Here is a 100,488-nt window from a genome sequence, read left to right as displayed (position 1 = left end):
CACCGGCGTGAACAACGCAGGTTCGCAGGCAGGCCTGCAATTCATCATCGATTTGGTGAAGAACAAGCACATCAACGCCGATACCGACTACTCCATCGCCGAAGCCGCTTTCAACAAAGGCCAGACCGCAATGACCATCGACGGCCCGTGGGCGTGGTCAAACCTCGACAAGAGCAAAATCAACTACGGCGTGACGCTGCTGCCGACCTTCCATGGCAAACCGTCTAAACCATTCGTCGGCGTGCTGACTGCCGGGATTAACGCCGCCAGCCCGAACAAAGAACTGGCGAAAGAGTTCCTCGAAAACTACCTGATCACCAACGACGGTCTGGCGGTGGTGAATAAAGACAAACCACTGGGTGCAGTGGCGCTGAAGTCCTACCAGGAGCAACTGGAAAAAGACCCACGCATCGCCGCCACCATGGCGAACTCCAAGAACGGCGAAATCATGCCTAACATCCCGCAGATGAGTGCCTTCTGGTACGCCGAACGTAGCGCAATCATCAACGCAGTGAATGGCCGTCAGACCGTTCCGCAAGCGCTGAAAGATGTAGAAACACGCATTACCAAGTAATGATTGTGATGTCGTTAATGAAGTTAAGGTAATGAAATAAACGGTGCGGCCTGATGAAGTCCGCACCGTTACTAAAAGGATTTCCCTATGCCAGTAGCCAAAAAACGACCGCTCGGCAACGCGTTAAAATGGCTGGCCATCGGCCTGCTCGCCTGCTTATCCGGTTACCTGATCGTGCTGATGTATGCGCAGGGTGAATACCTCTTTGCCGTTCTGGCGCTGATCCTCTCCAGCCTCGGCCTCTTTATTTATGGCAACCGCCGTGCCTACTCCTGGCGCTACGTCTATCCCGGCCTGGCGGGCATGTCTTTATTTGTGCTGTTCCCGCTGGTGTGTACCATCGCGATTGCCTTTACTAACTACAGCAGCACCAACCAGCTGACTTTCGAACGTGCGCAGTCGGTATTGATGGGCCGCGAATTTCAGGGCGGAAAAGCACTGAATTTTGCACTCTTCCCTGTGGGTGAAAAATGGCAGCTGGCACTGACGTCCGCAGACAGCAGCGAAACGTTGGTATCTCCGCCGTTTGCCTTCGACGCCTCCGCGCCACAAACGCTGGAAATGACGCCGCAGCCCGTTCCCGCCGGGGATAAAGCCGGGCTGCGCGTGGTGACGCAAAACCGTCTGGCGCTCGGCCAGCTCGCCGCCAAACTGCCCGACGGCGAAACCCTGCGCATGAGTTCCCTGCGTCAGTTCTCCGGCACCCAGCCGCTGTATAAACGGGCTGACGATGGTAAACAGCTGACCAACGTACAAACCGGCACGCTTTATCGTCCGAACATGGATACCGGCTTCTATCAGGCGGTGAACACACAAGGTGAATGGCAGGCTGAAAAACTCAGCCCCGGATTTACCGTTGGCATCGGCTGGCAAAATTTCCTGCGCGTCTTCCATGATGAAGGTATTCAGAAACCCTTCCTGTCGATCTTTGTCTGGACGATTGTTTTCGCCCTGCTGACCGTGGTGCTGACCGTTGCCGTCGGCATGGTGCTGGCGTGCGTAGTGCAGTGGGAGGAGCTGAAAGGCAAAGCGGCATACCGCATTCTGCTGATCCTGCCCTATGCGGTACCGGCCTTTATTTCGATTCTGATTTTCAAGGGCCTGTTCAACCAGAGCTTCGGTGAAATCAACCTGATGCTCAGCGCGCTGTTTGGCATCAAACCCGCATGGTTCAGCGATCCGTGGACCGCCAAAAGTATGATCATCATCGTCAACACCTGGCTGGGTTATCCGTACATGATGATCCTGTGCATGGGGCTGCTGAAGGCCATTCCGGACGATCTGTACGAAGCCTCAGCAATGGACGGCGCGACGCCGATGCAGAACTTCTTCCGCATCACGCTGCCTTTGCTCATCAAACCGCTGACGCCGCTGATGATCGCCAGCTTCGCCTTCAACTTTAATAACTTCGTGCTCATCCAGCTGCTGACCAACGGCGGCCCGGACATGCTCGGCACCACCACACCGGCCGGACATACCGATTTGCTGGTCAGTTACACCTATCGCATCGCCTTTGAAGGCGGCGGCGGGCAGGACTTCGGGCTGGCGGCAGCGATTGCCACGCTCATCTTCCTGTTAGTTGGCGCGCTGGCTATCGTGAATCTGAAAGCTTCACGTATGAAATTCGACTGAGGAGCAACACACAATGCCAATGGTTAAACCTAAGTCGCAAAAAGTCAGATTGCTGGTGACGCACCTGTTACTGCTGTGCTTTCTGGCGCTGATCCTGTTCCCGCTGCTGATGGTGTTTGCCATCTCACTGCGCCCCGGTAACTTCGCCACCGGCAGCCTGATCCCGGATCAAGTGTCGTGGGATCACTGGAAACTGGCGCTGGGGATCGCCGTCACCAACAGCGACGGCAGCATCACGCCGCCGCCATTCCCGGTGATGCTGTGGTTGTGGAACTCGATCAAAATCGCCGCGATCACCGCCGTCGGGATCGTCGCCCTTTCCACCACCTGCGCCTACGCCTTTGCCCGCATGAAGTTCCGTGGCAAAAGCTCACTGCTTAAGGGGATGCTGATCTTCCAGATGTTCCCGGCGGTGCTGTCGCTGGTGGCGTTATACGCCCTCTTCGACCGCCTTGGCGTGTACGTGCCGTTCCTCGGGCTGAACACCCACGGCGGTGTGATTTTCGCCTATATGGGCGGCATCGCGCTGCATGTGTGGACGATCAAAGGCTACTTCGAAACCATCGACAGTTCGCTGGAAGAAGCCGCTGCGCTGGACGGCGCCAGCCCGTGGCAGGCTTTCCGGCTGGTGCTCCTGCCGCTGTCGGTGCCGATTCTGGCGGTCGTCTTCATTCTGTCGTTTATCGCTGCAATAACGGAAGTCCCGGTCGCCTCACTGCTGCTGCGTGATGTGAACAGCTACACCCTGGCGGTCGGCATGCAGCAATACCTCAACCCGCAGAACTACCTGTGGGGCGATTTCGCGGCGGCAGCGATTCTGTCCGCCATACCGATTACGGCGGTCTTCCTGATTGCTCAACGCTGGCTGGTCGGCGGCCTGACGGCGGGGGGAGTGAAAGGGTAACTGATGTAAAAGCTAATGCGCTTAATCCCAGCAATGGGTGTTCTACTTGTTTGATTCCCTGTGTCTTGGGCGGCTTAATAAGCCGCCTTTTTTTTATCCGGTGAGCCATGCATTCTGAAATTTTCAGTGAGGGAGGCGTTGGCAACTGCCATCACGGAGCACTGGAGTCATTCAACAGCACGGCGTACACCGGGTGGGGTATCCCTTTATCCATAAACCTTACGGCATCCTTTATGCTTCCTCTACAAAGCAACATATCCCAACCTTTCGCGCATAAAAAAGGGGCTCTGTCTTCTGACAGAGCCCCTTCTCTCACTGACTTTATCAACCTCAGCTCACTGACACTTTCCTGCGGCGTTTATCGAGGTCTTTAATCAGCTTATTCACCTGCTCGTCGGCGAACATTTCTTCCAGCGTGTGAGAAAGCTTACGTCGCCAGTTTGGGAATTCGTCACTGGTGCCGGGAACGTTGACCGGCGCGTCCATGTCGAGCCAGTCTTCCGGTTGCAGGCCGAGCAACGCACAGGCGCTGTCGGCGACGTAACGTTGCAGGCCACGGTTGAGCACCGGCGTCATTTCCATCAGCGCCGCCTTGCGTCCGGTTTTCTTCGGAATGCAGTCGTAGTGATGCAAACCGTCGAGCAGACCTTGTCGCGCCCGCGCACGGTCGGCGTACAGCTCCTGTAAAACCTCTTCGTCACGGTACAGGCCAAGGGTTTTGCCGAGCGCCAGATCGTCGCTTTGCCAGTAGCCGCGCAACGTGGGGAGATCGTGTGTGGTGATGGTCGCCATCGCCTGAACCGGATACGACTGCGGCGCGCGGAAGTTATTTTCCTCATCGCGCTCGAAATACAGCACTTTGTAAGAATAGACGCCGCCCTCGCGCAGCTTGCTGACGATTTCCACTGGCACGGTACCCAGATCTTCGCCGATCACCATGCAGCGATGACGCTGACTTTCCAGCGCCAGGATCGCCAGCAGGTCGTCCACCGGATATTGCACGTAAGCGCCTTTATCCGCCGTTTCTCCCGCAGGGATCCACCACAGACGCAACAGCGCCATCACGTGATCGATACGCAGCGCGCCGCAGCTGGTCATGTTGGAACGCAGAAGATCGATAAACGGCTGATAACCGCGTCTGATCATCACATGAGGATCCATCGGGCGCAGATCCCAGTTCTGACCAAGCGGACCGAGGATATCCGGCGGCGCACCGACCGAGGCTTTCAGGCAATACAGCTCGCCGTCACCCCAGGTTTCAGAACCGCCCCCGACCACGCCGACCGCCAGATCGCGGTACAGCCCCATCGGCATGTCCTGCTGCTGGCTGGTGTGATAGCAACGCGAAAACTGCGTTTCTGCCAGCCATTGCAGCCACAGATAAAATTCGACGTCTTGCGCATGTTGCTCGCAGAATGCCCGAACCGCCGGGCCTCGCGCATCGTGATATTTTTCCGGCCAGCGGTTCCAGCCGAGCGCCACATCGGTTTCTTTCGCCAGATGTTCATACAGTGCATCGAACGCCGCCTGTAAATACAGGCTTTCGCCGCCCTGCTTCACAAAATTCGCCAGGGATTTGACCTGCGCATCCTGCGGCTTACGGCCCAGGAAATGGGCGTAGGCGAGGCGTAAACCTTCCAGTTTGAGCGGCATCACTTCGGCGTAATCCACCCAGTCACTGGCGCGTGCCGCCTGCAAACGCTGCTGCGTCACCGGCCGGTGCCACCAAATCTGTGCTTCTTCACTTCGCTTAAAATCATCCACCGCAGCAACGTCGATATAAATGACGTTTAGCCAGCGGCGTGAAGACGGGCTGTAAGGACTGGCTGCCACCGGATTGGCCGGATAGAGCGCGTGGATAGGATTGAGGCCGACAAACGCCCCGCCGCGTTCGGCGACATTTTTCAGTAAAACGTTGAGATCGCTGAAATCGCCGATGCCCCAGTTATTCTCCGAGCGCAGCGTATAGAGCTGCACGCAGGCGCCCCAGAGTTTTTTACCGGCCAGCAGCGCGTCCGGCTCGTAGCAGCGTTTCGGCGCGACAATTACCCGGCAATCCCACTGCTGCGCGTCCTGCGTCAGCGTCAGCTGGTGATAACCGGTGGGAATTTTCCCCGGCAGCGCTAGCGTCATTTTACCGCTGACGCGCCCCTGTGTGGTTCCGCCATTTTCCAGCCGCAGCGTCCAGCCATATTCGCCGTCACCGCCGACCGGCAGTGCCAGACGGCTGCCGGTAACGAACACTTTAACAGCCGGTACCGGCGTGTTGACCGGGCGCGATTGCGCCACCCAGCCCATCGCCGATAACAGCTCACGTTTAGTTTCCGCCGCGATGGCCTGCTGTTTGCCGTGCGCATTAATAAAACCAGAGGAAATCCCCGCCTCCCTGGCGGCCTGCTCCAGTGCTTTATTTTCCATGGGGGCTCCTTAACGTTTCGCCTGCCAGATCCGCTGCTGATAATCACGGATCGAACGGTCGGAACTGAACATCCCGACGCGGGCAGTGTTGAGAATGGTTTTACGCGTCCACTCCTGCTGATCGCGATACAGGGCATCGATTTTCTGCTGTGCGGCGCAGTAATCCGCGAAGTCCGCCAGCACCAGATAAGGATCGCCGCCATCCAGCAAACTGTCCAACATCAGGCTGAATGCCTGCTTGTCGCCATGACTGAAGAAGCCGCTTTCCAGCTCTTTGAGGATCTTATCCAGATGCTTGTCTTTCTTACGCAGTTTGAGCGGATCGTAGCCTTTAGCCAGCAACGCTTTGACCTGATCGACGGTATTGCCAAAGATAAAGATATTGTCCTCGCCGACCTGTTCGGCGATCTCGACGTTCGCGCCGTCGAGCGTGCCGACGGTCAGCGCGCCGTTAAGCGCCAGCTTCATGTTGCCGGTGCCGGACGCCTCTTTACCGGCGGTGGAAATTTGCTCGGAAACATCCGCTGCCGGGATCATCAGTTCAGCCACTGACACGCGGTAATCCGGAATAAACACCACTTTCAGGCGATCGCGCACCAGCGGATCGTTATTTACTTTTTCAGCGACCTGATTGATGGCATAGATAATATTTTTCGCCAGATAATAGCCGGGTGCCGCTTTCGCGCCGAACAGGAACACACGCGGCACCATGTCCATTTCCGGGTTATCGCGCAACTGACTGTAAAGCGACAGAATATGCAGCAGATTCAGATGCTGACGTTTGTATTCGTGCAGGCGTTTGATCTGCACATCGAAAATCGCATCCGGATTCAGCGTCAGGCCCATTGTGTGCTGAACATAGTCCGCCAGTTTGATTTTGTTCTCGCGCTTAATCGCCTGATAACGCTGACAGAATTTCTTATCGTCGGCGTAGCTTTCCAGCCCTTTCAGCGCATCAAGATCGTTCACCCATTCAGTTTTCAGCGTCTCGTCGATAAGCGATGACAACGCCGGATTGCACTGTTTCAGCCAGCGGCGCGGCGTGATGCCGTTGGTGACGTTATGGAATTTGTTTGGCCACAGCAGGTGATATTCCGGGAACAGATCTTTGACCACCAGCTCGGAGTGCAGCGCCGCGACGCCGTTCACCGCAAAGCCGCTGACCACGCACAGGTTCGCCATACGCACCTGTTTGTTCTGATGGACGGAAAGTTTTTCCCACACCGCTTTGTCGCCCGGCCACTGTTTTTCGACCACTTTTTTGAAGCGGGCGTTGATCGCTTTGATCAGTGAGAAGTGGCGCGGCAACAGGCTGCGAACCAGCTTTTCATCCCAGCACTCCAGCGCTTCCGGCATCAGCGTGTGGTTGGTGTAAGCGAAAGTCTGGCTGGTGATCGCCCACGCGGCGTCCCAGTCGAGCTGATGCTCGTCGATCAGAATGCGCAGCAGCTCCGGGATGGCGATGGTCGGATGGGTATCGTTGAGCTGGATCACTTCGAACTTCGGCAGATCCTGAATTTTGCGGCCAAGGAAATGGTGGCGGCGCAGAATATCCGCGACCGAACAGGCGCACTGGAAATACTGCTGCATCAGGCGCAGGCGTTTTCCGGCCTCATGATTGTCGTTCGGATAGAGCACTTTCGTGAGCTTCGCGGCATCAATGCCTTTCTGCTCGGCCTTGAGGAATTCACCGTCGTTAAATAACGTCAGATCAAACGGATGCACGTCGGTCGCCTGCCATAAACGCAGCGGCTGAGTGACGCCATTTTTATAACCGACCACCGGCAGATCCCAGGCTTCGCCACGCAGGGTGAACGCTGGCTGCCAGTGTTCCGCGCCCGCATCGTTCTTCGTCAGCTTGCCGCCAAACGCCACGTCGACCGACAGCGAGCTGTTGTGGCTGAACCACGGATAGCTTTCGCGATGCCAGTTGTCCGGCGCTTCCTGCTGCTTGCCTTCGCTGAACGACTGACGGAACAGGCCGTACTGATAATTCAGACCATAACCGGTCGCCGGTTGTCCGACGGTCGCCATCGAATCAAGGAAACAGGCTGCCAGGCGCCCAAGACCGCCGTTGCCCAGTGCCGGGTCGGTTTCCTGCTCCAGCACATCCGCCAGCGCTACGCCCTGCTCTTTAAGCGCCTGCTGCACGGTGTCATACCAGCCGAGATTGATCAGGTTATTGGCGGTCAGCCGGCCAATCAGAAACTCCATCGAAATATAGTTAACGTGGCGCTGTGGCGCTTTCTCCGCCACCGGCGCAGGCTGCGCGCTCAGCTGTTCTGAGAGTGCGGCACTGGTCGCCTGCCACCACTGATGTGGCGTCATGTCCTGTGCCTGCTGCAAACCAAATCCCTGCCACTGGCGTTTTAGTGCGGCCAAAAATTGTGTCTTATTCAAAGTCACCTGCATCACATGCCTCTTTATATTCGGGAATTTGTAGGGAAGTACAATATTGATAATCACTATGCTGACGCTTGTGTCTGTGAGCAGCATCATCCCGCCAAAGATTAGACAGGGAGGAGAAACGGGGCGTAGCCGGAGGAGACGGGCTCTCAGGGTAGACGTACGAAAACTCTGATTGAAATTTGTGATACAGAGCAACTTAACGGCATGTAAAAACGTAACATTCTTGCAATCAATGTTTCAAAGGAGGACTTTAGAAAAAGTGATTAATTACGCGCTGTGAAATAATTAAACCGCCCTCTGCTTACCGTCAAAAGAATCGAATAAAATGCTGATCCCGTCAAAACTCAGCCGCCCGGTGCGGCAGCAAAACACAGTAGTTCGCGATCGTTTGCTGACGAAGCTCGCGACTGCGCCTAATTACCGTCTTACGCTGGTCGCCAGTCCGGCGGGCTACGGCAAGACGACGCTGGTGGCGCACTGGGCGGCGGGGAAAAGCGATCTGGGCTGGTATTCTCTTGATGAAAGCGACAACCAGCCGGAGCGTTTTGCCAGCTATCTGATTGCTGCCGTACAGCAGGCCTGCGGCGGCCACTGCGTAAAAAGTGAGGGGCTGAGCCAGAAGCATCAGTACGCCAGTTTGTCCGCGCTGTTCGGGCAACTGTTTGTTGAGCTTTCCGACTGGCACCGCCCGCTGTTGCTGGTGATTGACGACTACCATCTGATTTCTAACGATGCCATCCATGAAGGCATGCGTTTTTTCCTGCGTCATCAGCCGGAAAATATTTCGCTGGTGGTGCTCTCACGCACCCTGCCGCCGCTGGGCATCGCCAATCTCCGCGTGCGCGATCAGTTGCTCGAGCTCAATGCCTCGCACCTGGCCTTTACCCACCCAGAAACGCAGCAGTTTTTCGACAACCGTCTGAAAGACCCGATCGATCATGCCGACAGCAGCCGTTTGTGTGACGACGTCGCCGGATGGGCCACCGCACTGCAGCTGATCGCGCTCTCAGCGCGCCAGTCCGCCACCTCGACACAGCAATCTACTCAGCAATCGGCGCGTAAACTCGCCGGGCTCAATGCCAGCCATCTGTCGGAATATCTGGTGGATGAAGTACTGGATCGCGTGGATGCCCCGACCCGTGATTTTCTGCTGCGCTGTTCATTACTGCGTTCGATGAATGATGCGCTGATCGTGCGCCTGACTGGCGGCGAAAACGGTCAGCAACGTCTTGAAGAATTAGAGCGTCAGGGATTGTTCATCCACAGAATGGATGACACCGGCGAGTGGTTTAACTTCCACCCGTTATTCGCGACTTTCCTGCGCCAGCGTTGCCAGTGGGAACTGGCAGCACAACTGCCGGAAATTCACCGCGCCGCCGCTGAAGGCTGGCTGGCACTGGGCTTCCCGGCGGAGGCGATTCATCACGCACTGGGCGCAGAAGATATTGATTTATTGCGCGATATTCTGTTGCAGCACGCCTGGGCGCTGTTTAATCAAAGCGAGCTGGCGTTGCTGGAAGAGTGTCTGAACGCGCTGCCGTACGAACGCCTGATACAGAATCCTAAACTGGTACTGTTGCAGGCATGGCTGGCACAGAGTCAGCATCGCTATGCCGAAGTCGAAGCCCTGCTGGTGCGCGCTGAAAGCGAGATGCAGCAGCGCAATATCGTGATGGAACAGGATATGACCGCCGAATTTGATGCCCTGCGTGCGCAGGTAGCGATCAATGATGGTCGTCAGGATGAAGCGGAAAAACTGGCCGCTGACGCCCTGCGTTTCCTGCCGTATGAAAGCTATTACAGCCGCATCGTCGCCACCTCGGTGACCGGCGAAATTCAGCACTGCAAAGGCGATTTAACCCGTGCGCTGCCGCTGATGCAGCAAACGGAACAGATCGCACGGCGCTACGAAGCCTATCACTATGCCTTATGGGCGTTGCTGCAACAGAGCGAAATCCTGATTGCACAAGGTTTTTTGCAGGCCGCCTACGAGATGCAGGATCGCGCGTTCGAACTGGTGCGCGAGCAGCATCTTGAACAGTTACCGATGCATGAATTCCTGCTGCGTCTGCGCTCACAGCTGCTGTGGTCGTGGTCACGCCTTGACGATGCCGAAGACGCCGCGCGGAAAGGCCTCGACGTGCTGACCAATTTCCAGCCGCAGCAGCAATTGCAGTGCCTGGCGATGCTGGCGAAATGCTCGCTGGCGCGCGGTCAGCTCGATAATGCCCATCACCATTTACAGCGCTGTGAAACCCTGCTGAAAACTGGCCAGTATCATATCGACTGGCTGACTAATACCGACAAACCTCGCGTGATTTACTGGCAGATGATTGGTGATAAAGCCGCCGCCCGCCAGTGGCTGCAACAGGCGCGAAAACCGGACATGGCGGACAACCATTTCCAGCAAGGACAGTGGCGCAATATTGCCCGCATGCAGATTCTGCTGGAGAAATTTGACGAAGCCGAAGTGGTGCTCGACGAGCTCAATCAGAACGCACGCCAGCTGCGCCTGACCAGCGATCTGAACCGCAATCTGCTGCTGAGCAATCTGCTTTACTGGCACACAGGCCGTAAGAACGATGCGCAACGCGTGCTGATTGAAGCACTGGGGCTGGCGAACCGCACCGGCTTTGTCAGCCATTTCGTCATCGAGGGTGAAATGATGGCGCAACAGCTGCGTCAGCTGATTCAGCTCAATCTGTTGCCAGAATTGGAACAGCGTCGCGCGCAGCAGATTTTGCGCGAAATTAACCAGCATCACCGCCACAAGTTTGCGCATTTCGACGAAGGTTTTGTGAATAAACTGCTGACGCATCCGCAGGTGCCGGAACTTATCCGCACCAGCCCGCTGACCCAGCGCGAGTGGCAGGTGCTCGGCCTGATTTATTCCGGCTATAGCAACGATCAGATAGCCGGTGAGCTGGACGTCGCCTCAACCACCATCAAAACGCATATCCGTAATTTGTATCAAAAACTTGGCGTTGCGCACCGGCAGGAAGCGGTCCAGCAGGCCCAGCATCTGTTGCAGGTCATGGGCTACGGCGCGTAATCCTTTCGTAAATGCAGTTTTTTGATAACGCATGGCCATGAATTGGCGGTGCGTTATACATAAAACGTATTAGCGAACAATTTCTGCTCATTCCCTCTGCTCATAAATAAAATCCGATGATATAATGTGACCCAAGTCACACTATTCAACTTAATTAATACCTCAATAAGCCCATTGCCCTCCTGTTTTTGCAGCCGTTACGGCTGATGTTGGCGTCGCGCAACCGGCTGTAGTGAGTAAGGATTTTATCTATGGGTACATTAACCGCTGGCATCGTCATGATGCGCTGGGAATTACTGAGCGCTTTTCTGATGTTCTGCACCAGCCAGCTCAATATCGTTTGCCGCCAGTCGAGCCGCAATACGATGGCTTTCGTTTGTAGTGGTCTCGGCCTGACCGTGACCTGTTTCTTTGTCATGAGCCTGATGGGCATGACCTACAACGCCGCCGCCATCGCGCAATTCTGGTCAATGACCAAAGATGTGTTCTTCGACGTGATGAGCAAAACACCGACGGATATGCCTTTCTACTATTAATCCCATTTTCGATTAATCCCGTTTTTACCCGCTTTCTTGCCGGGCAGAACATCGCTTTCTGCCCGGTTTATCCTGCAAAAAATATTCCTCACACGCTATTTAGTTGCTCAATCTGATGACAATCCGTCACCTAATCCTAATTGTTTCAAATTGCGCGGTATATCGAACCTCTTTTTGTAGCCATCTGCCCGATTACCTGTAAATTGCGATCTGTCTCCACGGGTTAAAGATAATGTGCAGACTGATAAAACTATTCATTGCTAATAGTTGAACGGTCGTATTAGATTCTCACACTATACTTTTCTTAGAATGATCATTGATTTGTTTGCTTCAGGCTGCTGAATTTTCAATGTTTTGGCATCCCTGTTTATGGCTGAAGGAATTCCGATGAATACGCATCACATGCTTGGCGCGTTTGTGTTACTGGTAAGCTCTGCTTCTACACTGGCGGTTGAAACGGCGGGTATCCCCCAAAATCAGGTCAAAGAACGCAATGCGTTCATTGCCGATCTGATGAAAAAAATGACCCTCGATGAAAAAATTGGGCAGTTGAATCTGGTGACCGTCGGAACGGATTATCCGAAAGAAGCCATCATGGCAGATATCCGCGCGGGCAAAGTCGGTGGCGTGTTTAACACCGTCACCAAACCCGATATCCGTCGACTTCAGGATGAAGTGAAAAACAGCCGCCTGAAGATCCCCCCTTTTTATGCCTATGATGTCGTTCACGGCCAGCGCACGATTTTTCCGATTAGCCTCGGCCTTGCCGCCAGCTGGGATATGAGCGCCGTCGCCACCAGCGCCCGAATTTCTGCCAAAGAGACCGCCGCCGATGGTCTGAATATGACCTTCTCGCCGATGGTGGATGTCACCCGTGACCCGCGCTGGGGTCGTGTTTCCGAAGGCTTCGGTGAAGACACCTATCTGACGTCGCGCCTGGCACATGAGATGGTCACCGGCTATCAGGGTACAGACCCGTCAGGGCCAGACGCCGTGATGGCCAACGTCAAACACTACGCGCTGTATGGCGCTGTCGAAGGCGGCCGCGAATACAACACCGTGGACATGAGCCTGACCCGCATGTTCAACGACTATATGCCACCGTACAAAGCCGCAGTGGATGCGGGCGCGGGCGGCGTGATGATTGCGCTTAACAGCGTCAACGGCGTGCCGGCAACTTCCAATACCTGGCTGCTCAAAGACATTCTGCGCGACGACTGGCAATTCAAAGGGCTGACCGTCAGCGATCACGGCGCGATTGGCGGCCTGGTCAAACACGGCGTGGCAGAAGACGATCGTCAGGCAGCAGCGATGGCGCTGAAAGCCGGTGTCGATATGGATATGGCCGACAATATGTACGGTAAGTATCTGAAAGGATTACTCGCCGACGGGCTGGTCAGCCAGAATGACATCGACCGTGCCGTGCGTGACGTGCTCGCTGCCAAATGGGACATGGGCCTGTTTGTCGATGAGTACCGTCATTTAGGCCCGGCCTCCAGCGATCCGGCGGATACCAATGCCGAAAGCCGTCTGCATCGCACAGAAGCACGTGAAGTGGCACGGACCTCGCTGGTACTGCTGAAAAACAGCAATCAGACCCTGCCGTTGCAGAAATCAGGCACCATCGCGGTGATCGGCCCGCTGGCTGACAGCAAACGTGATGTAATGGGTAGCTGGTCGGCGGCGGGTAAAGCCGCGCAGGCCGTGACCGTCCTGCAAGGCATGAAAGATGTGCTCGGTGACAAAGGCAACGTGCTGTATGCACGCGGCGCGAACGTCACTGACGATCAGGCGATGGTAGATTTCCTCAACTCTTACGACAAACAGGTCATCAACGACACGCGTAAACCGCAGGATATGATTGACGAAGCGGTGAAAACGGCCGAGAAATCAGACGTTGTCGTCGCCGTCGTTGGTGAAGCGCAAGGCATGGCGCACGAAGCGTCCAGCCGTTCTGAACTGAACATTCCGCAAAGTCAGCGTGACCTGCTGAAAGCGCTGAAAGCGACCGGCAAACCGCTGGTAATCGTTCTGATGAATGGCCGTCCGCTGACCCTGACGTGGGAAAACGAAATTTCTGACGCGATGCTGGAAACCTGGTTCAGCGGTACAGAAGGCGGCCATGCGATTGCCGACGTATTGTTTGGCGATTACAACCCGTCAGGCAAACTGCCCATGACCTTCCCGCGCGAAGTCGGCCAGATCCCGCTGTACTACAGCTTCCTTAATACCGGCCGTCCGTTTAATCCACAGCATCCGGATAAATACACTACCCGTTATTTCGATATCACCAATGGTCCGCTGTTCCCGTTTGGTTATGGCCTGAGTTACACCGACTTCAGCGTCTCTGACGTAAGTCTGTCGGCCACCACCATGGATGCCAAACATCCGCTGACCGCCAGCGTGACGGTGAAAAACACCGGTAAACGCAGCGGAGCGACCATCGTGCAGCTGTATTTGCAGGATGTCACCGCGTCCATCAGCCGTCCGGTGAAACAGCTGAAGAACTTTGAAAAGGTTGAACTGCAACCGGGTGAGGAAAAAGTCGTGACGTTTACTGTCAATGAACCGGATTTGCGTTACTACAACGAGCAGCTGAAATGGGCGTCTGATCCTGGCAAATTCAACGTGTTCATCGGTCTGGATTCGCAGAACGTTAAGCAAACCAGTTTCCTGCTGAAGTAATTTTTCGAAAGTGATTTCCGGGTCAGAACACAGGCCCGGAAATCGGTCAAAAGCCCGTTGAGCACTGACGATGCAAGGCAACCCGCGCCCCGGTGCTCAACGGCAATTTCTGTCCGCAGACTGGATATATAACGGACAGTTGCTAACCTTAATTTCAATGTGTTATGCCCTTTTGCCTTTATCCGCCGGATGCGGAGCGTTGCGAGTGGGCCGAACAGAGTAAGCTCCGTCTGTGCTGACTGTCGCCAGGTTCGCACAAAGCCGGCGTTTTGCGTTCTTTGCGGAGAAACATTCATGGTCGACTCACAAGATGCCTCCATCCTGTACCTGCATTTCGGTACGCCCCGCCCATACTGGCGACTGGGTTCAGACAGCAATGCACTGGAGTTATCTGCTGAGAAAGGCATCGTCAACGTCGCCATCTCCCTGACACAATGGCAGGCAGGAAAGATCCGACAACTGACCGGGATCACCTCAAGTTTCACGCTGGACATTACTCTGTTCGGATCCTCCGTTCGCCTGTATCTGGTGGGCCGCAAAATTGACAGTCAGGTCTGGGCGGGCACCGCATCGGCGTATCAGGACACTGAATCCGTCGCACATGATTTAGAAGTCGGGCTGACATTTGCCGAACAGGTGGTTTCTGAGGCAAATTCGGTGATTGTGATTATCGATCAGGAAGGCAAAATCCACCGTTTCAACCGGCTGAGCGAAGAGTATACCGGCCTGCGCGAAGTCGATGTAATTGGACGCAGCGCCTACGATTTATTCATGTCGATGGAAGAAGGCCTGGCCTCACGCCAGAACATCACCAGCTTCTTTCAGCATCAGCAATCTTATGAGGTCGAACGCTGGATCAACACCGTTAAAGGCCAGCGTCTGTTCCTGTTCCGTAATAAATTCGTCCACAGCGGCAGCGGAAAACAGCAAAAATATCTGATCTGCTCGGGGTCTGATATCACCGACGAACGCAAAGCGCAGGAACGGTTACGCGTTCTCGCCAACACCGATCTGGTTACCGGCTTTGCCAACCGTAATGCGTTGCAGGAATCCCTGGCCACCGCGCTAAAAGACCGGGGTGAGAATAAAGTCGGGCTGATTTATCTTGATCTCGATAATTTCAAAAAAGTGAACGATGCTTACGGGCACATGTTTGGTGACCACCTGCTGCGCGCGGTATCCGATGCCATTCAGGATTGCCTGTCAACCAACGATAAGCTTGCCCGACTCGGCGGCGATGAATTTATTATTCTCAGCACCCAGGCTGAAATCAAAACGCTGGAAGCACTGAGCCAGCGGGTTTTACAACGTCTGAGCATGCCGTTTCGTATCGGACTTATCGAAGTGTATACCGGCTGTTCCGGTGGGATTGCTATCTGCCCGGAACACGGCATCGACGGTGATACTCTGCTGCAAAACGCCGATACCGCAATGTACGTGGCCAAGGAAAAAGGCAAAAACTCATACTGCGTTTTCTCGCCGGAAATGAATCAGAAAGCCGCCGAATATATGTGGCTGGACACACATTTGCGAAAGGCGCTGGCCGAGAAAGATCAGCTGGTGCTGTATTACCAGCCGAAAGTCTCGCTTTACGGGGCGGTCAACAGCGTTGAAGCTCTGCTGCGCTGGCAGTCGCCGGAACGCGGACTGATTCAGCCGCAAAGCTTTATCCCTTACGCCGAAGAATCCGGGCTGATTACGCCGCTGGGCAAATGGGTGATCGAAACCGCGACACGTCAGGCAACGGAATGGCAGAAAAAAGGCCTCAATCTGCGGGTGGCGGTGAATCTTTCCGGCCGTCAGCTTAATAACGGCTCCTTTATCACCACGCTCGCCGAAGCGATGAAGACCTCCGGCATGAAGGGCTGCCTGCTGGATTTTGAGTTGACCGAAAGCTGTCTGGTGGAAGATGAAAGTGCCGCCGTGGCGATGATCAATCAGCTTCATAAACTGGGCGCGCAGGTGCATCTGGATGATTTCGGCACTGGGTATTCTTCGCTGTCACAGCTGGCGCGTATACCGCTGGACTGCATCAAGCTTGATCAGAGTTTTGTTCGTGGGATCAATAACGATCCGGTTTCGCAGGCGCTGGTCCGGGCGATTGTGGCGGTGGCTAAAACGTTGCAACTGACGGTCGTGGCGGAAGGCGTGGAAACGGTGGAAGAAGAGAAGCTTATCGATGAAATCGGCGTGGACAGTAAACAGGGCTTTCTTTACGCCAAGCCAATGCCCGCGATTGAGCTGGAGCACTGGCTTGATGATAAAAACGTTGCTTCACCCAATGTGTTTAAACATAAAGCAAAACAGAAATAGCGCCAGTGACGGGCTTTTTCTGTCTGCTGCTAGCCGGTTTTACGCAAGGACGCCGTATGCCGGTTTTGCAGCATGACCAGCCGCTCCATATAACTCAGATCCTTCTCCTCCAGAGTAAAAGCGGCATCCACCCAGTCTTCAGTGATATCCATCAGCTCCGAACGCGACAGCTGCAATACGCGCTGACGTGCCCGGATCATCGCCCGGATCCCGTTGAGCTTTGGCCGCAGCGTATCCATAAAGGTACGCGTGGCATTGAATGCCTCACCAGGCTGGAACAGAACATCCACTAACCCGCGGCTTTCAAACCATTCCGCCGTATGCGATTCACCGGTGGTAATCAGCTCCTCCGCCAGCCGCATACCGGCTTTTCGTGAGACCAGTGAATAACCGCCCATGCCAGGGAACAGGTTAAACGCGATTTCAGGAAATCCCATACGGGCCGTGTTTTGCGCCAGCACGTAATGGTGCGCCAGTGCCGCTTCAAACCCGCCGCCCAGCGCGGTTCCTTCGATCATCGACAAACTGATGGCACCGACATCAAATCCCCGCGCGGCGGCGTGTACGCAGTCCACACAGGCTCTGGCGTAGGCACGCAACGCTTCGCGCTTGTTATTAACGATAGAATCCACAAAGAAACTGAGATCACCTCCCACGTTGTACATATTGGGCACCAGCGAACCGGTCACCCAAAAATCGAAACGCAGCCCGGACGCTTTCGCAGCGTAGGTCAGCGTCATGATGTCTTCGATAAGCTCCTGATTAAAACAAGGACGTGGATAAGACCTGAGCATCATCCACATGACATTACGGCCTTCTTCATAATAGGCAGCAATTTGCGACAAGTGCCCGGCTTCGGTAAACGGACGGCAGGCTGTATGGTCAATAAGATTCATAGTATATATCCAGGTTAGAATTGAATTTTAGGGTGAAGCAGCTCCAGCCTAGTCCAGCTCTAACCCGAACTGAATCGATTCCAGGTGTTTTTATAAGAATATTCTTAATCCGCATGACTTAGGAAAAAAATGTTAAAAATAAACAACCTGCATCTCATCAATCTTGTGTAAAAACAGTGAAAGAATGAATTTGTCTGCTAATTCGCAATCATTCGCCTCCTCACTAATTAATATTTTAATTAAATAAGCCTGATTAATAATATTTTGAAGCGTTAATAATTTTCCCCGTTTTAGCCAAAGTGATACAGCTCACAATCATTGCGTGCCCGCTTTCCAATTCTTCCGCCACCCGCTAAATTGAATTCATCTCCTCCGACCACTTAAGAGAATTCCATGACTGAACGCGATTCGCCGTTTTATCCGCACCTGCTGGCGCCGCTGGATTTAGGTTTTACGCAGCTGAAAAACCGCGTGCTGATGGGATCCATGCACACCGGACTTGAAGAGCTGGAGGACGGGCCGGAGCGGCTGGCAGCGTTTTATGCCGAGCGCGCGGCGGCGGGCGTCGGGCTAATCGTCACCGGCGGCATTTCACCCAATGCGCAGGGCGTTGTGTATCAGGGCGGTTCGATTCTGGCAGAACAGGAACACATCACACATCACCGCGTGGTGACCCGTGCCGTACATGCCGCCGGAGGCAAAATCGCACTGCAAATTCTGCATGCCGGTCGCTACAGCTACCAGCCTCATCCGGTCGCGCCCTCTGCCCTTCAGGCACCGATTAACCGCTTCACGCCTCATGCGCTGAGCGAAGAACAGATCGAAACAACGCTGGAAGATTTCGCCCGCTGTGCTCTGCTTGCCAAAGAGTCTGGCTACGACGGCGTGGAAATCATGGGTTCGGAAGGCTATCTGATTAATCAGTTTCTGGCCGCCAGAACCAACCAGCGCACCGACCGCTGGGGCGGCAGCGTGGAAAATCGCATGCGCTTCGCGACCGAAGCGGTGCGCCGCGTGCGCGAAACGTGCGGACTGGAATTTATCATCATTTACCGCCTGTCGATGCTGGATCTGGTGGAGGAAGGGTCGGACTGGCAGGAGGTCGAAATACTGGCGCAACGCATCGAGCAGGCAGGGGCGAGCATTATTAATACCGGTATCGGCTGGCACGAAGCGCGTATTCCCACCATCGCTACTAGGGTGCCCCGCGCGGCATTCAGCTGGGTAACCCAAAGGCTGATGGGCAAAGTCGGCATTCCACTCATCACCACCAACCGCATCAACGATCCGGACGTCGCGGAGAAAATTCTCGCCGAAGGCTGTGCCGATATGGTTTCGATGGCGCGCCCGTTCCTCGCCGATCCGGCGTTTGTCGAGAAAGCGGCGCAGGGCCGGGCGGATGAAATTAATACCTGCATCGGCTGCAATCAGGCGTGTCTGGATCAGATTTTCGTCGGCGAAGTGACGTCCTGTCTGGTAAACCCACGCGCCTGCCATGAAACGCAGATGCCAGTGACCCCCGCGCCAGCGCCTAAACGCCTCGCCGTGGTCGGCTCCGGCCCTGCGGGTCTGGCTTTCGCAACGACGGCCGCCAGCCGCGGACATCAGGTCACGCTGTTTGAGGCCCACCATGAAATTGGTGGGCAGTTTAATATTGCTAAACAAATTCCTGGCAAAGAGGAGTTTTATCAGACCCTGCGCTACTACTCGCGCCAGCTGGCGTTACTCGGTGTGACGGTGCGCCTTGGCGAAACAGTTAGCGCCAGCCAGTTGACCGGCTATGACGAGGTGATCCTCGCCTGCGGCATCTCGCCGCGTTTGCCGGACATTCCGGGTATCAGTCACCCGAGCGTGCTGACCTATCTCGACGTGCTGCGCGATAAAAAACCGGTCGGCAACCGCGTGGCGATTATCGGTGCAGGCGGAATTGGGTTTGATACCGCCGAATACCTGATCCACAACGGCACATCGTCGAGCCTTAGCAGCCGCGCGTTCAGTCATGAATGGGGGATCGATCAGACGCTCACCCAGCGCGGCGGCCTTGCGCCACAAGGCCCGCAGCCGGAACCGGCAGCGCGGGATATCGTTTTGCTGCAACGCAAAACCACTAAAGTCGGCGCAGGACTCGGTAAAACTACCGGTTGGATCCACCGCGCCAGTCTGTTGCAGCGCGGCGTGAAAATGCAAAATGGCGTCAGCTACGAACGCATCGACGACGCAGGATTGCATCTGATTATGAACGGTGAACCGGTATGTCTGGTGGTGGATAACATCATTATCTGCGCCGGACAGGAACCACAGCGCGCCTTGTATCAGCCTCTGCAGGAAGCCGGAAAAACCGTGCACCTGATTGGCGGCGCGGACGTTGCGCTCGAACTCGATGCCCGCCGCGCCATAGAACAAGGCACCCGGCTGGCGCTGGCAATCTGAGAAAGTACAGATGAAAAAAAAGCCGCGTGAGCGGCTTTTTTGCTGAAGACATCATTCAAATCAATGCTGTGACGCCGTCTTCACCGCGCGCAAAATCACGAACTTCTGATTGGTGGCGATAGTGGTGCAGTTACCGAACAAACGGCGCAGTTTCTGGTAGTAATCCAGATGGCGGTTACCGACGATACGCAGTTCGCCGCCGGTTTGCAGGCAACGTTTGGCATCACAGAACATACGCCATGCAGTGTCATCACTGACCACGGTGCCCTGATGGAACGGCGGGTTACACAGCACCGCGTCCAGCGTTTCGCGCTCGACACCGGCCAGCATATTGTTCACTTCGAAATGACAGCGGCTGACATCCTGCGGCAAATTGTTTTCAACGTTGATGCGGCTCGATTCCACTGCCATGTAGGATTCATCCACAAACAGCATTTCGGCGTCCGGGTTCAGTGCCAGCGCGGTCATGCCGATCACACCGTTACCGCAGCCTAAATCCACCATGCGCCCTTCGATGCCTTCCGGCAGATGTTGCATGAAGAAACGCGCGCCGATATCCAGACCGCCGCGTGAGAACACGTTCGCGTGATTGGAAATGCGGAACTCACTGTCATCCAGCGCCCATTCGGCGATCACCGGCTCGGCGGCCTGTGCAGGTAACGTGGCTTCACAATGGATTAGACGCGCTTTTTTCCATGCCAGACTGGTTTTGGTCGGGCCTAGGATTTTTTCGAAAAGTTGCAGCGTCGAGGTATGGATATCTCGGGCTTTCGCACCGGCGATAATCTGCGTGTCCGGCGTGACGACTTCGCGCAGGGCCAGCAGTTGCTGTTCGAGCAGCGCCAGCGTTTTTGGTACTTTGATGATGACCAGACCAGGATTGATCGGCAACGGTACCAGGCTGCTTTGCGCGGCCACCGCGTCTTCATCAAACCCGTTCAGACGCAGGTTATGGCGGGTCGCCAGCTGGCTCATGAAAGAGTCATTAATGCTGGTTGGATTAAATTCCTGTAACGCACAGGCCAGCGCACCAAACGCATCGTTGAAAATCAGCAGCGGACGGCCATTGAGCTCAGCGGTGTTCAGGGTTTGCAGCAGATATTCATCGGCCGCTTCCCAGGCCTGCAACTGCGTTGCCGCTTCGTCCTGCGGATAACGTTCCAGACTCAGTTGCAGCAACTGACCACCTACTTCGGTTTCGAATTGGCTCATTGGCCCTCCTCAATATTCAATTTGCGCTGTTTATCCCCTAAATTGGGCTATCAGTAAAATGTTTTTTCAGTTAAAAAGGGGTTTATCTGCCGGATCCCTGCGATCGCGCCAAAATCCACGCTTTCCGCTGCGGCACCTTTTTCCCGTCAATAAGAGACAAAGCAACCAGTTATGCCTGAATTGACCTATCTGCAAGGCTATCCCGAGCATCTTCAGGCTCAGGTGCGTCAGTTAATCGACCAGGAACGTTTGGGTAAAGTATTGCTGACGCGATATCCGCAACCGCACGAGCTGACCACCGACAAATCGCTCTATCAGTATACGCTGGACCTGAAAAACCAGTTTCTGCGCAGTTCATCGCCGTTAAGTAAAGTGGCCTACGACAACAAAATCCACGTGATGAAGCACGCGCTGGGGCTGCATACCGCTATATCGCGCATTCAGGGCGGTAAGCTGAAAGCCAAGGCGGAAATCCGCGTCGCGACTGTCTTTAAAAGCGCGCCGGAACCCTTTCTGAAGATGATCGTGGTGCACGAACTGGCGCATCTGAAAGAGAAAGATCACAACAAAGCATTCTACAGCCTGTGCTGTCATATGACGCCCGACTATCATCAGTTAGAATTCGATACGCGCATGTACCTGACGCATCTGGAAATATTCGGTAAGTTGTATCAATAACTTAACAATAATAATGAGGTATTTATGATTCGCTTTGCTGTTGTCGGCACCAACTGGATCACCCAACGCTTTATTGATGCTGCGCACGAGAGCGGCAAGATGAAGCTGACGGCGATTTATTCACGTACGCTGGAAGGTGCCAAAAAGCTGGGCGAGGATTATCCGGTCGAGCATTACTTTGATTCACTTGAAGCAATGGCTGCCTCAGATTTGATCGACGCCGTCTATATCGCCAGCCCGAACTCTTTACATTGTCCGCAATCGCTTTTGTTCCTCAGCCATAAAAAGCACGTGATTTGCGAAAAGCCGCTGGCGTCCAATCTGGCCGAAGCTGAAAGCCTCATCGCCTGTGCGAAAGAGAATAACGTCGTACTGTTCGAAGCGTTTAAAACGGCTTATCTGCCGAACTTCCTGCACATGAAGGGCGCATTAAACCGTATTGGTAAACTGCGCAAAGCCATTTTCAACTACTGCCAGTATTCGTCGCGTTATCCGCGTTATCTGGCCGGTGAAAACCCGAATACCTTTAATCCGGTGTTTTCAAACGGGTCAATCATGGATATCGGCTATTACTGTCTGGCCAGTACCATCGCGCTGTTTGGCGAACCTGAGTCGGTCACTGCCACGGCGACTCTGCTGGAAAGCGGTGTGGACGGTCAGGGCACGGTGATCCTGACCTATGCCGACGACTTCGAAGTCGTTATCAACCACTCCAAAATCAGCGATTCCCATCTGCCAAGCGAAATTCAGGGCGAAGAAGGCACCTTGCAGATGGAAAAACTCTCTGAATGCCAGACGCTAAGCCTGACGCCACGCGGCAGCCAGAAGCTGGATCTGACGCAACCGCAGCACATCAATACCATGCTGTATGAAGCGGAAACTTTTGCGATTCTGGTGGATAACCAGTTTGTCGCGCATCCGGGGCTGGAAGTGTCGCGCATCACCGCCAAAGTGCTGACAGAAATCCGCCGTCAGACCGGCGTGGTGTTCCCTGCTGACCATCAGCCTTAACTTTTATCGCCAGTTCGGGAGTCACAGATGACTGCACCCAGCCTGAAGCCGTTGTTGATTTTGCAGACCGGTCACGCACCAGAGCCCATCCGTCGTGCGCACGATAATTTCCCGCAGATGTTTATCCGTCAGGGCGATATCGATCCGCAGCAGGTGGTGATTGTCGATTTACAGGCCGGTGAGCGCCCGCTGCCGCCGGATCAGTATTGCGGAGCCATTATTACCGGTTCACGCAGCATGGTGACCGAACACCTCGCGTGGAGCGAGGAAGCCGCAGACTGGGTACGTCTGGGCATGTTGCAGGAATTGCCGATGTTTGGCGCGTGCTACGGGCATCAGCTGATGGCCTACGCGCTGGGCGGCGAAGTGGATTACCATCCGCAGGGCATTGAAGTCGGCACTCACGACATCACGCTGACGCCCGCCGGACATCTCGATCCGCTGGTATCGCAACTGCCAGCGCAGTTCGCCGCGAATCTTATCCATCTGCAAACCGTGGTGACGCCTCCGGCGACCGCGACGGTACTGGCGAAAACGCTGCACGATCCACATCAGATCCTGCGCTACGGCCCGAACGCCATCAGCACACAGTTCCATCCTGAATTCAGTCTGGCGGTGATGAAAACTTATCTGTCGTGGCTAGGCTCGATCGCCGAAGATGACAGCGTGGACTTTGCCCATCAGGCTCATCAACTTAGCGAAACGCCGCTCAGTCAGGGATTGCTGCTGGCCTTCGTCGGGGCGCTGGGTAAGCGTCAGGCGCTGGCGGGTTAATGTGCAAAGATATGTCAAAATGTTGACACCAGTAACACTTTGAATTAATTTTCAAACTGCAAAGGGGAGTAACTTCTTCGTCGGATAATCGTCATTACGGTGCCTGGACAAGCGTTAAAACGCCGTCTCAGCCACCCGGTTACCGGGGCAACACTGATTCATCTAATGAATGCTTCAGAGTTGTAAGTGAGACCTTGCCGGAAGGCGAGGTTTGCTTATAGCTCAGAGAGAGCGGCTAACGTCTTCCGACGCTGGCCGTTTTTTTTGATGTTTTTTCGGAGGATAACGTAATGATGAATTCAGTGGGCAACCCGATGTTGTGGGGCGCGTTTGCTGTGGTGGTGGTGATTATGCTCGCCTTCGACCTGCTGTTGCAGGGGCGCAAAGGTGCGCAGGTCATGACCATGAAAAGCGCAGCCATCTGGTCCCTGGTGTGGATTGGCCTGTCGCTGCTGTTTAACTTTGGTTTCTGGTGGTATCTCAACGGCGAAATGGGTCGTGAAGTGGCGGATGCGCAGGCGACGATGTTCCTGACCGGTTATCTGCTGGAAAAAGCGCTGGCGGTGGATAACGTCTTCGTCTGGCTGATCCTGTTCAGTTATTTCTCTATCCCGGCAAATCTGCAACGTCGCGTACTGATCTACGGCGTACTGGGTGCGATCGTTCTGCGTACCGGTATGATTTTCGCCGGCAGCTGGCTGGTGGGTCAGTTCAGCTGGATCCTGTACGTATTCGGCGCGTTCCTGCTGTTTACCGGCATCAAGATGGCGCTGACCAAAGAAGACGACGGCGAAGTCGGTGAGAAACCGATGATCCGCTGGCTGCGCAGTAAAATGCGGATGACCGATGAATTGCATGGAGAGAAATTCTTCGTGCGCCGCAACGGTATTCTGTTCGCAACGCCGTTGCTGCTGGTGCTTATCATGGTCGAACTGAGTGACGTCATTTTCGCCGTCGACAGCATCCCGGCAATCTTTGCCGTGACCACCGATCCGTTCATCGTGCTGACGTCTAACCTGTTTGCGATCCTCGGCCTGCGAGCGATGTACTTCCTGCTGGCTGGCGTGGCGGAACGTTTCTCGATGCTGAAATACGGTCTGGCGGTGATACTTATTTTCATCGGTATCAAGATGCTGTTGCTCGACGTGTTCCACATTCCGGTGGCCGTATCGCTCGGGGTGATCGCCTCGATTCTGGTTATTACTTTGCTGATCAATACGTGGGTGAACTACCGGACAGACCACGCAAAATCTCAAAAATAAGCGGGCATCGCTCGCAGAATGATTCTTTGCAACGGACGCCTCATGGCGTCCGTTATTTTTTAGACTAAATTCTGCTAGTCTCCTGCTTCATCGTTCAGGACAAGAACGGTGAATACTCATAAAAAGGAAAAATAGTATGCATACACAATCCTCTCCGTCATTTCTGAAACGATTTATCGACAGCAGTCTGGTCATGCAAATCCTCGTCGGTCTGATCGCCGGTATTGCACTCGCCGCGTTGGCTCCCGAAGCAGCAAAAACCGCGGGTCTGCTCGGCAGCCTGTTCGTTGGTGCATTGAAAGCCTTTGCACCGCTGCTGGTGCTGGTACTGGTGACCGCCTCCATTACTAATCACCCCAAAGGCAAAAAAACCCAACTCGGACCGATCCTGTTCCTGTATCTGTTCGGCACGTTCTCTGCGGCGCTGATAGCCGTAGTGGTCAGCTTTATGTTCCCGTCTACGTTGGATCTGAAAGTAGCGAATGTCGAAATCACCCCGCCGGGCGGCATTGCCGAGGTGCTTAAAGGGTTGATCATGAGCATTGTCTCTAACCCGTTCCGGGCACTGATCGACGCCAATTACATCGGCATTCTGGCCTGGGCGATTGGTCTGGGACTGGCGCTGCGTCATGCGGCAGACACGACCAAAACGCTGGTCACCGATGTGTCACTGGCGGTCACTAAAATCGTTCGTGTGGTGATCCGCTTTGCGCCATTAGGGATTTTCGGTCTGGTGGCTGAAACACTGGCCACCAGCGGATTTGGTGCTCTGTACGATTATGCCCATCTGCTGGTGGTGCTGATTGGCTGTATGCTGCTGGTTGCGCTGGTGTTTAATCCGCTGATCGTACTGGTGAAAACGCGTCGTAACCCTTATCCGCTGGTGTTTGCCTGCCTGCGTGAAAGCGGCGTCACGGCATTCTTCACCCGCAGTTCAGCAGCCAACATTCCTGTGAACATGAATTTGTGCCGCAAGCTGGGGCTGGATGAAGATACCTATTCCGTGTCGATTCCGCTGGGTGCAACCATCAACATGGCCGGTGCGGCGATCACTATCACCGTGCTGACGCTGGCAGCGGTGACCACACTCGGTATTGAAGTGGATATTCTGACCGCGCTGCTGTTGAGCGTGATGGCGGCGGTGTGTGCCTGTGGCGCATCCGGCGTGGCGGGCGGTTCGCTGTTGCTGATCCCGATGGCGTGCAGCCTGTTTGGTATTCCGAATGACATCGCCATGCAGGTGGTCGCCGTCGGCTTTATTATCGGGATTTTACAGGATTCGGCAGAAACGGCGCTGAACTCCTCTACCGACGTACTGTTCACGGCGGCGGCCTGTCAGAAGCCAGCATAACCTGAATCTTCAGCGCATCCATGATGCACCAGTTTGCTGATCGGTGTGGCCAGAGCGGAAGCGGTGAGAAAAAGCGACGAAGCAAGAAGGATACGGCGGAAAGGCAATAATATCGGTGAAATTCCGTTGATAAACCAGCATCTCAGATGAATGAAATACAAAGGAATAACCATAGTCTCTGGTGAAAAAAGGCGGTGACTGACTTAACAATCACCGCCTTTATCATTCATGCTTAATGCAAAAAAATTACTGCCAGCCGTAGCGGCGCACGAACCAGCCTTTAACGCACTGGGTCAGCACCATGTAGCCCGCCAGAATCGCGATCAACCACGGGAAGTAGCTCAGCGGCAGCGCCTGCAATTGCAGGAATCCGGCGACCGGCGAGTAAATCAGCGCGATGCCGGTGACCACCACCATCAGCGTCATGATGCACAGCGGCCATGAAGCGCGGCTCTGGATGAACGGCACTTTGCGGGTGCGGATCATGTGGACGATCAGCGTCTGCGACAGCAGCCCTTCGATAAACCAGCCGGACTGAAACAATGTCTGCGCTTCAACAGTATTGGCTTTAAACACCCACCACATCAGGCTGAAGGTCAGAATGTCGAACACGGAGCTTATCGGCCCGAAGAACACCATAAAGCGACCAATATCACCGGCGTTCCAGCGCTGCGGTTTCGCCAGCTGCTCTTCGTCGACGTTATCAAACGGGATCGCTACCTGAGACACATCGTAAATCAGGTTCTGAATTAACAGATGCAGCGGCAACATCGGCAGGAATGGCAGGAAGGCGCTGGCGACCAGCACGCTGAACACGTTACCAAAGTTGGAGCTGGCGGTCATTTTTATATATTTCAGCATATTAGCGAAGGTTCTGCGCCCTTCCGTCACACCCTGCTCCAGCACCATCAGGCTTTTTTCCAGCAGAATAATGTCCGCCGCTTCTTTAGCGATGTCCACCGCTGAATCTACCGAGATCCCGATATCCGCCGCCCGCAGTGCAGGCGCATCGTTGATACCGTCACCCATGAATCCGACCACGTGCCCTTCACCGCGCAGCACCCGCACAATGCGTTCTTTGTGCATCGGGGTCAGTTTGGCGAATACCGTGGTTTCACGGGCGACGCGCAGCAGCTGCACGTCATCCAGTTCATCGATATCACTGCCGATCAGCACCGTATCGACTTTGAGGCCGACGTCTTTGCAGACTTTACGCGCGACCAGCGGGTTATCGCCGGTCAGAATTTTGACGGTCACGCCTTTACGCTGTAACGCTGCCAGCGCCGGAGCGGTGCTCTCTTTTGGCGGATCGAGGAACGCGATATATCCGGCCAGAATCAAACTGGATTCATCGGGTACGCCATAACCCACCGTGCGCGCAGGCATCACTTTGTGCGCGACGGCCACCACGCGCAGCCCCTGCTGATTGAGATCGTCAGTGATGCGGCGGATCCGCGTCAGCAGCGCATCGGTCAGCGGCACAATCTCGCCGTTAAGCTGCACCAGCGTACAAATCGACAGCATCTCTTCCAGCGCGCCTTTGCAGATCAGCCGATGGTTCTGATCGTTCTCGGCGACCACCACGGACATGCGGCGGCGGTCGAAATCGAACGGGATCTCATCCACTTTCAGCGAGTTATGCGCGGTCGCGATATCCCCCGCATCCAGCACCGCCACATCGAGCAGGTTTTTCAGGCCGGTCTGATAATGGCTGTTCAGCCACGCCAGATGCAGCACGTCGTCACTGGTCACGCCGAGTACGTCGGTGTGGCGTTCCAGCACAATTTTGTCCTGCGTCAGCGTACCGGTTTTATCGGTGCAGAGAATATCCATCGCGCCAAAGTTCTGAATCGCGTCCAGACGCTTGACGATCACTTTCTGACGGGACAGTTTCACCGCGCCTTTCGCCAGCGTGGAGGTGACAATCATCGGCAGCATTTCCGGCGTCAGCCCGACCGCCACGGAGAGCGCAAACAGCGCCGCCTCCCACCAGTCGCCTTTGGTGTAGCCGTTGATGACCAGCACCACCGGCGTCATCACCATCATAAAGCGGATCAGCAGCCAGCTGACTTTGCTGATCCCGGCCTGAAATGCGTTCGGCTGGGTATCTTCCTGCACTACGCGCTCGGCGAGCTGGCCGAACCAGGTTTTGCTGCCGGTGGCGATCACCATCGCGATCGCCGTACCGCTGACCACGTTGGTGCCCATAAAGCACAGCGTGTTGAGTTCCAGCGGGTCGTTAGCGATGGGTTTCTTTTCGCAGGCGTGTTTTTCCACCGGCAGGGATTCGCCGGTCAGCGCCGCCTGGCTGATAAACAGATCCTTGGCGGAAAGAATGCGCAGATCCGCCGGGATCATATCCCCCGCCGAGAGTTTGATCAGGTCGCCCGGCACCAGCTGGCTGATGGCGATTTCCACCGTTTCGCTGCGCCCGGTTTGCGCGTCGCTGCGCAGTACGGTGGCGGTGTTGCTGACCATCGCTTTCAGCGCATCGGCGGCTTTGTTGGAGCGTGCTTCCTGGATGAAGTGCATGAAGGTGGAAATAAACACCATCGCGCCAATCACCAGCGCCGCTGTCAGATCGTCGGTGGCATAAGACACCAGACCGAGCACGGTCAGCAGCAGGTTGAACGGATTGCGGTAGCAGTGCCACAGATGCAGCCACCACGGCGCTGGCTGTTGATCGCCGGTCTGATTCAGGCCGGAAACTTCACGAATGGCGTCTGCCTCCGGTCCGGTCAACCCTTCGGGATGACTGCCAAATTGCAGGTACAGTTGGTCTTCGGTGGCGCGGGCGCAGGCCTGACAATGCGCGGCCATCGCAGCAGGCACGGCCTGTGCGGCGCGGACTGACACGTTTTCGAGCATCGGATCGCGGCGGACTAAGCGGCGCGGTAAATTACGGCTGAGCGCGCTGAGCAGCCGGGAAGTGAAATTTTTGAACATGATTCGCACCTTTGTTGCGTCCACGGCAAAGCTGCCCGGACATGGCAAAAGGGTTTACAAAAACGGAGCGAACGAAAGACGTGCGCCACCGCTTACCTGATAACTTTTAACGTCACGGTAAGCAGTAGCAAAAATGCGGGTGCTTACCGGATCACAACGGACCTACTGAATTGGGGTCGGGTTCCATGGGTTTTCACCTCCGGTAAGGAACGGTTTGGAAATTCATACGCATCGGGCAGGAAAATCCGTTAGGGTATCGGTTCGCTATTGCGCAACTTCGATATTTGAGCGGAGTATACGCCTGTGAACTGCAACCATTTTTAAACCTGATCAACTTAACCATACAAAATAATTATACAAACCATGCAAAATCGCCTGACCATCAATGATATTGCCCGCCTGAGCGGCGTGGGGAAATCCACGGTTTCCCGCGTGTTAAATAACGAAGGCAACGTCAGCCCGCAGACCCGTGAGCGGGTGTTGCAGGTGATTGAGCAGGAGCATTTCAGCCCGTCGAAATCAGCGCGGGCGATGCGCGGGTTCAGCGATAAAATCGTGGCGATCATCGTCTCGCGCCTTGATTCTCCCTCAGAAAATCAGGCGGTACGCGCCATGCTGCCACTTTTTTATCAGCAAGGTTATGACCCGATCGTACTGGAAAGCCAGTTCAGCGCCGAGCGGGTGAAAGAGCATTTGCAGGTACTGAAGCAGCGTAATATCGACGGCGTGGTGCTGTTTGGTTTTACCGGTTTATCCGCGCAGATGCTGACGCCGTGGAAAGATAAACTGGTGATGCTGGCGCGTGAGATGCCGGGCTTATCTTCGGTATGCTACGACGATGCGGGCGCGGTGCAGTTGCTGATGCAAAAGCTGCTGGCACAAAATATCCGCTCCATCGGCTTTATCGGCGTGTCACCCCATGACACCACCACCGGCCAGAAGCGCAGCCAGGCCTATCAGGCATTCTGCGACGAACACGGCCTGACGCCGCATCTGGTGCTCGGTGAGCTGACCTATCAGAGCGGTTTCGACTTGCTGCCGCAGTTGCTGGAAACCCGCATTGAAGCGGTGATCTGCGCCTCTGATACCATCGCCATCGGCGCACAAAAATATCTGCAACAACAGCAGATCACCGGCGTGCAGGTGTGCGGCATCGGCAACAACCCGCTTCTGCATTTCCTTTTTCCCGAATCTTGTTCCGTCGAGCTCGGCTACGGCGCGGGCGGCGAGGCGGCGGCAAAACAATTACTGGCGCAACTCGACGGCTCAGCGACCTTAAAACAGCTGACTATTCCTGGAAAACTGGCGGTCTGACCCCCTTCCCTGAGTATTGAAAAACAGAAACTTTGTGATCGTCCCGGCAAAACCGGGAACGTTCCCAGACAAGTTCCCATCGCCTTCGCTATGCTTTAGCCGTTCCCTACACCGGCATTTAAAAACAAGAAGGTTTTTTCATGAGCAAAGTAAAGCAACAGGATATTGATCGCCTGATCGCCCTCGTCGGCGGCAGCGACAATATCGCGATGGTGACTCACTGCATTACGCGTCTTCGTTTTGTCCTCAATGATCCATCGAAAGCCGATCCGAAAGGGCTGGAAACGTTGCCGATGGTCAAAGGGTGCTTCACCAATGCCGGTCAGTTTCAGGTGGTCATTGGCCCGGAAGTGGACGATTACTATAAAGTGCTGATCGCCAGCACCGGCAAAAGCGAAGCCGGTAAAGAGCAGGCCAAAGTCGCCGCGCGCCAGAACATGAGCTGGTTCGAGCGCGGGATTTCGCACTTCGCTGAAATCTTCTTCCCGCTGTTGCCGGCGCTTATCAGCGGCGGTTTGATCCTCGGCTTCCGCAACGTTATCGGCGATATCCCGATGAGCGGCGGTCAGACACTGGCGCAGATGCATCCGATGTGGCAGTCCATTTACGACTTCCTGTGGCTGCTCGGCGAAGCGATCTTCATGTTCCTACCGGTGGCGGTGTGCTGGTCTACGGTGCGCAAAATGGGCGGCACTGAAATCCTCGGTATCGTCCTCGGCATTACGCTGGTCTCCCCGCAGCTGATGAACTCCTACAACCTCGGCCAGCAAATTCCTGAAGTGTGGAATTTCGGCTGGTTCACCATCGAAAAAGTCGGTTATCAGGCGCAGGTGATTCCTTCCGTGCTGGCGGGTATGGCGCTGGCAATGATCGAAAATGGCATCAAACGCATCGTGCCGAATTACCTGTATCTGGTGATTGTGCCGGTGACGTCACTGCTGATTGCCGTCTTCCTCGCGCATACGCTGATCGGGCCATTTGGCCGCATGATCGGCGACGGTGTGGCGTTCGCGGTGAAATTCGTGATGACCGGCAGCCTCGCGCCGGTCGGTGCCGCGCTGTTTGGTTTCCTCTACGCGCCGCTGGTTATCACCGGTGTTCATCAGACCACGCTGGCCATCGACATGCAGATGGTACAAAGCACTGGCGGTACGCCGGTCTGGCCGCTGATTGCCCTTTCCAACATTGCGCAGGCCGCTGCCGTGGTTGGCGTGATTATCGTCAGCAGAAAACACAATGAACGCGAGATTTCCGTGCCTGCGGCCATTTCCGCGTTCCTCGGCGTGACTGAACCGGCGATGTACGGGATCAACCTGAAATACCGCTTCCCGATGCTGTGCGCAATGATCGGCTCGGCGATCGCCGGACTGATTTGCGGGCTGAGCGGCGTGATCGCTAACGGCATCGGCGTCGGCGGTCTGCCGGGCATTTTGTCCATCAAACCGCAGTTCTGGAGTATTTATGCGGTGGCAATGCTGGTGGCCATTGTCGTGCCGATTGTACTGACCGTGTTGGTTTACAAGCGCAAAGCGCGTCGCGGTGAACTGGCAGTGGTGTAAGACATCCAAAAAGGAAAATGGAATGAACAACGCATTACCGTGGTGGAAAAACGGCGTGATTTACCAGATTTACCCGAAGAGTTTTCAGGACACCACCGGCAGCGGCACCGGCGATATCAACGGCATCACGCAGCGGTTGGATTATCTGAAAACGCTGGGCGTCGATGCCCTGTGGCTGACGCCGATGTACCTGTCGCCGCAAATTGATAACGGCTACGACGTCGCCGATTACTGCGCGATCGACCCGGCTTACGGCACGCTGGAAGACTTCGAGCGCCTGACCGCCGAAGCGCACCAGCGCGGAATACGCATCGTCATGGATATGGTGTTCAATCACACCTCCACTCACCATGAATGGTTTCGCCAGTCACAGGATCCGGGCAGTGCGTTCCGCCCGTTTTATATCTGGCGGGATGGTGCAACCGAAGGGGGTCCGCCGAATAACTGGCGCTCAAAATTCGGCGGCGGCGCGTGGCAGTGGCACGAAGAGAGCGGGCAATATTATCTGCATCTGTTCGCCACTGAACAGGCGGATCTCAACTGGGAATACCCGCCGGTGCGCGAGGCACTGAAACAGGTCTGTCAGTTCTGGGCAGATAAAGGCGTCGACGGGCTGAGACTGGACGTCATCAATCTGGTCTCGAAACAGCAAGATTTCCCCGCTGATGAGACCGGCGATGGCCGCCGTTTTTACACCGACGGCCCGCGTATTCACGAATTTTTGCAGGAATTCAGCCGCGACGTATTCAAGCCATTGGGACTGATGACGGTCGGTGAAATGTCTTCCACTCAACTGGAACACTGCCGCCGCTACGCCGCCAACGACGGCAGCGAACTGTCGATGACGTTTAATTTCCATCACCTGAAAGTCGATTACCCGAACGGTGAAAAATGGACAGACGCGCCGCCGGATTACGTTCAGCTCAAGCAGATTTTCCGCGAATGGCAGCAGGGAATGCATGGCCACGCATGGAACGCGCTGTTCTGGTGTAATCACGATCAGCCGCGCATTGTGTCGCGTTTCGGTGATGAAGGCGCACTGCGCACCACCTCCGCCAAGATGCTGGCAATGGTGCTGCACGGGTTGCAGGGCACGCCGTATATTTATCAGGGCGAAGAAATCGGCATGACCAATCCGGGTTTTAAACATCTCGAGCAGTACCGCGATGTGGAAAGCCTGAATATGTTCGCCGAGCTGAAAAGTGACGGGCGCAGCAACGAGGAACTGTTGCGCATCTTAGCGCGCAAATCCCGTGATAACAGCCGCACCCCGATGCAATGGAACGCCGGGCCGCAGGCAGGGTTTACTTCCGGCACGCCGTGGATTTCAGTCAGCCACAATGCAGAAGAGATCAATACGGAACAGGCGCTGGCGGACAGAGATTCTGTGTTTTATCTCTACCAGCAACTGATCAAGCTACGCAAAACCATGCCGGTGCTGACCGACGGCGATTATCAGGACTTGCTGGCGGAACATCCGCAGTTATGGTGCTATTCACGCACGGCGAACGGCCAGACGCTGCGCGTTGTTGCCAATCTGAGCGCGCAGGAACAGACGCTCAGCCTGCCGGAATTTACGGGTAAGACGCTGCTGAGTAATTACGCCGCAGCCCCGCTTTCCGGCCGCCTTCGTCCTTACGAATGTGCCTGGATACTGGCTGAATAGTCTGAAAAAACTCTCAAAACCGGGCACCCTGCCCGGTCTTTTTTATGCATATCCTTTAAAAACAACAGGCAAAATTCAGGCCAGAATTTACATTTGGTCACGGTTTCTTCCGACGAAAAAATTCTTTGTTCCCGGTCAATAAAACGAGAATTAACGCTCGCGCCATTCCTATATGTAGTGTGTATAGTACACACCCAACCCAATATATAGCGATTTCACGCAAAACCCGCACAACAGGCCCGCAGGCCTTGCGGGGCGCGGAGTGCGCTCAAAAGGAGTGTCATTGTGAAGGCAGACAGACTCGGATCCATTCCCGCCAGTTCCACTAAAATGCAGCCCATCGTCATCAAGCGGGATGGTTGTCAGGTCCCTTTCGATGAAGTTCTGATCAAACAAGCGGTTCAGCGCGCCGCCATTGCCGCTGGCATCGACAGCGCGGAGTATTGCGGGCAGGTTGCGCGCATTGTGGCTGAAAATCTGCAAGACCAGAAGCGCGTCGATATCCACGAAATTCAGGATGCGGTAGAAAACCAGCTGATGGCTGGCCCGTATAAAAAACTGGCGCGCGCCTATATCGAATATCGCCACGATCGCGACGTCAAACGTGAAATGCGCGGACGCCTGAATCAGGAAATTCGTGGTCTGGTTGAGCAAAGCAACATGGCGCTGCTCAATGAAAATGCCAACAAAGACAGTAAAGTGATCCCGACGCAGCGTGATTTGCTGGCCGGTATCGTTGCCAAGCATTATGCCAAACAGCATATTTTGCCGCGTGAAGTGGTGCTGGCGCATGAGCGCGGTGAAATCCACTATCATGATCTCGACTATTCGCCATTCTTCCCGATGTTCAACTGTATGCTGATCGACCTTAAAGGCATGCTCAATCACGGTTTCAAAATGGGAAATGCCGAAATTGACACGCCGAAGTCAATTTCCACCGCCACCGCCGTGACCGCGCAAATCATCGCGCAGGTTGCCAGCCACATTTATGGCGGCACCACCATCAACCGTATCGACGAAGTGCTGGCCCCGTTTGTTACGTCCAGCTACGAAAAACACCGGGCAATCGCGCAGGAATGGCAGGTCGCCGACGTCGAGGCTTTCGCCCACAGCCGCACCGAAAAAGAGTGTTATGACGCCTTCCAGTCGCTGGAATATGAAGTCAACACGCTGCATACCGCCAATGGCCAGACGCCTTTCGTCACCTTCGGCTTCGGTCTCGGCACCTCGTGGGAATCGCGCCTGATCCAGCAATCCATTCTGCGCAACCGCATTGCCGGGCTGGGTAAAAATCGTAAAACCGCCGTGTTCCCGAAACTGGTATTCGCCATTCGTGACGGGTTGAATCACAAAGCCGGTGACGCCAACTACGACATCAAACAGCTGGCACTGGAATGCGCCAGCAAGCGCATGTATCCGGACATTCTGAATTACGATCAGGTGGTGAAAGTCACCGGCTCCTTCAAAACACCCATGGGCTGCCGCAGCTTCCTCGGCGTGTACGAAGAAAACGGTGAGATGATCCACGAAGGCCGCAACAATATCGGTGTGATCAGCCTGAACCTGCCGCGCATCGCGCTGGAAGCAAAACAGGATGAAGCCGCGTTCTGGAAATTGCTCGACGAGCGTTTGCTGCTGGCGAAAAAAGCCCTGATGACCCGCATTGCGCGCCTGGAAGGTATCAAAGCCCGCGTTGCACCGATTCTGTATATGGAAGGCGCGTGCGGCGTGCGTTTGAAAGCCGACGACGATATTTCCGGCATCTTCAAAAATGGCCGCGCGTCGATTTCCCTGGGCTACATTGGCGTGCATGAAACTATCAATGCGCTGTTTGGCAATCAGACGCATGTCTTCGACGCCAGCCAGCTGCGCGAAAAAGCCGAAGCGATTGTCGGCCGCCTGAAAGACGCGACCGAAAGCTGGAAAGACGAAACCGGCTACGGATTTAGCCTCTACAGCACACCGAGCGAAAATCTGTGCGACCGTTTCTGCCGCCTGGATAAAGCCGAATTCGGGCTGGTGGCGGGCGTGACTGACAAAGGTTACTACACCAACAGCTTCCATCTGGACGTCGAGAAGAAAGTGAATCCGTACGAAAAACTCGACTTCGAAGCGCCGTATCCCCCGCTAAGCAACGGTGGTTTTATCTGTTACGGCGAGTATCCGAACCTGCAACACAACCTGAAAGCGCTGGAAGATGTGTGGGATTACAGTTACACCCGCGTGCCGTATTACGGCACCAACACGCCAATCGATGAATGCTACGACTGCGGCTACACCGGCGAATTCGAGTGCACCAGCAAAGGCTTTACCTGCCCGAAATGCGGCAACCACGAGCCTTCACGTGTGTCCGTCACCCGCCGCGTGTGCGGTTATCTCGGCAGCCCGGACGCACGTCCGTTCAACGCCGGTAAGCAGGAAGAAGTGAAGCGCCGCGTGAAACATTTAGGCAATGGTCAACTGGGCTGAGACGTTGAATTTCCATCAATATTACCCGATCGATGTCGTTAACGGGCCAGGAACGCGCTGCGTGCTGTTCGTTTCCGGCTGCGTCCACGAATGCCGCGGGTGCTACAACAAAAGCACCTGGCGGCTGGACTCAGGCAAGCCTTTTACGCAGGCAGATGAAGACCGGATCATCGCCGATCTGCAAAACACGGTGATCCCGCGTCAGGGTCTAACGCTCTCCGGCGGCGATCCGCTGCATCCGCAAAACCTGTCGGCGATCCGCCAGCTGCTGTTACGGGTGCAGGCCGAGTGTCCGGGCAAAGACGTGTGGATGTGGACCGGTTACACTCTTGGCGAACTGACCGCTGATCAACAGGAAGCGATCGCGCTCATCAACGTGCTGGTCGACGGCAAATTTGTGCAGGAGTTGAAAGACCCGTCGCTCATCTGGCGCGGCAGCGACAATCAGGTGATTCATTACCTGAGATAAAAAGTTTGTGTCAATCAGAGGGGAAGCGCTTCCCCTCGATGCTTTTAAATTCCATTCAGTAAAAAATCGAAGGCATTTTTCACTTCATAGATTTCACCCTCCAGCTGTTTGATGCATTTACCAATTTCTTGCGGCGGAATTCCGCCAGGAATATGCGTCATCAATACATAATGTTTGTGCTGAATTTTGAGCAATGGACAAAGCTTTTTGGGCGGTTGCATGCTCATTTTAGCGAGTGGAACAAGGGGCACCATTATCGCGTTACCGTATCCACTCGCAGCAGGATGAAGAACATTCAGCAACAAAGGATAGGCGCTTTTCCTTCTCCCCCTGTTTTCATAAATACCGTAGTGCTCCATTCATAACTTCCGCGGCGGATGCGTCAGAGTTCCATGTTTTTCCACATATTTTTTAATCGCCTCAAGCCCAGCACGATTCTCCCTACGCCATTTTTCAATCGCTGTTTCCTGATCAGGCTGTTCTCCTGACATTTTAAAATCCATCTTCTTTTCTCCAGACATAATGATTCCTTTTACGTGATTTCGTATAAAAAACAAACTACTTGAAGTCAGTTTATTCCTTACCCGTTATTCCGTAAATCCCCACATCACATCTCTGCGAGACATCTTCCAACTCTTCACCTCCCTGCAATCTGACCTTCACCCAACTGTCATTAAGCTGCGCCAACATGATGCCAACGCCCTGCTGAGGTTTGCATCATGTCCTGCTCCCCTTCAACAAAATTCACTGCCACTGCCCGTTTATTCCGTGCGAGGTATTCATTGTGATGAACTTATCTAGACATCCGACCAGTCACACCACTGTGTATCAGCAAATTGCTGCCGAGCTGGAACAGGAGCTGCGTAACGGTTACCGCTGCGGCGACTATCTGCCACCGGAACAACAGCTTGCCGAACGTTTTCAGGTGAACCGCCATACGCTGCGTCGCGCGGTAGATGAGCTGGTCGATCGCGGCTGGCTACAGCGCCGTCAGGGAATTGGCACGCTGGTGCTGATGCGCCCTTACGATTACCCACTGCATTCGCAGGCAAGGTTCAGCCAAAACCTGCTCGATCAGGGGAGTCACCCGACCAGCGAACGTTTGCTGGCAGTGCTGCGACCTTGTACCGATCACGTGGCGACAGCGCTGTCACGGCAGGAAGGCGACACGGTTATCCACCTGCGCACCTTACGCCGCGTTAATGGCGTACCGGTCTGCGTGATTGACCACTACCTGCCAGATCTCGACTGGTGGCCTGCGCTGCAAAACTTCCACAGCGGCTCGCTGCACGATTTTATCCGCGAAGAAATTAAGCAAAAACTCAGCCGCCGCACCACCCGCATTAACGCCCGTCGTGCGCTGGCGAAAGAGAGCAAATTACTCGAAATCGTGCCGCAGGCACCGCTGCTGTGTGTGCGTACTCTTAACATTCGTGAAGGCAGCGACACGGTGGCGGAATACTCCGTCAGCCTGACCCGCGCCGACATGATCGAACTGACCATGGAGCACTGAATGGATCACCTGCAAACCCGCCAGCGCTGGATGTCGGTGCTGGCTCACAGCCGCCCCGACGAACTGCTCGCGCACTGGCAGCCGTTGAATTTATCCCCGCAGTTTGAACGCATACGCGCTGCTGAAACCGGTCTGACACAGCTTCAGGGCCGCATGGGCGGCACCGGGAAACGTTTCGTGATGGGCGATATGACCGTCACCCGCGCGGTGATCCAGATGGAAGGCGGCGTTTATGGTTACAGCTACATCGCCGGTCGTAATAAGCCCCACGCCGAACTGTGCGCGGTGATCGACGCCCTGCTGCAAATACAAGGCATGGACGAGCTGCTGCATAAACGGATCATTGCCCCGCTGGCGGCCATACAGCAGGAGCGCCGCGAGCTGCGCGCCCGTGAAGTGGCTGCCAGTCGCGTCGATTTCTTTACCCTGGTTCGCGGAGAATAATTCATGTCACTTGTTGCCAGTTTTCAAAATCCTGTTGCCGATGCGCAATACAGTTTCCGTCGTATTCTCAAAGCGTTGAGCGAACCTGGCGTCTGCATTCAGTTGCCGGCTATGCAGGGATTTGGCGCGCTCGGTTCCGCCAGCGCCTGCATATTGTTAACGCTTATCGATCAGGATACGCCGCTGTGGCTCAGTGCCTCGCTCGACGATGAAATCCTGCGTAAAAACCTGCGCTTTCACACCGGCGCAGTGCTGACCGACAATCCTGCCGCCGTCAGTTTTGCTCTCGCCGATCCGGCGCTAGACAGCGCCACCTTGCTGGCCTTTCCCTGCGGGGATGAGATGTCGCCGGAGCTGGCGACCAGCGTGATCGTTCAGCTCGCTGGCCTGACCGGCGGCACTTCCTTGCGTCTTTCCGGCCCCGGTATCGAAAGTAGCCGGACTATTTCCCCACAGTTGCCGGACGCCGTGCGTGATTATCTGACCCGCCGCCCTCACCGCTTCCCGCTGGGACTGGACTTTATGTTCACCTGCGGCGAAGAAATGATTGCCATACCGCGCACCACGCGCGTGGAGGTGTGCTGATGTACGTCGCTGTGAAAGGGGGCGAAAAGGCGATAGCCGCCGCCCATCAGTTGCTGGCGTGCGAACGCCGTGGCAATCCGCAAGTGGATGAACTGGGCTGTGAACAGATCGAACAACAGCTGGGTCTGGCAGTCGATCGCGTGATGAGCGAAGGCGGAATTTACGACCGCGAACTGGCGGCGCTGGCGATTAAGCAGTCCGGCGGCGATCTGGTCGAAGCCATTTTCCTGCTGCGCGCTTATCGCACCACCCTGCCGCGTCTGGCAACCAGCGAGCCGCTCGATACCGCCGCGATGCGCCTCGAGCGCCGTATCTCAGCCGTCTACAAAGATTTGCCAGGCGGCCAGTTGCTCGGGCCGACCTACGATTACACCCACCGGCTGCTGGATTTTGCATTGCTGGCCGAGGGCGAAGCACCGTTTACGCCGATTGCCGACGAAGCTCAGCCGGAAAACTGCGGCCACGTGTTTGATTTGCTGACGCAGCAACAGCTGGCGATTGAGGAACAAGACAACGGCGCAGAGCCGGAAGACATTACCCGCACGCCGCCGGTGTTTCCGGCCTCCCGCGCGGCGCGTCTGCAACAGCTGGTGCGAGGAGACGAAGGCTTTCTGCTGGCGCTGAGTTATTCCACGCAGCGCGGCTATGGCCGCACGCATCCGTTCGCCGGGGAAATCCGTACCGGCTGGCTGACGGTGGAAATCGTGCCCGAAGAGCTGGGCTTCGTGATTGATATCGGCGAAATCCTGCTGACCGAATGCGAGATGGTGAACGGGTTTGTCGCACCAGAGGATAAGCCGCCGCACTTTACGCGCGGCTACGGCCTGGTGTTTGGCCGCGCCGAACGCAAGGCGATGTCGATGTCGCTGATCGACCGCGCTTTGCAAACCCGCGAGCACAACGAACTGATCACAAGCCCCGCGCAGGATGAAGAATTCGTGCTCTCACACGCCGATAACGTCGAAGCTGCCGGTTTCGTTTCGCACCTCAAGCTGCCGCACTATGTCGATTTTCAGGCAGAGCTGGAACTGCTGAAACGCCTGCGCGCCGCAAGAAAACAGGACTACGCCAATGAACAATAATTCAGCGCAAACGATCACCGGCTATAACCACGGGTATCTCGACGAGCAGACCAAACGCATGATCCGCCGTGGGATCCTCAAAGCCGTGGCGATCCCCGGCTATCAGGTACCCTTCGCCGGGCGTGAAATGCCAATGCCTTACGGTTGGGGCACAGGCGGGATTCAGCTCACCGCCAGCGTGATCGGCGAAAAAGACGTGCTGAAAGTGATCGACCAGGGCGCAGATGACACCACGAACGCCGTGTCGATCCGCAAATTCTTCCAGAGCGTCGCGGGCGTGAAAACCACGGAGAAAACCGTCGATGCCAGCCTGATTCAGACCCGCCACCGCATTCCGGAAACGCCGCTTCAGGAAGATCAGATCCTGATTTATCAGGTGCCGATCCCCGAGCCGCTGCGCTTTATCGAACCGCGTGAAACTGAGACCCGCAAAATGCATGCGCTCGAGGAGTACGGCGTGATGCAGGTGAAATTGTACGAGGACATCGCGCGTTTCGGGCACATCGCCACCACCTACGCCTATCCGGTGAAAGTGAACGACCGCTATGTGATGGATCCCTCGCCGATCCCGAAATTTGATAATCCGAAAATGCACATGATGCCTGCGTTGCAGCTGTTCGGTGCCGGGCGCGAAAAACGCATTTATGCCCTGCCGCCGTTCACTAAAGTCGAAAGTCTGGACTTCGACGATCACCCGTTCACCGTCCAGCAATGGGACGAACCTTGCGCCATCTGCGGTTCGCGCCACAGCTATCTCGACGAAGTGGTGCTCGACGATCAGGGCAACCGCATGTTCGTCTGCTCAGACACTGATTTCTGCGCTCAGCAAGTTGAGCAACAGGCTTCCAACGAGGTTAACCGCCAATGACTACGCCATTACATCTCACCGCTGAGCCGCTGCTGTCGGTGAATAACCTGACTCACCTGTATGCGCCGGGCAAAGGCTTTTGCGATGTGTCATTCAATTTGTATCCGGGCGAAGTGCTGGGCATTGTCGGCGAATCCGGTTCGGGCAAAACCACGCTATTGCAGTCGATTTCAGCGAGGCTCGCACCGCAGCAGGGAAGCGTCATTTATAACAACGGTCAGACACCGGCGCAGTCGCTGTATGACATGGCCGAAAGCGATCGCCGCCGTTTGCTGCGCACCGACTGGGGCGTGGTGCATCAGCATCCGATGGACGGCCTGCGCCGTCAGGTGTCGGCGGGCGGCAATATCGGCGAACGCCTGATGGCGGTCGGTGAGCGGCATTACGGCGATATCCGCCAGAAGGCCAGCCAGTGGCTGGAAGATGTCGAGATCCCGGTGTCGCGCATTGATGACCTGCCGACCACGTTTTCCGGCGGCATGCAGCAGCGTCTGCAAATCGCCCGCAATCTGGTGACGCATCCGCGTCTGGTGTTTATGGATGAGCCGACCGGCGGGCTGGATGTGTCCGTTCAGGCACGGTTGCTGGACTTATTGCGCACACTGGTGGTGGAAATGCAGCTGGCGGTGGTGATTGTCACCCACGATTTGGGCGTCGCACGCTTACTGGCGCACCGTTTGTTAGTGATGAAACAGGGTCAGGTGGTGGAAAGTGGATTAACCGACCGCGTGCTCGACGATCCGCATCATCCTTACACTCAGCTTTTAGTGTCTTCCGTGCTTTCCTAAACTTCATTCCAGAGAAAGAGTGACCAAAATGACGACGAAGCTCAGGGTCGAAAATCTCAGTAAAACCTTTGTTCTGCATAACCAGAACAGCGCCAGATTACCTGTTTTCAGTAATGCCAGCCTGACGGTAGATGCCGGGGAATGCGTGGTGCTGCACGGCCATTCTGGCAGCGGGAAATCCACGTTATTACGCTCGCTCTACGGCAATTATCTGCCGGACAGCGGGCAGATTTGGGTCGAACATCAGGGCCAGAAAATCGATATGGTCAGCGCCGAAGCGCGTGAGATCCTGGCGGTGCGTCGCCACACCGTAGGCTGGGTCAGTCAGTTTCTGCGAGTGATCCCGCGCATCAGCGCACTGAATCTGGTGATGCAGCCGCTGTTGGAGCTTGGCGTGGAGAAAGCCCAAAGCCAAGCCCGCGCCAGCGCCCTGCTGACACATCTCAACGTGCCGGAACGTTTGTGGCATCTCGCGCCCTCGACGTTTTCAGGCGGCGAGCAGCAGCGCGTAAATATCGCCCGCGGTTTTGTGGTCGATTATCCGGTGCTGTTGCTCGATGAACCGACTGCCTCACTCGATGCCACCAACCGCGCCGCCGTGGTAACGCTGATCGAACAGGCGAAACAGCGCGGTGCGGCAGTGGTCGGCATTTTCCATGATGCCGATGTGCGCGAACGCGTTGCCGATCGCCTGTATGAAATGAACCCCGAAACCGCCCCGGAGATGTCCGCATGATCATCAATAACGTCAAACTGGTGCTCGACAGTCAAATCGTCGAAGGATCGCTGGAGATGCAAAACGGCGTGATCAGCGCCTTTGCCGACACCAGGAGTCAACTACCGCAGGCGCTGGATGCTCAGGGCGGCTGGCTGATGCCAGGTTTTATCGAGCTGCACACCGACAATCTGGATAAGTTTTTCACGCCGCGCCCGAAAGTCGACTGGCCTGCCCACTCGGCCATGAGCAGTCACGATGCGCTGATGATCGCCAGCGGTATTACCACGGTACTGGACGCGGTGGCGGTCGGAGACGTGCGCGACGGCGGGCACCGTCTGGATAATTTGCAAAAGATGATCAACGCCATCGTCAACAGTCAGAATGCCGGGCTGAACCGCGCCGAGCATCGTTTACATTTGCGCTGCGAGCTGCCGCACAACACCACGCTGCCACTGTTCGAACAGTTAATGGACACCCCTGTGCTGTCGCTGGTTTCCCTGATGGATCATTCGCCGGGCCAGCGCCAGTTCTCCACGCCGCAGAAATACCGCGAGTATTATCAGGGCAAATACCACATGAATGACGCGCAAATGGATGAATTCCAGGAGGAGCAGATCGCGCTGTCACGCCGCTGGGCGCAGCCCAATCGTGAAGCGATTGCCGCCCATTGCCGCGCGCGCAATATTTCACTGGCCAGCCATGATGATGCGACTACCGCACACGTCGAGGAATCGCTGGCGCTCGGCAGCGTGATCGCTGAGTTCCCGACGACCGAGGAAGCGGCACGCGCCTCACACGCCAACGGTTTGCAGGTGCTGATGGGCGCACCGAATATCGTGCGCGGCGGCTCGCATTCCGGCAACGTCGCGGCGCATCAGCTGGCGTCGCTCGGGCTGCTGGATATTTTGTCTTCCGACTATTATCCCGCCAGCCTGCTCGACGCCGTGTTCCGCATCGCCGGTGATGAAAGCAATGCGTTCAGCCTGCCGCAGGCGGTAAAGCTGGTCACGCGCAATCCGGCCAACGCGCTGGGTTTGCAGGATCGCGGCGAAATCGCCGAAGGCAAACGCGCAGATCTGGTGCTGGCACGGGCGCATGGCGATCATCACTATGTGCAAAACGTCTGGCGTCAGGGCATTCAGGTGTTTTAAACGGAGGCGTGATGAGTCGTTTACTTTATCTGATGGGCGCATCCGGGTCAGGGAAAGACAGTCTGCTGGAGGCCCTGCGTCGGGAGTTACCGGCGGGCGTGGCGGTGGCGCATCGTTATATTACGCGCGCCGCTGACGCCGGTTGCGAGAATCATATCGCGCTGAGCGAAGCCGAATTTATCCAACGCCAGCAGCAGGGCTTGTTCGCGCTGCAATGGCAGGCGCATGAGTGCCGCTACGGCGTCGGAATTGAAATCGACAGCTGGATGCAGCTCGGTTGTCAGGTGGTGGTGAACGGTTCACGGGCGCATCTGGAAAGCGCCCGCCAGCGTTACGGCACGCTCTTGCTGCCGGTCTGTTTGCAGGTGTCCGAGGCGGTGCTGGCGGAGCGTCTGACCCGGCGCGGACGCGAAGACGTCATGCAGATCGCCTGTCGTCTGCGTCGTGCGAGAGAGTATGACAACGCACTGCCGTCAGGGTGTCAGCGGCTGAACAACGACGGCGAATTACAGGACACGCTGAGAGCCTTACGGGAGTTACTGAGTAGACAGAAGAAAACGCACGGGGAAATGCAGGAGAGCTGAAAAGGAAGGGGCAAATTTTGCTTTTTTGTCCCTACCCTATCACAGAGATCCTGACTGCGGATCAACGACGTTGCACCGGCATAGGGGAAATGCGATCCGATTCAACATCTTATTCAGGGTTAACGCTCTTCAATACTGGCAGCGATCTGATCGGACTCCAGCACCGTGATGCCGCCCAACCCGGCGTTAAACGCCTGTTCCTGCAACGCTTTCGCCACAATATCGGAATCAATCGCTTTCAGTTTACCCGGCAGAAGTTTAAACAGCGGCGCGCTAAGTTGTTCGAGCAAACGCGGCGGATGGCGTTTGCCCACCAGCAGTGATGGCCGGACCAGCGTCAGCAGCGGCCAGCCCTGCTGCATCAGCGCCTGTTCCATTTCCCCTTTGGTACGGTTGTAGAGAAAACGCGAAGTGGCATCGGCCCCGTGAGCGCTGACCGCCAGACAATGGCGGGCACCGAGTTCCCGGGCAGCTTTGGCACTGTCGACCACCAGATCGTAATCCACGGCCCGAAACGCCGCCGCGCTTCCCGCCTGCTTTCGTGTGGTGCCGAGGCAGCAAAACAGCAAATCGATCGGTTCATCCAGCGCGACAACTAAAGAAGTCAGGTTCGCTCCCAGCGGATTGACCACTTTGCTGCCCGGCGGCAACGGACGTCGGCTTGGCGCAACGATGCGACTGACGCGCGGATCGAGCTGTAGCAGGCGTAACAGTTCGCGCCCGACCAGACCACTTCCACCAAGAAGAAGAACTTTTGCCATATCACTTCCTTTTAAAAAACGGCGTTTCATATTGAGATATTTGAGTGTTACCTGATTGTTAAAGTAGCGCCATAAGACATATCTTGTTACGGATGTTTGTCAGACACCACCCGATCCCACAGCAGCTTTTTCCCGAAGCCGAGTGCGTTATCGGTCATTTTGATGTGATTGAGTTTCAGCCGCCAAACTGGCGCTTTCATCGCGACGGCGATGGGGAAATGCGTGCAGTAAAGCGCGCGCGCGAGATGCTCTTCCTCGCCGGTCAGCACCGTGGCTTCTCCGCGATACTGAATGCCTTTAATTAACGCGATTGTTTTCGGATGCGGGGCAATGGTGCCGACCACCTGCGGGGATTTCGCCATCAGCGTGCCGTGCAGAGTTTTCAGCTCGGTCATGAAATACAGCGACAGGTTTTCTGCATCAGTGACGTAAAAGCAGTTGGCGCTCCACATTTCGCCATCGGCGACGGCACACAGCGCCAGTACGTGATTTTTATTGAGAAACTTCAGGATGTGTTTCAGATCGTCGGGGTTATTCATTAACGGTGCCCTTGCCATTCTTTGCGCACAGTGTAACGCGCCAGTTTGCGTTTTTACGTCACTCCTTTGTGCTCTTCGGGTAAACTTACGCAAATTTTGCCAAACGCAACGAGCATATGTCTGTCGCACCGAACTGGTATTTATACATGTTAAGAACCCCGACCGGCGCGCTATACACCGGCATCACCACCGACGTGGCCCGGCGTATGGGAGAACATCAGTGCGGAAAAGGGGCGAAAGCGCTGCGTGGAAAAGGCGAGTTACAGCTGGCGTTTCACTGTGCGGCGGGTGACCGCTCGCTGGCGTCAAAGCTGGAGCTGAAAGTGAAAAAGCTGAGTAAAGCGCAGAAGGAGTTGCTGGTGAAAGCCGCGCCGCAATCGCTGGAATGTTATCTGGGATGGCCGGAAAGCGGGAGTCTGGAAGAAAGCTAACGGGCCTGAAAACAGGCCCGTGGGGAAATCATAACCGGTTGAACGCAGGAGGGAAAACCACTTCTCCGCTGGCATTAGTCAGCGCGTCATCGGTCAGCGTGAACAGCTGGAAAGTGCCTTCAGCGCCCGACCAGCGGCAATGCAGATCATGCGCCGCGGCCGGTTTAAAACCGAAACGACCGTAATAGGCAGGGTCGCCCTGCACCACCACCGCGGCGTAACCGAATTCATTCAGAGAATCTAACCCTTCGTAAATGAGCTTTTCGCCAAGCCCCTGACGGCGCAGAGAGTCTTCCACCGCCAGCGGTGCCAGCCCGACCCAGTTGCGATCTTCGCCCTGAATATCGACCGGGCAAAACGCGACGTAACCGACCACGCCGCCTTCGTCATCGGTTGCTACAACGCCCAGCGTCAGTAGGCCGTCTTCGCGCAGTTCCTGCACCAGATCGGCTTCCGCGCCCGTCGGGAAAGCGGAACGCAGAAGACGGTCAATGCCTGCTGCATCAACAGGAATTTCAGTTCGGATTAACATGGTTCAGCTACCGGAGCTTGCGGCTCACGGTCCTCCTGCATACCCGCTTCGACAAAATCGGCCAGACGTAACAAGCCGTTCTTTAGCAGCACAGGCATGGTATCAAGATCGATAGAATCCATCAGATTCTTCACATACAGACCGAGTTCGGTGTCGCCCTCAATGCGCAGACGGCGCTGGAAGAACAGCGTGTCCGGATCTTCTTTACGGGCAGCGATCAGGATCAGATCGTTGGCGTAACCGCTGAAACTGACATCGGCCACGCCTTCTTCGCGGATCACCAGTTTTCCGGCTTCCACCGACATCTGCCAGCTCAGGCTGAGGTCGGAGACATCAATTTTTAACCAGCGGTTGTCCAAAAAATCCAGTTCACCGTCGGCCAGCGCCTGACGTAGCTGCCAGCTCAACACCTGCTGCAAAACCTGACGCCGAAGCGCGAAAGGGGTGAATTTTAAAGGCACACTTAACAGGGATGGCCCCTGGCGAACCATACGTGCACGTAGTTTTTGCAACACTGGCACTACTCCTTTCGGTAACTTTTTAGGCAACTCTCGGCACTATTTTGCCACATCACCAGACTCATTCAGCGGCCTGCGTCAATAAATACTGCAACAGAAAAACGTCACGTACAACCTCCCCGGCCCTAACTCCCCCTCTCAACACCCCATAAACTGCCTCAAATCAAAATATTGCATCTATAGCTTCTCTAAAATGGTTCGCCAATCAAAGCCTTCGCTGATGAATGAATTACGTCGGCACATGGCTTTTCATCACTATCAACCCTTCAGCTACGCTGTCCGGTTGCAGCAAGGAATGATCATGGAGCTACTTTGCCCGGCAGGGAATTTACCTGCGCTGAAAGCGGCAGTCGATAATGGCGCCGATGCGGTTTATATCGGTCTGAAAGATGATACAAATGCGCGTCATTTTGCCGGCCTGAATTTCACCGAGAAAAAGCTCCAGGAGGCGGCCAACTATGTTCACCGTCACCGTCGTAAACTGCATATTGCCATCAACACATTTGCACATCCGGACGGTTATCAGCGCTGGGAACGCGCCGTGGACATGGCCGCGCAGCTCGGTGCCGATGCGCTGATCCTCGCTGATATCGCGATGCTTGATTACGCCGCCAATAAATATCCTCAGGTTGAACGCCACGTCTCGGTGCAGGCATCTGCCACCAACGATGAAGCCATTCGTTTCTATAAACGTAATTTTGACGTCGCCCGCGTGGTGCTGCCGCGCGTGCTTTCGATGCATCAGGTGCGCCAGCTGTCACGCACGACGGTGGTGCCGCTGGAAGTGTTCGCGTTCGGCAGTCTGTGCATCATGGCCGAAGGCCGCTGCTATCTGTCCTCCTATCTGACCGGGGAATCCCCAAACACCGTTGGCGCGTGTTCGCCGGCGCGCTTTGTCCGCTGGCAGCAAACGGCACAGGGCATGGAATCCCGCCTGAACGATGTGCTGATCGACCGTTATGACGAAGGCGAAAATGCCGGTTATCCGACGCTGTGCAAAGGCCGTTATCTGGTGGATGGCGCGAAGTATCACGCGCTGGAAGAGCCGACCAGCCTGAATACGCTGGAGCTTTTGCCGGAATTATTCGCCGCCAATATAGCGTCGGTGAAAATTGAAGGACGCCAGCGCAGCCCGGCGTATGTCAGCCAGGTGGCAAAGGTCTGGCGGGCGGCGATCGACCGCTGCATGGCCGATCCGCAGAATTTCAAAACCGATGCCACGTGGATGAGCACGCTGGGTGCAATGTCTGAAGGTACGCAAACCACGCTCGGTGCGTATCATCGCAAATGGCAGTAAGTGAAGAGACGATGATGAAATATTCTTTAGGGGCGATCCTGTATTACTGGCCGAAAGCGCAGGTTGAGGCATTTTATCAGGCCGCTGCAGAAAGCAGCGCCGACGTCATTTATCTCGGAGAAAATGTCTGTACCAAACGCCGTGAGATGAAAGTGAACGACTGGATGGAGATTGCACGCCAGCTGGCAGCAACCGGCAAACAGGTGGTGATCTCCACGCTGGCTTTATTGCAGGCGCCCTCCGAACTCAACGAACTCAAGCGCTACGTCGAAAACGGCGAATTCTTGCTGGAGGCCAATGATTTCGGCGCAGTGAATATGGCGGCGGAGCGTAACCTGCCGTTTGTGGTCGGCCATGCGCTGAATTGCTACAACGCGGTCACACTCAAAATTTTGCAAAAACAGGGGATGATGCGCTGGTGTATGCCGGTAGAGCTTTCCCGCGACTGGCTGGTCAATCTGCTTAACCAGTGCCAGGATCTGGGCATCCGCGATAAGTTTGAAGTGGAAGTACTCTCCTACGGACATCTGCCACTGGCATACTCGGCCCGCTGTTTCACCGCACGTTCGGAAAACAAAGCTAAAGACGAATGTGAAACCTGTTGCATCGATTATCCGCAGGGGCGCAAAGTCCTGTCGCAGGAAAATCAGCAAGTGTTCGTGCTCAACGGCATCCAGACGCAGAGCGGCTATTGCTACAATCTGGGTAATGAACTGATGTCGATGCAGGGGCTGGTGGATATCGTGCGGCTTTCGCCGGAAAGCATGGACTCGCTCGCCACGCTGGAAGCCTTCCGCAATAACGAGCGCGGATTAGCGCCACTTCATCTGACCGATAAAGCCGACTGTAACGGCTACTGGCAGCGCGTCGCCGGGCTGGAACTGCGCCAGTAATCGTCTGACGCACTAACGCAAAAGGGATATGACGTTGCGGTCATATCCCTTTTTTGATCATACGCTTTTATGTTTGCGTCGGAACATCGCCCGCAGCCGGACGCCATCGCGCAGCATGCCCACCGCGATTCCGATAAAGGTGTAAAAAACGCAGAGAAGCAGCAACATCAGAATATCGCCGCCGACGTCTCTGAACGGCAATCCCATCTGATTCACCCCGGCAATCGCTTTAGTTGCCCACGTTGACGGTAGCATGGACGAAATCCCCCTCACCCACGCGGGCATTGCCTGAAGCGGCCAGATAGTGCCGGAAATGTAGAACACCGGCGTGGTCAGAAAAGCTAACGTCAGGTAGATAAGTTCAACGCTGCGCAGGCATTCCGTCACCAGTTTACCCAGCCCTAACACTGCCAGCAGGAACGGAAACGTCAGCAAGAGGATCTCAGGAATACTCGCCGTTTGCCGGTAGCCCAGGATCCATGGCCACAGCACGAAGAGGACAATCGATAAAAATAGCCACACCGGGATCAGCGCCGAAATCCCGCCAAGAAATGCCGGGATCGCCGGTTTTCCTGAGGGGCCGCTGTTAAGCACGATGCTGACGCGCACGCTGGCGATCAATAGGGAATGCTGTAATAACATCACCAGCAGGCCGGGGAAAATGATCGCCGCGAAACTGATGCCGGGGTTAAACAGGTCAAGCGTCTGGCCGACCATTGGCGACAATACGACGCTGGCCTGTCGTTCGCTGAATCCGTTACGCAGCAGGAGATCACTATTGTACTGCGTAAGGATCGACTGGTACGCAGCCAGCACATCCTGCTGGATCTGGCCGTTCGCCAGCCGGTTGGTGGCATCGCCGTACACCGGGATCACAATGTTCTGACCAGCGAGGATCTTCTTTTCAAGATCCACCGGCATGATAATTACCGCAAACAGCTGGCGCAGCGCCAGATCGTGTTCCGCATCCGCCAGATTTTCGTACTGCACGGTTTTGACTTTCGACGTGGCGTCCAGCTGTCGGGTCAGCATCCGGCTGGCGGAGCTGTGGTCTTGATCAACCACCGCCACCGGCAAATCCCACACCGTACGGTTGGCGTAGACCAGGCTCATCACGCACAGCGAAATCAGCAACATCATCCACATCGGTTTATCAAGCAGGCCGGTCAGCACTTTGCTAAACGTACCCCACCAGGTTTTGAACCATTCACGACGGGTCATTTTCCTGGCTCCTGTTGTTTCATTCGCATGTATAACCGTTTACGTACCAGGAAGCCGGTGACCAGCGGGTAAATCAGCAGGATGCAGCAGACCATTAAAATACCGCGCACCGAGACTTCACGCAGGAAAACGTCAAACATTGCCGCCAGCGCGTAACTCAGCGGTTCGATAGCGGAGATTATCCTTGCGGGCAGCGGCATCGAGAGCACCGGCACCGCCATGCCGGAGAAGGTCAGCGCGATACTGACGAAAATCCCCATCATGGTGTAGGCAGTAATGGTGGTTTTGGTGAAGGTGAACAGCAGTAACCCGAGGCTCTGGGCGGCAACCACATAGAAGAAGCCGACAAGCAACATATAGAGCGGATTGCCGCTAACCCGCGCATCGAAGAACCCCACCAGCATGGCGATTTCCACCATCAGCAAGGTTGTGAAACACAGCGTGTAAGGGGCAAGTTTTCCGAGCAGCGCCAGGGTAAACGACGGTGCGCTGAGCAACGCCTGACTGCGTGCCATCACGTAGATCATGCAGGTCACTGTGAAAAGTTGCAGCAGGTGAATGGTCGCGGCGAACTGCTGGTAGTAAATATAGCTGCCGCTGGCGTTGAACAGGCTACCGTAGGAGAGATCGACGCTGGCCAGCGATGGCAGCGTTTTGCCGATTTCCGTAGCGATAATCGAACGGTAACTGGTGTTAAGTTCGGTGATAAGCCCGCTGAAATCCTGCGTGGAGTACAAACCGGCACCATAGAACAAAGCGTTATAGTACAGCACGACGCTCGGCTGTTTTCCGGCCAGTACGTCGGCTTCGAAATCGGTGGGAATATACAGCAGCGCATAATCTTGTGCAGTGCGTAACCGGTATTCGGCCTCCTGCAATCCACCGTTAAACGCCTGAACGTGAGCGTGGGACCCGGCATCCAGTTTACGGATTAGCGTTTTTGACAGGCTGCTGTGATCGTTATCGACTACCGATACCGGTAAATCCAGCAAGGTGCCTTCCGAGAAATTGCTGCTGATAAGCCCGAACAGCAGCAAGGGGAAAATCCAGCACAGCCAGTGGATCACCGGCTTGCGGAAAGCAAAACTGACCTCCCGGTTAAAAGCACGGCTAAAGCAGCGCCACCCGGCCTTTATCCTTTCACTGCGCGGCGCTTTGACCCGCTTCACTTCGCCTTCCACTGCCACAGCGCGCTCATGCCCTGACGCAGGCCGGGCACCGGTTTCGCCGGGTAGAGACGTACTTCAAAGGTCTTGAGATCGAAGTCGCCTGTAGCACGGGTGGCGCGCTTGGTGGCGTAATCACCAAGCGGCGCGATGTAGCGCACTTCGGCTTCAATCATCTGGTTATTTAGTGCAGGCACGCGCATCTGCACTTTGTCACCTTTGCGCACGCCGGCCAAAATATCTTCACGCAGGTTAAAGACGAAATAGGCGTCCGGCAAACGCACTAACGTCAACAACGGACTGTTGGCACTTTCCAGCTCGCCAACTTCCACCGGGATCGGCCCCACCTCACCCGCGACCGGCGCTTTGACCTGTAAGTCGTCGGTTTGCGCTTTCAGCTCAAGTAAATCCTCTTCTGCCTGACGCAATTGTGCGGCATAGCTTTCGCGTTGTTCAACGCGGTCGCCATTGGTGCCTTCATCAAGATTGGCTTTGGCGACCAAAACCTGCTGATACGCGCTGTCGCGGGCACGGCGGGAATCTTCTAAATCAGACGCAGAAATAAATCCTTTCGCCGCGACTTTGGCGTTGCGATTATAGAGATCGCGGGCATTGATGTATTCGGCCTGAGACTGCGCCAGCGTGGCTTTCAGATTGCGAATACTTTCTTCACGAGTGCCGTTTACGGAGAGATCGAGCTGAGCCTTTGCCTGATCGCGTGCCGCTTCAAGCGCACGCAACTGCGCCATCATTTCCGGGCTGTCGAGGGTTATCAGTAACTGACCGGCTTTGACGTCATCACCCCGCTCGACATGACGTTCGATCACGCGGCCTTTGGCTTTCGAGGCGACAATAACCTCAGGCGCATCCACTTCGCCCTGCAACAATAAATCCTGATTATGCGCGCGGAATAAGACCGCTAATGACACCGCCACGGCGACCAGCAGAAGGGTCAATAAAATACGTTTACTCATGTGTTGCCTGATCCTTTTTTTCGCCAGTTTTGTTCAACGGCATGGGGTTTCCATTCCTTTATAGTCCGTTTTTGCCGCGCTCCGTTCTCGGAGTAACAGTTTCATCATAGGTGACGTTCAATCATAGCGGCGCAGACAGAGACGTTTTAACACAAAACAACATATTGGCCGAAACGATAAATTAAACATGATTCATAGCTGTCACATATAAATTAGAGGGTCAGGAAAGGCACAAATGCAGTATTCAATCCGTAATGAATGGGTAATACTCGTTCTAATTATGAGCATTTTTAGCGGGCGAGCCGCTTTCGTTTCGCCCCTCAACGAGTGAGCCGTGACTATGTCTGATAAACACATCGTTCCCCTTTCCGTTCTCGATCTGGCACCTGTTCCACAAGGTACTGATCCCGCGCAGGCTTTTAAATCTTCCCTGGAACTGGCACAACACGCCGAGAAATGGGGCTATCAACGATACTGGATGGCTGAACACCACAATATGACCGGCATCGCCAGCGCCGCGACGTCGGTGCTGCTGGGCTACATAGCCGGTGGCACGAAAACCATTCGCGTGGGTTCCGGCGGTGTCATGCTGCCCAACCATTCCCCGCTGGTGATCGCCGAACAGTTCGGCACGCTGGCCACGCTGTATCCGAACCGTGTCGACCTGGGTCTTGGCCGCGCGCCGGGTACCGATCAGCGCACCATGATTGCTCTGCGCCGCCATCTTTCCGGCGAGGTCGATAACTTCCCGAAAGATGTGCAGGAATTGCAGCTGTATTTCGGTGAAGTTCAGCCGAACCAGGCAGTTCAGGCCGTACCGGGTCAGGGATTGCATGTGCCGATTTGGCTATTGGGTTCAAGTCTGTACAGCGCTCAGCTGGCTGCGGCTCTCGGGTTACCCTTTGCCTTCGCATCGCATTTCGCACCGGATATGCTGTATCAGGCATTAGCTATTTACCGCAGCAAGTTCCAGCCTTCCGGGCAGCTTGAAAAACCCTATGCAATGGTGTGTCTCAACGCGATTGGCGCAGATACTGATGAAGAAGCGCGCCGGATGTTTACCTCCAATCAGCAGCAGTTCATTAATCTGCGCCGTGGTATGCCGGGCAAACTGCCTGCGCCGGTGGATAACATCGAAAGCCTGTGGTCTGCATCAGAACGCTTTGGTGTGGATAACGCACTGCGTATGTCGGTGGTCGGTAATAAAGACACTCTGCGTCAGGGTTTGCAGTCGATTTTGCGTGAAACTGAAGCCGATGAGCTGATGATCAACGGACAGATTTTTGATCAGCAGGCGCGTTTGCGCTCGTTTGAAATTGTCTCGGAGTTGCAGGGCGATTTAGTAAAAGAGCACCGTATCAGCTAAGCACTTCGACAAATCACAGACGAAAAAAAACCAGCCGGTAAAGGCTGGTTTTTTATTATCTAAGCTTCAGTAAACCGAAGCGCGATAAATTATGCGTCAGTAGTACGACGTGGTGCGCGGCTTGGCGGACGACGTTCGCCAGCTGCTGAAGAACCTTCACGACGGTCGCCGCTGAAAGAACGTGGAGCGCCGTTACCACGACGTTCACCACCAGCACCGGCAGGACGATCACCGTTGAAAGGACGCGGAGCACCGTTACCACGACGCTCACCACCAGCACCGGCCGGACGTTCGCGACGTGCAGGCTGTGGCTGAGCATCACCCAGCAACTGCATGTTCATCGGTTTGTTCAGGATGCGGGTACGGGTGAAATGAGACAGAATCTCGCCAGGCATACCTTTTGGCAGTTCGATAGTGGAATGCGTACCGAACAGCTTGATGTTACCGATGTAACGGCTGCTGATGTCGCCTTCGTTAGCAATCGCACCAACGATGTGACGAACTTCAACACCATCATCACGACCCACTTCGATACGGTACAGTTCCATATCGCCAGCTTCACGACGTTCACGACGTGGGCTGTCGCCATCACGCGCAGGACGGTCATTGCTGCGAGCCGGACGATCACGACGATCGCCACGGTCACCGCGGTCGCCACGTTCTTCAAATTCACGACGCGGTGGACGGCTTTTGAAGATTGGGTCAGCGGCAACGATCAGAGGACGTTCGCCCTGTGCCATTTTCAGCAGTGCAGCAGCCAGCGTTTCGATGTCCAGCTCTTCTGCAGGTTGCAGTTTAGCCAACAGCGCGCGGTACTGATCCAGATCGCTGCTTTCCAGTTGTTGCTGAACTTTTGCTGCGAACTTAGCAAGACGACGCTCGCCCAGCACATCAGCAGTAGGAATTTCAACTTCTGGAATAGTCAGCTTCATGGTGCGTTCAATGTTGCGCAACAGGCGGCGTTCACGGTTCTCAACGAACAGCAATGCGCGACCTGCACGACCCGCACGACCGGTACGGCCGATACGGTGAACGTAAGACTCGGAGTCCATCGGGATGTCGTAGTTAACAACCAGGCTGATACGTTCTACGTCGAGACCACGTGCTGCCACGTCGGTTGCGATCAGAATGTCCAGACGGCCATCTTTCAGACGTTCCAGAGTCTGCTCACGCAGGGCCTGGTTCATGTCGCCGTTCAGTGCAGCGCTGCTGTAGCCGCTACGTTCCAGGGCTTCAGCCACTTCCAGCGTCGCGCTTTTAGTACGCACGAAGATGATAGCTGCATCAAAGTCTTCAGCTTCCAGGAAACGCACCAGAGCTTCATTCTTACGCAGGCCGTGTACAGTCCAGTAGCTCTGGCTGATGTCCGGACGGGTAGTAATGCTTGACTGAATGCGCACTTCCTGTGGATCTTTCATAAAGCGACGTGTAATACGACGGATCGCTTCTGGCATAGTGGCAGAGAACAACGCGGTCTGATGTTGAGCCGGGATCTGCGCCATGATAGTTTCGACGTCTTCGATGAAGCCCATACGCAGCATTTCATCGGCTTCGTCCAGTACCAGACCGCTCAGGTTAGAGAGGTTCAGGGTGCCACGTTTCAGGTGGTCCAGCAGGCGGCCCGGGGTACCCACAACGACTTGTGGACCTTGACGCAGTGCGCGCAGCTGAACGTCATAGCGCTGGCCGCCATAAAGGGCAACCACATTCACGCCATGCATATGTTTAGAGAAGTCAGTCATTGCTTCAGCAACCTGAACCGCCAGTTCGCGGGTTGGTGCCAGAACAAGAATTTGTGGTGCTTTCAGTGAAGCATCAATGTTGTGCAGCAAAGGTAAAGAGAATGCGGCAGTTTTACCGGAACCGGTCTGCGCCATACCCAGAACATCGCGGCCGCTCAGCAGGTGAGGAATACACTCAGCCTGGATTGGTGAAGGTTTTTCGTAGCCCAAATCGGTAAGGGCAGAAATGATCGGAGCAGACAGCCCCAGGTCAGCAAAAGAGATTTCAAGCTCAGTAGTCATGTACACGTGCCTCATTAATAATGGCAGCCAGTCTACATAACTCGTCGAGAAAATTTTCAGTCATTTTCATTGAAAAGTGTGAACCGGCTCAAATTAGATTATAAAACGAACAAAGCAACCCTCGCCCGTTAAGGCGCTTAAAAATGGTAAAAACCATGATTAATCAGGCTGATTGGTGTCGTCAGCTATTGCTGGTCCGATTCTGATAGGTCGTCTTGCTCTTGGCCCAAAAGCGCCAATTCCAACAATGCATAGCGGTGCTCAACAAAGTTGTGAACGTTGTTAGCTACCGTCAGTTTGAACAGTGCCGCGGCGCTGTTCTTGTCCCCCAGACTTAGGTAATGCTTACCTAAATAGAAGTCAGTTTCACTGAGATGCTCAGCGAGCGAAGTGTTATCCGTTGCTTCTGCCTTGAGGCGTTCCATCAGCGTAGTTTCGCTGATTTTGCCCAGGTAGAATTCGACGATATTCCATCCCCATTGCCCTCTGTCCGCTTTGTCATAACGCTGTTGAAGCGCTACGTCGGCATCCTTCGGATTGATTTCTCGCTCCGCAAGATAAAGCCATAACGAACGGAAGGGATCATTTGGATCGTCTCGATAAAACGCCTGCAGATCATCCTGCGCTAACGAGAATCGGCCACCGTAATACAGTGCGATACCTCGGTTCAAACGCGCGTAGTTGTAAGTTGGATCAAGCTCTAGTACAGAATCAAACGCTTCATAGGCAGCATCGAAATTGCCTGCCTGCGTTAGGTAAATCCCCAGGTAGTTAAAAACTTCTGGCATATCAGGACGAATAGACAGCGCTTGTGAAAAATCATTTCGCGCCAGTGCTCTTAGCCCGAGACTATCATACAGCACACCGCGCTCATATAATAGCTGTGCTCTCTCATCATCGGTTAATGACCGGCTGGCAAGAATTTGTTCCATGCGTGCCAGGATGACTTCCTGCTGCAACGTAGGCTGCAACGGAATCGCCAGAACTTCATTTTTACGCCAATCATGGTTGCTGCATCCTGCCAACATAAGTGCTGTCGCAACATAACACCAGCGCAAGAAAGGCTTCATTTCTACTCCCGAAGACAAACATTGGATAGACATCCTGTCATCCGCTTGCTTAACACAAACGCGTCCTACGTTCGTGATACGAACAGCTCCCCTCCAGATGGAAAGGAGCTGTAAAACTTCTGTTACAGATTATTCTGCGGCAGGTTGCTCAGTTGTATCGTCCTGAGTCGGTGCAGTTGCTTCTTTGATGCTCAAACGCACACGGCCCTGACGGTCAACTTCCAGTACCTTAACCGGTACTTCCTGACCCATCTGCAGGTAATCAGTCACTTTCTCAACGCGCTTATCAGCGATCTGAGAAATATGGACCAGGCCTTCTTTACCGCCGCCGATGGCAACAAACGCACCAAAGTCTACGATACGGGTCACTTTACCCTGGTAGATACGGCCAACTTCGATTTCTGCAGTGATCTCTTCGATACGACGGATAGCATATTTCGCTTTCTCGCCGTCGGTTGCTGCGATTTTCACAGTACCGTCATCTTCGATTTCGATAGTCGTGCCAGTTTCTTCAGTCAGAGCACGGATCACAGAACCACCTTTACCGATCACGTCCTTGATTTTGTCCGGGCTGATCTTAATGGTGTGGATACGTGGAGCGAACTGAGAGATGTCGCCACGCGGGGTGCTGATAGCCTGTTCCATAACGCCCAGAATGTGCAGACGCGCACCCTTAGCCTGGTTCAGAGCCACCTGCATGATTTCGCGGGTGATACCTTCGATTTTGATGTCCATCTGCAGCGCGGTGATACCGTCGCGGCTACCGGCCACTTTAAAGTCCATGTCGCCCAGGTGATCTTCGTCACCCAGAATGTCGGACAGAACAACAAAGCTTTCGCCTTCTTTAACCAGACCCATTGCGATACCCGCAACGGCGGCTTTGATCGGCACGCCTGCATCCATCAGGGCCAGAGACGCGCCACAAACGGAAGCCATAGAAGATGAACCGTTAGATTCAGTGATTTCAGAAACCACACGTACGGTATACGGGAAGTCTTCTGGTTTTGGCATCATCGCCAACACGCCGCGCTTAGCCAAACGACCGTGACCAATCTCACGACGTTTAGGTGATCCCACCATGCCAGTCTCACCAACGGAGTATGGAGGGAAGTTGTAGTGGAACAGGAAGCTGTCCGACTTCTCACCCATCAACTCGTCCAGGTTTTGCGCGTCACGTGCAGTACCCAGCGTCGCTGTGACCAGCGCCTGAGTTTCACCACGGGTGAACAGTGCAGAACCGTGGGTACGTGGCAGAACGCCAGTACGAACGTCCAGACCGCGGATCATGTCTTTTTCACGACCATCGATACGTGGCTCGCCACGCAGAACACGGCTACGCACCACGTTCTTCTCAATGCTGCCCAGCAGGTCAGAGATTTCGCCAGCGTCCAGCGCTTCATCTTCAGCTTGCAGTGTTTGCACAACTTCAGATTTGATCACGTTGATCTGAGCGTAACGGTCTTGTTTGTCAGTGATCAGATAAGCATCACCTAAACGAGATTCTGCCAGCGCAGCGACGCGAGCGTGCAGCTCAGCGTTAACCACTTCTGGCTGCCAATCCCATTTCGCTTTACCGACTTCAGCAACCAGAGAGTTGATGTTATCAATAACGATTTGTTGTTGTTCGTGGCCGAACACCACAGCACCCAGCATCTGGTCTTCGCTCAGAACATCCGCTTCAGACTCAACCATCAGGACCGCGCCTTTAGTACCGGCAACCACCAGATCCAGACTGCTGGTTTTCAGCTCATCTGCGGTTGGGTTCAGAACGTACTGGTTGTTGATGTAACCTACGCGCGCAGAACCGATTGGGCCGCTGAATGGAATACCAGACAGGCTCAGGGCAGCAGACGCACCGATCATCGCAACGATGTCAGGGTTAACTTGTGGGTTCAGGGAAACCACGGTTGCGATAACCTGAACTTCATTCAGGAAGCCTTCCGGGAACAGTGGACGAATTGGACGGTCGATCAGACGGGAAGTCAGTGTTTCGCCTTCGCTTGGACGGCCTTCACGACGGAAGAAGCTGCCCGGGATACGACCAGCAGCGTAAGTACGCTCCTGGTAGTTAACGGTCAGGGGGAAGAAGCTCTGACCTGGTTTAGCTTTTTTCTGGCCAACAACGGTAACGAATACCGCTGTGTCGTCCATGCTAACCATCACGGCTGCAGTCGCCTGACGCGCCATCATGCCGGTTTCCAGCGTAACGGTGTGCTGGCCGTATTGGAATTTACGAATAGTCGGATTAAGCAATGTAATGTCCTTAATTGGGGCGCGCAGCTGTTATGACAGCAGTTCACACCGATAGATATCCGAGCTTCTCACTACATTCTCGCGACTAATGACAATCCTTATTGGCCTGGCAATGTGGCAATAAAGTCTCTCATTAGCCGCGCGAAAACATCTGTAACGGAAGTTCATGTTCTTAGATTAACAGCAGAAACAACAACCATACAGTAACCTGATTTGGTGTCGCTTCCTAGAATAAAGGGGCCTATTGGCCCCTTTACACTGAAACTCGCTTGATTAGCGACGCAGACCCAGACGTTCGATCAGGCTGGTGTAACGTGCTACATCTTTACCCTTCAGGTAGTCCAGCAGTTTACGACGCTGAGAAACCATGCGCAGCAGACCACGACGGCTGTGGTGATCTTTTTTGTGCTCTGCAAAGTGACCTTGCAGATGGTTAATTTGAGCAGTCAGCAGAGCAACCTGAACTTCGGAAGAACCACTGTCGTTTGTGCCACGACCAAAGTCGGAAACGATTTGAGCTTTAGCTTCAACGCTTAGAGACATAATTATACTCCAAAATATTATAGATAGTTTAAACGGGTGCCGATCTCTAATTCAGCTACCCAATGCATAAGCTGCGCTATTCTACCCTTTGCTATATATGATCGCAAGGTGGGCAAAAAGCGCTTATTCGGTATATTCGACGACCAAACGACGCGGCGCAATGCGTCCATCATCATCTATTTCGCCAATGCCGATAAACTTACGTTCTTCACCTTCGGTGATGCGAACCATCCCGCTTGTCGGTGCGCCAGATGCCTGAACAGGTTGACCCTGTTTCAAATATCCAGCCACTACTGGCAGTAAGTTCACTTCAGGGAAGTCTTCACAGGCGCTGTCCATAGGCAGCAACAAAGGATCCAACAGTAAGCGCGGTTCAATGCCCTGCTCTTCTGCCTGAGCCATCAGCTCATGGAGTTTATCCATGGTGACCATACGCTCAAAAGGATACGTTGCTACCTGCAAACGGCGCAGATAAGTGACGTGTGCACCACATCCCAATTTTTCACCCAAATCATCCACAATTGTGCGGATGTAAGTGCCTTTCGAGCAGTGAATTTCCAGCTCAAGCTCGAAGCCTTCCCAGCGAATGAACTTCAGTTCATACACCGTGATACTGCGGGATTCGCGTGGAACTTCGATACCCTGACGTGCATATTCGTATAGCTTTTTCCCTTCGTATTTCAGTGCAGAATACATGGAAGGAATTTGCTGGGTTTCCCCACGAAAGCTGTCGAGAGCATCGTCAAGCTGCTGCTGGGTAAAGGTCATTTCACGTTCGGAAATGATTTCACCTTCCGCATCGGAGGTATCGGTACGTTGCCCCATGCGGGCAATGACGCGATAACGCTTGTCGGAGTCAAGCAAAAAACGGGAAAATTTGGTTGCTTCGCCTAAGCATAACGGCAACATGCCGGTCGCCAGAGGATCAAGCGCACCGGTATGTCCTGCACGGTTGGCGTTATAAAGGCGTTTGACCTTTTGCAGCGCGTCGTTGGAAGACAAGCCGTAAGATTTGTCCAGTAGCAGAACGCCGTGAATATCACGGCCGCGGCGACGTGGGCGGCTCATTATGCTTCCTCGTCGTCGCCTGCAGCTGAACGACGTTCAGCATCGTTCTTCACGACATTGGTCACCAGGTTAGACATACGCATGCCTTCAACCAGTGAGTTGTCGTAAGCAAAAGTCAGTTCAGGAACAACGCGCAGGCGCATCGCTTTGCCGATCAGGGTACGAATGAAACCTGATGCGTCCTGTAAGGCTTTGATACCGTTTTTCACACGATCGGGATCGTGATTATCGGTCGTCAGAACGTCAAGGAAGGTCACGAACACTTTGGCATATGCCAGATCACGTGAAACTTCGACTCCCGACACGGTGGCCATGCCAACACGTGGATCTTTGACTTCGCGCTGTAAAATTATCGCGATTTCTTTTTGCATCTCCTGAGAGACGCGCTGTGTACGGCTAAATTCTTTTGCCATGATTATTCTTTCTCCACTTGCTCCAAACAAATAAGGGGGCGCAAGGCCCCCCATCTGGATATCAGCTACTTCGCAAACGTTAAGCGATAGTACGTTTAATCTCGATGATTTCGAAGACTTCGATCACATCGCCAGTACGCACATCGTTGTAGTTCTTAACGCCGATACCACATTCCATGCCGTTGCGAACTTCAGCAACATCATCTTTGAAGCGGCGCAGGGATTCCAGCTCGCCTTCGTAGATGACCACGTTGTCACGCAGTACACGGATTGGGTTGTTACGCTTGATCATACCTTCAGTAACCATACAACCAGCAATTGCACCAAATTTCGGTGACTTGAACACGTCACGAACTTCAGCCAGGCCGATGATTTGCTGTTTGTACTCTGGCGCCAACATACCGCTCATCGCCTGTTTAACTTCGTCAATCAGGTTATAGATTACGGAATAGTAACGCAGATCCAGGCTTTCGCTTTCTACGACGCGGCGAGCAGAAGCATCGGCACGTACGTTGAAGCCCAGGATGATCGCACGGGAAGCGGCTGCCAGCGTAGCATCAGTCTCGGTAATACCACCGACACCCATACCCACGATTTTGACTTTCACTTCGTCAGTAGACAAGCTCTGCAGTGCATCAGAAATCGCTTCGCAAGAACCCTGTACGTCAGATTTCAGAACGATATTCAGTTCAGACACTTCACCTTCAGTCATGTTCGCAAACATGTTTTCCAGTTTAGATTTCTGCTGACGGGCCAGTTTCACTTCGCGGAATTTACCCTGACGGTAAAGCGCAACTTCACGGGCTTTTTTCTCATCACGTACAACGGTAACTTCATCACCCGCAGCCGGAACGCTGGACAGACCCAACACTTCCACCGGGATAGATGGACCCGCAGACGTAATGTCGCGACCCATTTCATCACGCATTGCACGAACGCGACCGTATTCGAAGCCACACAGAATGATGTCGCCCTTGTTCAGCGTACCTTCCTGAACCAGAACAGTTGCAACCGGGCCACGACCTTTATCCAGGAAGGACTCGATCACAACGCCGCTTGCCATACCGGTACGGACAGCTTTCAGCTCCAGAACTTCGGCCTGCAGCAAGATAGCTTGCAGCAGATCATCGATGCCTGTCCCTGCTTTCGCAGAAACGTGGATGAACTGAGACTCACCGCCCCACTCTTCCGGCATAACGCCGTACTGAGAAAGCTCGGTACGAACGCGATCGGGATCAGCGTCTGGTTTATCAATTTTGTTTACTGCGACCACGATTGGCACGCCAGCAGCTTTCGCATGCTGTACGGCTTCGATGGTTTGTGGCATCACGCCATCATCGGCAGAAACAACCAGAACGACGATGTCAGTTGCCTTAGCACCACGGGCACGCATTGAAGTAAATGCGGCGTGTCCAGGAGTATCAAGGAACGTGATCATGCCGTTTTCAGTTTCAACGTGATAAGCACCGATGTGCTGGGTAATACCACCCGCTTCGCCCGCAGCAACTTTCGTTGAGCGAATGTAGTCAAGCAGAGAGGTTTTACCGTGGTCAACGTGACCCATGATGGTCACAACCGGAGCACGTGGCTCAGCACCAGCGGATGCGCCCGTATCACGGTCGCTCATCAGCGCTTCTTCCAGTTCGTTTTCACGACGCAGGATAACTTTGTGACCCATCTCTTCAGCAACCAGCTGAGCAGTTTCCTGATCAATAACCTGGTTGATGGTGGCCATCGCGCCCAGTTTCATCATAGTTTTGATGACCTGAGAGCCTTTAACTGCCATTTTGTTCGCAAGCTCTGCAACGGTAATGGTTTCACCCACTACAACGTCACGGTTCACTGCAGCAACAGGCTTGTTGAAGCTCTGTTGCAGCGTGCTTGGCTTACGCTTACCTTTACCATTACGGCCAACGGCACGTGCTTCTTCGCGGTCAGCTTTAGATTCAGACAGTTTATTGCCTTTCTTCTGCTTGGTCGCTTTGCCACCGCGGGTACGGCTACGACGTTCGCCTTCAACTTTGGCGTCGTTCTCGTCTTCAGCAGCACGGGCATGGGTAGAAGTGGTGACATGATAGTCAGCAGATTCTGATTCGCTTGGCGCGACAGTTTCAGTCCAGACACCAGAGTCAGCCATTTTGCGGGCTTCTTCTGCAATGCGCTTGGCGTTTTCTTCAACCTTACGCTGGGCTTCTTCTTCCGTTTTGCGTTTCAGCTCTGCGGCTTCAGCTTCACGGCGTGCTTTATCTGCCTGAGCTGGTTTAGTTACTTCGTCGGTATGTTGATTCGTCACTTTATCTTTTTCCGCTGCATCACGCTTAGCTTTATCAGCGGCCTCACGTTTAGCTTGCTCTTCGGCGGCGCGTTTGGCTTTTTCCTGAGCTTCGCGCTGGGCTTGCTCTGCTGCTGCACGCTGTGCCTGTTCTTCCGCGTCACGCTTCGCCTGCTCTTCCGCTTCTGCCTGGGCAAGTTCTGCTTCGGTCATATCACGTTTAACATAAGTGCGTTTCTTGCGGACTTCGATTTGCACCGATTTACTCGTCCCGCCGGTGCTCGGAATATTCAGTGTACTACGCGTTTTGCGTTGTAACGTCAGTTTGTTTGTCGCACCAGCGTTTCCGCCATTGAGATGCGCCAGCAATGTTTCTTTTTCCTGCTGGGTCACAGAGTCAGATTCGGACTTCGAGATCCCTGCATCAGCAAATTGCTGTACCAGGCGATCTACCGGGGTCTGAATCTCTGCCGCCAGCGATTTTACAGTTACATCTGTCATGCTGTTCCTTCCTGCTACAGTTATTACGCGTTGTCGCCAAACCAGCAGATATTGCGCGCGGCCATGATAAGTTCACCAGCCTGCTCGTCAGTAAGACCTTCAATATCAGCCAGATCGTCGACACCCTGCTCGGCAAGATCTTCCAGCGTACAAACGCCTTGTGCAGCCAGTTTAAACGCCATGCTACGTTCCAGACCCGCCAAATTCAGCAGATCGTCAGCAGGCTTATTGTCACCGAGACTTTCTTCCTGGGCTAAAGCCAACGTGGTCAGCGCTTCTTTCGCACGTTCGCGCAGCGCATTCACGGTGTCTTCATCCAGGCCGTCGATTTCTAGCAGTTCGTTCACCGGCACGTAAGCCAGCTCTTCGAGGGTAGAGAAACCTTCTTCAACCAGAACCGTGGCGAAATCTTCATCGATTGCCAGGTATTTAGTGAAGGTTTCGATCGCAGCGTGAGCCTCAGCCTGATGTTTGGCCTGCAGGTCGTCTGCTGTCATCACGTTCAGTTCCCAGCGGTCATCACCACGATGTTGTTTTAACAGTTGGGAAGCCAAACGTACGTTCTGACCATTACGGCCAATCGCCTGTGCCAGATTGCTGGCTTCAACGGCGATATCCATGGTGCATCTATCTTCATCAACCACGATGGAGGCAACATCTGCTGGTGCCATCGCATTGATAACGAATTGCGCAGGATTATCATCCCAAAGGATGATATCAATACGTTCTCCGCCCAGTTCACTGGAAACGGCCTGAACGCGTGCACCGCGCATACCGACACAAGCACCGACCGGGTCGATGCGCTTGTCGTTAGTTTTCACTGCGATTTTTGCACGGGAGCCAGGATCACGGGCTGCCGCTTTAATCTCGATCAGCTCTTCACCGATTTCAGGCACTTCAATGCGGAACAGTTCGATCAGCATTTCATTACGTGAACGGCTGACGAACAGTTGCGCGCCGCGCGCTTCCGGACGGACATCGTACAGAACGCCACGAATGCGGTCACCGGAACGGAAGTTTTCACGTGGAAGCATATCTTCACGCAGGATAACGGCTTCAGCATTGCTACCTAAGTCCAGGGCGATACTGTCACGGTTAACTTTCTTGACGACGCCAGTGACGATTTCGCCTTGCTGTTCACGGAACTGCTCAACCACCATCGCGCGCTCAGCTTCGCGTACTTTCTGTACGATAACTTGTTTTGCTGTTTGGGTGGTAATGCGGTCGAATGTGACTGACTCGATTTGATCTTCGATGTAACCGCCGAGTTCGATAGACGGTTCTTCATACTGTGCTGCTTCGAGGGTGATTTCACGTGTTGGCTGAGTCACTTCGTCGACTGCAACCCAACGACGGAAAGTATCAAAGTCACCGGTTTTACGGTCAATGCTGACGCGGACTTCAATTTCCTGCTCGTATTTTTTCTTGGTCGCTGTTGATAATGCAATTTCCAGCGCTTCAAAAATCTTCTCGCGCGGGAGGGATTTTTCATTAGAAACTGCTTCTACAACAGCCAGAATCTCTTTGTTCATCCTAGTTGCCTCTTCCAAACTTTTTTAAAAGTGGGGTACCAGGTTCGCTTTCTGGATGTTGCTCAGTGCGAACACTTCATCTTTCCCTTCCACAGTCACCGTGATCATTTCGCCTTCGACAGCTTTGATGATGCCCTGCCATTTACGACGATTCTGGACCGCCATACGCAGTACCATGCTGACTTCGTCACCGATAAAACGTTGATAATGCTCAGCGGTGAACATAGGACGATCAAGGCCTGGAGAGGAAACTTCCAGGTTATAGGCGACGGTGACCGGATCTTCTACGTCCAGCACAGCGCTCACCTGGTGGCTGACATCAGCACAATCATCAACATTGATCCCGGCGTCACTATCAATATAGATGCGCAACGTCGATTGGCGAGCCCGAACGAACTCGATGCCCACCAGCTCAAAGCCAAGTGCCTCGACTGGTGCTGTAATCAGCTCTGTTAATTTTTGTTCTAATGTGGACAAGCCCACCCCCAAGACATAAAAAAAGGGCTAAATAGCCCAGTGATTCTGTTGCCAAATAACAAAAAACCCCGATAAATCGGGGCTTTATGCAACTGGACCCTATTTGCCGCATAGCGGCTTCGGTACAACTTTCGAAGTGTTATTTTCAAATAGTCACTTTCAAATTGGAACTGCAGAACATCACAGGGAGATACTGAAAGTCTATTTGAAATAAACACTTAGGGAAAGTGGTTGCGGGGGCCGGATTTGAACCGACGACCTTCGGGTTATGAGCCCGACGAGCTACCAGGCTGCTCCACCCCGCGTCCGAAAACGTGGCAAATACTACGCCGATAATCGCTAAAAAGCAAATTATCATAAAGATTGGTACCGAGGACGGGACTTGAACCCGTAAGCCCATTCGGGCACTACCACCTCAAGGTAGCGTGTCTACCAATTCCACCACCTCGGCACTCTTTTTTTTCACAATCGCTTGTACTGTCCAAGTTCAAGCCACTGTTTAAAACTTTCACTTCTTTAGGTAAGAAGGTTACTGCTTAGTGAGGAACATCACTGTTAGGCGCTGCTGGAGCGGCCGGTGCAGTAGTCTGCTCAGTTTGCGCTGGCTGACTTAAGTTTTCCCACTCACTACCTTTTTGGCTTTTATTGGTGCTCATGTTCCCAAGAATCAAACTAATGATAAAGAACAAAGCGGCCAAAACGCCGGTCATACGGGTCATGAAGTTACCGGAACCACTCGAACCGAACAATGTGCCAGAAGCACCTGCTCCGAAAGAGGCTCCCATATCAGCGCCTTTACCTTGTTGCAGCATAACCAAAGCCACAAGGCCGATTGCTACGATAAGGAAAATCACCAGAAGAGCGTCGTACATAGTAGTACCTGTATCCTCGCGGGTTCACCGCATGCCAATTGCTTCTCACCAATTTAGCAGGCCATCTAAGGACCCACTGAAGCGGGTGTGAATACTAACCAAAGCCGTATTGGCACGCAAGGGCAATTTGCACTGAAATGTTTGTTTGCGGAAAAAAACGGCAAAAATGGCCTAAAACACATTTATGCTTTTACTTTGCGCCCTTTTCCCACAAGAAGATAAAGGCGCATCGCTGAGAAATTCACCGCTTTTTTATCAGCTTAGGGTTTAACCGCTTTAACTGCATCGGCAATCCGATTGGCCAGTTTTTCGACCAACTCGGCATCTTCGCCCTCTACCATGACGCGTAGCAAAGGCTCAGTACCAGATTTACGCAGTAATACGCGGCCACGCCCTGCCAGTTGCTTTTCAACCTCGGCGGTCACCAGCTTAACTTCTTCAGACTCCAGAGGATCATGTTCACCGGCGAAGCGGACATTGATCAGGATTTGCGGAAGCAATTTCATGCCGCTGCACAAATCATGCAGGCTCATGTGGTTACGCACCATTGCGGTAAGCACTTGCAAACCTGCCACAATGCCGTCACCCGTGGTGGTTTTGTCCAGCAGGATGATATGGCCCGAGTTCTCAGCACCGATACGCCAGCCTTTTTCCTGCATTTTTTCCAGTACGTAGCGGTCACCCACTTTCGCACGGGTAAATGGAATGCCCAGCTGTTTCAACGCCAGCTCAAGACCCATATTGCTCATCAGCGTGCCTACGGCACCGCCCTTCAGCTGCCCCTGACGCAGACCTTCGCGCGCGATAATATACAAAATCTGATCGCCATCGACTTTGTTACCTTCGTTATCAACCATGATTAGGCGATCGCCGTCGCCGTCAAAGGCCAGACCGACGTCTGCTTTTTCAGCCAGCACGCGCTGTTGCAGCTGACGGACATCCGTTGCGCCGCATTCTTCGTTGATATTCATACCATCCGGTTCACAACCGATGGCAATCACTTTCGCACCCAGCTCGCGCAGCACGCTTGGCGCGATGTGATAAGTTGCACCATTGGCACAATCCACCACGATTTTAAGCCCGTTCAGGCTTAGTTCACTCGGGAAAGTCCCTTTACAGAATTCGATATAACGACCGGCAGCATCGACGATACGGCTGGCCTTGCCCAACTCTGCGGATTCCACGCAGGTCAGCGGTTTTTCCAACTCGGCTTCAATCGCTTCTTCTACGTCATCTGGCAGTTTTGTGCCATCAATGGTGAAGAATTTGATGCCGTTATCGTAATAAGGATTGTGAGACGCAGAGATAACAATCCCGGCTTCAGCGCGGAAAGTGCGCGTCAGATACGCCACAGCAGGCGTCGGCATCGGCCCGGTGAAGGACGCAGATAAGCCAGCCGCCGCCAGCCCCGCTTCCAGGGCTGATTCGAGCATATACCCAGAGATACGTGTGTCTTTGCCAATAATCACTTTGCGCGAACCATGACGGGCTAGCACTTTGCCCGCGGCCCAGCCCAGTTTCAGCACAAAATCAGGTGTAATTGGTGTATCGCCTACTTTTCCGCGAATGCCATCAGTACCAAAGTATTTACGGTTGCTCATAATTAATTTTTATCCCTTGCAGAAAGTGTTGCTTCGACGACACGCATCGCTTCGACGGTTTCTTTTACATCATGTACGCGGACGATCTGAGCGCCCTGCATGGCCGCGATAACAGCGCAGGCAACGCTACCCGTTACACGCTGTTCCGGTGAGACATGGAGCAATTGCCCGATCATGGATTTTCTCGACATACCGACCAGAAGCGGGAGTCCAAAATGATGAAACTCCGCCAGTCTGCCCAGCAGCGCATAGTTGTGGGTCAGATTTTTACCGAAACCAAAGCCCGGGTCGAGTATCAATTTACTTTTCGGAATGCCGGCATTCACACATCTCGCAATTTGCTCATCAAAATATTGCCCGACTTCCGCCACTACATCTGCATATTGCGGAGAATGCTGCATCGTTTTCGGTTGCCCCTGCATGTGCATCAGACAAACGGGTAACCCGGTTTCTGCCGCCGCCTGCAATGCGCCCGGTTCTTGTAATGAACGAATATCGTTGATTAGATGCATTCCCGCACGGGCGGCTTCACTGATGACGATGGCCTTTGAGGTATCGACAGAAATCCAGGTATCGAAACGTCGTGCTATTGCCTCAACGACGGGGACAACACGCGCCAGTTCTTCTTCGTCACTCACCTCAGCAGCGCCAGGACGCGTGGACTCTCCGCCGATATCGAGAATAGTCGCCCCGGCATTGATCATCGCCTCAGCATGTCTAAGCGCGAGGTCCAGAGTGTTATGGCGTCCGCCGTCGGAGAATGAATCTGGCGTAACGTTCAAAATCCCCATCACCTGAGGATAAGTGAGGTCGAGTATCGAGTCTCTGGCTGTGAGGCGCATAGGTCATGTCCCTTTTGGTCGTTCTGTGATCGCGATGTCAAAATCCCGAGGCAAAGAATGCACGCATAAAAAACCCCGGGCAAGCCCGGGGTTCTGTGTAAGCAGCGTTATTTTCCAACCAGCGCGTTATTTGCCGCTGAATTGTTCAAACATCGTGTTGCCAGGATTAGGCGTACGAGGTTCATCAACTGGCGTTGGCGCTTTTGGCGTGCCACCGTCGTTAGAGTTGCCGTTACCATTTTTACCGCCGACGTCATCCCAGCCGGCTGGCGGGCGAACTTCGGTACGGTTCATCAGGTCGTCAATTTGTGGCGCATCGATGGTTTCGTATTTCATCAGGGCATCTTTCATTGAATGAAGGATATCCATATTTTCCATCAGCAACGTGCGTGCACGTGCATAGTTGCGCTCTACCAGAGACTTCACTTCCTGATCGATGATGCGCGCGGTTTCATCAGACATATGTTTAGCTTTTGCTACTGAGCGACCGAGGAAGACTTCACCTTCTTCCTCCGCATACAATAACGGACCTAATTTGTCTGAGAAGCCCCACTGCGTAACCATGTTACGGGCAATGGACGTCGCCACTTTGATATCGTTTGATGCACCGGTAGACACTTTCTCTACGCCGTAGATGATCTCTTCAGCAAGACGGCCACCGTAAAGCGTGGAAATCTGACTTTCGAGTTTCTGACGGCTGGCACTGATTGCATCGCCGACTGGCAGGAAGAACGTCACACCTAATGCGCGGCCACGAGGAATAATCGTTACCTTATGCACTGGATCGTGTTCAGGAACCAGACGGCCGATGATGGCATGGCCCGCTTCGTGATATGCAGTCGATTCTTTCTGCGCTTCTGTCATCACCATGGAGCGACGTTCAGCACCCATCATGATTTTATCTTTGGCCTTTTCGAACTCAACCATCGACACCACACGTTTGTTACCACGTGCAGAGAACAGAGCGGCTTCGTTGACCAGGTTCGCCAGATCAGCACCCGAGAAGCCTGGTGTACCACGTGCAATCACAGATGCATCAACATCTGTTGCCAGCGGAACACGACGCATATGAACTTTAAGGATCTGCTCACGGCCGCGTACATCTGGCAAGCCGACAACTACCTGACGGTCGAAACGGCCCGGACGCAGCAGAGCCGGGTCAAGTACGTCTGGACGGTTAGTCGCAGCAATAACGATGATACCTTCGTTACCTTCAAAGCCATCCATCTCTACCAGCATCTGGTTCAGTGTTTGCTCACGTTCGTCGTGACCACCACCTAAACCCGCACCACGCTGACGGCCTACGGCGTCTATTTCATCAATGAAGATGATACACGGCGCGGCTTTCTTCGCTTGTTCAAACATGTCGCGCACGCGGGATGCACCCACACCGACGAACATTTCTACGAAGTCAGAACCGGAAATAGTAAAGAACGGCACCTTGGCTTCCCCTGCAATGGCTTTCGCCAGCAAGGTTTTACCGGTACCCGGAGGACCGACCATCAGGACGCCTTTAGGAATTTTACCGCCCAGCTTCTGGAAACGGCTCGGTTCGCGCAGGTAGTCAACCAGCTCGCTCACCTCTTCCTTCGCTTCATCACAACCTGCAACGTCCGCAAACGTTGTTTTAATTTGATCTTCCGTCAACATGCGCGCTTTGCTCTTGCCAAAGGACATCGCCCCTTTGCCGCCGCCGCCCTGCATTTGTCGCATAAAGAAGATCCAGACCCCAATCAGCAGCAACATTGGGAACCAGGAAATAAAGATAGAGGCCAGTAAGCTTGGTTGCTCTGGTGGCTCACCCACTACGGTTACATTTTTGCTCAGCAGCGTATCCAGCAACTTAGGGTCTTCAACTGGAATGTAGGTCGTGTACTTGTTGCTGTCTTTTTTAACAACGTTAATCTCACGTCCATTGATACGCGCTTCGCGAATCTGGTCTTGGGTCAATTCGGACATGAAGGTAGAATAATCTACCCTACGGCCATTAGACTCGCTGGGCCCAAAGCTCTGAAATACAGACATCAATACTACTGCGATGACTAACCAGAGAATCAGGTTCTTCGCCATGTCACTCAAGGGATCAACCTCATATTACAACTGTGTTAACAAACAGCGTTAGGGAACTACACTTTCCGCCCTGTCGCTACGATGTACACTTCTCGCGAACGTGCTCGGGAAGCGTCTGGCTTACGAATCTTCACCTTCGTAAACAGGGAGCGAATTTCCCGCAGGTATTCATCAAAGCCATCTCCCTGGAACACCTTCACCAGGAAACTTCCGCCTGGTGCTAATACATCCCGACACATATCCAGTGCTAACTCAACTAAATACATCGATTTTGGAATATCGACTGCCGGTGTACCGCTCATATTCGGGGCCATATCGGACATGACCACCTGAACCTTGTTTTCTCCCACGCGATCGAGCAGCGCTTTGAGAACTAATTCATCACGAAAATCCCCCTGAAGGAAGTCGACTCCAACAATAGGATCCATAGGCAAAAGGTCAAGCGCAATGATGCGCCCTTTGCTACCAATCTGCGTTGCGGCAAACTGCGACCATCCACCGGGTGCTGCTCCCAAATCCACCACGGTCATCCCGGGTTTGAACAGCTTATCGCCTTGCTGTATTTCATCAAGCTTAAACCAGGCGCGAGAACGCAGCCCTTTTTTCTGTGCCTGAATCACATATTTATCGCTAAAGTGTTCCTGCAACCAGCGAGTGGAACTTGCAGAACGCTTTTTAATAGACATTATTTAGTAACCATATAGTTTTCCAACTACCCTGTGTTAGAGCTTTTGGAACAAGCTGTTAGCGTCATGACGTCTATGGCTAAGTCAGTATAAATCACCACCCGAAGCAGTCCGGGTTGGTGATATACATGAGATGGCGGTAGAATGACCCGTTTTCAATCCCAACTTAAGCAAAAAAGACGATGAATCTTAACAATAAACAAAAACAGTACCTGAAAGGCCTGGCACATCCACTGAAACCGGTTGTCATGCTGGGTAACAACGGCCTGACAGAAGGCGTGCTCGCCGAAATCGAACAGGCGCTGGCGCATCACGAACTGATCAAGATTAAGGTCGCGGCAGAAGAACGCGAAACGAAGGCTTTGATCGTAGACGCTATCGTGCGTGAAACCAAGGCGTGTAATGTGCAAGTTATCGGCAATATGCTGGTACTTTATCGCCCTTCTACCGAAGACCGCAAAATTATCTTACCGCGTTAATTCGTCAGAGTTTAACGAAAAACGCTTTAGATTTTCGGAAAGGTGCCACGAAATCACGTTCAGGAAAAGGCTATAGCTGGCCTTTTTACGTTAGTTTTCAATTTAATGTGTAGCAATCCACTTCATGAATGGGTGATTTATAGGGCGAAACGTCACGTTTCGCCCTTTTTAATGCGGATTTTTAGAGGTACTCGACCTTCAGCACTTCAAACTCAACATCGCCGCCTGGGGTGTTGATCACCACCACATCATCCTGCTCTTTGCCGATCAATCCACGTGCAATCGGTGAGTTTACAGAAATCAGATTTTGCTTAAAATCGGCTTCGTCGTCACCAACGATGCGGTAAGTCTGCTCTTCTTCAGTATCCAGATTCATCAGTTTGACAGTGGCGCCAAAAATGACACGACCCGTGGCCGGCATTTTTGTCACATCGATCACCTGGGCATTAGAAAGCTTGGCTTCGATCTCCTGAATACGCCCTTCGCAAAAGCCTTGCTGTTCGCGGGCTGCGTGGTATTCAGCATTCTCTTTCAAATCGCCGTGCTCACGCGCAGTCGCAATGTCGGCAATAATTTTGGGACGACGCACGCCCTTCAGATGATCCAGCTCTTCACGTAATCTTTCTGCGCCACGCAACGTCATCGGAATCGGTTTCATATATTCATTACCTCTAACTTGGTCCTTTCGGTAAACACCGTCCTGATTGAATCAGGTAAGAAATTAAGCCAGCTCTTTTGACCCACTCGCTCTGGCGAAAAACAAAAAAAACCTCACCCGGAGTCGCCACCAGGCCAGGATTCATTTTGCATTATGATTCGTATTTTAACGTAGAGTTCACTGAGGATCATCGTTTACTTTCAGCCACGTTGCGCCTTGGTTCGTAGCATCGTAGTATGGCACCACATTATCCTGTTGTTACCCAGAGCCTTACTCAAAATAATGCGTTTTATACGAATTGTCAGTGCATTAGCATGCGCGTTTGTTCTCAATACAAATGCGGCCCAGATCGAGAATTACACAGAATATCTGCCGGACGGCACGAATCTGGCTGTGCTGGTACAGAAAATTGGCGCGCCTGCGCCCGCCATCGACTATCACGGTTCCCAGATGGCGCTGCCAGCCAGTACCATGAAGATTCTGACCGCGCTGGCGGCTTTACTTCAATTAGGCCCCGATTTCAGATTTACCACCACGCTGGAAACCCAGGGTTCTGTGTCAGGCGGCGTCCTCAAGGGGGATCTGGTTGCTCGTTTTTCCGGCGATCCGACGTTAAAACGCCAGAATATTCGCAATATGGTCGCGGTACTGAAAAAACAGGGTATCAAAGAGATCAGCGGCAACGTGGTTGTGAATACGTCCGTGTTCGCCAGTCATGATAAAGCGCCCGGCTGGCCGTGGAACGACATCACTCAATGCTTCAGTGCTCCCCCTGCCGCTGCCATTGTCGATCGTAACTGTTTCTCTGTCTCCCTTTACAGCGCTCCTAAACCCGATGAGAACGCCTTTATCCGCGTGGCCTCCTATTATCCGGTTCATATGTTCAGTGAAGTGCGTACGCTGGCGAAAGGGTCTCCTGATGCACAATATTGCGAGTTGGATGTCGTACCGGGTGAATTCAATCGTTATACATTGACTGGTTGCCTGACCCAACGCAGCGAACCTCTGCCACTGGCCTTTGCTGTTCAGGACGGTGCCAGCTATGCCGGTGCGATTCTTAAAGATGAGCTTTTACAGGCCGATATTCAGATTGATGGCACTTTGAAGCGTCAGACTCAGCAGACTCCGGCAGGAACCGTTCTGGCACAAACGCAGTCAGCGCCGTTGCATGATTTGCTGCGGATCATGCTGAAGAAATCCGACAACATGATAGCCGACACCGTTTTCCGTACCATTGGCCATCAGCGTTTCGGTGTACCGGGAACATGGCGTGCAGGTTCAGACGCTGTGCGTCAGATTCTGCGGCAGAAGGCGGGGGTGGATTTAGGCAACTCAATTCAGGTGGATGGCTCAGGTTTGTCCCGCCACGATTTGCTGTCACCAGCGACGATGATGCAGGTGCTGCAATATATCGCTCAGAACGATAAAGACTTAGATTTTATCTCAATGCTGCCGCTGGCAGGCCATGACGGCACGCTGCAATATCGCGGTGGCCTGCATGAAGCTGGTGTCGATGGCAAAGTGTCAGCGAAAACCGGTTCATTGTCTGGCGTCTATAACCTGGCAGGCTTTATCACGACGGCCAGCGGGCAACGTATGGCATTTGTTCAGTTCCTCTCAGGTTATGCAGTACCGCCTGAAGACCAGCGAACACGCCGCGCACCGCTTGTACGTTTTGAAAGCAGGCTTTACAAGGATATCTACCAAAATAATTAACCCTGGAGAAGTGCCAGACGATGAAGCTGCTGATAGTTGAAGATGATGAACTTATACGGCATGGATTATCGCTGGCCTTAACCAGCGATAATTACGTTTGCGACTGCGCATCTACTGCAGCTGAAGCGCAAAGCCTCATACAAACCAGCCAGTATAGTCTGGTCATCCTCGATTTGGGGTTACCAGACAAAGATGGCGCGACGCTTCTGCGCCAATGGCGACGCCAGAGGGTCTCCCTTCCTGTCCTGATTCTGACCGCCCGTGATGCACTAGAAGATCGTGTGGACGGTCTTGATGCCGGCGCTGATGATTACCTGATTAAACCTTTCGCATTAGCCGAGTTACAAGCCCGCGTGCGCGCGCTCATCCGCCGATATCAGGGGCAGAGTGATAATGAAATTTCTGTCGGCAATCTGCGAATCAATCTCTCATCGCAGCAAACCTATCTGGGTGACGCACAGGTGGAGGTCACACCGAAGGAGTTCGCGATTTTGACCCGTCTGATGATGCGCGCAGGACAAACGGTTAACCGCGAATTGCTTCAGCAAGATCTCTACACCTGGCAGGATGATTTAGGGTCTAATACGCTGGAAGTTCACGTCCATAACTTGCGTCGCAAGCTGGGTAAAGAGTTGATTCGTACGGTTCGTGGCATTGGTTACCGGCTGGAGATGATGCCGTGACCAGTATGCGCCGCCGTCTGATGGTTATGCTGGCTTTGATCCTTTTCGTCACCCAGCTCACCAGCGTGTTCTGGCTTTGGCACGAAAGTCAGGAACAAATTAATTTACTGGTGAATGACACGCTTTCGGCCAAGGTGCGTAATGCGCATGTCGAGAAAGAAATTGCCGAAGCGATCGCCTCGCTGATTGCCCCTTCCTTGCTGATGATGGCCATTACATTGGCACTGTCATTCTGGGCGATCAGCTGGATTATCCGTCCGCTCAACCAGTTGCAAAAACGTCTCGAAACGCGCTCGGCAGATAACCTTTCCCCTTTACCGCTGAACAGCGAAATTCGCGAAGTGGTGGCGGTGACCAACGCGCTCAACCAACTGTTTTCACGCCTGTCTAATACGATTCACCAGGAGCGATTATTCACCGCCGATGCTGCGCATGAACTGCGTACTCCGCTTGCGGGGGTGCGTCTGCATCTTGAAATCATGCACAAAAACGGGGTCTCTGGCAGTGATATCCTGATAGGGCGCATCGATCAGCTGATGCATACCATTGAGCAACTGCTGATGCTGTCGCGCGCCGGGCAGAACTTTGCCAAAGGTGAATATCAGCAAGTAGACCTGGTTTCGAACGTCCTCGGGCCCTTGCGGGAAGAATTGTGTGAAATGCTGGAAGATCGCCAGCAGACGCTGGTTTTAAGGCTTCCTGAACGCGCCACATTGCAGGGCGACGCCGTGCTGCTCCGCTTGATGGTCAGAAACTTAGTAGAAAATGCTTACCGCTACGGCCCGCCGGACAGTGAAATCACCCTTACGGTTGAGCAGCAGAATAACGGCTTCCTGATACAAATAGACGATGAAGGCCCGGGGATTGATGAGAAGAAGGCCTGTGAACTGACTCAGGCATTTAAACGCATGGATCAACGCTATGGCGGTAGCGGGCTGGGTTTAAACATTGTCATTCGGATTGCTCAGTTGCACTGCGGGACCCTGACGCTGCGCAACCGGTCTTCCGGCAACGGGTTAAGTGCACAATGCTGGCTGCCTGATGTGATTCTGGAAAATGCGCTATCGTTGTCAGCCAGCACCACGAAAAACATGTATTAAAAAAGGCTGCCACTGGCAGCCTTTCAGATGATATCAATTCATACTCGCGTCGGATTAACGTTCGTAGATGATTTCAACGCCTTCGTCGTCGTCTTCATCCCAGTCATCATCCCAATCGTCGTCAGCTTCAGCTTCCACTTCAGCCAGTTGTTCACGATGATAATCATCCCACATGAATTCAACTTTCTCTGGCGCAGCTTCTTCGATTGCCATGTGTTTAGGGTTTTCGTTGATGAACTTCATCACATCCCAGCACAAAGCATTCACGCCTTCACGGTTTGCTGCAGAAATCAGGTAGTAATTACCTTCCCAACCCAGCGCCTCAGCGATGGCTTTCGCACGCGTTTCAGCTTCTTCTTTTTCGATCAAATCAACTTTGTTGAATACCAGCCAGCGAGGCTTCTCAGCCAGTTTGGCGTTGTATTGCTGCAACTCGTTGATGATGACTTTGGCATTTTCGATCGGATCAGATTCATCGATCGGGGCAATATCGATCAGGTGCAATAATACGCGGCAACGTTCGAGGTGTTTCAGGAAACGAATCCCTAAACCAGCCCCTTCGGAAGCGCCTTCAATCAGACCAGGAATATCGGCGATGACGAAGCTCTGCTCGCTATCCATGCGCACAACGCCCAGACTTGGCACCAGGGTCGTAAACGGATAGTCAGCGACTTTGGGTTTAGCGGCAGAAACTGCACGGATGAAAGTAGATTTACCCGCATTTGGCAGCCCCAGCATACCCACATCAGCCAGCAGCATCAGTTCAAGGGCGATATCACGCTCCTCGCCTTTAGTACCCATGGTTTTCTGGCGTGGCGAACGGTTAACCGAAGATTTAAAACGGGTGTTGCCCAGACCGTGGAACCCACCTTTGGCGACCATATTGATCTGGCCATGTTTGGTCATATCAGCCAGCACTTCGCCGGTAGCCTGATCCAGGACGCGGGTACCGACTGGTACTTTAATGGTGATATCTTTACCGCGTTTACCCGTACAGTCGCTGCTCTGACCGTTAGTACCGCGCTCAGCACGGTATGATTTCACAAAACGGAAATCGATCAGGGTATTCAGGTTTTCATCAGCCAGCAGGAAAACGTCACCGCCGTCGCCACCGTCGCCGCCATCCGGGCCGCCACGTGGAATGTATTTCTCACGGCGGAAGCTTACACAACCGTTACCACCGTCACCTGCCACGACTAAAATTGTGGCTTCATCAACAAACTTCATTTGTACCGTCTCCGTAAATCATTCGCCGGGCAGCTAGAGTTTAGCTACCAGGTTTTGCTCTGTCCGACGAGGCCACCAACGATGGCCCGCTGCGGAAAACATTGCACCCGCCACCACCACAAATGCCCCAAGATAACCTACAAAATTGAGCACTGGTGCGGCAAAATAGCCTGGCCAGGCAAGTGCTAACAGATCTGAAAATAGCAGGGTAAACAATGGGGTCAGCGTCACTAATGCACTGACCTGCGATGCCTGCCATCTCGCCATCGCTTCCGCTAAGGCGCCATATCCTACTAAGGTATTCGCGCCGCAAAACAACAAACAGGCAAACTGCCAGCCGCTGAGCTGTGAAAGCATCGCCGGACTGGCCAGCGGGAGCAATGCGATAGAACATAAAGTGTACAGCAAAAACAGGATTTGAGGTGAGGCGAGTTGGCGTAAGAGAACCTTTTGCGCCACGCCGTAGATAACCCAAACCGTTGCTGCCCCGACGCCAAATAGCACACCAAGTGTGTAATCGGTCAGACGGGTGAATATCTCAATCAGACTGGTATTAAAAAACAATATCAACCCGAAAACCAACATAGTGGCCCCAATGACCTGTGTGATCCGCATCCTTTCTTTCAGGATAATCACACTGGCCAGCATCATACCGACTGGCGAAAGCTGACCGATAACCTGAGAAGCCGTTGGGCTTAAAAATTGCAGTGAAGAACTAAAAAGAACAAAGTTCCCCATCAATCCGCAGGTGGCGATCAATACTAAAACTAGCCAGCGTGGCCGACTGAATATCACTCTGGGTGGCAAACGGCGCTTTGCAGCAAGAATGCAGCCCAGCACAATTGCCGCCATCGAAAACCGGTACCAGACCACCGTAAAGGGATCCATTATCACTAATACCTGCTTCATGGCGATAGGCAAAGAGCCCCAACTCATGGCAGTGATCAGCGCTAACATAATCCCAACAGGTGCCTGCGATTTACTGTCCATATTCCGCCAGAATGGGCTAACCAGAATGTAAAAAGCCCCGCAACGAGTTGCGGGGCTTACATCTATTTACTAAGACGAGAAAAACTTATTCAGCGTCGATGCTGATGTACTTACGGTTTTTCGGGCCTTTAACTTCGAACTTGACTTTACCGTCAGCCAAAGCAAACAGAGTATGGTCCTTGCCGCAACCCACGTTGATACCAGCGTGGAATTTGGTGCCGCGCTGACGAACGATGATGCTGCCTGCCAGTACTGCTTCGCCGCCAAAGCGTTTTACGCCCAGACGTTTAGCTTCTGAATCGCGACCGTTGCGTGTGGAGCCGCCAGCCTTTTTGTGTGCCATTGTTCCGCTCTCCTAGTCTTAAGCGCTGATGCCGGTGATTTTAACGTCAGTGAACCACTGACGGTGGCCCTGCTGCTTACGATAGTGCTTACGACGACGAAACTTAACGATTTTGACTTTAACGCCACGACCGTGAGCAACGATTTCAGCTTTAACGATACCGCCAGCAACTAACGGCAGGCCGATATTGATTTCTTCACCGTTTGCAATCATCAGAACTTGATCAAACTCGATCGTTTCGCCAGTTGCGATGTCAAGCTTCTCAAGGCGGATAGTCTGCCCTTCGCTGACACGGTGTTGTTTACCACCACTTTGGAAAACCGCGTACATATAAAACTCCGCTTTCCGCGCACTCAACTTTGTATAGTTCAGAGGGCGCTATAAATATTCACAATAGGGCGCGAATTCTACGCAAAAAATCAGAGTAAGACAAGAGCACAATGACCACAAAAGAAGAAAAAAAGCGCAGTTCTTTCGTTATCATTTATCTACACTGTTTTTCAAGTACAATCCCCTTTACAGTTAGCGCCATGTGCCAATGTGAGCCAGATCTCATTGCGGTGAAGAGAACAACAGCCGAAAAAACACAATGAACCTAGAACAGATTATCGATCTTACTCAGGACGACATGGCTGCGGTCAACGCATCCATCCTTGAACAGTTGAACTCCGAAGTTTCACTCATCAATCAACTGGGATATTACATCATCAGCGGTGGCGGTAAACGCATCCGTCCAATGATTGCAGTACTGGCGGCCAGAGCGCTCTCTTACGAAGGCGACAAGCACATCAAAGTCGCTGCACTGATTGAGTTTATCCATACCGCCACGTTATTGCACGATGACGTTGTCGATGAATCAGATATGCGCCGGGGTAAAGCAACCGCCAACGCCGCTTTTGGTAATGCCGCAAGCGTCCTGGTCGGGGATTTCATCTATACCCGCGCATTCCAGATGATGACAGATCTCGAGTCGTTGCCGGTTCTGGCCCTGATGGCGAAAGCGGTCAATGTGATTGCAGAAGGCGAAGTACAGCAGTTGATTAACTGCAACGATCCTGACATCACCGAAGACAGCTACATGCAGGTTATCTACAGCAAAACAGCGCGTCTGTTCGAAGCTGCCTCTCAGTCTTCTGCCATGCTGGCTGGCGGAACTCAGGAACAGATCCTTGCTTTGCAAGATTACGGCCGTTACCTGGGCACTGCATTCCAGCTGATTGACGACTTGCTCGATTATGATGCTGACGGCGAAACGTTGGGCAAAAATACCGGCGATGACCTTGATGAAGGTAAACCGACATTGCCGCTTTTGCATGCAATGCAGCATGGCGATGAAAAACAGGCGGCCATGATCCGTAATGCTATCGAAGAAGGTAATGGGCGCCATTTACTGGAACCTGTATTAGCAGCCATGCACCAATGGGGCTCCCTGGAATACACCCGTCAGCGGGCCGAAGAAGAAGCTGACAAGGCCATAAAGGCCCTTCAATTGTTGCCAGAGTCTGTCTATCGCTCGGCACTTGAAGGCCTGGCGCATCTTTCAGTGAAACGCGACTTCTGATGTTTATCTGTCGTACCTGGCACTTGTCAGGCAGGTACGACAGTTTTCAACGCTAGTTTTCGTCAGGCTTGCGCAACCTGTTTAACACTTCCGAAACGCCTTCTCTCACAATAAACGCGATCATTGTTTCACGTTCTGGTTCTCTCAATTGTTTGTAGCTTTCAATCCAGATTGCCAGAGGATCCTGATGCGAGGTATAGACATACTCCGCAGAATGCTCGTTCATCGCCAGACTGGCGACCGTATTACCGGGCAGACTGTCTATGTGATATTCCACCGCACGCCCTTGTACACCGCGTCTTCTCCTTTTAATCCAGCATAACCTGCGCGCCATTCCATGCACGCCTTGTGTCGAAGTTGGGAGCCCTTCTTTACCGGTTAATTCCTTTGCTGCAAACCACTCTTTTTTCATAACGATCCTTGTCTTTCTTATATAAACCACTAAGAAAGTTTCTGTTATAAATCCATGAGAATAATGCCGATACTTTCCTGAAACCTCCGGCGTCTATTTTAAAGATGACTTTAACGCCGAGTTTTAAGGAAAACCTCTACTTAACGGAAAGAAGATATTCAATTTTTCGAAATGAGTCTACTGCTGAGTCAAAAAGTTTCCATGAATTTTCTTTATCAAAAACTGAATGAACAGCGTAATACTCTCTTTTTAGAAACAAACGAAATGAAGTCAAAAGAAAAAGGGCATGCAAAACAATAAATACTTAAACAACAACATGTTAAATTATTAATATTTAAAATTAAACAGATTTTCTTTATAAAAACATAGTAAATTATTTATTAATAAACTCCATCCATTGTGGTAATGGATGATAAAGATCAAAAAACGCACAATAGAATAACTTATCCAATTTACGTGATTTCAAACTTGCACGTAATACATCATAAAAACAGACACCAATCACAAAAAGCAATACGAATTTACTTGTTTGTTTTAATCAGAATAAGAAGGTATTTTCTAAATGAAAGCAATGCGGGTTTTTCGGAAACATTGATTTAAATGGGTGAATCTGGAAAAAACAACCGTAGAATATATATTTAAAAAAAATACATTCGAAAACTATATTTGAACAAATAAGGAAGCCATCATGAATACAAGGAACGAAGACTGGCATCAGGCCGATATCATTGCCGCACTAAGAAAGAAAGGAACTACGCTGGCGGCGGTATCTCGCTCGGCAGGCTTAAGTTCTTCAACCTTATCAAACGCGCTATCACGGCCGTGGCCAAAAGGGGAACTACTCATTGCAAGTGCGCTTGGACTCCATCCTTCAATTATCTGGCCAAGCCGCTATTTTGACGCCAAGACCTTTAAAATCATCGAACGTCGTTGTCGTACACCTAATGCTTCTCGTGACTAAATCACGTCGGGTATAATGTAAAAACCGCCGGGTTACACCGGCGGTTTTAAAGATGAAGCATCAGTTATTGATAAACTGTTCACCGAGCTCAATATCTTTTCGCAGGATATCCAGCATGGATTCAAGCGATTGTTGTTCAAACGCGCTCAGTTTGCCGACATCCAGCAGCTCAGCAATCCCGTTCTTGCCCAGCAAAACAGGCTGCGCGAAGAAACGGGTATGTTCACCCTTCCCTTCGACATACGCACATTCCACTACGTTACTTTCACCCTGCATGGCACGCAGCAATGAAAGTCCGAAACGCGCAGCGGCCTGCCCCATCGACAGCGTTGCAGATCCGCCTCCGGCTTTTGCTTCGACAACTTCGGTACCTGCATTCTGAATGCGCTTGGTGAGAGAGATGATTTCTTCATCGCTGAACGTTACACCAGGAACCTGAGAAAGCAGTGGAAGGATCGTCACACCGGAGTGTCCGCCGATCACCGGCACTTCAATCTCATCGGGCTGTTTGCCTTTCAGTTGTGCAACGAACGTGTTGGAACGGATAGCATCGAGTGTCGTAATTCCAAAGAGTTTATTTTTATCGTACACACCGGCACTTTTCAGCACTTCCGCCGCAATGGCGACTGTGGTGTTGACCGGATTGGTAATAATACCGATACAGGCTTTCGGGCAGGTTTTCGCGACCTGTTGGACAAGATTACGAACGATACCGGCATTAACATTGAACAGATCGGAACGATCCATACCTGGTTTTCGCGCCACACCTGCTGAAATCAGAACAATATCCGCACCTTCCAGCGCTGGCGTGGCATCTTCGCCACAGAAACCTTTGATTTTTACTGCGGTTGGAATGTGACTGAGATCGACAGCAACGCCCGGCGTCACCGGTGCGATATCATATAATGAGAGTTCGGAACCGGAAGGTAGCTGGGTCTTAAGCAGAAGTGCGAGGGCCTGACCGATACCGCCCGCAGCACCGAGAACTGCAACTTTCATCCTATACTCCTTTTTTATCATTAACTTATAAGTGTCGTGGAATTATTTTGGTTGTGACCTTAATCACTTACGCTGTTAAAAACAATCGCTCACCTGCAGAGAATCTGAGATGGGTCGTTTAGAAAGTAAAAAAATACTTTCAAACGGCCTTTATCCGGTCTTTTGTGACTTTTTATCGGAAAGCTTCCCTTAAAAGTAGCACCCCAAAACCTGTCAGGTTAATAAATGGTTAAATTTGGTTCATTGTGTGAGCTGAATCGAAGTCATCATGCCCACTCATTGAGTCGAAAAGCACTTCTGCAATGCACAATTTTGGCATATTCATGAAAAAACCTCTGATGCGACATCCGTCACATTCCTTGCGCAGTGGTGAATCAGCGATTTACCTCCGGAAGGCATGTTGCATAAAAATGCAATTATCTGCATAATCAGCTTAACGATGATCAAGAGACCAGGGTGCAAAATGCGTAATCCTGCCAAACAGGAAGATTTAATCAAAGCCTTCAAAGCATTGTTGAAGGAAGAGAAATTCAGCTCTCAGGGCGAAATTGTCGTCGCACTCCAGGAGGAGGGGTTCGAAAACATCAATCAGTCCAAAGTCTCACGGATGTTGACCAAATTCGGCGCGGTGCGTACACGCAATGCAAAAATGGAAATGGTGTACTGCCTGCCAGCCGAGATAGGTGTGCCCACCACCACCAGCCCGCTGAAGAATCTGGTGCTGGATATTGACTATAATGAAGCCGTAGTGGTTATCCGCACCAGTCCCGGTGCTGCACAGCTGATCGCGCGTTTACTTGATTCGCTGGGTAAATCAGAAGGCATTCTCGGCACTATCGCGGGTGATGACACGATTTTCACCACCCCGGCACGCGGATTTAGCGTGAAACAACTCCACGACGCCATTCTGAGTTTGTTTGAACAAGAGCTGTAAGCCGCTGTTATAGTACAAGGCCGCGCGCTCCCATTCTGTGCCGGGGGTCAGAAGAACAGAATTTCTGACCTCAGGCCAGTCGCTTTACCCTTCTTTTATACTGGTTAAATCTCACATCCTTGCAAAAACCTCCCTTTCCTGGCAAATCGCGACATCCCTTATCAGCCCTATTCTGTTAACTCTCGTCACAACACGCCCATTTCCGTCACATAAATATTTCAATGATGTGATTCACCGCAAAAATAAGCACGGATAATCAAATTGGCTCAATTCGTTGATTTTGCGAAAAAAGAACACCAAAAGAACGTTTTATAGGCGTTTTTTATAACTTTCCGTTATTAAAAACACCAATAGCGCACACATAACAACTCAAATAACTATTAGCAAACTATTAATATTTGAAGTGACTAGATGTATACTCATTTCCGTGGTGTAACACACCAGTTGTTGGAACACATAATAAATTCGACGAGGTCAATCATGAACGTTAAAACTACAATCGCAACTTTAAGCATTCTCTCTGCCCTGTCATTTGGTGCTTTTGCAGCACAACCTGTTACTCAGGATCAAGCGGCAAATCTGCAGGCAAAAGGGATGATCAGCGTCAGCGGCGTAGCCGGTGCACCTTCTGATATCCGTCAGGCCCTGTCTGACAAAGCCGATGCAAAAGGTGCTAAAGCTTTCCGTGTTATTGAAGTGCGTCAGGAAGGTAACTACCACGCAACCGCAGAAATCTACCAGTAAATCACCCGGTAGACACAGCGAAGGGGCCTGAACGAATCAGGCCCGTGTATCAGACGGATTTATCACTGCCAGCTTTACGTTCCCGAACGCTCACCGCGCCCGAACCACAGTAAAACAGCCCTGATAGATCTACATTTGAAGCGACGTTGTTCTCTCAGATTGCATCAACGTCAGTAAAATCAGGAAATTATCATGAAAATCATTACTACTCTCGCCGCGCTTAGTCTTTTATCCGCTATTTCTTTCGGTGCATCTGCCGCACAACTGGTGACTAACCAGCAAGCTGAAAATCTGCAATCTATGGGTGTGATCAGCGTCAGCGGTGTAGACGGTGTGCCAACCGATATCCGCCAGCAGCTGTCTGATAAAGCTGATGCTAAAGGCGCAAAATCTTATCGTGTGATTGAAGCCCATAACGAAGGTGCTTATCACGCGACAGCAGAAATCTACCAGTAAGATTTCTCAGTATTACCCTGAACAAAAGCCACTGTTTGAGTATTTTTTGAATTAGCGTTACGGGTTCAACAGCCACAGATCGTCGAAACGACGCTGTTGAGGCTGGAAGAGAGCTGACACTGCCACTGCCGCGCTCTCTTACTAACGATACCCTCGTCGTCCTGTCCGACGACACCCTTTGGCTCCCATAAAATTTTGGGAGCTTTTTTTTGTCTGCTGGTCGGCCATCCTCTAAAAACGACAAAAAAAAGCACAGCCAAAGCTGTGCTTTTTTTCGGTAAGACAACGTTTATTGCTGTTCTGCCGCGCTGGCTTTCGCCGCCAGAGCAGACAGCAGTTTTCCATGGATACCGCCAAAACCGCCGTTACTCATCACCAGAATGTGATCGCCCGGCAATGATGCCTTGATCACCATATCCACCAGCGTATCTACATCGGCACTCCAGTGCGCAGGCTGAATACAGTGTTCAGCCATTTCAGCGACCTGCCACGGAATATGCTGCGGCTGTAGCAGGAAGACCTCGTCAGCACGGCCAAGAGACGGTGCCAGTTCATTTTTGCTCATGCCCATTTTCATGGTATTGGAGCGCGGTTCGAGGACAGCCAGAATACGCGCCGTTCCGCCCACTTTGCTGCGCAGAGCGGAGAGCGTCGCCAGGATCGCAGTCGGATGATGCGCGAAATCGTCATATACACTGACGCCGTTTTCCACGCCGCGCAGTTCCAGACGACGACGGGCATTGATGAAATCACCCAATGCTTTACAGGCATCTTCCGGTTTCACACCCACATGACGCGCTGCGGCGATAGCCATCAGCCCGTTATGCATGTTGTGTTCACCGACCAGATTCCAGTTCACCTGCCCGACAATTTCACCTTTCAGGTATACGTTGAAAGAGCTGGCATCCGGTGTAAGTTTTTTCGCATCCCACGCACAGGCGTCAGTGTCACCCACAAACTCCTGCTCACTCCAGCAGCCCATCGCCATGACTTGCTTGAGCGGAGTATCGTGCTCCGGCAGGATAATTTTGCCTTTGCCCGGCACCAGACGCACCAGATGATGGAACTGTTTCTGGATAGCTTTCAGGTCGTCAAAAATATCAGCGTGATCGAACTCAAGGTTGTTGAGTACCAGAGTACGCGGGCTGTAATGTACGAATTTAGAGCGCTTATCAAAGAAGGCGCAGTCGTACTCATCCGCTTCAATCACCATAAACGGACTGTTGCCCAGACGCGCCGAAACCTCAAAATTGCCTGGTACACCACCGATAACATAGCCCGGCTCATAGCCGCAGGCTTCGAGGATCCACGTCACCATGCCGGCGGTGGTCGTTTTGCCATGCGTACCGGCAACGGCAATGACCCAGCGCTCTGGCAAAACGTGGTCGTGCAACCATTGCGGGCCGGACACGTAAGGGATGCCCTGCTCCAGTACGGCTTCGACACACGGGTTCCCGCGGGTCATCGCGTTACCAATGATCACCAGATCGGGCTGAGGGTCTAACTGTGCAGGATCGTAACCCTTAATCAGCTCAATCCCCTGATTTTCCAGCAGCGTACTCATCGGTGGATAAACGTTGTCGTCCGAACCAGTAACCTGATGCCCCTGAGCACGAGCCAGCATCGCCAGCCCGCCCATAAACGTGCCGCAAATCCCAAGAATATGAATGCGCATATATTTTCCATTAATGCCTTTAAGTCAGCCGCCATTCTACCGCTCAGAATCCTCCAGAAGAAATGGATTTGCCTATGATTCATCCATATATTTGGGCTAAACTGCCCACGCTCTTGTAAAGGTTTTATTAACGAACCGTTATCCATCCTAGATTCAGGGAACGTGTTATGAAAACGTTAGGCGAATTTATTGTTGAAAAACAGCAAGACTTTCCTCATGCAACCGGTGAGCTCACCGCCTTGCTCTCAGCAATAAAACTCGGCGCTAAAATCATTCACCGTGACATCAACAAAGCGGGTCTGGTTGATATTCTTGGTACCAGCGGCGCAGAAAATGTTCAGGGCGAAGTACAGATGAAACTTGATCTGTATGCGAATGAGAAGTTAAAAGCAGCCATGAAAGCACGCGGCGAAATTGCCGGCATCGCGTCTGAAGAAGAAGATGAAATTGTCATTTTCGAGGGCGAACGCGCTGAAAATGCAAAATACGTCATCTTGATGGATCCGCTCGATGGCTCCTCAAATATCGACGTTAATGTCTCCGTCGGTACCATCTTCTCCATTTACCGTCGAACTACGCCACTCGGCCAGTCCGTGACTGAAGCCGATTTCCTGCAGCCGGGCAATCGTCAGGTCGCCGCTGGCTATGTGGTTTACGGCTCTTCCACCATGCTGGTTTACACCACCGGCGTTGGCGTTCATGCCTTTACTTACGATCCTTCACTCGGTGTCTTCTGCCTCTCCCATGAAAAAGTCCGCTACCCGGCCACCGGCAGCATGTACTCGATCAATGAAGGTAACTACATCAAATTCCCGCTCGGCGTAAAAAAATACATCAAATATTGTCAGGAGCAGGACGAAGCTACGCTGCGCCCTTACACCTCACGTTACATTGGTTCTCTGGTAGCAGATTTCCACCGTAACCTGCTGAAAGGCGGCATTTATATCTACCCAAGTACAGCAACCCATCCAAACGGCAAACTCCGTTTATTGTACGAGTGCAATCCGATGGCGTTCCTGGCCGAACAGGCGGGTGGCAAAGCCAGCGACGGCAAAAATCGTATTCTGGATATCATTCCGCAGAAACTGCATGAACGCGCGCCGTTCTTCGTCGGTAACAGCTCAATGGTTGAAGATGCAGAACGCTTTATCGCACAATTCCCTGATGAATAAATTCTGCCCTACAAAAAACATCAAAGAATGAACGTGATACCTCTGTAACTTAGCGTTGAACCAACGTAAAAAGGTGGCTTTTAAGCCACCTTTTTTATTGCGCGCAGGTTCAGAGCTCGCGTTTAGTACTGCCCGGCGGAATTGAGCTTAAACACCGCCATGCTTTCCGCTAGCAGTTGCGCCTGTTCCTCCAGAGAACGCGTTGCCGCCGTCGCCTGTTCGACTAACGCAGCGTTCTGCTGTGCGACCTGATCCATCTGGGTGATCGCCACGTTCACCTGTTCAATGCCGTGCGTTTGCTCGGTGGTGGCAATCGAGATTTCACGCATCAGGCTGGTCACGCGCGTGACTTCGCTGGAGATTTCCAGCATCGTCGCGGCGGCAGACTTCACCATATTCGATCCTTCCGCTACCCGGCTTTCTGAATCCCCAATCAGCTCTTTGATCTCTTTGGCCGATTGCGCGCTGCGCTGTGCCAGACTACGGACTTCACCCGCGACGACGGCAAAACCGCGCCCCTGCTCGCCTGCTCGCGCAGCTTCAACTGCGGCGTTCAGCGCCAGAATATTGGTCTGGAAGGCAATGCCGTCAATTACCGTAATAATGTCGCCGATACGCTTCGAACTGTCGGTAATCCCCTGCATTTTGGCCATCACCTGATTGACCACCTGGCTGCCTTTGTCCGCAATGGATGACACACTTTGCGCCAGCTGGTTAGCCTGCTCGGAGTTGGCAGCGTTCATCCGCACGGTAGACGTCAGCTGTTCCATGCTCGCTGCCGTTTCCTCGAGCGAAGCGGCAGATTCTTCCGTGCGCTGCGCCAGATGCACGTTCCCGGCCGCCAGTTCGCGCGAGCCGACATCAATCTGATTTCCTGCATCGCGAACACGACCCACCGACAGCACCAGTGAATCCTGCATTTGTTTCATCGCTTTCAGCAATCGGCCCATCTCGTTGTTATGGGAATCGTCGATTTCGTGGGTCAGATCGCCTTTGGCAATGTATTCCAACTGAGCGATGGAAAACGTCAGCGGATGCATGATCAGTTTCTGCAACGCAAACCACGCCAGTATCGCAATCGTCAGTGCGACGATGAAAGCCACAGCGATAATGGTTAGCTGAATATGTGCCTGCGTGCGCGCCTGCTCAATACGCTGATTGGTGTTATCCACCGCATAGGCGCGAAAGTCAGTCAGCGCTTTGTCGTAAGCATTGCTATACGGCGTGATTTTGTTTTCCAGCACATCGTAATAGTTGTCAGCGCTTTGCGACTGGAGAGCCTGAAGAACGGGAAGAAGTCCATTGGCTTTATAAGCTTCGTAGGTTTTTTTCACCGCGGCCGATAAATCCCTGCCGCGCTGGGTTTCGTCCTCAATGCTGACGAATTTCGCCAGATCGGCATCCGCCTGTTTAATGTAACCGGCGATGCGGTCGGACGTCGCTTTTGCATCGTCCATCATGCCGATTTCCAGCTGACGAACGGCCACTCCGCTGGCGACGCGGGTACGCAGTGAGTAACTGTAGCTGTCAGCCAGCGAGCCTAACTCCTCGCCCTGAAGCTGATTAATCTTTTGCAATGATGTGGCACTTTGCCTGATGGCATTGGCGCCCAGCACGCTCACCAGCAATAAAATCAGGGTCATAAACACTAACAGGCCGATCAGACCGGCCTTTACGCTCAGCTTATTCAACATACGGTGTTATCCAGTGATTCAGGTGAAAAGGAGAAATGCATATCGTGGTAGGGGTCAGGTTTAACCTGACTTTTATTTGAATAGAGTTATCGGCAATTGACTGAAATACTTGATAAGAAAAGCAAAAACAGGCAGTTACACGGTGAAAAGGCGCAGGCGTGAATTTTACTGCCAGAAGGTCAGTTTTTGCAGCTACGCAACAGCAGGTCGTGCCGGAATATACGAAAGCGACATTCGGAGAAAAGGACGGGAATTCACGGGAGACTTGGCTATAATGTGCGGCACTCTATTCCTGGTTCAATTGAAGGAAACCAACCATGAGCTTACTGAATGTACCTGCTGGCAAAGACATGCCAGAAGATATCTACGTTGTTATCGAAATCCCGGCAAACGCTGATCCGATCAAATACGAAGTAGATAAAGACACCGGCGCACTGTTCGTAGACCGTTTCATGTCTACCGCAATGTTCTACCCGTGCAACTATGGTTACATCAACCACACTCTGTCTCTGGATGGCGACCCGGTTGACGTTCTGGTGCCAACACCATACCCACTGCAACCGGGTTCTGTGATCCGTTGCCGTCCGGTTGGTATGCTGAAAATGACCGACGAAGCGGGCGAAGATGCGAAACTGGTTGCCGTTCCGCACACTAAACTGAGCAAAGAATACGATCACATCAAAGATGTGAACGACCTGCCAGAACTGCTGCGCGGCCAGATCACTCACTTCTTCGAGCAATACAAAGCGCTGGAAAAAGGCAAATGGGTGAAAGTTGACGGCTGGGCTGACGCTGCTGCTGCCAAAGAAGAGATCGTGGCTTCTTTCGAACGTGCAAAAAACAAGTAATTGACTCTATAAATCATTGCTTGCTCTGCACAAAAAAACACCGCCAGATGGCGGTGTTTTTTTATGTATTACGCGTTGATACACAACGTTTATTTTTCGACGACTTTGCTCAGATCACTCACTACACCGCGTCGTTACGCTTCACCCAGTCACCACCTTCTATTCTCGGCACACCATCCAGTGAGCGAATGTAGAGGTAAATCCAGGCGCTGCCGTACGGCGTCGAAATCAGCTCGCGACGATAATCTTTCGTATTACTTTTCAGTTCATCCAGCTCGGCTAAAATAGACGAGGTGATGCGGTAAACTTCGCAGTAGACCTTCCCTTCCCCTGGAATGACAGCAGGATAGTGCCCCAGATTATAGAGCGCGTATCCTTCCAGCTCATGGTCACCCAACCATTGAGCGTTCGTCATCCAATGACTGTTGCCTTGCTTGCGTCGCAGACTACCGTAAACAATTATTCGCATGTTTATATTCGTATAGTAAAAGTCACATGAATTAGAACTCAAACTGATAGAGCAAATCCAATGCCTGATCGATGCCCGATACCGCCTGCAGATAAAGCTTCGGCATCAACCTATAGCGTAAAGTGAGTGTTGCCAGTGAGTCGAAAATCCCAACGCCATATTTCACCTGTAAACCCGGTAAAACATACCCACTGACCACCACCTGGGAGCTGTCTCCCACGCCCTGAGTATCCAGTGCCAGATTGCTGACACCAAACGCCTCGCCGATTTTACCCACAAGTTTACCACTTTGTGCAACCCCCAACCCGATAAGAGCTGAAGTCATTGCCCCGCTATCGCCGCCAGAATTGTCTAAACCCTGCCCGCGAAGCAGGTAGGACAAGGCTTCCTGCTGAGACATCGCCGGATCTGAGAATATTTCAAGTTTTGGTGCATCGGCCTCGCCGGTGACCCTTAAACCCGCCACAACGTCGTTTTCGGTCGCTTCCGGATTACGAATCGCTTCCAGATTCAGCAGTGGCTGGTCCGCAGGGCCAGAGAATAACAACTGGCCTTTACGCACAATCAGATCCTGTCCGTAGGCGTGGAAACGGCCGGAAGGAATATTGATTTGGCCGTTCAGGCCAAGACCACGGCTATCCTGAGCCACTTTCAGCGCGCCTTCGAGACGGGCTTTCAGGCCGAACGCATCCAGACGCACATCTTTGCCGATATTCACCATCAGATTGCTGTTGATCGGAATTGAGGCCGTTGCCGGTTTGATCGGCTGACGCTGATCGTTGAGCATCACTTCGTCTGACGAGACACCGACCGCGCTTTCCGGCAGTTCCTGTACCGTAATGCGCGCCCACGGAATATCCACCGAGCCGTTCAGCGAGAATAGCTGTGGCGTGGCGTCGAACACCAGATCCGGTGAAACGTCCAGGCGTACCATCGGCGGTACAGAAACCCGCACGCGATCGCCGCGCGCTGCAATACGGGCACGCCAGGCATTCAGTTCGCTCCAGTCGGCGTTGCCATTAAGTTCCAGCTGCCCGTGTGCAGTTTTAATCACCCCTTCCATCAGCGATGACATACCGTTGAAATTAATATTGATATTGGCGTCGGTAATATCGAACGGCATAAACTGACCGTCGAAATCGACTCCGCTCAGCGCAAGCTTGCCAAAGACCTGCGGCTTCTGCGCGTCGCCGCCCAGCCGCAGATTGGCGTTCAGAATGCCGGAGGCTTTCTCACCGTCCATCAGCGCCGGTTGCAACAGCGCCATCGAGATGCGGGTGATATTGACGTTGCCAGTGAGATTGCGCTTGCCTTGCGGATCGGCAATCTGGATGTTGCCATCCAGTTGGCCGTTGTTGGTGATACGGATCAGCCAGTCGAGCGTCGCACGTCCATTGTTCAGCCCGGCATTCAAATTCAGCGTATCAAATGCAACGGGCAGCGGACTTCCCTGCACCAGTTGCTGGACCTTCACACCTTTGCCGATAAGCGAAACGCTGGCCTGAGGCAATCCGCCGTCGGCTTTCCAGCTGACGTCGGCCTTCCCGCTGAAGACACCGCTGAGCTGCGTGTCATCGGTCAGGAAGGGTTTGATCATCGCCAGATCAAAGCGGTTGAGCACTACGCTCGCCTGCCCGCTGGCACCGGCATCAATGGTTTTCGGGACGCACAGACTGGCGTTAGGGTTTTGCCAGCAATGCGGGCCGACGGTGATCCGTTGTTCTTTGTTGAAATAATCCAGCGCGATAGAACGGTTAAGACGCCATTCGCCGACCGGCGTATCTAACAATGTATTGGTGACATTACCTTTCCATTCCTCTGTCGCGCGATCAAAACTGCCGCTCAGCGCCAGACGGCCAGACACCGGTTTACCTTCGACTTTGAGCGTCAGTTGATGCTGTTTCTCGTTGCCTTTGGCGTCCAGATTGATATCAGTGATGTCCAGCGCATCCTGTTTAAGCTGTTGAATGCGGACCGCAAGATTGCCCTGAATCTGGTCGGTAGAACTGACGTCACCTTTTACATCCACACGACGGATGGTCAGCGCCTGCCATTTCAGACCGGTCGCCGTCAGGTCAGCCAGTAACTTCGGCGCTTTGAGATCCCCGCGCAGTTGCAGCATCCCTTTTGCCACTCCGCCCAGCCCCGGCAGTGCGCCGTCGAGGTGCGGTGCATCGACTTTGGCGTCCAGATCCCAGGTCTCGCTGAGTTTGCCTTTCACATCCAGATTATTGCGGCCCAGTTCAAGGTGCAGCTGCGGAATATCCCACTGCCCGTAACTGTTCCCGCGCAGATTGCCCTGCGCTTTGACGGCGTTTTGTTTGACGTTGCCGCTGAGCTCCAGTACCGGAACCTGTACCTGCCAGGTACCGCCGTAGAGGCTGCCGCGTGTGGCGATTTTCCCCTGCAATTTCGCAGGCCAGTCCGGCCATTGTTTGGCGGTATTAATACCGGTCAGCTTCAGTTCACTGTTCCAGCTAATGGCTTTGCTCCAGTCCACCACGCCTGTCAGGTCGGTATTTCCCTCCAGCGCCGCCAGACGCAGTAACGTCAGCCTGAACTGCTCTACGTTCCCCTTACCGTCCAGCGTCAGCGTGGCAGGTGGGATCTGATCGCCTTTAAAATCGGAGCGCAAAGACAGTGCGTAATCCGTCGCTTTACCGCTGAAGTTCAGCTTAAAGCCTTTGACCTGATACTGCGGCGTACCGGCCAGCGGCCACTGTAGGGCATCGCTGGTGAGTTTGAGTTCGACAGGTAACCCGGCCTCCGCCAGCTGAGTTTGCAGCGCCAGTTGCGCACGCACCGGGCCGGAAAGATTCAGGGCGACGTCCAGTTTGTCGCGCAGACCGCCCGCGACCTTCAGTTTGATCTTTTCACCTTTGACCGGATCAACGTTCACGGCGGTGTTGATGGTCATCTCCACCGGCCAGTTTTGATTCAGCGTCGCCTGCCCGATCCCGTCCAGAGAGCCCTGCGGCGAACGGATCATCAGCTTATCGAGCTTAACAAGCTGATCCTGCGTACTGGCTTTCAGTTCGAAACGGGTGATCAGCACGTCGGTATCGCCTGTAAGGCGCAGGTTTTCAGCGGTAATTTGCTGAATATCCAGATCCACCGGCAAACGGTAATCAGGTAACTCAGGCAGCAGCGGTTTGGCGAACAGCTCCTGCAACGTTTCACCCAGTGGCTTCTCTGGCACTACGGCAACCGGTTCGGCCGGTTTGCCGGTGGCTTTCTCCACCGCTTTATCCTGCGCGGCCTGCACCACATCCGGTAACGGGTTGACCGGTGTTTTCGGCAGAGCGATCAGTAATCCGCCGATCTGGGTTGGCATCAGCTGAATCACGCGGCCTTCCCAATGTGCGCCGGTGCGGAACGACGCCAGTGAAATCGCGCGGTCATCCAGCGTGACGTTGATATTCTCAAGCGTCAGCACGCGCAGCGTAATCGGATACGGCGTGCTGAGATTGGTCAGCGGCTCACTGTTTTCGGGTTCAGGTTGCGGCTGCGCGGGTGTCATCTCTTTGGTGTTCACCACCACATTGACGTCTTTGACCCGCAGCGCATTCACGCACAGCGCGCTGTTTTTCAGGCAGGAAAAATCGAGGGAGAGATGAAACTCTCCGGCTTTTACATCCACACCCGGCATTTCGTAGTGCACGCCTTTAAGCGTCAGATCGCGCCATCCGCCTTCGGTACTGGCGATATTCAGCCCCGGCACGAAGCGATTAGCGCCGTTGATCATCAGGTGCAGGCCGGTTTGCGTACCGACCAGGAAGGCCACCAGCCCCATTAACAGCACCAGGAAGATCAGGAACCCCAGGCAGATTTTCTTAAATAAACTCATAATTCCGGACCCAAACCGATGTAAAACTGCAATCCATGCTCATCTTTATCGCCGACAGGTGCCGCGACATCCAGTTTCACCGGGCCGATCGGTGAAGCCCAGCGCACGCCTACACCCGCGCCGGTTTTGAAATCGTTTTGTGTGATGTCATTGACCGCTTCGCCGGAATCGACGAACACTGCGCCCCACCATTTTCCGGTCACGTTGTACTGATATTCCAGCGAGCCGGTGCCCAGATAGGATGCACCAGTGAGTTTGCCTTCATCGTCGCGCGGGGAAATGGATTTGTATTTGTAGCCGCGAATACTGCGGTCGCCACCGGCGAAGAAGCGCAAGGACGGCGGCACACGTTCGAAATCGTTAGTTTCGATCCAGCCCAGGTTGCCGCGCAGGACAAACCGGTGTTTGTCTTCCAGCGTGCGGATCCAGACGTTTTGCGCCTGAACGACGGCGAAATCGACGTCAGATCCCCAGGTCGTATCGGAGACATCCAGAGAATAACGTTGGGAGTCCCCCCAGGTCGGCATCAGGCCGCCACGCTGACGCGTACGATTGAGGCTGACGCCCGGATAAAGCAGCATCGTGGTGTTGGTAACACTGCCCTGCGTAAAGTGATCGAGGCTCCAGCGCAGATTCACCGCGTGTTGCCAGCCGCTGGAGAGATCCCAGTAGCGCGCCAGATTGACGGTGGTGGAATCTGAATTGGTATCGTTGAGGTCTTCGCGCTTGAAACCGCCCTGAACTAAATAATATTGTTCGAGCGGAGATTTCAGCAGCGGAATTTTATAGCTCAGATCTAAAGACTGTTCCGGCCCGGACAGCGTGGTCGAGGTTTCAAAGCTATGGCCGCGATCGTTGACCCAAGGTTTTTTCCAGTTGGCCGTGACGCGCGGGCCAATGTCTGTGGAATACCCGACACCGGTTTCGATAGTGTTTTCGGTACGCGGTGAAACCAGCGCATTCAGCGGCAAGGTTTTACTGGCTTTGGCATCGGTAAAATCAGGTGAAACCACAACGGAGTTGAACCAGCCGGTCGCGGACAGGCGGCGGTTCAGCTCAGCCAGCTGCGCGGAAGTGTAGTAATCCCCCTTGTGGAATGGCACCAGATTTTGCAGGTAATCATCGCGGATCTGCGAACCCTGATAATGCACATCGCCAAAGCGGTAACGCTCGCCGCTGTCGAACTGGATATCCCAGAATGCTTTGTGTTCATCTTCGATGACGCCCAGCTGGCTTTTCAGCATGTTGGCGTCAAAGTACCCTTTGCGCAGTGCCACACCGGTCAGGGAACTTTTAAAGTGCTCATAGGTACCGTGGTTGAGAATGGTGCCTACCGCGGGAACCTGTGTTTCTTTCAGTTTTTCGAATTCGTTATCTTTATTCGCCTGCCCGGTGATCACCACCGTCGTCCCGGCGATTTTGACCGGCGTACCCGGCGTCACTTTCGCGATCAGTACCGGACGTCCCGGCGGGGGCGTCTCGCGATAATCGAAATCGATCGTCGGCGAATAATAGCCCAGCGGCCGCAAACCTTGCTCAATGGCGGCGCTGACGCGCGCACGAAACCGACCGTTCGCCCCGACTTCATCGCTTTCGATAGAAGACAAACGCACACGAACGTTTTTTTCCAAATCGCCATCCAGGCCTTCCAGCTGCAAACGTACTTTCGCTGCCATGGAAAGTGAGGGGGCGAGCAGTACACATAACAAACCCAGTTCACGATATCGTGGCACACGCACTCCTGCTAATTTTGCTGTCCTGTTAAAATTTCAGATGCCCGCCGGAGAAAATCCGCCCATCTTTGGCAGATTCAGCGTTTAATGTCTGATGAAGGCAGTTTAGTGCCAATCCTGTGAAAATGTTCAACGACGGCGCAACGTTCCCCGTATTGTGTGCAAAGACGCAATCAGATACAACTAAGAGTGACCCGTTGGTCGTTAATCTCTGTTACTAATTTTGTTCACTAATGCAACAAATGGAGTCTCCCGTGGTGCAACTTTCCGACAAAACGCATGCAGTAAATCAAGAAGATGCGTTACCTGGCCGTACAACACCGATGCCAGTGGCAACGACTCACGCCGTGAATGGTCATTCGATGACGTATGTTCCTGACAATATGGAAGTCGCGGTTTTTGCGATGGGATGCTTCTGGGGCGTAGAGCGTTTGTTCTGGCAACTGGAAGGGGTTCACAGCACGGCAGCCGGTTACAGCGGCGGTTTTACCCCGAACCCGACTTACCGTGAAGTCTGCACCGGCCAGACCGGCCATGCCGAAGTGGTGCGTGTGGTCTTCGACCCGTCCGTTATCAGCTACGCGAAGCTGTTGCAGATTTTCTGGGAAAATCACGATCCGGCGCAGGGGATGCGTCAGGGCGGCGATATCGGCACGCAGTATCGTTCGGCGTTATACGTGCTAAGCGCAGAGCAGCAGGATCAGGCGCTGGCCAGTCTGGCGAGTTTCCAGCAGGCAATGGACAACGCGAACGATAAGCGCACCATTACCACTGAAATTAGCGAAGCCCTGCCGTTCTATTATGCAGAAGACGATCATCAGCAATATCTGTTTAAAAACCCGGAAGGTTACTGTGGTTTAGGCGGAATTGGTGTCTGTCTGCCACCGCAATAATGCGGGATTTTTAAGCGCTGGCGGCGGTCTCAGTGCTGCTGCTATACTATGCGGGTCACAAATGTGGCCCATTAAAATTATTTCTGGCAATTATCTTTGTTTTTTTCATCCTTAATGCTTCTTTCTTCTGAACCGACTTTTAATCACAGATTAAAATGACGTTGAGCTGAGTCATCAATAAGCAGCAAAAATAATGAGTGCCTTTCCCTGCCGGTTCATACCGGTGTTAAACGGATAGATTATGTTAAACAGTATCTTACTGATTCTTTTACTTATCGCGATCAGTGCCTTTTTCTCGCTTTCAGAGATCTCGCTGGCCGCTTCCCGCAAGATAAAACTTAAACAGTTGGCAGACGAAGGAAACGTCAATGCCTCCCGCGTAATGAAACTGCAGGAAACCCCTGGCCTGTTCTTCACCGTGGTACAGATTGGCCTGAATGCCGTCGCCATCCTCGGTGGTATAGTCGGCGATGCCGCATTCTCCCCAGCGTTCCAGTCCTTCTTTATTCGTTTCATGTCGCCAGAAATGGCGGATCAAATCAGCTTTATCTGCTCCTTCGTGCTGGTCACCAGTCTGTTTATTCTGTTCGCTGACCTCACTCCGAAGCGCATCGGTATGATTTCACCTGAATCGGTTGCGGTCCGTATAGTCAACCCGATGCGTTTCTGCCTGTTGGTATGCCGCCCGATGGTGTGGTTCTTCAACGGAATGGCGAACATGATTTTCCGCCTATTCAAATTGCCAATGGTGCGTAACGACGATATCACCTCTGACGACATTTATGCCGTAGTGGAAGCGGGCGCGCTGGCCGGGGTGCTGCGTAAGCAGGAACATGAGCTGATTGAAAACGTGTTCGAGCTAGAATCACGCACCGTGCCATCATCGATGACCTCGCGTGAAAGTGTCATTTTCTTCGATCTGCGCGAAAGCGAAGAGAGCATTAAAGAGAAAATTTCAACGCATCCGCACTCAAAATTCCTGGTCTGCGACGGTCATATTGATCAGGTCGTGGGCTACGTGGATTCGAAAGACTTACTGAACCGCGTGCTGGGCAATCAGAGTTTAATGCTGAGCAGCGGCGTACAGATCCGCAACGCCCTGATCGTGCCGGATACCCTGACGCTGTCCGAAGCGCTGGAAAGCTTCAAAGCCGCCGGAGAAGACTTCGCGGTAATCCTCAACGAATACGCGCTGGTGGTCGGCATTATCACGCTCAACGATGTGATGACGACGCTAATGGGCGATTTAGTGGGTCAGGGCATGGAAGAGCAGATTGTGGCCCGTGACGAGCACTCCTGGCTGATTGAAGGCGGTACGCCGATCGAAGACGTGATGCGCGTGCTGCATATCGAAGCGTTCCCGCAGGCGGGCAATTATGAAACCATCGGCGGTTTCATGATGTTCATGCTGCGTAAAATCCCTAAGCGTACGGACTTTGTGAAATTCTCCGGCTATAAATTTGAAGTAGTCGATATCGACAGCTACAAGATTGATCAGTTGCTGGTGACGCGCATTGTCGATCAGCCCGTTGCGCCACTGCTGCCGAAAACGCCGCAGGAAATCAAAGACGAGAAGAAAGCGCAGGCACAGTCATAACGGTGTAACCACGCACTTTTCCGAATGCCAGAAACAAGAACGGCCCCTTTCAGAGGGGCCGTTTTTTTTGCGCCTGCTGCGCCAGATGGGCAACAGCGACTACGCGCAGGGCGTTTAACCCATTTCTGTCTGCAAATGCGTAACCTGACGGTTAACTTCAGACATCACGCTAAAGTGGCGCTTATCACGAACCTTGGGCAACAGAATTTTGCCTTGGTCAAACTCAAAAGCGCCGACGTCTTTGATATACAAACGTCCACGGAACAATGTCTTGACGTACTTCGCGACTTTCATCGGATTGTAACGCTGGAAGATTCTCATTTTTCTACTTTTCTCCGTTAAATCACTGCATGCGCCGGCCACGTCGCAAGGCGACAGATACCGGAACAGAAAAAGGAACAATTGCAGTGATGAGACATATAACATAGCAGGGCACTCAGGTATTGCCAGTGTATTTAACTGCTTTTACATTGCTTTTCAGTATTGTCTTAATCCCTGACACTGGATGGCAGTATAACCCTGCTTTATGTGTCAATTTTGTAACCAGCAACACAATTTTAACACCCCAACAGGACAGACCACTTAAGCGATCCTATGCTTGGCGAGTCTGCCCTTTTGTGCCCCGGAGAATGTATGCTTCTAAGAAGTCTGTGTGTGATCAGTTTTATGACATTTTCGCTTTTTGCATCGGCCCATAACTTCACCGTTGGCCAGCGCGTGGCGCCGGTCGGCGTCGATGACAAAGGCGAACTGAACGACGTCAACGACACGTTCAGCTATACCAAATGGAACAGCGCCAGACTGCCGGGAAAAGTTCGTATCGTGCAGCATATGGCAGGAAGAAGCAGTGCCAAAGCACTGAACGAACCATTGATTGACGCCATCAAGGCGGCGAATTTACCGCATGACCTTTATCAGACGACGACCATCGTCAACATTGACGATGCCATTATCGGCACCAGCCTGTTCGTGCGTAAAAGCATTGAAAGCGGCAAACGGGAATTCCCATGGTCACAGATCATTGTCGACAGCAACGGCGTGGTGAAAAAGGCGTGGCAGCTGCAGCCGGAAAGCTCGGCGGT

The 100,488-nt window shown here is 53.3% G+C and carries 87 protein-coding genes and 2 tRNA genes (1 of these 89 cut by a window edge); 45 read left to right on the top strand and 44 right to left on the bottom strand.

The annotated features are described in order from the left end of the window. The 3 genes from malE to malG form a co-directional block, all read left to right on the top strand. Positions 1-574 (top strand): maltose/maltodextrin ABC transporter substrate-binding protein MalE (gene malE, locus ACMHLI_RS16035; RefSeq protein WP_413530315.1); only part of this gene is annotated, 574 nt, incomplete at its 5' end. Positions 575-661: 87 nt separating this feature from the next. Beyond that, entirely contained in the window at positions 662-2,206 is a 1,545-nt protein-coding gene (gene malF / locus ACMHLI_RS16030) for a maltose ABC transporter permease MalF (protein WP_413530314.1), read from the top strand. Between the two features lie 13 nt (positions 2,207-2,219). Beyond that, complete coding sequence (gene malG, locus ACMHLI_RS16025) at positions 2,220-3,110, top strand: maltose ABC transporter permease MalG (protein WP_413530313.1); 891 nt, start codon at positions 2,220-2,222, stop codon at positions 3,108-3,110. 330 nt (positions 3,111-3,440) lie between these two features. Here malG and malQ read toward each other — a convergent pair whose 3' ends face one another. After that, positions 3,441-5,528: a 4-alpha-glucanotransferase gene (malQ, locus tag ACMHLI_RS16020; protein WP_413530312.1), complete on the bottom strand. Its 2,088-nt coding sequence runs from the start codon at positions 5,526-5,528 to the stop codon at positions 3,441-3,443. Between the two features lie 9 nt (positions 5,529-5,537). Continuing rightward, positions 5,538-7,940 (bottom strand): maltodextrin phosphorylase, encoded by a 2,403-nt coding sequence (malP, locus tag ACMHLI_RS16015; protein WP_413530311.1) that lies wholly within the window; start codon positions 7,938-7,940, stop codon positions 5,538-5,540. Between the two features lie 322 nt (positions 7,941-8,262). On the opposite strand from malP, the gene malT reads away from it, so the two are divergent. The 4 genes from malT (at position 8,263) to pdeR (ending at position 16,523) form a co-directional block, all read left to right on the top strand. Next, the gene (malT, locus tag ACMHLI_RS16010; protein WP_413530310.1) at positions 8,263-10,989 is read left to right on the top strand and encodes an HTH-type transcriptional regulator MalT; all 2,727 of its coding nucleotides are present in this window, start codon (positions 8,263-8,265) and stop codon (positions 10,987-10,989) included. Between the two features lie 251 nt (positions 10,990-11,240). Next, positions 11,241-11,525, top strand: coding sequence for a YjcB family protein (locus tag ACMHLI_RS16005; RefSeq protein WP_112164626.1), 285 nt, complete (start codon positions 11,241-11,243; stop codon positions 11,523-11,525). Between the two features lie 387 nt (positions 11,526-11,912). Further along, positions 11,913-14,210, top strand: a complete 2,298-nt coding sequence (bglX, locus tag ACMHLI_RS16000) for a beta-glucosidase BglX (RefSeq protein ID WP_413530309.1) — start codon at positions 11,913-11,915, stop codon at positions 14,208-14,210. 294 nt (positions 14,211-14,504) lie between these two features. Next, the gene (gene pdeR / locus ACMHLI_RS15995; protein WP_413530308.1) at positions 14,505-16,523 is read left to right on the top strand and encodes a cyclic di-GMP phosphodiesterase; all 2,019 of its coding nucleotides are present in this window, start codon (positions 14,505-14,507) and stop codon (positions 16,521-16,523) included. 29 nt (positions 16,524-16,552) lie between these two features. On the opposite strand, the gene ACMHLI_RS15990 is transcribed toward pdeR, so the two are convergent. Continuing rightward, a complete protein-coding gene (locus ACMHLI_RS15990; protein ID WP_413530307.1) occupies positions 16,553-17,419 on the bottom strand; it encodes a crotonase/enoyl-CoA hydratase family protein in 867 nt (288 codons plus the stop codon). A gap of 393 nt (positions 17,420-17,812) precedes the next feature. Between ACMHLI_RS15990 and ACMHLI_RS15985 the strand changes: the two genes are divergently transcribed. After that, entirely contained in the window at positions 17,813-19,849 is a 2,037-nt protein-coding gene (locus ACMHLI_RS15985) for an FAD-dependent oxidoreductase (protein ID WP_413530306.1), read from the top strand. A gap of 60 nt (positions 19,850-19,909) precedes the next feature. On the opposite strand, the gene rlmG is transcribed toward ACMHLI_RS15985, so the two are convergent. Continuing rightward, positions 19,910-21,061: a 23S rRNA (guanine(1835)-N(2))-methyltransferase RlmG gene (gene rlmG, locus ACMHLI_RS15980; RefSeq protein ID WP_413530305.1), complete on the bottom strand. Its 1,152-nt coding sequence runs from the start codon at positions 21,059-21,061 to the stop codon at positions 19,910-19,912. 171 nt (positions 21,062-21,232) lie between these two features. On the opposite strand from rlmG, the gene ACMHLI_RS15975 reads away from it, so the two are divergent. From ACMHLI_RS15975 to sstT, 5 genes are all read left to right on the top strand, one after another. Further along, positions 21,233-21,739: a M48 family metallopeptidase gene (locus ACMHLI_RS15975; protein WP_413530304.1), complete on the top strand. Its 507-nt coding sequence runs from the start codon at positions 21,233-21,235 to the stop codon at positions 21,737-21,739. A 24-nt stretch (positions 21,740-21,763) separates the two neighbouring features. Continuing rightward, a complete protein-coding gene (locus ACMHLI_RS15970) occupies positions 21,764-22,750 on the top strand; it encodes a Gfo/Idh/MocA family protein (protein WP_413530303.1) in 987 nt (328 codons plus the stop codon). A 27-nt stretch (positions 22,751-22,777) separates the two neighbouring features. Continuing rightward, positions 22,778-23,524 (top strand): glutamine amidotransferase, encoded by a 747-nt coding sequence (locus tag ACMHLI_RS15965; RefSeq protein WP_413530302.1) that lies wholly within the window; start codon positions 22,778-22,780, stop codon positions 23,522-23,524. 290 nt (positions 23,525-23,814) lie between these two features. Further along, on the top strand, positions 23,815-24,786 hold the full coding sequence (locus tag ACMHLI_RS15960; protein ID WP_413530301.1) for a TerC family protein: 972 nt from the start codon (positions 23,815-23,817) through the stop codon (positions 24,784-24,786). 136 nt (positions 24,787-24,922) lie between these two features. Further along, positions 24,923-26,137, top strand: coding sequence for a serine/threonine transporter SstT (sstT, locus tag ACMHLI_RS15955; protein WP_413530300.1), 1,215 nt, complete (start codon positions 24,923-24,925; stop codon positions 26,135-26,137). Positions 26,138-26,383: 246 nt separating this feature from the next. Here sstT and mgtA read toward each other — a convergent pair whose 3' ends face one another. After that, positions 26,384-29,086, bottom strand: a complete 2,703-nt coding sequence (gene mgtA, locus ACMHLI_RS15950; RefSeq protein ID WP_413530323.1) for a magnesium-translocating P-type ATPase — start codon at positions 29,084-29,086, stop codon at positions 26,384-26,386. A gap of 360 nt (positions 29,087-29,446) precedes the next feature. Here mgtA and treR point away from each other — a divergent pair, with 360 nt between their 5' ends. The 5 genes from treR (at position 29,447) to nrdG (ending at position 36,560) form a co-directional block, all read left to right on the top strand. Further along, positions 29,447-30,397, top strand: a complete 951-nt coding sequence (treR, locus tag ACMHLI_RS15945) for a trehalose operon repressor TreR (protein ID WP_413530299.1) — start codon at positions 29,447-29,449, stop codon at positions 30,395-30,397. Positions 30,398-30,537: 140 nt separating this feature from the next. Beyond that, entirely contained in the window at positions 30,538-31,956 is a 1,419-nt protein-coding gene (treB, locus tag ACMHLI_RS15940) for a PTS trehalose transporter subunit IIBC (RefSeq protein WP_413530298.1), read from the top strand. A gap of 22 nt (positions 31,957-31,978) precedes the next feature. After that, positions 31,979-33,622: an alpha,alpha-phosphotrehalase gene (gene treC, locus ACMHLI_RS15935; protein ID WP_413530297.1), complete on the top strand. Its 1,644-nt coding sequence runs from the start codon at positions 31,979-31,981 to the stop codon at positions 33,620-33,622. A 330-nt stretch (positions 33,623-33,952) separates the two neighbouring features. Next, positions 33,953-36,091 (top strand): anaerobic ribonucleoside-triphosphate reductase, encoded by a 2,139-nt coding sequence (gene nrdD / locus ACMHLI_RS15930; protein WP_413530322.1) that lies wholly within the window; start codon positions 33,953-33,955, stop codon positions 36,089-36,091. A 4-nt stretch (positions 36,092-36,095) separates the two neighbouring features. Further along, the gene (gene nrdG, locus ACMHLI_RS15925) at positions 36,096-36,560 is read left to right on the top strand and encodes an anaerobic ribonucleoside-triphosphate reductase-activating protein (protein ID WP_413530321.1); all 465 of its coding nucleotides are present in this window, start codon (positions 36,096-36,098) and stop codon (positions 36,558-36,560) included. Positions 36,561-36,604: 44 nt separating this feature from the next. Here the strand turns inward: nrdG and ACMHLI_RS15920 are convergent, their stop codons facing one another. Both ACMHLI_RS15920 and ACMHLI_RS15915 read right to left on the bottom strand, forming a co-directional pair. Then, entirely contained in the window at positions 36,605-36,919 is a 315-nt protein-coding gene (locus ACMHLI_RS15920) for a CcdB family protein (RefSeq protein WP_413530296.1), read from the bottom strand. After that, positions 36,920-37,081, bottom strand: a complete 162-nt coding sequence (locus ACMHLI_RS15915; protein ID WP_413530295.1) for a type II toxin-antitoxin system CcdA family antitoxin — start codon at positions 37,079-37,081, stop codon at positions 36,920-36,922. Positions 37,082-37,347: 266 nt separating this feature from the next. Here ACMHLI_RS15915 and phnF point away from each other — a divergent pair, with 266 nt between their 5' ends. From phnF to phnN, 9 genes are read left to right on the top strand one after another with little or no spacing between them, the layout of a single operon-like run. Continuing rightward, entirely contained in the window at positions 37,348-38,073 is a 726-nt protein-coding gene (gene phnF / locus ACMHLI_RS15910; protein WP_413530294.1) for a phosphonate metabolism transcriptional regulator PhnF, read from the top strand. Then, the gene (gene phnG, locus ACMHLI_RS15905) at positions 38,074-38,517 is read left to right on the top strand and encodes a phosphonate C-P lyase system protein PhnG (protein ID WP_413530293.1); all 444 of its coding nucleotides are present in this window, start codon (positions 38,074-38,076) and stop codon (positions 38,515-38,517) included. It begins immediately after the preceding gene. Between the two features lie 3 nt (positions 38,518-38,520). Continuing rightward, positions 38,521-39,102: a phosphonate C-P lyase system protein PhnH gene (phnH, locus tag ACMHLI_RS15900; RefSeq protein WP_413530292.1), complete on the top strand. Its 582-nt coding sequence runs from the start codon at positions 38,521-38,523 to the stop codon at positions 39,100-39,102. Further along, positions 39,102-40,184 carry a carbon-phosphorus lyase complex subunit PhnI gene (locus ACMHLI_RS15895; RefSeq protein WP_413530291.1) on the top strand — a complete coding sequence of 361 codons (1,083 nt, stop codon included), beginning with the start codon at positions 39,102-39,104 and terminating at the stop codon, positions 40,182-40,184. Before phnH ends, ACMHLI_RS15895 begins: the two co-directional genes overlap by 1 nt. Further along, a complete protein-coding gene (locus tag ACMHLI_RS15890; RefSeq protein ID WP_413530290.1) occupies positions 40,174-41,052 on the top strand; it encodes an alpha-D-ribose 1-methylphosphonate 5-phosphate C-P-lyase PhnJ in 879 nt (292 codons plus the stop codon). Before ACMHLI_RS15895 ends, ACMHLI_RS15890 begins: the two co-directional genes overlap by 11 nt. After that, a complete protein-coding gene (phnK, locus tag ACMHLI_RS15885) occupies positions 41,049-41,840 on the top strand; it encodes a phosphonate C-P lyase system protein PhnK (protein WP_413530289.1) in 792 nt (263 codons plus the stop codon). Before ACMHLI_RS15890 ends, phnK begins: the two co-directional genes overlap by 4 nt. A gap of 28 nt (positions 41,841-41,868) precedes the next feature. Next, entirely contained in the window at positions 41,869-42,576 is a 708-nt protein-coding gene (gene phnL / locus ACMHLI_RS15880) for a phosphonate C-P lyase system protein PhnL (RefSeq protein ID WP_413530288.1), read from the top strand. After that, the gene (gene phnM / locus ACMHLI_RS15875; protein WP_413530287.1) at positions 42,573-43,709 is read left to right on the top strand and encodes an alpha-D-ribose 1-methylphosphonate 5-triphosphate diphosphatase; all 1,137 of its coding nucleotides are present in this window, start codon (positions 42,573-42,575) and stop codon (positions 43,707-43,709) included. Before phnL ends, phnM begins: the two co-directional genes overlap by 4 nt. 11 nt (positions 43,710-43,720) lie before the next feature. Next, complete coding sequence (gene phnN / locus ACMHLI_RS15870) at positions 43,721-44,293, top strand: ribose 1,5-bisphosphokinase (RefSeq protein WP_413530286.1); 573 nt, start codon at positions 43,721-43,723, stop codon at positions 44,291-44,293. A gap of 119 nt (positions 44,294-44,412) precedes the next feature. Here phnN and ACMHLI_RS15865 read toward each other — a convergent pair whose 3' ends face one another. Further along, entirely contained in the window at positions 44,413-45,054 is a 642-nt protein-coding gene (locus ACMHLI_RS15865; RefSeq protein WP_413530285.1) for a hypothetical protein, read from the bottom strand. An 86-nt stretch (positions 45,055-45,140) separates the two neighbouring features. Continuing rightward, the gene (locus ACMHLI_RS15860; protein ID WP_413530284.1) at positions 45,141-45,593 is read right to left on the bottom strand and encodes a YhbP family protein; all 453 of its coding nucleotides are present in this window, start codon (positions 45,591-45,593) and stop codon (positions 45,141-45,143) included. Positions 45,594-45,709: 116 nt separating this feature from the next. Between ACMHLI_RS15860 and ACMHLI_RS15855 the strand changes: the two genes are divergently transcribed. Beyond that, on the top strand, positions 45,710-46,024 hold the full coding sequence (locus tag ACMHLI_RS15855) for a GIY-YIG nuclease family protein (RefSeq protein ID WP_413530283.1): 315 nt from the start codon (positions 45,710-45,712) through the stop codon (positions 46,022-46,024). Between the two features lie 28 nt (positions 46,025-46,052). Here the strand turns inward: ACMHLI_RS15855 and ACMHLI_RS15850 are convergent, their stop codons facing one another. Further along, positions 46,053-46,556, bottom strand: a complete 504-nt coding sequence (locus tag ACMHLI_RS15850; RefSeq protein WP_413530282.1) for a GNAT family N-acetyltransferase — start codon at positions 46,554-46,556, stop codon at positions 46,053-46,055. Then, positions 46,550-47,071 carry a ubiquinone anaerobic biosynthesis accessory factor UbiT gene (gene ubiT / locus ACMHLI_RS15845; protein ID WP_413530281.1) on the bottom strand — a complete coding sequence of 174 codons (522 nt, stop codon included), beginning with the start codon at positions 47,069-47,071 and terminating at the stop codon, positions 46,550-46,552. Before ubiT ends, ACMHLI_RS15850 begins: the two co-directional genes overlap by 7 nt. A 304-nt stretch (positions 47,072-47,375) precedes the next feature. On the opposite strand from ubiT, the gene ubiU reads away from it, so the two are divergent. Together ubiU and ACMHLI_RS15835 are read left to right on the top strand one after the other, a co-directional pair. Further along, the gene (ubiU, locus tag ACMHLI_RS15840) at positions 47,376-48,371 is read left to right on the top strand and encodes a ubiquinone anaerobic biosynthesis protein UbiU (RefSeq protein ID WP_413530320.1); all 996 of its coding nucleotides are present in this window, start codon (positions 47,376-47,378) and stop codon (positions 48,369-48,371) included. A 14-nt stretch (positions 48,372-48,385) separates the two neighbouring features. Then, complete coding sequence (locus tag ACMHLI_RS15835; protein ID WP_413530319.1) at positions 48,386-49,264, top strand: U32 family peptidase; 879 nt, start codon at positions 48,386-48,388, stop codon at positions 49,262-49,264. Between the two features lie 57 nt (positions 49,265-49,321). Here the strand turns inward: ACMHLI_RS15835 and ACMHLI_RS15830 are convergent, their stop codons facing one another. The 3 genes from ACMHLI_RS15830 to ACMHLI_RS15820 are packed head-to-tail and all read right to left on the bottom strand — an operon-like array spanning position 49,322 to position 52,625. Further along, complete coding sequence (locus ACMHLI_RS15830; protein WP_413530280.1) at positions 49,322-50,485, bottom strand: ABC transporter permease; 1,164 nt, start codon at positions 50,483-50,485, stop codon at positions 49,322-49,324. After that, on the bottom strand, positions 50,482-51,654 hold the full coding sequence (locus ACMHLI_RS15825; RefSeq protein ID WP_413530318.1) for an ABC transporter permease: 1,173 nt from the start codon (positions 51,652-51,654) through the stop codon (positions 50,482-50,484). Before ACMHLI_RS15825 ends, ACMHLI_RS15830 begins: the two co-directional genes overlap by 4 nt. Beyond that, positions 51,651-52,625: an HlyD family secretion protein gene (locus ACMHLI_RS15820; protein WP_413530279.1), complete on the bottom strand. Its 975-nt coding sequence runs from the start codon at positions 52,623-52,625 to the stop codon at positions 51,651-51,653. The genes ACMHLI_RS15825 and ACMHLI_RS15820 overlap by 4 nt, the downstream gene beginning before the upstream one ends. Before the next feature lie 340 nt (positions 52,626-52,965). Here ACMHLI_RS15820 and ACMHLI_RS15815 point away from each other — a divergent pair, with 340 nt between their 5' ends. Beyond that, on the top strand, positions 52,966-53,991 hold the full coding sequence (locus ACMHLI_RS15815) for a luciferase-like monooxygenase (protein WP_413530278.1): 1,026 nt from the start codon (positions 52,966-52,968) through the stop codon (positions 53,989-53,991). Positions 53,992-54,080: 89 nt separating this feature from the next. On the opposite strand, the gene ACMHLI_RS15810 is transcribed toward ACMHLI_RS15815, so the two are convergent. The 17 genes from ACMHLI_RS15810 to rlmE form a co-directional block, all read right to left on the bottom strand. Further along, on the bottom strand, positions 54,081-56,015 hold the full coding sequence (locus tag ACMHLI_RS15810) for a DEAD/DEAH family ATP-dependent RNA helicase (protein WP_112164594.1): 1,935 nt from the start codon (positions 56,013-56,015) through the stop codon (positions 54,081-54,083). Then, positions 56,005-56,079: a protein YrbN gene (gene yrbN, locus ACMHLI_RS15805; RefSeq protein WP_223499600.1), complete on the bottom strand. Its 75-nt coding sequence runs from the start codon at positions 56,077-56,079 to the stop codon at positions 56,005-56,007. Before yrbN ends, ACMHLI_RS15810 begins: the two co-directional genes overlap by 11 nt. Before the next feature lie 121 nt (positions 56,080-56,200). Beyond that, positions 56,201-57,085 (bottom strand): lipoprotein NlpI, encoded by an 885-nt coding sequence (gene nlpI, locus ACMHLI_RS15800; protein ID WP_112164593.1) that lies wholly within the window; start codon positions 57,083-57,085, stop codon positions 56,201-56,203. Between the two features lie 129 nt (positions 57,086-57,214). Further along, positions 57,215-59,338: a polyribonucleotide nucleotidyltransferase gene (gene pnp / locus ACMHLI_RS15795; protein ID WP_413530277.1), complete on the bottom strand. Its 2,124-nt coding sequence runs from the start codon at positions 59,336-59,338 to the stop codon at positions 57,215-57,217. A gap of 273 nt (positions 59,339-59,611) precedes the next feature. Then, complete coding sequence (gene rpsO, locus ACMHLI_RS15790) at positions 59,612-59,881, bottom strand: 30S ribosomal protein S15 (RefSeq protein WP_112164591.1); 270 nt, start codon at positions 59,879-59,881, stop codon at positions 59,612-59,614. Between the two features lie 123 nt (positions 59,882-60,004). Beyond that, complete coding sequence (truB, locus tag ACMHLI_RS15785) at positions 60,005-60,949, bottom strand: tRNA pseudouridine(55) synthase TruB (protein ID WP_413530276.1); 945 nt, start codon at positions 60,947-60,949, stop codon at positions 60,005-60,007. Further along, positions 60,949-61,362, bottom strand: coding sequence for a 30S ribosome-binding factor RbfA (gene rbfA, locus ACMHLI_RS15780; RefSeq protein WP_014333704.1), 414 nt, complete (start codon positions 61,360-61,362; stop codon positions 60,949-60,951). The genes truB and rbfA overlap by 1 nt, the downstream gene beginning before the upstream one ends. Before the next feature lie 79 nt (positions 61,363-61,441). Further along, complete coding sequence (infB, locus tag ACMHLI_RS15775; protein ID WP_112164589.1) at positions 61,442-64,135, bottom strand: translation initiation factor IF-2; 2,694 nt, start codon at positions 64,133-64,135, stop codon at positions 61,442-61,444. A 23-nt stretch (positions 64,136-64,158) separates the two neighbouring features. Further along, positions 64,159-65,667: a transcription termination factor NusA gene (gene nusA / locus ACMHLI_RS15770; protein ID WP_112164588.1), complete on the bottom strand. Its 1,509-nt coding sequence runs from the start codon at positions 65,665-65,667 to the stop codon at positions 64,159-64,161. A gap of 24 nt (positions 65,668-65,691) precedes the next feature. After that, positions 65,692-66,144, bottom strand: coding sequence for a ribosome maturation factor RimP (gene rimP / locus ACMHLI_RS15765; protein WP_056782522.1), 453 nt, complete (start codon positions 66,142-66,144; stop codon positions 65,692-65,694). A 228-nt stretch (positions 66,145-66,372) separates the two neighbouring features. Continuing rightward, positions 66,373-66,449, bottom strand: a tRNA-Met gene (locus tag ACMHLI_RS15760). Positions 66,450-66,508: 59 nt separating this feature from the next. Beyond that, a tRNA-Leu gene (locus ACMHLI_RS15755) sits at positions 66,509-66,595 on the bottom strand. Positions 66,596-66,680: 85 nt separating this feature from the next. Next, positions 66,681-67,016, bottom strand: coding sequence for a preprotein translocase subunit SecG (gene secG / locus ACMHLI_RS15750; RefSeq protein WP_413530275.1), 336 nt, complete (start codon positions 67,014-67,016; stop codon positions 66,681-66,683). A 260-nt stretch (positions 67,017-67,276) separates the two neighbouring features. Beyond that, on the bottom strand, positions 67,277-68,617 hold the full coding sequence (gene glmM / locus ACMHLI_RS15745) for a phosphoglucosamine mutase (protein ID WP_413530274.1): 1,341 nt from the start codon (positions 68,615-68,617) through the stop codon (positions 67,277-67,279). Positions 68,618-68,619: 2 nt separating this feature from the next. After that, entirely contained in the window at positions 68,620-69,459 is an 840-nt protein-coding gene (folP, locus tag ACMHLI_RS15740; RefSeq protein ID WP_413530273.1) for a dihydropteroate synthase, read from the bottom strand. 126 nt (positions 69,460-69,585) lie between these two features. After that, the gene (gene ftsH / locus ACMHLI_RS15735; protein ID WP_112164584.1) at positions 69,586-71,529 is read right to left on the bottom strand and encodes an ATP-dependent zinc metalloprotease FtsH; all 1,944 of its coding nucleotides are present in this window, start codon (positions 71,527-71,529) and stop codon (positions 69,586-69,588) included. A 56-nt stretch (positions 71,530-71,585) separates the two neighbouring features. Continuing rightward, positions 71,586-72,215, bottom strand: a complete 630-nt coding sequence (gene rlmE, locus ACMHLI_RS15730) for a 23S rRNA (uridine(2552)-2'-O)-methyltransferase RlmE (RefSeq protein WP_112164583.1) — start codon at positions 72,213-72,215, stop codon at positions 71,586-71,588. A gap of 182 nt (positions 72,216-72,397) precedes the next feature. Between rlmE and yhbY the strand changes: the two genes are divergently transcribed. Beyond that, complete coding sequence (gene yhbY, locus ACMHLI_RS15725) at positions 72,398-72,694, top strand: ribosome assembly RNA-binding protein YhbY (protein ID WP_413530272.1); 297 nt, start codon at positions 72,398-72,400, stop codon at positions 72,692-72,694. 181 nt (positions 72,695-72,875) lie between these two features. Here yhbY and greA read toward each other — a convergent pair whose 3' ends face one another. Beyond that, positions 72,876-73,352 (bottom strand): transcription elongation factor GreA, encoded by a 477-nt coding sequence (gene greA, locus ACMHLI_RS15720; RefSeq protein WP_112164581.1) that lies wholly within the window; start codon positions 73,350-73,352, stop codon positions 72,876-72,878. A gap of 282 nt (positions 73,353-73,634) precedes the next feature. Here greA and dacB point away from each other — a divergent pair, with 282 nt between their 5' ends. From dacB to pmrB, 3 genes are read left to right on the top strand one after another with little or no spacing between them, the layout of a single operon-like run. After that, positions 73,635-75,068 carry a serine-type D-Ala-D-Ala carboxypeptidase gene (gene dacB / locus ACMHLI_RS15715; RefSeq protein ID WP_413530271.1) on the top strand — a complete coding sequence of 478 codons (1,434 nt, stop codon included), beginning with the start codon at positions 73,635-73,637 and terminating at the stop codon, positions 75,066-75,068. Positions 75,069-75,088: 20 nt separating this feature from the next. Then, positions 75,089-75,751, top strand: coding sequence for a two-component system response regulator PmrA (gene pmrA / locus ACMHLI_RS15710; RefSeq protein WP_413530270.1), 663 nt, complete (start codon positions 75,089-75,091; stop codon positions 75,749-75,751). Continuing rightward, a complete protein-coding gene (pmrB, locus tag ACMHLI_RS15705; protein ID WP_413530269.1) occupies positions 75,748-76,851 on the top strand; it encodes a two-component system sensor histidine kinase PmrB in 1,104 nt (367 codons plus the stop codon). The genes pmrA and pmrB overlap by 4 nt, the downstream gene beginning before the upstream one ends. Before the next feature lie 54 nt (positions 76,852-76,905). Here the strand turns inward: pmrB and cgtA are convergent, their stop codons facing one another. The 4 genes from cgtA to rplU all read right to left on the bottom strand — a co-directional run bounded on the left by cgtA (position 76,906) and on the right by rplU (position 79,741). Beyond that, a complete protein-coding gene (cgtA, locus tag ACMHLI_RS15700) occupies positions 76,906-78,078 on the bottom strand; it encodes an Obg family GTPase CgtA (RefSeq protein WP_112164577.1) in 1,173 nt (390 codons plus the stop codon). Between the two features lie 33 nt (positions 78,079-78,111). After that, positions 78,112-79,068, bottom strand: coding sequence for a DMT family transporter (locus tag ACMHLI_RS15695; protein ID WP_413530268.1), 957 nt, complete (start codon positions 79,066-79,068; stop codon positions 78,112-78,114). Between the two features lie 85 nt (positions 79,069-79,153). Continuing rightward, the gene (rpmA, locus tag ACMHLI_RS15690) at positions 79,154-79,411 is read right to left on the bottom strand and encodes a 50S ribosomal protein L27 (protein WP_112164575.1); all 258 of its coding nucleotides are present in this window, start codon (positions 79,409-79,411) and stop codon (positions 79,154-79,156) included. Positions 79,412-79,429: 18 nt separating this feature from the next. After that, on the bottom strand, positions 79,430-79,741 hold the full coding sequence (gene rplU, locus ACMHLI_RS15685) for a 50S ribosomal protein L21 (protein WP_056782448.1): 312 nt from the start codon (positions 79,739-79,741) through the stop codon (positions 79,430-79,432). A gap of 259 nt (positions 79,742-80,000) precedes the next feature. Here rplU and ispB point away from each other — a divergent pair, with 259 nt between their 5' ends. Next, on the top strand, positions 80,001-80,972 hold the full coding sequence (ispB, locus tag ACMHLI_RS15680; protein ID WP_413530267.1) for an octaprenyl diphosphate synthase: 972 nt from the start codon (positions 80,001-80,003) through the stop codon (positions 80,970-80,972). 52 nt (positions 80,973-81,024) lie between these two features. On the opposite strand, the gene ACMHLI_RS15675 is transcribed toward ispB, so the two are convergent. Next, positions 81,025-81,384, bottom strand: coding sequence for a DNA-binding protein (locus ACMHLI_RS15675; protein WP_413530266.1), 360 nt, complete (start codon positions 81,382-81,384; stop codon positions 81,025-81,027). Between the two features lie 688 nt (positions 81,385-82,072). Here ACMHLI_RS15675 and ACMHLI_RS15670 point away from each other — a divergent pair. Continuing rightward, the gene (locus ACMHLI_RS15670) at positions 82,073-82,345 is read left to right on the top strand and encodes a helix-turn-helix domain-containing protein (protein WP_413530265.1); all 273 of its coding nucleotides are present in this window, start codon (positions 82,073-82,075) and stop codon (positions 82,343-82,345) included. Between the two features lie 60 nt (positions 82,346-82,405). Here the strand turns inward: ACMHLI_RS15670 and mdh are convergent, their stop codons facing one another. Then, on the bottom strand, positions 82,406-83,344 hold the full coding sequence (gene mdh / locus ACMHLI_RS15665; RefSeq protein WP_413530264.1) for a malate dehydrogenase: 939 nt from the start codon (positions 83,342-83,344) through the stop codon (positions 82,406-82,408). A gap of 463 nt (positions 83,345-83,807) precedes the next feature. On the opposite strand from mdh, the gene argR reads away from it, so the two are divergent. The 3 genes from argR to yhcN (ACMHLI_RS15650) all read left to right on the top strand — a co-directional run bounded on the left by argR (position 83,808) and on the right by yhcN (ACMHLI_RS15650) (position 85,478). Continuing rightward, positions 83,808-84,278: a transcriptional regulator ArgR gene (gene argR / locus ACMHLI_RS15660; RefSeq protein ID WP_112164570.1), complete on the top strand. Its 471-nt coding sequence runs from the start codon at positions 83,808-83,810 to the stop codon at positions 84,276-84,278. 480 nt (positions 84,279-84,758) lie between these two features. After that, positions 84,759-85,022 carry a peroxide/acid stress response protein YhcN gene (gene yhcN, locus ACMHLI_RS15655; RefSeq protein ID WP_112164569.1) on the top strand — a complete coding sequence of 88 codons (264 nt, stop codon included), beginning with the start codon at positions 84,759-84,761 and terminating at the stop codon, positions 85,020-85,022. Positions 85,023-85,214: 192 nt separating this feature from the next. Next, on the top strand, positions 85,215-85,478 hold the full coding sequence (gene yhcN / locus ACMHLI_RS15650; protein ID WP_413530263.1) for a peroxide/acid stress response protein YhcN: 264 nt from the start codon (positions 85,215-85,217) through the stop codon (positions 85,476-85,478). 289 nt (positions 85,479-85,767) lie between these two features. Here the strand turns inward: yhcN (ACMHLI_RS15650) and mpl are convergent, their stop codons facing one another. Next, entirely contained in the window at positions 85,768-87,153 is a 1,386-nt protein-coding gene (mpl, locus tag ACMHLI_RS15645) for a UDP-N-acetylmuramate:L-alanyl-gamma-D-glutamyl-meso-diaminopimelate ligase (RefSeq protein ID WP_413530262.1), read from the bottom strand. Positions 87,154-87,320: 167 nt separating this feature from the next. On the opposite strand from mpl, the gene fbp reads away from it, so the two are divergent. Next, positions 87,321-88,325: a class 1 fructose-bisphosphatase gene (gene fbp, locus ACMHLI_RS15640; protein WP_112164566.1), complete on the top strand. Its 1,005-nt coding sequence runs from the start codon at positions 87,321-87,323 to the stop codon at positions 88,323-88,325. 122 nt (positions 88,326-88,447) lie between these two features. Here the strand turns inward: fbp and ACMHLI_RS15635 are convergent, their stop codons facing one another. Beyond that, positions 88,448-90,019: a methyl-accepting chemotaxis protein gene (locus tag ACMHLI_RS15635; RefSeq protein WP_413530261.1), complete on the bottom strand. Its 1,572-nt coding sequence runs from the start codon at positions 90,017-90,019 to the stop codon at positions 88,448-88,450. Between the two features lie 317 nt (positions 90,020-90,336). On the opposite strand from ACMHLI_RS15635, the gene ppa reads away from it, so the two are divergent. Continuing rightward, on the top strand, positions 90,337-90,867 hold the full coding sequence (gene ppa, locus ACMHLI_RS15630; RefSeq protein ID WP_112164564.1) for an inorganic diphosphatase: 531 nt from the start codon (positions 90,337-90,339) through the stop codon (positions 90,865-90,867). 121 nt (positions 90,868-90,988) lie between these two features. On the opposite strand, the gene ACMHLI_RS15625 is transcribed toward ppa, so the two are convergent. From ACMHLI_RS15625 to tamA, 3 genes are read right to left on the bottom strand one after another with little or no spacing between them, the layout of a single operon-like run. Beyond that, positions 90,989-91,336, bottom strand: coding sequence for a gamma-glutamylcyclotransferase (locus ACMHLI_RS15625; RefSeq protein WP_112164563.1), 348 nt, complete (start codon positions 91,334-91,336; stop codon positions 90,989-90,991). A 31-nt stretch (positions 91,337-91,367) separates the two neighbouring features. Then, positions 91,368-95,183 (bottom strand): autotransporter assembly complex protein TamB, encoded by a 3,816-nt coding sequence (tamB, locus tag ACMHLI_RS15620; RefSeq protein ID WP_413530260.1) that lies wholly within the window; start codon positions 95,181-95,183, stop codon positions 91,368-91,370. Then, on the bottom strand, positions 95,180-96,859 hold the full coding sequence (gene tamA / locus ACMHLI_RS15615; protein ID WP_413530317.1) for an autotransporter assembly complex protein TamA: 1,680 nt from the start codon (positions 96,857-96,859) through the stop codon (positions 95,180-95,182). Before tamA ends, tamB begins: the two co-directional genes overlap by 4 nt. A 314-nt stretch (positions 96,860-97,173) precedes the next feature. On the opposite strand from tamA, the gene msrA reads away from it, so the two are divergent. Then, the gene (gene msrA, locus ACMHLI_RS15610; RefSeq protein ID WP_413530316.1) at positions 97,174-97,809 is read left to right on the top strand and encodes a peptide-methionine (S)-S-oxide reductase MsrA; all 636 of its coding nucleotides are present in this window, start codon (positions 97,174-97,176) and stop codon (positions 97,807-97,809) included. 241 nt (positions 97,810-98,050) lie between these two features. Next, positions 98,051-99,406 carry a hemolysin family protein gene (locus ACMHLI_RS15605; RefSeq protein WP_112168316.1) on the top strand — a complete coding sequence of 452 codons (1,356 nt, stop codon included), beginning with the start codon at positions 98,051-98,053 and terminating at the stop codon, positions 99,404-99,406. Positions 99,407-99,520: 114 nt separating this feature from the next. Here ACMHLI_RS15605 and ACMHLI_RS15600 read toward each other — a convergent pair whose 3' ends face one another. Continuing rightward, positions 99,521-99,727 (bottom strand): DUF1107 domain-containing protein, encoded by a 207-nt coding sequence (locus ACMHLI_RS15600; protein ID WP_056782464.1) that lies wholly within the window; start codon positions 99,725-99,727, stop codon positions 99,521-99,523. 312 nt (positions 99,728-100,039) lie between these two features. Between ACMHLI_RS15600 and ACMHLI_RS15595 the strand changes: the two genes are divergently transcribed. Beyond that, positions 100,040-100,488, top strand: partial view of a YtfJ family protein gene (locus ACMHLI_RS15595; protein WP_413530259.1) — the 5' portion only. It continues 109 nt past the right edge of the window; only the first 449 of its 558 coding nucleotides appear in the window; it begins with the start codon at positions 100,040-100,042; its stop codon lies beyond the right edge, outside the window.

Origin of the sequence: Rahnella inusitata, assembly GCF_965118895.1 — a bacterium.
Classification (GTDB): Bacteria; Pseudomonadota; Gammaproteobacteria; order Enterobacterales; family Enterobacteriaceae; genus Rahnella; species Rahnella inusitata_A.
Note: the sequence above shows the minus strand (reverse complement) of the source record. Positions and strands in the feature narration are given on the sequence as shown.

What these genes read in the sequence shown, in the direction of transcription:
- malF (WP_413530314.1), top strand. Translation starts at nt 662, where the DNA reads ATGCCAGTAGCCAAAAAACGACCGCTCGGCAACGCGTTAAAATGGCTG.
- malG (WP_413530313.1), top strand. Translation starts at nt 2,220, where the DNA reads ATGCCAATGGTTAAACCTAAGTCGCAAAAAGTCAGATTGCTGGTGACG.
- malQ (WP_413530312.1), bottom strand. Translation starts at nt 5,528, where the DNA reads ATGGAAAATAAAGCACTGGAGCAGGCCGCCAGGGAGGCGGGGATTTCC.
- malP (WP_413530311.1), bottom strand. Translation starts at nt 7,940, where the DNA reads ATGCAGGTGACTTTGAATAAGACACAATTTTTGGCCGCACTAAAACGC.
- malT (WP_413530310.1), top strand. Translation starts at nt 8,263, where the DNA reads ATGCTGATCCCGTCAAAACTCAGCCGCCCGGTGCGGCAGCAAAACACA.
- ACMHLI_RS16005 (WP_112164626.1), top strand. Translation starts at nt 11,241, where the DNA reads ATGGGTACATTAACCGCTGGCATCGTCATGATGCGCTGGGAATTACTG.
- bglX (WP_413530309.1), top strand. Translation starts at nt 11,913, where the DNA reads ATGAATACGCATCACATGCTTGGCGCGTTTGTGTTACTGGTAAGCTCT.
- pdeR (WP_413530308.1), top strand. Translation starts at nt 14,505, where the DNA reads ATGGTCGACTCACAAGATGCCTCCATCCTGTACCTGCATTTCGGTACG.
- ACMHLI_RS15990 (WP_413530307.1), bottom strand. Translation starts at nt 17,419, where the DNA reads ATGAATCTTATTGACCATACAGCCTGCCGTCCGTTTACCGAAGCCGGG.
- ACMHLI_RS15985 (WP_413530306.1), top strand. Translation starts at nt 17,813, where the DNA reads ATGACTGAACGCGATTCGCCGTTTTATCCGCACCTGCTGGCGCCGCTG.
- rlmG (WP_413530305.1), bottom strand. Translation starts at nt 21,061, where the DNA reads ATGAGCCAATTCGAAACCGAAGTAGGTGGTCAGTTGCTGCAACTGAGT.
- ACMHLI_RS15975 (WP_413530304.1), top strand. Translation starts at nt 21,233, where the DNA reads ATGCCTGAATTGACCTATCTGCAAGGCTATCCCGAGCATCTTCAGGCT.
- ACMHLI_RS15970 (WP_413530303.1), top strand. Translation starts at nt 21,764, where the DNA reads ATGATTCGCTTTGCTGTTGTCGGCACCAACTGGATCACCCAACGCTTT.
- ACMHLI_RS15965 (WP_413530302.1), top strand. Translation starts at nt 22,778, where the DNA reads ATGACTGCACCCAGCCTGAAGCCGTTGTTGATTTTGCAGACCGGTCAC.
- ACMHLI_RS15960 (WP_413530301.1), top strand. Translation starts at nt 23,815, where the DNA reads ATGATGAATTCAGTGGGCAACCCGATGTTGTGGGGCGCGTTTGCTGTG.
- sstT (WP_413530300.1), top strand. Translation starts at nt 24,923, where the DNA reads ATGCATACACAATCCTCTCCGTCATTTCTGAAACGATTTATCGACAGC.
- treR (WP_413530299.1), top strand. Translation starts at nt 29,447, where the DNA reads ATGCAAAATCGCCTGACCATCAATGATATTGCCCGCCTGAGCGGCGTG.
- treB (WP_413530298.1), top strand. Translation starts at nt 30,538, where the DNA reads ATGAGCAAAGTAAAGCAACAGGATATTGATCGCCTGATCGCCCTCGTC.
- treC (WP_413530297.1), top strand. Translation starts at nt 31,979, where the DNA reads ATGAACAACGCATTACCGTGGTGGAAAAACGGCGTGATTTACCAGATT.
- nrdD (WP_413530322.1), top strand. Translation starts at nt 33,953, where the DNA reads ATGCAGCCCATCGTCATCAAGCGGGATGGTTGTCAGGTCCCTTTCGAT.
- ACMHLI_RS15920 (WP_413530296.1), bottom strand. Translation starts at nt 36,919, where the DNA reads ATGGAGCACTACGGTATTTATGAAAACAGGGGGAGAAGGAAAAGCGCC.
- ACMHLI_RS15915 (WP_413530295.1), bottom strand. Translation starts at nt 37,081, where the DNA reads ATGTCTGGAGAAAAGAAGATGGATTTTAAAATGTCAGGAGAACAGCCT.
- phnF (WP_413530294.1), top strand. Translation starts at nt 37,348, where the DNA reads ATGAACTTATCTAGACATCCGACCAGTCACACCACTGTGTATCAGCAA.
- phnG (WP_413530293.1), top strand. Translation starts at nt 38,074, where the DNA reads ATGGATCACCTGCAAACCCGCCAGCGCTGGATGTCGGTGCTGGCTCAC.
- phnH (WP_413530292.1), top strand. Translation starts at nt 38,521, where the DNA reads ATGTCACTTGTTGCCAGTTTTCAAAATCCTGTTGCCGATGCGCAATAC.
- ACMHLI_RS15895 (WP_413530291.1), top strand. Translation starts at nt 39,102, where the DNA reads ATGTACGTCGCTGTGAAAGGGGGCGAAAAGGCGATAGCCGCCGCCCAT.
- ACMHLI_RS15890 (WP_413530290.1), top strand. Translation starts at nt 40,174, where the DNA reads ATGAACAATAATTCAGCGCAAACGATCACCGGCTATAACCACGGGTAT.
- phnK (WP_413530289.1), top strand. Translation starts at nt 41,049, where the DNA reads ATGACTACGCCATTACATCTCACCGCTGAGCCGCTGCTGTCGGTGAAT.
- phnL (WP_413530288.1), top strand. Translation starts at nt 41,869, where the DNA reads ATGACGACGAAGCTCAGGGTCGAAAATCTCAGTAAAACCTTTGTTCTG.
- phnM (WP_413530287.1), top strand. Translation starts at nt 42,573, where the DNA reads ATGATCATCAATAACGTCAAACTGGTGCTCGACAGTCAAATCGTCGAA.
- phnN (WP_413530286.1), top strand. Translation starts at nt 43,721, where the DNA reads ATGAGTCGTTTACTTTATCTGATGGGCGCATCCGGGTCAGGGAAAGAC.
- ACMHLI_RS15865 (WP_413530285.1), bottom strand. Translation starts at nt 45,054, where the DNA reads ATGGCAAAAGTTCTTCTTCTTGGTGGAAGTGGTCTGGTCGGGCGCGAA.
- ACMHLI_RS15860 (WP_413530284.1), bottom strand. Translation starts at nt 45,593, where the DNA reads ATGAATAACCCCGACGATCTGAAACACATCCTGAAGTTTCTCAATAAA.
- ACMHLI_RS15855 (WP_413530283.1), top strand. Translation starts at nt 45,710, where the DNA reads ATGTCTGTCGCACCGAACTGGTATTTATACATGTTAAGAACCCCGACC.
- ACMHLI_RS15850 (WP_413530282.1), bottom strand. Translation starts at nt 46,556, where the DNA reads ATGTTAATCCGAACTGAAATTCCTGTTGATGCAGCAGGCATTGACCGT.
- ubiU (WP_413530320.1), top strand. Translation starts at nt 47,376, where the DNA reads ATGGAGCTACTTTGCCCGGCAGGGAATTTACCTGCGCTGAAAGCGGCA.
- ACMHLI_RS15835 (WP_413530319.1), top strand. Translation starts at nt 48,386, where the DNA reads ATGAAATATTCTTTAGGGGCGATCCTGTATTACTGGCCGAAAGCGCAG.
- ACMHLI_RS15830 (WP_413530280.1), bottom strand. Translation starts at nt 50,485, where the DNA reads ATGACCCGTCGTGAATGGTTCAAAACCTGGTGGGGTACGTTTAGCAAA.
- ACMHLI_RS15820 (WP_413530279.1), bottom strand. Translation starts at nt 52,625, where the DNA reads ATGAGTAAACGTATTTTATTGACCCTTCTGCTGGTCGCCGTGGCGGTG.
- ACMHLI_RS15815 (WP_413530278.1), top strand. Translation starts at nt 52,966, where the DNA reads ATGTCTGATAAACACATCGTTCCCCTTTCCGTTCTCGATCTGGCACCT.
- ACMHLI_RS15810 (WP_112164594.1), bottom strand. Translation starts at nt 56,015, where the DNA reads ATGACTACTGAGCTTGAAATCTCTTTTGCTGACCTGGGGCTGTCTGCT.
- nlpI (WP_112164593.1), bottom strand. Translation starts at nt 57,085, where the DNA reads ATGAAGCCTTTCTTGCGCTGGTGTTATGTTGCGACAGCACTTATGTTG.
- rpsO (WP_112164591.1), bottom strand. Translation starts at nt 59,881, where the DNA reads ATGTCTCTAAGCGTTGAAGCTAAAGCTCAAATCGTTTCCGACTTTGGT.
- truB (WP_413530276.1), bottom strand. Translation starts at nt 60,949, where the DNA reads ATGAGCCGCCCACGTCGCCGCGGCCGTGATATTCACGGCGTTCTGCTA.
- rbfA (WP_014333704.1), bottom strand. Translation starts at nt 61,362, where the DNA reads ATGGCAAAAGAATTTAGCCGTACACAGCGCGTCTCTCAGGAGATGCAA.
- infB (WP_112164589.1), bottom strand. Translation starts at nt 64,135, where the DNA reads ATGACAGATGTAACTGTAAAATCGCTGGCGGCAGAGATTCAGACCCCG.
- nusA (WP_112164588.1), bottom strand. Translation starts at nt 65,667, where the DNA reads ATGAACAAAGAGATTCTGGCTGTTGTAGAAGCAGTTTCTAATGAAAAA.
- secG (WP_413530275.1), bottom strand. Translation starts at nt 67,016, where the DNA reads ATGTACGACGCTCTTCTGGTGATTTTCCTTATCGTAGCAATCGGCCTT.
- glmM (WP_413530274.1), bottom strand. Translation starts at nt 68,617, where the DNA reads ATGAGCAACCGTAAATACTTTGGTACTGATGGCATTCGCGGAAAAGTA.
- folP (WP_413530273.1), bottom strand. Translation starts at nt 69,459, where the DNA reads ATGCGCCTCACAGCCAGAGACTCGATACTCGACCTCACTTATCCTCAG.
- ftsH (WP_112164584.1), bottom strand. Translation starts at nt 71,529, where the DNA reads ATGGCGAAGAACCTGATTCTCTGGTTAGTCATCGCAGTAGTATTGATG.
- rlmE (WP_112164583.1), bottom strand. Translation starts at nt 72,215, where the DNA reads ATGTCTATTAAAAAGCGTTCTGCAAGTTCCACTCGCTGGTTGCAGGAA.
- yhbY (WP_413530272.1), top strand. Translation starts at nt 72,398, where the DNA reads ATGAATCTTAACAATAAACAAAAACAGTACCTGAAAGGCCTGGCACAT.
- greA (WP_112164581.1), bottom strand. Translation starts at nt 73,352, where the DNA reads ATGAAACCGATTCCGATGACGTTGCGTGGCGCAGAAAGATTACGTGAA.
- dacB (WP_413530271.1), top strand. Translation starts at nt 73,635, where the DNA reads ATGCGTTTTATACGAATTGTCAGTGCATTAGCATGCGCGTTTGTTCTC.
- pmrA (WP_413530270.1), top strand. Translation starts at nt 75,089, where the DNA reads ATGAAGCTGCTGATAGTTGAAGATGATGAACTTATACGGCATGGATTA.
- cgtA (WP_112164577.1), bottom strand. Translation starts at nt 78,078, where the DNA reads ATGAAGTTTGTTGATGAAGCCACAATTTTAGTCGTGGCAGGTGACGGT.
- ACMHLI_RS15695 (WP_413530268.1), bottom strand. Translation starts at nt 79,068, where the DNA reads ATGGACAGTAAATCGCAGGCACCTGTTGGGATTATGTTAGCGCTGATC.
- rpmA (WP_112164575.1), bottom strand. Translation starts at nt 79,411, where the DNA reads ATGGCACACAAAAAGGCTGGCGGCTCCACACGCAACGGTCGCGATTCA.
- rplU (WP_056782448.1), bottom strand. Translation starts at nt 79,741, where the DNA reads ATGTACGCGGTTTTCCAAAGTGGTGGTAAACAACACCGTGTCAGCGAA.
- ispB (WP_413530267.1), top strand. Translation starts at nt 80,001, where the DNA reads ATGAACCTAGAACAGATTATCGATCTTACTCAGGACGACATGGCTGCG.
- ACMHLI_RS15675 (WP_413530266.1), bottom strand. Translation starts at nt 81,384, where the DNA reads ATGAAAAAAGAGTGGTTTGCAGCAAAGGAATTAACCGGTAAAGAAGGG.
- ACMHLI_RS15670 (WP_413530265.1), top strand. Translation starts at nt 82,073, where the DNA reads ATGAATACAAGGAACGAAGACTGGCATCAGGCCGATATCATTGCCGCA.
- mdh (WP_413530264.1), bottom strand. Translation starts at nt 83,344, where the DNA reads ATGAAAGTTGCAGTTCTCGGTGCTGCGGGCGGTATCGGTCAGGCCCTC.
- argR (WP_112164570.1), top strand. Translation starts at nt 83,808, where the DNA reads ATGCGTAATCCTGCCAAACAGGAAGATTTAATCAAAGCCTTCAAAGCA.
- yhcN (WP_112164569.1), top strand. Translation starts at nt 84,759, where the DNA reads ATGAACGTTAAAACTACAATCGCAACTTTAAGCATTCTCTCTGCCCTG.
- yhcN (WP_413530263.1), top strand. Translation starts at nt 85,215, where the DNA reads ATGAAAATCATTACTACTCTCGCCGCGCTTAGTCTTTTATCCGCTATT.
- mpl (WP_413530262.1), bottom strand. Translation starts at nt 87,153, where the DNA reads ATGCGCATTCATATTCTTGGGATTTGCGGCACGTTTATGGGCGGGCTG.
- fbp (WP_112164566.1), top strand. Translation starts at nt 87,321, where the DNA reads ATGAAAACGTTAGGCGAATTTATTGTTGAAAAACAGCAAGACTTTCCT.
- ACMHLI_RS15635 (WP_413530261.1), bottom strand. Translation starts at nt 90,019, where the DNA reads ATGTTGAATAAGCTGAGCGTAAAGGCCGGTCTGATCGGCCTGTTAGTG.
- ppa (WP_112164564.1), top strand. Translation starts at nt 90,337, where the DNA reads ATGAGCTTACTGAATGTACCTGCTGGCAAAGACATGCCAGAAGATATC.
- ACMHLI_RS15625 (WP_112164563.1), bottom strand. Translation starts at nt 91,336, where the DNA reads ATGCGAATAATTGTTTACGGTAGTCTGCGACGCAAGCAAGGCAACAGT.
- tamB (WP_413530260.1), bottom strand. Translation starts at nt 95,183, where the DNA reads ATGAGTTTATTTAAGAAAATCTGCCTGGGGTTCCTGATCTTCCTGGTG.
- tamA (WP_413530317.1), bottom strand. Translation starts at nt 96,859, where the DNA reads ATGGCAGCGAAAGTACGTTTGCAGCTGGAAGGCCTGGATGGCGATTTG.
- ACMHLI_RS15605 (WP_112168316.1), top strand. Translation starts at nt 98,051, where the DNA reads ATGTTAAACAGTATCTTACTGATTCTTTTACTTATCGCGATCAGTGCC.
- ACMHLI_RS15600 (WP_056782464.1), bottom strand. Translation starts at nt 99,727, where the DNA reads ATGAGAATCTTCCAGCGTTACAATCCGATGAAAGTCGCGAAGTACGTC.